Raw genomic sequence first — 102,235 nt, 5'->3', positions numbered from 1 at the left:
ATCATGGCGGCGAGCACCTTGAAGGGCGGCTCCTTGCCCATGCCGACGAAGCTGCAGAATGTCAGCATCTGCACGGCGAAGAACTCGGCTGGCCCGAATCGCAGGGCGAAGCCGGCGATGACGGGAGCGAGGAAGGTGATGAGCAGGACGGCGACGAAGGCGCCGAAGAAGGAGGAGGTGAAGGCTGCGGTGAGCGCCTCGCCGGCCCGGCCGTTCTGGGCCATGGGGTGGCCGTCGAAGGTGGTCGCGACCGACCATGGCTCGCCGGGGATGTTGAAGAGCACCGAGGTGATGGCGCCGCCGAAGAGCGCGCCCCAGTAGATGCAGGACAGCATGATGATGGCCGAGGTCGGCGGCATGCTGAAGGTGAGGGGCAGCAGGATGGCGACGCCGTTGGCGCCGCCCAGTCCGGGCAGGACGCCGATGAGGACGCCCAGCGTGACGCCGATGAACATGTAGACGATGTTCATGGGATCGGCGAGCACACCAAAGCCCATGATGAGAGACGAGAAGGCTTCCAAGACGGTCCTCCCGGGGTCAGTAGCCGAAAAGGGCTTCGAGCGGCCCCTTGGGCAGCGGGACGAGGAACCAGACCTCGAACATGGCGAAGAGGGCCAGCGGAACCAGCACGGCGACGGGTGCTATGACGTGCGGGCGATAGCGGCCGACCCAGCCCATGAAGAAGGCGATGAAGAGAGCCGAGGCGACGTAGATCCCGAGCGGCCAGATCAGCGCGACGAAGACCACCGACGGCACGAAGACCTTCAGGATCAGCCTGAGCTGGCCGTGTTCGACGAAGGCCTCCCGCCCGGTGCCGCGCGCGCGGATGGCGCCGACCAGCGTGCCGGTGCTGGCGATGAACATCACCACGCCGACGTAGAAGGGGAAATAGCCGGCCTCCGGCCCGTCCGCGGCCCAGCCGTTGCCGACCCGCACGCTGTCGATCATCACGACGATGGAGGCGAGGATGAACAGCAGGGCGACGCCGATCTCGGCGGTGCGGACCGAGACGACGGCCCGCTGGTCAGAATGTTCCGTGTGCATGTTCCACCACTCCGGCAGGCAGCCCCGGAAGGGTCCGGCGGACCGTTCCGGGGCCGGGCGTTCAGGCGCGTCCCGGTCCGCCGCTCACTTCGCGACGAAGCCCGCCTTGGTCATGAGATCCTTGTGCAGGACCTCGGCCTCGCCGAGCCAGGCGGCATACTTCTCGCCGGTCAGGAAGGTCTGGTCGAAGGCGCCCTTCGCCATGAAGTCCTTCCAGTCGGACGTGGCTCGCACCTTCTCGAACAGGTCCACGTAGTACTGGATCTGGTCCTTGGTCACGCCCGGACCCATGAAGATCCCGCGCAGCATCTGGTACTCGACCGGCAGGCCGGCCTCGGTGCAGGTCGGGATGTCCTTCCAGGCCTTGCCGTCATGCACCGGCTCGGAACCCTCCATGCGGGTCTTGCCGAAGGTGCAGAGCGGGTTCAAGGCAGCGCCGCGCCACTGCGACACCGCCTCGATCGGGTTGTTCACGCTGGAGTCGATGTGGCCGCCGACCAGCTGCGCCGCCACGTCCCCGCCGCCCTTGTAGGGCACGTAGGTCATCTTGGCCCCCGTCGCCTGCTCGATGGCGGCGGTGATGATCTGGTCCTCCTGCTTGGAGCCGGTGCCGCCCATCTTCAGCGTGCCGGCCTTGGCCGCCTCGGCATACTCCTTGGCCGACTTGATCGGGCTGTTGGCGTTGGTCCACAGCACGAAGTTGTCCAGCGCCAGCATGGCGACCGGCGTCATGTCCTTCCAGGAGAAGGGCACGCCCGTGGCCAGCGGCGTGGTGAAGAGGTTGGAAAGCGTGATGATGATCTTGTGCGGGTTGCGGTTGGAGCCCTTGACGTCGAGGAAGCCCTCGGCGCCGGCACCGCCCGACTTGTTGATCACCACCATGGACTGCTTCATCAGATTGTTCTTCTGGATGATGCCCTGGATCATCCGCGCCATCTGATCGGCGCCGCCGCCCGTGCCCGCCGGCACGATGAATTCGACGTTCTTGGTCGGCTCCCAGGCGGCCTGAGCCGCCGTGGCCGTCACGGCGAGCGTGCCGGCCGCGACGGCCGTCGCGGCCAGGCAGCGGACCAGATGCGACATCGGGTTTTCCATTGGCGTCCTCCCATTTTCGCGCCGCGGATTCTTCGACCCGCGTGCCGGTTCTGCATCCTCCCGACACCAAGGCTGGCCAACCCGCGCTGGCGTGTGGCATGCCTCATGTCAGACGCTCAGAACACTAATTGCTGGGTTAACCAACGAAAAACAAAAAGGCCGTTATGGAACGACAAGCGATTCCTTGTCGGGCGGCAGCCGGCAAAAAACAAAGGCGCCCGAAGCCTTCGGGCGCCTGGAGAAGGGATAGACCTGACTTGGGCTTCCTACGCCGCCGACAGCGGAACCGGGTCGCGCCCTACCGGCCGGCGGAAGGGCAGTTTGCGACCGGCGGCGGAACCCAGGATGCCGGGAAGGCCGCCCCAGCCGTTGGCGGCGCGCAGGGCGCGCAGATAGCCAGCGGCCTCCCGATAGCGGCCCTGGCGCGCCGCCGTCTTGGCGTGCCAGAGCAGGGGCTCCGTCACCGCCCGCAGGATGGCGCGGGCGAGCGGCCCCTCCCCGGCCAGACCATGCAGGGCCGCGGCGATGCCGGGGTCATCCAGGAACTCCGCGCAGCCGTAGCCGCTGACCAGCGCGGCCCGGCAGATCTCCCCCTCCAGCGGCGACAGCCCGCGGCCGGGGTCGATGGTGGCGGCCTCGCGCAGGTCGGGATGGACGAACTCCCACATCTTCTTGCGGGCGAAGACCGTGGCGCGCTGGAGCAGGGCGACGCGGCGGTCCACCGATTCCGACCCGTAGCCCACCCCCTGCGGCAGGTAGGTGGAGAGCGGCAGGGTTTCGTGAAGCTCCCGGAAGAAGACCTGGTTGTACTGCACCCATTTCTGAAGCGCCTTGGCGCTGGAGAAGCTGTCCCGGCTGTTGCCCCGGTGGCCGGCGTGCTGCCGCTGGAGGAAGACGACCTGCGGGACCGCCACGCCCTTGAACCGCCCGGCGAGGCGAAGCGCCATCTCGTAATCCTGGGAGCGGACGAGGTCCTCCCGGAAGGGGCCGACCGCGTCGTAGGCCTGCTTCGCGACCAGCGTGGCGTTCTGGTACATGAAGAAGTCCTCGAGCATCTTCACCCAGACCGTCTTGCGGCTGAGATCCGGCCAGTATTCGGGGCGGTCGGCGAGGACGCGCTCCCCGGTCGCCTCGTCCACATGAAATTTCCGGAACTGCCCGAAGGAAAAGGCGGCGCCGCTCTTCTCGATGGCGCCCGCCAGCGTCTCCACCGCCGTGGGAAGGGCGATGTCGTCGTCGTCGCAGATCCAGACATGGTCCCCCGTGACATGGCCCAGCGCGTTGTTGAGCGCCGCCGACTTGCCGCGGTTTTCCTGCCGGACGTAGCGGACCCCTTCCCCCAGCGCCCCCGCCACGGCGGCCGTGTCGTCGGTGGAGCCGTCGTCGAGGATCAGGATCTCATGCACCGGCCGGGTCTGCCCGCGCACCGCCTCCACCGCCTCACGGAGGAGGGCGGAGCGGTTGTAGGTCGGGATGACGGCGGAGACTTTCATGGCGATGTCCGGTCTGGTGACGGTGAAAGGGAGTCCCTGCCCGCGTTCAGGGCGTGCCCGGGGAAGCGCGGCCGTCTCCCGGAGGGACCGCCCGGCCCAGCAGCCGCCGGGTGCCGGCGCTCGCCAGCCGGGAGACGGCGTAGCGGTAGGAGGGAATGGCCCCCAGCGCCTTCAGTGTGCTGCCCAAGTCCCGGCGTCCCAGCGCCTCCCGGAAGGCCATGAAGGGCAGATGCCCTTCCAGATGGACCTGCCGGTCCGCCAGGGCGCGGACGAGGTCCCGGTCACCCCGGCCGCGCGCCTCTTCCAGCAGGCGCCCGTTCACGCTCAGGAAGTCGCGGAAATTGGCTGCGGAGTCGGCCTTGGACAGGGATTTCGTGCTGCGGGTGTAATGGTAGAGCGGCGCGTTGACGAAGAACAGGCGGGCACCGCGGATGAGGCAGCGCATGTAGAGGTCGAAATCCTCGCCGACCCGGATGTCCTCCGCGTAGCGGACGCCCTTGTCCTGGAGGAAGCCGCGCCGGATCAGCGGCTTCGAATAGCCGAGGCCCATGATGTCTGTGCTCGGCCGGTCGCGGCGCGAGAACTCCGCCGGTCCCATCGGGCCGTAGGGATCGGCCGGCCAGTCCGGGAAGGCGTTCCTGGCGGTGCCGGTCGCGAGGTCGTGGACCAGCAGGTTGTCCACCACGAGGTCGGCCCCGGTCCGCTCGGCCTCGCGCACCAGCCGGGCCAGCCGGTCGGGCGCGAAGCGGTCGTCGGCGTCCAGCGGGGTCACCCACTCCCCTCGCGCGGCCCCGATGGCGCGATTGCGGGCGGCGGACGGGCCGAGGTTCCGGTCAAGGCGCAGCAGGACGAGGCGCCCGTCGCGTTCGGCGGCACGCGCCACCGCCTCCGCCGTGCCGTCGGAGGAGCCATCGTCCACCACCAGGATCTCGATGTCCGGCAGGCTCTGCGCGAGCGCGGATTCGAGCGCCGTGCCGATGCAGCGCGCGGCGTTGTAGGCCCCCATGATGACGGAGACCTTGGGTGCCGGAGCGCCGCCGCGGGTCTGGTCCATCTCTCGTCTCCTCAAATCCTTTTGCCTGCCTGTTCCGGGCCTGTTTCCGGGCATTCCGTCCAGGTCGGATCTCAGCCGGCGCGGGTCGGCCGGTCCATGGGTATGGCCGGGGGCGGCGCCCAGCGGCCCGTCAGCCGCCGGAACAGGCCGCCGGCGAGGTTCCGGGCCAGCCGCAGGTTGCTCCGGCCCTCCGGGAAGGCCGCGTAGAGGGCGCCGTAGGCCAACCCGTAGAAGGCGCCGTCGAGCAGGAGCTGCGCGAAGCCGGTGGCGGGAAGCTCCAGCCACGCCCTCAGGGCGATCAGCGCCGCTCCCGCGCCGAGAGAGGCGGTCGTCGGCAGCCGCAGCGCCGCGAAGAAGTCGCGCACCCTCAGGCAGGTTCCGTGGAAGCAGTAGGCCAGCCCCGGGACGCGCAGGGCGAGGGTCGCCGCGCTGTAGGCGAGCGCCATCCCGACGGCCCCGTAAGGCAGCCCCAGGACGAAGGCGGCGGTGACGGTAGCGCCGGTGACCAGCGACCAGCGGAGCTGGCGCCGCGTGTGGCCGAGGCTGACGAAGGCCCAGTAGGTCGCGATGTGGGTGGTGCCGAGGAAGGCCGCCGGCCCAAGGGCGAGAAAGATCGGCACGGCCGCCGCCCAGCGCTCGCCCAGCATCACGGCGAAGAACAGCTCGGCGTCGGCCAGGGCGAAGGCGATGATCGGCATCGACAGGCTGGCCGACAGGCCCAGCGCCATCGCGAAGTAGCGGCGGTACTGCTCCGGATCGTTCCTCAGCCGGCACAGCACCGGGATGACCACCCCCGACACCGGCTGGCTGATGTGGTTCACGGGCAGCTGCGACAGCGTGTAGGCGCGGTTGTAGAGGCCCAGCGCCGTCTCCCCCCAGAAGCGTCCCATCAGAACGTTGTCGATGTTGCGGACGAAATGGCCGACCAGGTTGGCGCCGGTCAGATGACTGCCGAAGGCCAGCATGTCGCGGATGCCCGCACCCCGCGCCGGGCGGGACGGCCACCAGCCGCTCAAGGTCCAGGCCATCACCAGCCGCGTCACCGCCTCGGCGCCCGAGAGCACCACCAGCGCCCAGTAGTCCAGCCCCCACAATGCTGCCAGCACCGCCGCCGCGATGCCCACCGCCAGCGCGGTCGGCTCGATGGCCGCCAGGCGGGTGAAGCGCATCTGCCGGCGCAGCAGCGCGAAATGCTGGGCGGAGGCGCCGCTGAAGAACAGGAAGAGGCCCAGCGCCAGCGTCACTTCCTCCAGCCGGGGATCGCCGTAGAAGGCGGCCACCAGCGGGCTGAGCAGCGCCACCAGCAGGGCCAGCGCCGCGCTGACGCCGACGTTGATCCAGAACAGGGCGCTGACCTGCGCGCGGGTGATGTGCTCGCGCTGCACGGTCGCCATGGTCAGGCCGAGGTCGTGAAAGATGCCGAAGAAGCCGACGACGGGCGCCACCATGGCGATCAGGCCGAAATCGCCGGGCACCAGAAGCCGTGCCAGGATCACGGTCGAGGCCAACCCGAGGAACAGCTTGGCCGCCTGGGCGGCGAGCGAGATGGCGCCGCCCCGCGCCGACCGCCCGGTGGGGTCGGGAGCCGGCGCGAAGGCGGACTCCGGTCCGGGCATGGCCGAGGTGGCGGGATCGGAAGCGGGGATGGGCCGGGGTGTGCCGGGGCGCATGTCAGTCCCCACCGGCAACTCCGTTGACGGAGGGATGCCCGCCGGGGGCGGCGCGGTGCCGTGCGCGCTCCTTGAGCCGGAGCAGCAGGGCGCGCGCCAGCCGGCGCATGGCATAGGGGTGGAAGGGCAGCCGCACCAGATGACAGGCGCCCTGGCCGTAGCGGCGGCTCTTCACCGCTTCGCGGAAATCGCGGAAGGGCGCGTGGCTGTCCAGCATCCGCTGGCGGGTCGCCAGCTCGCGCGCCAGCACCGGATCCTGCCCGGCGCGCGCCTCCTCCAGCAGGCGGCGGTTGACGCGGATGAGGTTCTCGTAGGCCTGCGTCTCGCTGGTCAGCGAGGCGGTGTTCCAGCGCCGCGTGTAGTGGTAGCCCGGCGCGTTGGTGAAGACGAGGCGGCCGCCCCGCATCAGGCAGCGCATGAAGAAGTCGAAATCCTCGCCGACCCGGACATCCTCGGCATAGCGCAGCCCGTGCCGGTTCAGGAAGGCCGAGCGGATCATCGGCTTGGCGTAGCCGAGCCCCATGTCGCGCAGGCCCGGCCGGTCGAGCCGGCAGAAATCCAGCGCCGATACCGGCGCCGAGGGGTCGGACGGCCAGGGCCGGAAGGCATGCCGCACCTCGCCCGTCCGCTCGTCATGCACGGTGAGATTGTCGGCGACGAGGTCGGCCCCGGCGCCCTCGCCCACCGCGATCATCCCCTCCAGCCGGTCTGCCTCCATCCAGTCGTCGGCGTCGAGCGTCGCGATCCAGGCGCCACGCGCCTCCGCGAGGCCCAGGTTGCGCCCCGCCGAGGGGCCGCCGTTCTCGGTCCTGCGGATCAGCCGGACGCGAGAATCCTGCCCCGCCATCCGCTCGACCAGGGCCGCCGTATCGTCCGTGGAGGCATCGTCCACCACCAGGACCTCAAGCCGGCCCCGGGTGCGGTCAAGCGTCTGCGACAGCGCGGATTCGATGGCGGCGCCTATGTATTTCCTGGCGTTGTAGGCGGGAATAACCACGGAAACGGTCGGGCTGCTCATCAGGTCGTCGTCCCTTACAGGCACGGTGCGGTCGGTAGCCTGCAATCAAGAAGGCGGCGGTTCAACGCCCGCCTTCGGGCATGGTTCCGACGCCAACCGGGGTGGTGCCCGCCCGCAGGGTCTAACCCCATGCCCCCGCCGGGACCGGTCCATGCCCGAGGCGACACGTGGCCGAACGCCGGATACGCGGCTTAATGCAGCGCAGCATAAGGGAATCCGGCGGCTTCATAGCTGCGGAGCACCAGGCTTTGAGCCGCTACGAAGGCGGTAACCCCGGCCCGGAAGGCGTGGCAGGGCGCATCCGAAAGATTCCGGCCGGAAAGCCCGGCCGAAGGGAATGGCTGCCCTGCGCCGTAGGCCATTCCCCGCCGATGGCCTAACCCCTATCGCCGACTGGCGGGGGCGCGCTTCAGCGGACACATCTGGCATCCGCAATGGATCGGGCGAAAGCCCAAATTGATCACAGCCGCCGGCCGAAACTTGAGCGTAACGGAGAGGGCGGTGCAGCCACCCCTTTCGCGCCGACAAAACAAGGGTAGGAAGATGGTCGTCAACCCCGCCGTCCGCAGCCTCAGCCTCGCCATCGTCTCCTTCGGGCTGGCGATCGGCCTCTCCGCCCCGGCCGCCGCCGACAACGACCGGCGGCACAAGCACCCCCATCACAAGCATGGGCACCATAAGCACGGCCACCGGCACGATGGCCCCGTCGTCGTCTACGGCGCTCCGCCCCCGGTTGTGGTCATCGAGCGCCCGCCGGTCCGCGTCTACAGCCCGCCTCCCGCCGTGGTCTACGCCCCGCCGCCCCCGGTCATGTACGCGCCCGAGCCGGGGCTGAGCATCCAGATGAACATTCCGCTGCGCTGACGCGGAGCGCGGCGGGATCAGCCACCCCGCCCCCCGCTCGATGGTGCGTTTGCGCTTTGGGCGCGCACCTTCCTTGCCGCAAACTCCGGCCTCGAGCGGTGGAGCGGGAAGGAATGAGGGGATGAGCGACGGCGTTTTTCCGGCATGGGCGGTGTGGGCGCTGCTGTCGGCCTGCTTCGCGGCGCTGACCGCGATCCTGGCGAAGGTCGGCGTGGAGGGGATCGGCTCCGACGCCGCGACGCTGATCCGCACCGCCGTCGTCTTCCTGCTGCTGATCGGCATCTTCCTGGCGTCGGGACAAGCCCTCGCGCTGTCGGCGGTGTCCCCGAAGAGCTGGCTGTTCCTCGTGCTGTCGGGCCTCGCAACCGGCGCGTCCTGGCTGTGCTATTTCCGCGCGCTCAAGCTCGGCCCGGCGTCGCAGGTGGCGCCGGTGGACAAGTTGAGCGTCGTGCTGGTCGCCCTGTTCGGCGTCCTCTTCCTGGGAGAAAGGCTCTCCGGTACCAACTGGCTGGGGGTCGCGCTGATCGCCGGCGGGGTGGTGCTTCTCGCCCTTAAATAAGCAGCCGGCCAGCGGCCTGTTGCAGCGTCTTGCGTGACAGTGCAAATGCACATCATTATCAAGAATGCGCGGCCATCTTCCAGCCGCGGCGCAGGCGCAGGACCGAGGGCACAGCATGGGCAAAATGAGCGACCTTCCACCCGTGTCGTGCCCGGACGCGCTCGAATCCGGACGGATGGCCGACAAGCTGGCGCGCGGGCGCATGATCGTTGCGCTCGACGCCCTGCTGTCCAAGCGCAACGTCACCTTGGCGGCCAAGCAACTCGGCCTCCAGACGCCGGCGCTCAGCCGCCTGCTGGCCCAGCTCCGGGAAGAGCTGGGCGACCCCCTGTTCGTCCGGTCGGGGCGCGGGCTTGTCCCCACCCCCTTCGCCGAAGCCCTGCGGCCGAAGGTCCAGGCGCTCGCCATGGAGATCGACGCCCTGTTCGCGCCGAAGCTGGCGGGCGTGCCGAAGGAAGAGCCGTTCGATCCCCGCTGGAACGTGCCGCGCGACACCCCCGTCCCGCCGCTGGAGGTCCGACCGGCCGATCTGCTCGAAGGGCAGCCTTCGCCGCGGGAGCTGTCGGCGAAGCTGGAAGAACTTGGCCGCGGCGGCTCGGCCCATGAGCGGCTGGCCCGCCACATCGGCGTGCTCGGCATCGCCGGCGGCGGCCATGGCCGCCCGCTGACCAGCGAGGAGGCCGAGGAGGCGATGGCGATCGTCCTGGCGGGCGAGGCCGACCCGGTGCAGATCGGCGCGCTGCTCGGCATGATGCGCGTGCGCGGGGCGACCGCGCCGGAACTCGCGGGATTCGTGCGCGCGATGCAGGGCCATGTCGCCGGACGGCTCGGCGGGACGGTCCGGGCGGACGTGGACTGGCCCTGCTTCACCTCCCCCAACTACCACAACCCGCCCTGGTTCTTCCACGCGGCGCGGCTGGTCGCACAGGCCGGACACCGTGTCCTGCTGCACGGCAACACCGGCAGCGGCGCCACGGCCGGGCGCTACGACCTCGTCGCCTCCGCCCTTGGCATTCCGGTCCATGCCACGGCATCCGGCATCCGGTCGGCCCTGGCGGAGAGCGGGATCGTCTATGTTCCCCTGGCCGGACTGGCGCCCCAGATCCACCGCCTGCTCGGCCTGCACAGCCTGACGCAGCTCCGCACGGTGGCCTTCGAGGCGGTCCATCTGCTGCGCCCGGCGGACAGCCGGACCAGCCTGCTCGGCGTCGCGAAGCCGTCCTACCGCGAACTGCACCGGGACACCGCCCGGATTCTCGGCTGGAAGCACATGGCGGTGCTGGGCAGCGTCCGCGACGTCGCCCAATACAGCCCTTTCCGCCCGGCCAGCATCCACCGGCTGGCCGGGGGCGAGGCGGAGGATCTGGTGCTCCCCGCGCTCATGGGCGAGCCGCCCGCCACCCCGCGGCCGCGCGGGACCAGCCTGGAATATTGGCAGGGGGTCTGGACCGGGGCAACGCGCGACGCGCGCGCCGAACGGATCATCATCGCCACCGCAGCCTTCGCGCTCTTCTCCCTCCCGGACGCCGCGGGAACGGGCCTGACCGAGGCCCTGGCGCGGGCCGAGGCGCTGTGGAAAGCTCGGCCCGCCCGCTGACCGGCATTTTGCGACTGACTATTATTATCTATGTTGCGTTTCTGCAACAAAGACCCGAACAGCGTCTGAACCGGCCAGCCCGAACGCCGTGGGCGGACGATGCCGCTTACCCTTAGATCATTGATATAAAAAGACTTTATACCAGATCCTCACATCGCTCGTCCGCTCCCGCGTTCCGCCTCCTCCTTCTTTCCGGGGCGCTTTCCGACCATTCGCCCTCCCAAGATCACCCCTGCTTTTTGCAATTTAGAATGATTCTGAATTACAGGCCTTGTGGAGGGATGCTACCCCGTTGCTAGAAACCGGCCAGACAGAACGTCCCCCTGCCCAGACGAATTTCGGGAGAGCTTGATGCGACAGACCACCCAACCCCAGAGCCTCCGGCCCATCATGGCCGGCGCGGTCGCGACGGCGAGCCTGGCCATGACCTTCGCCCTGCCGGCCACCTCCGACGCGCAGACGGCCGGCTCGGGACAGGGTGACGTACCGGGGCGCGCGGCCGGCGACGCCCTCGTCCTCGATTCCATCCAGGTGGAAGGCGCCGCACCGGAGACCGGCAACGTCAACGCGGCTCCGACCGGCGTGTCCCGCCTGCCCGACACGGTCAAGGACATGCCCCGCTCCGTCAACGTGGTGCCGCAGGAGATCATCGAGCAGCAGCGCGCCACCTCGCTCGAGCAGGTGCTGCGCAACGTGCCGGGCATCACCATCTCGACCGGCGAGGGCAACGGCGGCCAGACCGGCGACCAGTTCCGCATCCGCGGCATGACGGCGCGCGGCGACATCTACACCGACGGGCTGAAGGATTTCGGCGTCTACACCCACGACGTCTTCAACACGGAGACGGTCCAGGTCTTCAAGGGTCCGTCGGGCAACGGCTTCGGCGTCGGCAACGCCGCCGGCGTCATCAACCAGGGCACCAAGAAGGCGTCGCTGGACCGCAAGGCCGCCGTCGAGCAGTCGGTCGGCTCCGGCCTCACCTTCCGCACCACCGCGGACGTCAACCAGCCGATCAGCGACACGGCGGCATTGCGGGTGAACGCGCTCTACCACAACCAGGACGTCGCCGGCCGCGACAAGGTCGAGTCCGACCGCTGGGGCCTGGCCGCCGACCTTGGGCTGGGCCTCGGGACCGACACCACCTGGCACCTCAACTACGCCTACCTGAACGGCGACAAGACCCCCGACCTGGGCCAGCCGATGGTGCGCGGCGCCGACGGCATCGTCCGCCCGGCGGCCGAGTTCGGCCTGGACCGTTCCATCTCCTACGTCCGCAACCTCGACCGCGACGACACGGAAAACCACATCGTCACCTCGACGCTCGCCCATGAGGTGAACGGCAGCCTGTCCTTCTACAACGACACCCGCTGGAGCCATTACCAGCGCGATTTCGCCGCCACCAACCCGGCGACCGTGACCGGTCCGGCCGCCACCCAGTTCCTGAGCGGCGGCAACCCGGCATTGAGCTACGGGGCCGGCGGCGGCATGGCCTTCAAACAGCAGGGCTGGGGCGTGCAGAACGTCGCCGGCGCCAAGCTGAACGGCGAGCTGTTCGGCCTGCGCCATCAGGTGAATGGCGGGCTGGACCTGAGCTACCAGAACGACAAGCGCAAGTCGGGAAGCTGGCTGAACCGCACCAACAATCAGACCGTGCGGACCCCCAGCCACAGCTACGGCCCCACCACCGCCATCACCTATCTGCCCACCGGCGCCCGCGAGGCCCAGGTGACCAACGCCGGCGTCTTCGTCACCGACCGCGTCTGGCTGTTCGACCAGCTCTCGGTCCAGGGCGGCCTGCGCTGGGACTACTTCCGCACCAAATTCGAATCGGCCTCTCCGACGGTCCCCGGCGGCACGGCCACCGAGCGCGCCTGGAGCCCGTCGCTCAGCCTGATCTACGAGCCCACCCCGGACTCGTCGGTCTACCTGTCCTACTCCCGCTCCACCAAGCCGATCGGCACGGACATCGCCGCGGCGGTGACCAACGGCACATCGGAGACGCCGAACTCCGCCCTGAGCTTCGATCCGGAGAAGACCGACCTCTATGAGCTGGGCGGCAAGGCCGACTTCCTGAACGGCCGGCTGGGCGTCAGCGGCGCCGTGTTCCAGCTCGAGAAGAGCAACAGCTACGCCGTCGATCCGGCGACCGGCACCGTCACCGACGGCTTCGCCGAAGCCGGGATCGGCGTCCGCGTCCGCGGCTTCGAGGCCAGCGTCAGCGGCAAGCTGACCTCCGCCTGGAACGTCTACACCAACTACGCTTTCCTCAGCGGCGAGGTGACGGAGTCCGAGGGCGACCAGGCCGTCATCGGCAACACGGCCGGCAACGTGCCCAAGCACAACGCCAGCCTCTGGACGACCTACGAGTTCGAGGCCGGCGTGCCTGGCCGGTTCACGGTCGGCGGCGGCGTGCAGTACGCCTCCTCCTACTGGTCGGACACGGCCAACACCGCCCGCGTGCCCGAGACCGTCTCGCTGGACGCCGTCGTGTCCTACGACTTCGGCAACATCTCGGTCGCGCTGAACGGCTACAACCTGACCGACCACCGCAACTACACCTCCTCCTTCAACGCGGTCCGCGCCGTGCCCGCGTCGGGCCGGACGGTCATGCTGACGACGGGGCTGAACTTCTAACCACCCCTGGACCGACATGGCCGGGCCGCCCCATGGGCGGTCCGGCCCGTTCTTTTCACCCCCGTTCTCTTCACCCCCGTTCTCTTCATGAGGGAAACGCCGTGCTGCTGGACATCCCGAACATTCTCAGCCCCGACGAAGTCGCGCATTGCCGGGCGGTGCTGGAAGCCTCGCCCTGGGTGGACGGGCGCGTCACGGCGGGCGAGCAGGCGGCGCAGTCCAAGAACAACCTCCAGATCCCGGAGGACAGCGACACGGCCCGCGAGCTGGGCGTCGTCATCCTGCGGGCGCTGGCCCGCAGCCCGGCCTTCAATTCGGCGGTGCTGCCCCTGCGCGTGCTGCCGCCCATGTTCAACCGGTACGACCGCGACATGACCTATGGCTATCATGTCGACAACAGCATCCGCGTCATTCCGGGCAGCGGAGGCCTGCGCATGCGGTCGGACATGTCCACCACCATCTTTCTCAGCGAGCCCGAGGATTACGACGGCGGCGAGCTGATCGTCGAGGACACCTACGGCACCAAGTCGGTCAAGCTGCCGGCGGGTCATGCGGTGGTCTATCCATCCAGCAGCCTGCACCAGGTCAACCCGGTGACGCGGGGAAGCCGCTGGGCCTCCTTCTTCTTCACCCAATCGCTCGTCAAGGACGACGGGCTGCGGGCCATGCTCTATGATCTGGACATGGCGATCATCGAACTGCGCCAGGAGCTGGGGGACCGGCACCACGCCGTCCTGTCGCTGGTGAACCACTACCACAACCTCCTGCGGCGCTGGGCCGAGGTTTGATGAGAGGGGGTTTGATGAGCGCGGACGCGGCGATGGCCCCCACGTGCCTTCCCTCCCCCGCCCCGCAAGCCGGCGCGGACATGACGATCACCGACGCGCAGCTCGCGCTGGGGCAGCTCTGCCTCGACCGCGGCGGCCCCGAACAGGAGGCGCAGGCGCTCGACTGGTTCCGCAGCGCCGCGCGCGGCGGCGACGCCCGCGCGCTCAACATGCTGGGGCGCTGCCACGAACGGGGCTGGGGCACCGCCGCCGATCCGGCGCGGGCGGCGGCCTACTACCACGCGGCGGCGGACCGGGGCGACGTCTGGGCACTGTTCAACCTGGGCGACCTCCATTGCCGGGGCGAGGGCGTCCCGGCCGACGACGAGGCGGCCTACCGGCTCTACGCGGCGGCGGCCCGCAAGGGCCATGTGAAGGCGCTCAACATGCTGGGCTTGTTCCACGAATGCGGGCGAGCCGTTCCGGCGGACGACGCGGCCGCCCTCGCCTTCTTCCAGGCGGCGGCCGAGGGCGGGGATTGCTGGGGCCGCTTCAACTACGCCCGGATGCTGACCCTCGCGGGCGGGCGGGACGAGGCGCTGCCCTGGTTCCGGCGGGCGCTGGAGACCGGCTTCCCGGACTTCTTCCGCGCCATGGCCACGGCGCTGGCCGAAAGCCCCGACCCGGACCTCCAGGCGCTGGCCCGGCAGGCGGCGGCGCTCGCCGGACCGGATGCCGTGGAGGGTGCCCCAAGGTGACGCCGACCATGGCCGTTCCGCCCGACACCGTGTCGCTGTCCGATTACGAGCGACACTTCGCCGAGCGGGCCGATCCCGCGGTCCGCGCCTATGTGGCGGGGGCCGGGGCGGATGGCATCACCCAGCGGGCCAACCGGGAGGCCTTCGACCGGCTGCGGCTGATGCCGCGCGCCCTGCGGGACCTGTCGGGGGCCACATCCCGCTCGGAGCTGTTCGGGGAGGCGCTGGACTACCCGATCATCCTCGCCCCCACCGCCTACCACAAGCTGCTCCACCCCGAGGGCGAACTGGCGACGGCGACCGCCGCGTCCCTGACCCGCACATGGATGACGGTCAGCACCCAGGCCAGCGTCCGGCTGGAGGAGATTGCGCAACGGGCGCAGTCCCCCCTGTGGTTCCAGCTCTACCTCCAGCCCCGGCCCGAGGACACGCTGTCGCTGGTGCGGCGGGCCGAAGCCGCCGGCTGCAAGGCCCTGGTTCTGACGGTGGACGCGCCGGTGAACGGGGTGCGCAACATCGAACAGCGCGCGGGCTTCCGGCTGCCGCCGGGTGTCGAGGCCGTCAACCTGGCGGGCATGGCGCCCCCGGCGGCGGCACCGGCCCGGCCCGGCAGCCCGGTCTTCCAGGGCATGCTCCGGAACGCCCCGACCTGGGACAGCGTGCGGTGGCTCTGTTCCGGCACGCGCCTTCCCGTCCTGCTCAAGGGCATCCTGAACCCCGGCGACGTCGCCCCGGCCATCGAGGCGGGCGCCCAGGGCATCATCGTGTCCAATCATGGCGGCCGGACCCTCGACACATTGCCGGCGACCATCGACGTCCTGCCGCTGGTGGCGCGCGCGGCCGCTGGGCAAATCCCGGTCCTGCTGGACGGCGGCGTCCGGCGCGGGACGGACATCCTCAAGGCCATCGCGCTGGGGGCGTCCGCCGTGCTGGTCGGCCAGCCGGTCCTGCACGCCCTGGCCGTCGGGGGCCTGGCGGGCGTCGCCCACATGCTGACCATTTTGCAGACCGAACTGGAGGTCGCGATGGCGCTCACCGGACGGGCGAGCCTGGCGGAGATCGACCCTTCGGTGATCTTCTCACCAGCGTCTGGATAGCCCGCGCAGAGCCTTTAGCTGAAGGACGGTGGCCGCCGCCGCGAACAGCAAGCCGAGCCCGGTCACGGCGCCCCAGCCCCCGGCGTTCCAGGCCAGGCTGGCGGTGCCGGAGCCGACCGCCCCGCCGAGGAACATCATGCCCATGAAGAGGGTGTTGAGCCGGGCGCGCGCCTCGGGCCGCAGGGCGTAGACGATGTGCTGGTTGGACACCAGCGCCGCCTGCACCGCGAAGTCGAGCAGGATCACGCCGGCGACCAGCCCGGCGACCGAGGTCCACAGGCCGAAGAGCAGCCATGACGCCAGCGTCAGCACGGTGCCGAGCGCGATCACCAGCCCCGGGCCGTGCCGGTCCGAGATGCGCCCGGCGACCGGGGCGGCGAGGATGCCGACCGCGCCGACGACGCCGAACAGCCCGGCCACGTCGGCACCGAGGCCGAAGCGCGGCTCCGCCAGTCGCAGGGCGAGAATGGTCCAGAAGACGGTGAAGGCGGCGAACAGCAGCGCCTGGGTGACCGACGCCAGCCGCAAGGCCGGAAACTCGCGCCAGAGATGAGCGAGCGAGCGCATCAGGACGGGATAGCGCAGGCCCGTGTTCGGATGGCTGCGCGGCAGGCTCGCGGCCATGAGCGCCCCGGCACCCAGCGCCAAGGGCACGCCGAGCCAGAACATCTCCCGCCATCCGGCATGCGTGCCCACGAAGCCCGCGAGCGTACGGCTCAGCAGGATGCCCGTCAGCAGCCCCGCCATGACCGTGCCGACGGCGGCGCCCCGCCGCTCCGGCGGCGCCAGATGCGCGGCGAAGGGCACGATCTGCTGGGCCACGGTCGCCGACACGCCGAGCAGGAGCGAGGCCGCGAGGACGAGGCCGGGGCCGCTCGCCGAGGCGGTCACCGCCAGCGCCGCCGCGAGCATCAGGAACTGCACGACGATCAGCCGGCGCCGCTCCACAAGATCGCCCAGCGGCACCAGAAGCAGGAGCCCGACCGCATAGCCGAGCTGGGTCGCGGTCGGGATCATCTCGGTCAGGGGGCCGGGCATGTCCCGCCCGATCAGCCCCAGCATCGGCTGGTTGTAATAGATGTTGGCCACGGCCACGCCGGTCGCCGCGGCCATGGCGAAGGTCAGCCCGCGCCCGAGCCGCGCCCTTTCCGGCGTGGCGGCGGGCATTCCGTCGGTGATGCTCATGATGCGGTGTCCTCGGTCTGGAGGGAGAGGGGGTTCCGGCGGGCGGCCGTTCGTTGCGTGGCCGTGCCGTCCGGTGCTGGGACAGGACCCTAATCCCCTTTCATCCTTTGCATCAGTCGGGCAGAGTGATGTGCCGGACCATCAAAACGTGAAGCAATGGACCTCGCCTGCCTTGCCGTCCTGGTCGAAGCCGCGCAGGCCGGAAGCCTTGCCGCCGGCGCCCGCCGCCTGGGCATTTCCCCGCTGACGGCGACGCGGCGGCTCGCCACGCTGGAGGATGATGTCGGCGCGCGGCTCATGCACCGGACGACGCGCTCGCTCGCCCTCACGCCGGAGGGGGAGGCGCTGCTTCCCTTCGCGCAGGCGATGCTGGAGAACGAGGCGGCGGCGCGCGCCAGCGTCCGCCCCTCCTCGGCCGGCGCCTCGGGGCTGCTTCGGCTGACGGCGTCGGCGGCCTTCGGCCGCAAGGTGGTGGCACCGGTGGTCGCGGAGTTCCTGCGGGCGAATCCCCAGGTCTCGGTGGAACTGCAGCTCACCGACGCGCAGCTGGACGTGGCGGGTCAGGGCATCGACCTCGCCATCCGGATCGCGCCGTTGCGGGACAGCGGCCTGATCGCGCGGCGGCTGGCCCCCAACCCGCGCGCGCTCTACGCAGCCCCATCCTATCTGGCCGAACAGGGCACGCCCGCTACGGTCGCGGATCTCACCCGTCACCAGTGCCTCGCGCTGACCGGCGCCACGCACTGGTCCTTCCTGGGCGAGCCCCGCGGCAACCGCGTCCGGGTCCAGGCGCGCTTTTCCGCCAACTCCATAGAGGGGCTGCGCGAGATCTGCCTCGCCGGGCTCGGCATCGCGGTCCTGTCGGACTGGGACGTGCGCGAGGACGTCCGCCAGGGGCGGCTCGTTCCGCTTCCGCTCGCCGGCGGCGAACTGGAGCCGCTCGCCATCTGGGCGCTTTACCCGTCGGCCCGCTTCGTGCCGCCGAAGGTCCGGCTGTTCATCGCGGCACTGGAGAGGGCGTTGCGCCGCGACGACGCGCTCGGCCGGCTTTGAGCCTCTGAGGCTTCGCCAGTTGCGGGAGGTCTCCGGGGCGGTTCCACTGCCCTCTCCCATCATGCACAGATCCTTCAACACCCGTTCCGAAGCGGCAAGCGGCCCTCTCCGCGCGCCGTTAGGGTGACGGCATCAGGACGGCAAGCCCCGGCCCGTTTTCCGAAGCGGGCACCGGCCCCCCGGATGGCGCGCCCGCCGATCCTGAAAACCCAGCGGATAAGGAACGGAAGCCATGCTACAGGGCCGTTATGTGAGCACCCGGGACGGTGTCGAGATCCACGTCAAGCAATGGGGTCCGCAGACCGGGCAGCCGGTGGTCTTCAGCCACGGCTGGCCGCTCAGCGCCGACGCCTTCGAGGACCAGATGCTGTTCCTGGCCCAGCGCGGCTACCGCGTGATCGCTCATGACCGCCGCGGGCATGGGCGCTCCTCGCAGCCGGGCTTCGGCAACGACATGGACCATTACGCCGACGATCTCGCCGCCGTGACCGAGGCGCTCGGGCTGAAGGACGCCGTGCATGTCGGCCATTCGACCGGCGGCGGCGAAGTGGCCCGCTACATCGCCCGCCACGGCGTGTCGCGCGTCGCCAAGGCCGTCCTGATCGGCGCCGTCACCCCGACCATGGCCCAGACCAGCTGGAACCCGGAGGGCGTGCCCCTGTCGGTGTTCGACGGCATCCGGGCCGGCGTGAAGGCCGACCGCTCCCAGTGGTTCAAGGACTTCGCCCCCGCCTTCTACGGCTACGACCGTCCGGGCGCCAAGCCGTCGCAGGGCGCCATGGACAGCTTCTGGATGCAGGCCATGCAGGGAAGCCTGCTGGCCCAGTATGAATGCATCAAGGCCTTTTCCGAGACCGACCAGCGCGACGACCTGCGCAAGATGATCGTCCCGACGCTGGTTCTGCACGGCGACGACGACCAGATCGTGCCGCTGGCGACCACCGGGAAGGCCGCCGCCGCGCTGCTGCCGAAGGGCACGCTGACGATCATCCCCGGCGCTCCCCACGGCCTGTGCACCACGCACAAGGACCAGGTGAACGAGGAACTGCTCGCCTTCCTCAAGGCCTGAGCCGCCGCAAGGGGCGTAAGGGCCGTCCGCCGCCGGTGTTCAGAATGTTCAAGGCATGCGCGTAAGCGACAAGCCCCGGCGGCGTCCTTGTCCCTACCATGCCGGCACGGCGGGGGTTCCTGCCGTTCCAAAGCCCGACGCTTCGGGCGGACAGGCCCGCAGGGCAGGAGGACAGCATGAGTTGGCACCCCGCCGAAGACCCCATGGCCGGCGACCGGCTCGCCTGCGAGGCCATCGAGACGGTGATCGTCCCGCGCGCGCGGGATCTCGGCGAGTTCGAGGTGCGCCGCGCGCTCCCCTGCGTGAAGCGGCAGATGATCGGACCCTTCATCTTCTTCGACCAGATGGGCCCCTCGGAATTCCTCCTGGGCTCCGGCATGGACGTGAGGCCGCATCCACACATCGGCATCTCGACCGTCACCTATCTGTTCGAGGGCGAGGTCATGCATCGCGATTCCCTCGGCACGGAGCTTGCCATCCGGCCGGGGGAACTCAACTGGATGCGGGCCGGACGCGGTATCGTCCATTCCGAACGCACGCCGGCCGGCCTGCGGACCGGCCGCTCGTCGCTGTACGGGATTCAAAGCTGGGTCGCCCTGTCCGCCAGGGACGAGGAATCGGAGCCGGACTTCGTCCATTACGACGCGGGCGACATGCCGGTGCTGGAGGGCGAGGGCAAGACGGTGAAGGTGATCGCCGGCTCCATCCTCGGCGCCACCTCCCCGGTGCGGACGTCCAGCCCGATGTTCTACGCCGATGCCATCCTCCGGGCGGGCTCCTCGCTTCCGCTCGACGCCGACCATGAGGAGCGCGGGATCTACGTGGTGTCCGGCGACATCGACATCGCGGGCGACGTCTTCGGCCCCGGCCGTCTCCTCGCCTTCCGGCCCGGGGACCGCATCACGGTGCGCGCGCGCAGCGATGCCCGGCTGATGCTGCTGGGCGGGGAGCCGATGGACGGGCCGCGCCACATCTGGTGGAACTTCGTCTCCTCCCGGAGCGAGCGCATCGAACAGGCGAAAGCCGACTGGAAGGCGGCCCGCTTCGATACGGTGCCCGGAGACGAGGCCGAGTTCATTCCCCTGCCGGAGCCGCAGCCGTCCGCCTGACGATGGCCCCCGCGCGCGGGTGCGGCGCCGGGAAAACTCCCGGCCGCTGGAAAGTGGCGCTAGGATGCAGCCGGTCAAAATGCCCCTGGAGGGACAGCGCGTTCGCTTCCGCGAATTCGCGGAAGGCGGGTGGCGCACCCGGGAAGAGGCCGTCGGCGCATGGGCGTGAACTCGGAACATCTGGCGGATCCCGGCCCGGGACCCGGCATGGATTCGCTGGGAAGCGACGGCGAAACCCGCCTGATGCGGGTGAGGCGTCCGGGCCAGCCTTTCCCCTTCCTGATCCGGACGCCCGAGCGGAACGGCCGGGCGGCGGCCTTGCTCGCCCGGGAACAGGGGCTCTCCGACCGTCTCGATCCGGCCTGGTCGGTTAAGCCGCTGGACCTGATCCACCAGCATGGGGCGCCCGTCCTCACCCTGGCGGACCCCGGAGGGCAGACGCTCTCCACACTGGTGGTCCCAACCCTGCCCTTCCACCGCCGGCTCCGCCTCGCCGTGGCGCTGACGGAGGCGCTCGGGCAGTTGCACCGGCGCGGGCTGCTGCACCGCGACCTGCGGCCCTTCAACCTGCTGGCCGGCGACGACGGGGTGGTGCGGCTGACCGGTTTCGGCCGCGCCGGCCCGTCCCAGGCCCAACCGGCCGAGACGCCGGCCGACCTGCCCGCCGAAGCCTTCCCCTACATGGCGCCGGAGCGGACCGGGCGGATGAACCGGCCGGTGGAACAGCGCAGCGACCTCTATTCGCTCGGCGTCGTCCTGTACGAGCTGTTCACCGGGCGCCTGCCCTTCACGGCGCGCGAGCCGATGGAATGGGTGCACTGCCATCTGGCGCGCCCGCCCCTGCCGCCGGGCCTCCATGTTCCGGACCTGCCGCAGGCGGTGTCCGGCATGCTGCTCCGGCTTCTCGCCAAGACGGCCGAGGACCGCTACCGGAGCGCGGACGGCCTCCTGCACGACCTGCGCCTCGCGCTGAGGCTCTGGGAGACCCACGGCGGCGTTCCGGACTTTCCGGCCGGCCATCAGGACCTGCCGGAGGAGCTGACGCCCCCGCCGGTGCTCTACGGACGGGAGCAGCCGGCGGCTGCTCTGCGGGACGCGTTTGCCCGCGTCGCCGAGCGCGGGCGGATGGGCGTCGTCCTGATCGCCGGCCCGTCCGGGGTCGGGAAATCCTCGGTGGTCCGGCATCTTCAGGAGCAGATCGTGCCACCGCGCGGCCTGTTCGCCGCCGGCAAGTTCGACCAGGGCCGGCGCAGCCTGCCCTACGGCAGCCTGTCCCAGGCCTTCCGCGGGCTGATCGACTGCGTGCTCAGCCGGCCGGGGCTGGACCGGGACCATTGGCGCCGCGCCCTGCGGGAGGCGGTGGGCGCCAACGGGGCGCTGATGACGGCCCTGGTCCCGAACCTCGCCCTGCTGATCGGCGAGCAGGCGGACGTCGCCGAGCTGGCCCCGCAGGAGGCTCGGCACCGCTTCGACCTGACCTTCCGGCGGTTCCTCCAGGTCTTCGCCCGCCCGGACCATCCGCTCGTCCTGTTCCTCGACGACCTGCAATGGCTCGACCGCGCCACGCTGGACCTGCTGGACCGCCTGATCGCCGAGGGGGGCATCGGCCACCTGCTGATGGTCGGGGCCTATCGCAGCGACGAGGTCGGGGCCGGCCATCCGCTCCTGAAGCTGATCCACCGCGTCCGCGCGGCCGGACGCGACATCGACAGCATGGAGACCGCGCTGTCGCCGCTCTCCCCGCAGGACCTGCGGCGCATGATCGCCGACGGCCTGCACCGCGCGCCGGAGGCGGTGGCCGACCTGGCCGGCCTGCTGCACGAGCGGACCGGCGGCAATGCCTTCTTCGCCGTGCATCTCCTGATCGCGTTGCAGCGCTCGGGGCGCCTGCGCTTCGACCAGGCCGCCGGGGGCTGGTGCTGGAACATGGCGGAGGTCCGGGCGGCCTGGCCAGGCGACAGCATCGCCACGCTGATGACGGACCGGCTCGGGCGTTTTCCGGCGCTGGCGCGGGCCCTCCTTTCCCGCATGGCCTGCCTCGGCGCCGGGGTCCGGCTTCCCACCCTCGCGCTCGCCGTGGGCCTTCCGCCCGCCGAGGTCGAGCGGGGGCTGGCCGGGGTGGTGGCGGAAGGACTGCTGCTGCGGGCCGAGGACAGCTACCGCTTCCTTCATGACCGTGTGCAGGAGGGCGCCTACGCCCTGGTGCCGGAGGAGGAGCGGAGCGCCCTGCATCTGGAGATCGCCCGCGCGTTGCGCGGCGCCTCCGACACCGATGCAGGGGCCGATGCTTCCGGCGAACGGCTGTTCGACATCGTCGGCCAGTATGACCGCGTCCTTCCCCTGGTGCGGGACGAGCGGGAGCGGGAGGAGGTGGCGGCCCTCTATCTGGCGGCCGGCCACCGCGCCAAGGCCGCCAGCGCGCACCGCTCGGCCCTGGCCCATGTCCTGGCCGGCCTTTCGCTGCTCGACGAGAGGCGCTGGGAGCGGCAGCGCGAAGTGAGCTTCGCCCTGGAGTACCTGCGCGCGGAATGCGAGTTCCTGAGCGGCGACCTCGGGCCGGCCGAACAGCGCCTGCTCGACCTCGTCGGGCGGGCGGAGCGCGCGGCCGAACGCGCGGCCATCACGGCGCTCCTGATCACCGTCTACACGGCGGCCGACCGCAGCGACCGGGCGATCGGCGTCTGCCTCGACCATCTGCGCGAGGTCGGCATCCACTGGCCGGCCCACCCGTCGGAGGAAGAGGCCCGGCAGGAGTACCAGCGGCTGCGGGCGGCCATCGGCGGCCGTTCCATCGAGGCGCTGGCGGCCCTGCCCGCGACGGCCGACCCGGAAAGCCGGGCGACGCTGGACGTGCTGGCGGCCGTCCTGCCGCCCGCCTTCTTCAGCGACCGCAACCTGGTCTGCCTGATCCTGTGCCGCATGGCGAACCTGTCCCTGCGGCACGGCAACAGCGACGCGTCGGCCCTTGGCTTCGCCTATCTCGGCATGGTCGCCGGCCCCTGTTTCGGGGATTACGCCGCCGGCTACGATTTCGGGCGGCTCGGCTTCGACCTCGCCGAGCGGCACGGCCGGACCCGCTACCGGGCGCGGGTCCTGATGACCTTCGCCTACCATGTGGTTCCCTGGACGCGCGACGTCCGCAGCGAGCGCGCCCTTCTTCTGCGCGCCTTCGAGGAGGCGCGGGAGGGCGGCGACGTCACCTATGGCGGCTTCACCAGCGTCACGCTGGTCACCAGCATGCTGATGGCCGGCGACCCGCTGGCGACGGTCCAGCGGACGGCGGAGGTGCGGCTGGCCTATGTCCGGCAGGTGAAGTTCGGGCTGTGCGCCGACATCCTGACCACCCAGCTCCAGACGCTGCGAGCACTGCGCGGCCAGACCGGCGCGCTCGGCTCGCTGGACGGGCCGGGCTTCGACAACGCGGCTTTCGAGGCCCGGCTGGGCGCCAACCGCAGCCTGGACATAGCACTTTGCTGGCACGGGATCCGCACCCTCCAACTCCGCTGCATCGACGGCGACATGGCCGGTGCCGCCGCCGCCGCCGAACGGGCCGAGGCGCTTCTGTGGACCACCTCCGGCCATCTGGAGATGGCGGAGTTCCATTTCCATGCCGCCCTCGCGCGGGCGGTCCTGGCGGGAACCGGGCCGGGCGACGCGGTCCATGCGGCGGCCTTCGCCCGGCACCGGGACCAGCTGCGCGACTGGGCGCTGACCGGTCCCGACACGTTCGAGGCCCGCTTCGCCCTGGTGGAGGCGGAGGGCGCCCGCATCGGGAACCGGACCGAGGACGCGATGCGCGGCTACGACCGGGCCGTCCAGGCGGCGCGGCGGGGCGACCTGCCCCATGTCGAGGCGCTTGCCAACGAATGCGCCGCGCGCTTCTACCGCCGGATCGGCCTGGCCATGCTCGAACTCGCCTGCCTGCGCGAGGCCCGCGCCTGCTACGCGCGCTGGGGGGCCACGGCGAAGGTCCGGCAGCTGGACCGGGATCACCCCGCTCTCGCGCCCCTCCCCGCCCTTCATCCGGCCGCCGAAGGCGGCGCGGCGGTGCCGGAGGTTCAGCGGAACATGGACGGAAACCTGGACGGGATCGACCTGCCGAAGCTGCTGGAGATCTCCCGCGCGGTGTCCGATGAGGCGAGCGTCGAGCGGCTGACCGCCACGCTGCTGACCCTGGTTCTGGAGCATGCCGGTGCCAGCCGCGGGCTCCTGATCCTTGCCCGCGGCGAAAGGCTGCGGGTGGAGGCGGAGGCGGTCACGGGGCTCGACGGGATCTCCGTCCGCCTCGTCCAGGAGGATGCCGACGGCTACCCGCTGCCCACGGTGATGATCCACGGCGCCATCCGCGACCGGGAGACGGTGATCGTGGACGACACCCGAGCGGACGGCCCCTTCGCGGCGGATCCCTATTTCCGCGACAGCGAGGCGCGCTCCATCCTGTGCATGCCGCTCCTCCGCCAGGCCAGGGTCGTCGGGCTGCTGCATCTGGAGAACGCCCTGGCGACGCACGCCTTCACCCCCTCGCGCGTGACCGTGCTGACGCTCCTCGGATCGCAGGCGGCGACGTCGCTGGAGACCGCGACGCTGGAGGAACGGGGCGCGCTGCTGAGGGAGGTCCACCACCGCGTGAAGAACAACCTTCAGCTCGTCACCAGCCTGCTGAACCTCCAGGCGAACCGGATCTCCGACAAGGCGGTCGCCGCCCTGTTCGCCGACAGCCGCGACCGGGTCCGCTCGATGGCGCTGGTGCACGAGAACCTGTACCGGCTGGGCAATTACGCGCGGGTGCCGATGCGCGCGCATCTGGAATCCGTCTGCGCCCACCTGATCCGCGCCTACGCCCAACAAGAGGGGCAGCAGGGAGACGAGCAGGGAGGAACGATCCGGCTGGAGACCGACCTGGATGATCTCCAGCTCGATCTCGACCGCGCCGTGCCCTGCGGCCTGATCGTCAACGAGCTGGTCTCCAACGCGCTGAAGCACGCCTTTCCCGTGGGCCGTGAGGGGGTGCTGCGGGTGGCGCTGGCGGCGGAGGAGGGATCCTGCCGGCTGTCCGTGCAGGACGACGGCGTGGGCTTGCCGGGCGGGTACGATCCCGATACCGTGGACTCGGTCGGCCTTCAGCTCGTCGCCGACCTGACCAGCCAACTGCACGGAACCTTGCAGCACAGCACGGACAATGGGACCCGCTTCGTCGTGACCTTCCCTCTGAAAGGCCGAAACCGGGGATTCGAATGATCGCGGCCCGCATCCTGATCGTCGAGGACGACCGCATCGTCGCGCGCGACATCCAGCAGCAGCTCCAGCGCATGGGGCATTCGGTCGCCGGCATGGCCGCGAACGGCGAGGACGCCATCCGGCTCGCCGGTTCCAGCCGGCCCGACCTCGTGCTGATGGACATCCGGCTGGAGGGGGAGATGGACGGGATCGAGGCGGCGCGCCGGATCCGCGCCACCCACCACATTCCCATCATCTTCCTGACCGCCTACGCCAACGACGACATGGTGCGGCGCGCGAGCCAGACGGAGCCCTTCGGCTATCTGCTGAAGCCTTTCGAAGAGCCGCAGATGCGCACCGTCATCCAGATGGCGCTGCACATGCACGCCAGCGACGCCCGGCTGCGCAAGAGCGAGCGCCGCTACGCCGCCACGCTGGCGAGCATCCGCGACGGGGTGATCCTGTGCGACGCCCAGGGCCGGGTCGAATACATGAACCGCACCGCCGAGGCGCTGACGGGCTGGACGGCCGCCGAGGCCGCGGGGCAGCCCTTGGCCGGCGTCTTCCCCGTCGTGGACGAGGAGACGCGGGAGCCGCTGGAGGATTTCGCCTCGCTCGTGCTGCGCAACCGGGACCTCGCCCCGCCGGAGCGCGTCTCCAGGCTCCTGTCGCGCGGCCGGCGGAACCTGGGGGAAGGCGCCAACCCACCTGGAATCGCGGTGGAGGAGCGCTGCTCGGCCATCGTCGGCGAGCGCGGCTGCGTCGAGGGGGCGATCCTGGTGTTCAGCGATCTGACCCAGCGCCGCCAGACCGCCGAAGCCCTGCGCAAGTCCCAGGCCGACCTCGCCCACATCGGCCGGCTGACCATGATGGGGGAGCTCGCGGCGGCCATCGCCCACGAGGTCAACCAGCCGCTGATGGCAGTCGTGACCAACGCCGGCACCTGCCTTCAGCACCTGTCGAAAGACTCCCCCGACCTGCCCAAGACCCGCGTGGTGGCCGAGCGGATCGTGCGCGACGCGCGGCGGGCGGGCGATGTGGTCCGCAGCATCCAGGCGCTGGCACGCCGCACCCCCGCCGAACCCGGCTGGGTGGACATGAGCGCGCTGATCGCCGACACGCTGAGGCTGGTGCGGGCGGAACTGCGCCGGGCACGCGTCGAGGTGGAGACCGACCTGCTGCAAGGCCCGCCCTGGATCCAGGGCGACCGGGTCCAGCTTCAGCAACTCGTCCTCAACCTCGTGATGAACGCGGTCGAGGCGATGGCGGCCCTGGACGCGGACAGCCGCTCCCTGCGGATCACCACACGCGCGGATGCCGGTCAGCTCCGCGTCCGGGTCGAGGACAGCGGCGTCGGGATCGACGAATCCGCGGTGGAGGACATCTTCCGCGCCCTGTACACCACCAAACCCGAAGGGCTGGGCATGGGGCTGGCGATCAGCCGCTCGATCGTCGAGCTGCATGGCGGGCGCCTGACCGCGGCGCCGAGGGTCCCCCGCGGAAGCGTGTTCGAGGCCGTGCTGCCGGTGTCGCCGGCCGCGTCGCCGGTTGCAAGGGCTGGGGAGTAAGGGACGTGATGGGGGCGAAGACGGAGGAAACCGCGACCGTCGTGATCATCGACGACGACGAAGCGGTGCGCGAAGCCCTGGAAGGCCTGCTCGACTCGGTCGGGCTCGACGCGAAATGCTTCGCGTCGGTGCAGCAGTATGTCGATCAGCGGCCGGCCATCGATGTCGGCTGCATGGTGCTGGACGTGCGGCTGCCGGGCCGCAGCGGCCTGGACTTCCAGGCCGAGCTTGCCCGGTCCGGGAACAGCCTGCCGGTGATCTTCATCAGCGGGCACGCGGACGTCGCCATGTCGGTCCGCGCCATGAAGGCCGGCGCCTTCGAATTCCTGACCAAGCCGGTCCATCACCAGGAACTGCTGGACGCGATCCAGCTCGCCCTCTCCCACCACCGCGAGCGCCGCGAGCAGGAACGCCGGCTCGTCGTCCACCGCGCGCGTTTCGAGACGCTGACCGCGCGCGAGCGCGAGGTGGCGCAGATGGTGGTGGCCGGCCAGCGCAACAAGCAGATCGCCGGCGATCTCGGCCTCAGCGAGGCGACGGTGAAGCTGCACCGGGGTCAGGCCATGCGCAAGATGGAGGTGGACTCGGTCGTGGACCTCGTCCGCATCCTGGACAGGCTGATGCCGCAGGACGCCAAGCCGTCCTGAGCGGCCGTTCCTTATCCTCGTTTCCCATCCTCTTTTCCGCCCTCCGCCGCAGCCGGCGGTAGGGGTCAGGCGCGCCTGCACCGCAGGCCCTGCATGGCCGGCCTCCCTCCATTGGCCAACCGTCCACGGATCCTAGACCAAGGTCTAGGATCGCCCAACCAAGACATAATCAAACCCGATCTCCGCTCAATAGCCCTGCGGTTCCCCCGCGCGTAGCCTGTGTCGGAAAGGGGGCATCCGGCAGCCACGCCGCGCCCGAGGCGGTGGGAGCGCCGCCGGAACGGCTCGCCCCAAGCATGCGAACGGGAGACGGACATGGCAAAGGCCGCCGAGAGCAATCTGGACCTGCGCTTCATCCCGCTGCCGGAGAAGCCGGCCGTCATCCGCCGCGACATCGGGCGGGGGACGGTCGGGATCGCCCGCCTGCGCTGCGACACCGGCGGGCTCGGGATGCTGGACACGCCGGCGCTCGAGGATGCGTTCCTGATCAGCCATCACCTGTCGAGCTTCCGTTCGGAGATCTGGGTGGACGGCAAGCCGGTGCCGCGCCCGCCGAACCTGGCCGGGCACACGACCATCCATGACTTCCGGCGCAACATCGCCTGCCGCATGCACACGGCCTTCGACACGCTGGTCATCCACCTGCCGCGCGCCATGCTGGAGGAGATCCTTCCGGACGGCGGCCCGCAGCAGTTCGAGGACATCGCCGTCAAACCGAGCGAGTGCATCGAGGATCCGACCATCGCCGCGATCGTGGCCGCGATGCTGCCGGCGCTGGACGTGCCGGAACGCATCGGCCTGATGTATCTCGACCATGTGAGCTGCGCCCTGGCGACCCATCTCGTCGCCGCCTACGGCCAGGTCACGGCGGCGCGGAGCGGCGGCACCCTGGCACCCTGGCAGGAGCGCCGCGTCAAGGAGATGATCGCCGCCCGGCTGGACGGCGACATCCGGCTGGCCGACCTGGCGGCGGAATGCCGGCTGTCCGTCGGGCATTTCGTCCGCGCCTTCCGGCGGACCACCAACATCACCCCCTACCAGTGGCTTCTGCAACGGCGCGTGGACCACGCCAAGGAGCTGATGCGGGACGGCACGCGGACGCTCGGCGACGTGGCGCTCGATTGCGGCTTCGCCGACCAGAGCCATTTCACGCGCACCTTCAGCCGCTTCGCCGGCGTCTCGCCGGGTGTCTGGCGCCACCGCAACGCGGCGGCGTGAGCGGAGCGCAACCGCCCGCCCTGAACTCCGGCGCGACGCCCGATGCGTTTCAGCCCCGCTGCCAGCGATGGCGCAGGGCGACCCACTTCCGCTCCAGCCAGATCATGAAACGGCCGACCGGCTTCCGCAGGAAAGGCACGTCCTGCGCAATGAGCAGCAAGCCAAGCGGCAGCATCTCGATCCCGACCACCGGCAGGAACCACAGCATGCTGGCGATGATGAACAGCACCCCGAGCGGTATGCGGATCCAGCGCGCCTTCGGGTCGCGGAGCCAGCGGATGGCGCGCGCCACGCGGTCGGGCGCCTCCTTCTCCAGCCCCTCATAGGCTTGATCGAGCGTCTTTTGACCCTTGTCCGTCATGACGATTCAACATTCCCTCTGATGATCCGGCGCGCCGCCGGAGGGCCGCGCCTCAGCGCGGCGAAAGCACGGTCAGGATCGTGACGGGCTCCGCCTCATCAAGCGCCCGGCGCATCGCCGAATCATCGGTAAAGCGGCCACGCAGGCGGCGCCCCTCGCAGACCAGATCGACACGCCCCGCCTCGAATGGCCAGGGCTCCACGCGCAGATCGGCCGGGTTTCCGCGTACCGCGCCGAGACGAAGTTCGGTCCTGACTTCGCCGATGGTCGGCACGCCGGGGATCACCGTCTCCTCCCCGACGCCCCAGCCGATCTCCAGCGACATGCGGTCGACCGCGGCGATGAGCATCCGGTTGCGCTCAAGCGCGTCCGGCGTCAGGTCCGCCGCATAACGGGGATTGGCCGCCAAGGCCGCGACGCAGTCGCGCTGGAACCGGTGCTGCCCCTCCAGGAAGCGCCGGACGAGCGCCGCGTCCTCCTGCGACGCCTTGTCGAAGTCGAAGAAGGTTCCGTAGATCGTGTCGGCGTGCAGGGAAACCATGAGGGCTGGGTAGCGCCCGAAGGCGAGCGCGCAGCGCACGCCCCGCGTCCAGATCCCGGTGTGCGTTCCAGCATCAAGGTCCTGAAAGCCGTGCGGCCGGCCGGTCCGCGGGTTCAGCGTCGGCTCGGCTTCCCAGGACAGCCAGCCGATGTCGTGCTGCTCCGCCCCGAGGCAGACCTCCTCGCGGGGCGACGGCGGGTGGAAGGCGTTGTTTCCCCAAACCCGCATCAGTTGGCCCGACAGCCAGGCATGGCTCGGCTGCGGGATGGCGATCACGCCGTCGCCGTCGTCCCGGAACAGCATGGCTAATCCTTCGACTCGCGCATCGGGAGATCCTTGCGTTTGGTGGCGGCCAGGTCGTGAAGTTCCTTCTCGCTCATCAACTTGGCCATCTCCTTCGATGCACCCCTGAGGCTGGACGCCGGCTTGTCGCCACGCTTTGCGGCGAGCGCGGCACCGGACGCCATCTGCTGCTTCTTCGACTCCGCCTTGGGCATGTCCGTTCTCCGTGAAGGTTCAAGCATCGTCCACAACAGGGCAGCCGTGGCCGCCGGCACTACCGGCCGGGGACCAGTTCCACCTTCACCCATCCCGGCTTGCGCAGGTCGAACTGCTTGTAGGCCTCGATGACGTCGCCCATCGGTTCGACGTGCGACAGGATCCTGGCCGGATCGACGGTGCCGGCCTCGACCATCGAGACGAGACGGGGAATGTATTTGCGGTGGTTGCAGTTTCCCATGTTGACGGTGACGTTCTTGTTCATCGCCATCCCGATGGGGAAGAACTTGTCGGTCTGCGGATAGACGCCGATGATCGAGAGCGTTCCCGCCTTCGCCAGCGAATCCAGGGCCCAGGTCACCGCCTGGGACGGACCGTCGCCGGGCTTCCACTGGTCGCCCCGCGGGTTGGCGTCCGGCGCGATCTGCTGGACCTCCTGTGCGAACTGTCCAGCCTGCTGATTTGCCTGCTCCGCCGCCGGGCCGGTCTTGGGCCGTTCGGAATCCACACCCACCGCGTCGATGGCCCGGTCGGGGCCGGCGCCGCCGGTCAGATCGCGAATCGCCTGGACCGGGTCTTCCTGATTGTAGTCCACCGCCTCCGCGCCGAGGTCGCGGGCGCGGTTCAGCCGGCCTTCAATCCCGTCCACCGCGATGACCCGGCTGGCGCCGAGCTGGAAGGCGCTGAGGATCGCGAACAGTCCGACCGGGCCGCAGCCCCAGACCGCGACGATGTCGCCTGCCTTGATCTCGGCCAGTTCGGCGCCGAAATAGCCGGTCGGATAGATGTCGGAGATCAGGATGGCCTGATCGTCGGTGACCTGGTCCGGCAGCTTCACCAACCCGACGTTGGCGTAGGGAACGCGAGCGTATTCGGCCTGAAGCCCGTCGAAGGGACCGGTCATCTCCGGACCGCCGAAAAAGGCGGTGCCGGCTGCCGGGCCGTTCGGGTTGGCCTCGTCGCACTGCGCGAAATAGCCGGAGCGGCAGTAATTGCACGAGCCGCAACCGATCGTGGACGGAATCACCACGCGGTCGCCCCGCTTCAGGTTGCGCACCATGGGGCCGACCTCCTCGACCACCCCTACCCCCTCATGCCCGAGAATGGTGCCGGGCTTCATGCCGGGCAGCGTGCCGCGGATCATGTGCAGGTCGGTGCCACAGATGGCGCTCGCCGTGATGCGGACGATCGCGTCGTGCGGGTCCTTGATCTTGGGCTGGGGCACCTCGTCGACGCGGATGTCGCCCACGCCATGGAAGACAACGGCTTTAACGAAAACCTCCTGTATGCTGCGGGTGCCGGCCAAGGAAGCCGCGGGAGGCCGGCAAGGATCTGCGCACTCCAACTCCCTTGCATCCCGATCTGTTGCGCGTCCCAGGCCCCCGGAGCGCCGGTCCTCCGCGCGGGAACCCATGCACGGCATGACGGTTACCCATCCCATCGGCAGGCGCCCCGCGTTGGGCAATGCCCCTGCCCGGCAGTGGGCGCGGAGACGGACATGAACCCTGAGGACATCGACAGCTCGCGGCGGCTCGTCGTCGGCGGCATCGCCACCGGCATGGTCGCGGCCTTCGGCACGCCCGTGCTGGCGCAGCAGGGGAACGCTCCGACCGGCGCTGGCGCGGCCAGCGGCGCGCCGGCCATGCGGAACCCGGTCACCGAATACCCCCGCCCGCCCTTTCCCCGGCAGGAGCAGGAATGGCCGGGCCTCGCCAGCCGGATGACGCCCCGCCCCGATCACGGCGAGACCAGCTACAAGGGCTCGGGCCGCCTTGCCGGGCGCAAGGCGCTCGTCACCGGCGGGGATTCGGGCATCGGCCGGGCCGCCGCCATCGCCTTCGCGCGCGAGGGCGCCGACGTCGCCTTCAACTACCTGCCGGCCGAGGAGCCGGACGCGCGGGAGGTGGTCGAGCTGATCCGGGCGGAAGGGCGCAAGGCCATCCCCCTGCCCGGCGACATCCGGGACGAGGCCTTCTGCAACAAGCTCGTCGCCGACGCCGCGCGGGAACTCGGCGGCCTCGACATCCTCGTCAACAACGCCGCGAGGCAGCACTCCGTGCCGTCCATCCTGGAGCTGACCACGGAGCAGCTCGACGAGACCTTCAAAACCAACGTCTATGCGATGTTCTGGATTACCAAGGCTGCCATGCGGCACCTGGGTCCGGGCTCCACCATCATCAACACCAGTTCGGTCACGGCTTACGAACCCTCCGCCAACCTGCTGGACTATTCGGCGACCAAGGCGGCGATCATGAGTTTCACGAAGAGCCTCGCGAAGCAGGTCGCGCAGAAGGGAATCCGCGTCAACGCGGTGGCGCCGGGGCCCGTCTGGACGCCCCTGCAGCCGAGCGGAGGCCAGCCGCCGGACCAGCTCACGAGCTTCGGCGGCGACACGCCGATGGGCCGCCCCGGCCAGCCAGCCGAACTCGCCCCGATCTACGTCCTTCTCGCGTCCCAGGACTCCAGCTACGCGACGGGTCAGGTGTACGGCGCCGTCGGCGGGCGCGGCGGGCCATGACTCCAGGCGGCATAACTCCAGGTGGAGGAGAGCGCGATGACATGCCATGACGTCGCGCTCCAAGTCATCCGGCCTTTCCGGACCTAGCGGTCAGGGGCGGTCAAGGGTTGCCCTTGCCGGTCAGGGCGTCCTTGATGCCGCCGATGGCGTTCTGGATCTTGCCCTCGGCCTTGTCGGCCTTGCCCTCGGACTGAAGCTTGCTGTCCCCGGTCAGGTTGCCGACGCCTTCCTTGAGGTCGCCCTTCATCTTCTTCATCGAACCTTCGGTGCGGTCATCGTTCATCGCTCGATCCTCTCCATGGCATGCCGGCGTCTCCGCCGGCCAGAACATCCAGACCAACAGGTTCCGGCTGAAATCGTCCCCGGCGCTCGCCCTCAGGGATCGAGCAGCCCGTGCCGGCGGTGCCAGTCCTCCAGCGACTCCTCCGGGTAGCGGGCAAAATGGACCTCGCCCGGCCCGTCGGGAACCCGGACCCAGGGCGCCTTGAAGTCCAGCATGATGTGGACGCGCTCCGGCGGCTCCGGCAGGGGCGTGTCGATGGCCGAGGCGAAGGGGTGCACGAGGTCCGGGTAGGCCGGATCCTCGGCCCACAGGGCGGAGCCGCACCGCGTGCAGAAATGGCGGCGGGACGGGCCGGGGCAGGTCCGGCCCGGATGGTCCGGGTCCTCGACCGGCGCGCGCCAGGTCGCGACCGCCTCCCCTCCCCGCACCTCCAGGCTCGCGGCGTCGCCGCCGAGATTGATGGCGTAGCCGCCCGCGCCGGCACTCTTCCGGCAGATGGAGCAGTAGCAGCGCATGAAGGGATAGGGAGTCGGCGAGTTCAGGGAAAAGCGGACGGCGCCGCAGCGGCAGGAACCCTCGAGCTTCATGGCGTGATCCTCCTTTTGACGCGGGGGGCGTTGTCCAGAGACTTGGAGTCTGTTTTCGAAATCCATAAGTGCCGAAATGGGACCGATGTCACGCGTGAATGGACTCCGTCCCCGTGACGGCGACAGGGGTACCGGCGGAGTTGAGGACGACGACACCGGCCACGCTCCACCCCTGCGAACGGACGCATCGCATTCACCCTTCCCCGACTGGCAGGAACACCGGTGTATCTGGGATTGCAACTGCGGCTGTCCTTGCAGGTTGGAGCCTGCTCCGCCGCCGCGTCGGAAACGCACGAAAACTTTGCATTTTATTAATTTTTGCGAGGACATATTTCAGCCCTGTAAAATTATCTGCCGACTCAAGGCTGAAACGGAAAGAAACGCGGCGATGTTACGTCTTGCCAATGTCAGTGTTCGGGCAAAGTCTCTTACAGTGTTCCTGTTGATAATAGCCTTCACCATTGGAATGGGCTTATCATCAATAAACCGCATATCTGCGGTGAATGATGGCGCTGCGTCGATCCGTGACAATTGGTTGCCCAGCGTCGGGTTGATCGGCGCAATCAGCAGTTCGTTGGAGGCCTATCGCAGCCTGGAAGGCGCTCACATCACCTCCCCCACTCCAGCGGACATGGCGGCCGAGGAGCAGTTGATCGCCGCCGCGCTGAAGAACATGGAGGAGCAGAGAAAGCGGTACGAGGCCTTGCTCACGCCCGGAATTGAAACCGAAACATACAGGAAGTTCTCCGGTACTTGGGAGCGTTACCTTTCCATCAGCGAGCAGAAGCTCCTCACGCTGTCCCGCGAAAATGAGAACGAGGTGGCCAGCAGGCTGTACCGCGGCGAGTCCAGGGCGGTGTTCCGGCAGGCCAAGGCATTGCTTCAGGAACTCATCGATTTCAACGCCGCGGGCGGCAAGGCCGCAGCGGACGAAGGGGCGGCGATCTACGCCAGCAGCAAGATGCTCATCAGCGGCATCCTCGCTCTGGTGACGGCCATCTGCGTCGCCGCCGGGTGGATCGTCATCGCCACGGTCGCCAAGCCGATCCAGGCCATGACCGGCCTCATGGAACGCCTCGCCGGCCATGATCTGGCGGTTGCGGTTACCGGCACGGAACGCCGCGACGAGATCGGCGCCATGGCCCGGGCCGTGCAGGTGTTCAAGGACGGTCTGATCGAAGCCGACCGCCTGGCTGCGGTGCAATCCGCGGAGCAGCAGGCCAAGCAGCGCCGGGCCGAAACGGTCGACCGTCTGATCCGTGAGTTTGAGGGCAGCGCCACGACGGCACTGCGCACGGTCTCCGCCGCCGCTTCCGAACTGGACGCCACGGCGCAGAGCATGGCGGCCATGGCGCAGCAGACCAACAATCAGGCGACCGCCGTCGCGGTCGCGGCCGAGCAGACGAGCGCCAATGTGCAGACGGTCGCTACCGCTGCCGAGGAGATGGCGAGTTCGATTCAGGAGATCGGCACGCAGGTCACCCGCTCCACGCGGATCGCCGGAAAAGCCGTCGAGGAAGCAACGCGCACCAACGCGACGGTCCAGGGGCTGGCCGAGGCGGCGCAAAGGATCGGAGATGTGGTCAGCCTGATCACCAACATCGCGTCTCAGACCAACCTGCTTGCCTTGAACGCCACCATCGAGGCCGCGCGCGCCGGCGAGGCCGGCAAGGGGTTCGCCGTGGTCGCCGGAGAGGTGAAAAGCCTGGCCAGTCAAACCGCCAAGGCCACCGAGGATATCGCCGCCCAGATCGTCGCCATCCAGGGCGCCACCAACGGAGCCGTGCAGGCCATCAGCGAAATCGGCGGCACCATCGCCCAGATCAACGACATCTCCACCGGCATCGCCGCGGCGATCGAGGAGCAGGGGGCGGCGACGAACGAGATCTCGCGCAACGTCCAGCAGGCGGCTTCCGGCACTCAGGAAGTGTCGAGCAACATCGGCCAGGTGACGCAGACCGCCGGCGAAACCGGAGCCGCCGCCGGACAGGTGATGAGCGCGTCCGGGGAGCTGGCCCAGCAGGCGGAAACCCTCAAGGCTGATGTCGAGCGGTTCCTCGCGGCGATCAAGGCCGCCTGAAATCGCACTGGTGAAATCGCACGGATCGATGGCCGCCCCGGCCCTGGGGCGGCCATCGAGGTTCCGCGCATGATTTCCGGCGCCCGCGTTCGATGCGGTTCATTGCGGAGCGATGTTTTCGGCCTCGCGCCATGCCTTGAGAAGCGCTTGGCGACGACGTGGATAGCGCGTCTCCGTCGGGGTCAGCGCGAGGATGCGGTCGGTGCGAAAATGCCGAACCGCTTGCCGCAATTCGCACCATGCGACGACCACACGCACCTTGTCGAAAAAGCCGAGCGCGAAGGGCCAAATGACGCGTCGGCTTTCCGCCGCGTCGCTGTCGCGGTAAGTGATGTCGATTTTGCATTCGGTCCGGATCGCCTTCCGGATGAGAGGCTCCTTCGTGTCGGCGGCAGCGATCGCTTCCCCCGGTCCGGCGAGCAGGGCCGAACCTTCGAGATCGTCGCGCAAGTCAGCCGGCAACACCGCCGCAATCTTGGCAAGCGCGTCGCGCGCCGCGGCACCGAGGCGTTCGTCGCCCCGCATGGCGACCCAACGCGACCCGAGCACGAGGGCTTCGATCTCCTCTTCGGAAAACATGAGCGGAGGCAGCACGAAGCCGGGTTGGAGGACATAACCGACACCGGCTTCGCCCTCGATCCGCGCGCCTTGGGTCTGCAGAACAGCGATATCCCGGTAGAGCGTCCGCAAACTGATGCCAAGTTCGTCCGCGAGCACCCGTCCGCTCACGGGCCGACGGTGGCGGCGCAATATCTGAATGAGGTCCAGAAGGCGCTCGGCACGGGACACGGGTGAGGGATCCTTTCTTGGAAAGGCACTCCAGCATCGAACGAGGAAAACCCTGACCCTTCGAGCGATGCTGGAGCCGTTCGATGCGACTTTGCCATCGCCGCCCGCAACTTGCATCGGTCTCAGGCGAACGGGCGCACGTTCATGGCCTCCGCTATGAGGCCCAGGTCATGATCGCTGATCGTGAACAGCCCGAAGCGAAGCTGATGGCCCCAGTTCCGCACCCCACCCGTGAAGTCCAGGACATCGAGCAAGGGCTGTATCGGCGCTTCCTCCGCCCGCCGCCAGCTCACGTCGCGCCGAAACGGCGTGAACCCGTCCCCCATGTCAACCTGGTAGGGCTCCCCGGCTTCGACGGTGCCGATCGCGGTAAAGGTCCGCAGCTTGTCCTTCTTTCGAAAAACCTCCGTCGGCGAGTAATAGACGATCCGGTCACCGGACTTGATGCGGCGCAGAGGGGCGCCTTTTCCGTGGCAGACCTGCATGAATCCGCTCGCGCGGCCAAGCCTGACATGCTCGGCCGAGGCCACGGCGATCCAATTGCGGTTGCTCATGGCGCGGTCCCTCCCGGGGCCGCCGGGGCAAAGACCCGCAGGCGATGACCATCGGGGTCGAGGGCAACAAAGGTGAAGCCGAAATCCATGGCGGCCGGCTCCTGCGCGATGGTCAGCCCGCGGCGGCTCCAGTCGGCGTGGGTGGCGCGCACGGCATCATCATCGGGAAGAGTGAAGGCGATCTCCCCGGCACCGGGCAGCGACACGGCCTTCGGTTCCACCGATTGGCGTGACCAAAGACCCAGCTTGACGCCATGCTCCATCCCGAACATCGCGAAAGTGGGCGAGGCTTCCATTGGCGTCCTTCCCAGCAAGTCGGCATAGAAAGAGGCGCTGTTTATTGGATTCTCGACATAGAGAAGAATGATACCGGCGCTAAGCATCATAGCATGGCCCCTGGCTGTCTGGGTGGTTACTGCCGGAAGCGTTTTTCCACATTTCGCGTCCGACAGGACCGATCCTAGGCTGGCCTGCTGTCAGTTTGTGTCAGCAGCCTGATGGATCGACGTCCAGGCACCGCTCCTTCACCCCGGAACGCCCGCGAGCCGGGGCCTGTTGTTGGCCTATCAAACCATTTGGAGGGCGCGCCATGGCGAACAAGGACGAACCCGGTTCCGGCCGGGGCGACGAGGGCAAGAAGCAGGACATGGCCAAGGGCATGTCCGAAAGCGCCGGCCAGGGGAGCAGCGGCTCCACCGGCGCCGCTGGCGGCGGATCGGACCGGGACCCGTCCGAGATGGCCGAGAGTTCGGACCAGCCGACCGGCTCGGAAACGGGATCAGGTTCGGGATCGGGATCGGGTTCCGATGTGGTCTCGGCGGCGCGCATGACGGGCGACAAGCCGCAGCAGGGGTGACGGCGTCAAACCTGGGGTGAAGGGGAAACTCGGGCCGGGAGACACGCTCTCCCGGCCCCTTTCATGTCCGGGCGCCGGCTGCGGACTGCCCTGCTCCGGGCTTGTCCCTATGGTCACCTGGGGAACGAGCCCGAACCAGACCGTATCCATTCCGCTCCCCCAGCCATCCTGCCCTGCCGTCCTGCCGGTTTGTAGCACGGGCTGGGGCCGGCCGGCTCGGGTCAGCTCTGGTCCGGCGCGGGGCCGCGGGTGGCGTCCCGCGCCGGGGTGGGGGCGAGGGCGACCGGTGCCCCCGTTTCGGCAGACTTGTAGAGCGCCTCCATCAGCAGATGGTCCTGCACGCCCTCCTGCCCCGGCGTGTGCGGCGTCCGGTTCTGCGCGACGCAGCTCGCCATATGGTCGATCTCCAGGGCGAACTGGTTCTCCTGCGACAGGCGGATCGTCTCGACCGCCTCGTTCTTCCCTTCCCGGTGGGCGACGCGCAGCCGCTGCCCCTCGTAGGCGAAGGCGTTCTCCAGGTTGATCCAGCCCTTTTCCAGCCGCACCCGCAAATCCTTGCTCTCATGCGCGCCGTAACTCGTCGCGCAGTTGGCGATGGTGCCGGAGGGGAAGCGCAGCATGAAGGAGACGGTCTCCTCCACCTCGCGGTAGCGTGGGTCGCCGTCGGGGTTGAAGACGCGGGCGAAGACCTCCACCGGCTCCTCGCCCAGGATGGCGCGGGCGGTGTTCAGGCAATAGAGCCCGATGTCGGGGAGCGCCCCGCCGCCGGCCAGCGCCTTCCTGAAGCGCCACTGGTCGCCGGTGCCCATGGTCTGGGTGTTGGTGGCCTCGATGAAGCGCGGGGCGCCCATGGCGCCGGAGCGCACCAGCCGGATCACCTCGCGGTTGTTGGGCTCGTACTGGCAGCGGTAGGCGATCATCAGCTTCACGCCGGCGGCGTCGCAGGCCGCGGTCATCTCGCGCGCCTCGGCGGAGTTGTTCGCCATGGGCTTCTCGCACATCACATGCTTGCCCGCCTTCGCGGCGCGCAGCACGTATTCCCGGTGCAGGCCGTTGGGCAGCACGACATAGACGACCCGCACCTCCGGGTTCTCGGCGATGCGGTCGAAGTCCGCGTAGGAATAGACCGACGACGGCTTGATGCCGTGCTGCGCCGCGACCAGCGCTGCCTTCTCGGGGCTGCCCGACACCAGCGCCACGGGCCGCGCCCGCTTGCATTCGCCGAAGGCGGGGAGGAGTTCCTCAAGGGACAGGCGGCCGAGCCCGACGATGGCGAAGCCGACGCGCTCGGACGGCGGCAGGGGTGCGGGCGGCGGCGCGGAGGGCCGGTCGGCCTCGCCCCGCCAGTTCGGAAAGGTGACGCGCCCGCCCTGGACGGAGCCCGTGTCCACGGGCGACGGCCCCGGCATCGCGAGGGAGGGGCCGGCGGCGGCGGTCAGAAGCCCGGCCGACCCCGTCGCGATCAGGCCGCGGCGGGTCAGGCGGGGAAACTCGAACGGCATGGCGGGTGGCCTTTCGGTGTCGTTCCGGAATCGGAAGGATGCTGATTTCTCCGCTCTCGAACACCGGCGCCCGCCGATCATCGCGCTTTTCCCTCCGCGGAGCGCCGATGGCGGGCATGAGGGGTGCCGCGCGGCGCGGTCCGCAGCCGCCGTTCCGGGCGGGGTCGCCCGCGCAGGCTAAGCCTTTTCCTTCCGGGCCTGCCATGGACCCTGCGGCGTCTCCTCCGCGTTTTGCGCCAATCATCCGGAAGCAGGAGGGGGCGCGTCATGCGGAGGGTGGCATCCGGCTGGTCTTGGCTTCTGGCCGTCGGCGCGTCGCTGGCGGTCTCGGCTCCCGCCGCGGCTTACAGCCTGTCCGACCAGGGCTTCCTCGCCCCAGGGCCGTCCGCCGGCCAGGATGGCGACCAGGAGCTGATCTGCTTCCAGGACGGAAGCATCATCGTCAGCTTCCTGTCCGAGGCGGACCTGCGCATCGAGCGCGCCCCCGACCGGCGGCGCCACGGCGGCCTGTGGAACGGCTCCTCCGGGGTCACCTCCGGCGCCGAAGCCGGCAAGAAGACCGCCTGCTTCACCAGCGGAACGAACCGGGGCGGCTTCTTCTCCGGCTGAGGGCGTGACTGCCGGGGCTCCCCACCGGCGTCACGCGATGTCCCTCGCCATCCCCGACCGGATCAACAGGTCGGTATCGGGCGAAAAACGCGCCTTGAGCGGCAGCATCGCGGCACCCAGCACGCGCGCCATCGGGCCGATCGAGCCGGCGGTGACGGTGGCCGATGTCAGGCCCGAACGGTTGAAGCGCTCCACCGCCGCGGACAGTTGCCGCGTGAAGCGGTCGCGCCATGCCGGCGGCAGGAAGCCGTCCACCACGACCTCCTGGAAGTCGATGACGCTGAGGGCGGAGACGACGGCGCGCGACAGTTCGGCGGTCGCGGTTTCGGCCCAGCCGTCGAAGATGGCGTCGGCGGCGGGACCGCCGCCTTCGGTGAGTGCTGCCGAGGGATCGATCCCGGCCGCCTCAAGCGCGCGTTCCAGCAGGAAGATGGACGCGCTGTGAATCAGCTGTCCCGGCGGCGAGCCCGGCCGGGACGGGCCGGTCGGCATGGAGCCGATGGCTCCCGCATTGCCCTGCTCGCCGCGATACATACGGCCATCGATCACGACGCCGCCGCCGATGAAGGTGCCGAGATAGATGTAGAGCGCGCTGCGGCGTGTGATGGCGTGGCCGGCGATCATCTCGGCGGCGCAGGCGGCGGCCGCGTCGTTGTAGAGCGCCACCGGCAAGCCGGTCCGCTGCCCCAGCGCGCCGGCGACGTCGGCGGCGCGCCAACCGTCCAGCGCGCCGGGCGCCAGTCCCAGTTCCGACGACCAGGCGTGGATCTCATCCGGCATGGCGACGCCGAGACCGACGACGCGCGAACGGGCCGCCGGGGACAGATGGCTCAGCAGGGCCACCGCCTGCGAGATCGCCGTCGCGATCGTCGGTTCCGGCAGCGGCGCGTCATAGCGCACCCGGGTCGCCCCCAGCTCCTCGCCAAGCAGGTTGATCAGGATCGCCTCGACGCTGCGCCGGCCGATCTTCACGCCCAGCGCGTAGGCGCCTTCCGGATTGGGGGCGACGGGGGTGGAGGGTTGCCCGACCTGTCCGCGGACCTTGTCCAGCTTGACCAGAAGCCCGTCCTCGAGCAGCCGGTTGACGATCACCGAAGCCGCCTGGCCGCTGAGCCCGGTTTCCCGCGCGATCTCCGCCTTGGAGAGCATGCCGCTTTGCAGCAGCGCGTTCATGACCAGGCGCTCGTTGTAGACGCGCAGTCCGGTGGTGTCGCCGCCGCGCATGCCTTCCCGCCTCCCCGATGCCCTGTCAGCCGGTATAGCAACCCGTCATAACATAATCAAAATGGTTTATTTAAGGGGCGTTCCGAAGCCGCTTCGTGCGGCTGCGGCAACCTCCCTGCGCTCCGTTGACAACGCGCTACCCTGCCGTCCGCCGTGTGGATTTGGCTTTCAGGCTAATATCAAAATCAATGTGATTTATATATTGCGCGCCGTGAAACGCCGGGCTTATAGTTCGCATGCCCTACAAACCGAATGGCTGGGCGCCCGGAGCGGCAAACCGACAGCGAGGCCGGCGGAGCCGCCCTCCGCCGGGCGGGCACGCAACCGCGGGCGCGACCGGAAAAGACATCTGGGAGGAAAAGCATGAAGTGCGGTCTATCCTTGATCGGAGCGGCGGTGGCCGCCTTCCTCGGCGCCTCCGCGCAGGCGGAGACGCTGTCCATCGCCACGGTGAACAACGGCGACATGATCCGCATGCAGAAGCTGGCGGGCCATTTCACCAAGGCGCATCCGGACATCACGCTGAACTGGGTGACGCTGGAGGAGAATGTCCTGCGCCAGCGGGTCACCACGGACATCGCCACGAAGGGCGGCCAGTACGACATCCTGACCATCGGCACCTATGAGGTTCCGATCTGGAGCAAGCAGAAGTGGCTGATGCCGCTCGACAAGCTCGGCTCCAACTACGATGCCGACGACCTGCTGCCGTCCATCCGCAGCGGCCTGACCATCGACGGCACGCTCTACGCCGCGCCCTTCTACGGCGAAAGCTCGATGATCATGTACCGCAAGGACCTGTTTGAGAAGGCCGGGCTGACCATGCCGGAGGCGCCGACCTGGACCTTCATCGCCGACGCCGCGCGCAAGCTGACCGACAAGAAGGCCGAGGTTTACGGCATCTGCCTGCGCGGCAAGGCCGGCTGGGGCGAGAACATGGCCTTCCTCAGCGCCATGGCCAACAGCTTCGGCGCGCGCTGGTTCGACATGAGCTGGAAGCCGCAGTTCAACACGGACGCCTGGAAGAAGACGCTGACCACCTATCTCGGCCTGATGAAGGACGCCGGCCCGCCGGGCGCCTCCTCCAACGGCTTCAACGAGAATCTCGCGCTATTCCAGACCGGCAAGTGCGGCATGTGGATCGACGCGACCGTGGCCGCCTCCTTCGTCTCCGACCCGGCGCAGAGCAAGGTCGCCGACAAGGTCGGCTATGCCCTGGCGCCCGACAACGGGCTCGGCAAGCGGTCCAACTGGCTGTGGGCCTGGACACTGGCCATCCCCGCCAGCAGCAAGAAGGCCGAGGCGGCGCAGAGCTTCATCGCCTGGGCGACCTCGAAGGACTATCTCGATCTGGTCGCCAGGGAGGAAGGCTGGGCCCACGTCCCGCCGGGCACCCGCAGCTCGCTCTACGCCAACGCCGACTACCGCGCGTCGGCCCCCTTCGCCGACCTCACGCTGAAGTCGATCCAGGCGGCCGATCCCACCCGCCCGACGGTGGAGGAGGTTCCCTACACCGGCGTCCAGTTCGTCGCCATTCCCGAATTCCAGGGCATCGGCACCGCGGTCGGACAGGCCTTCTCGGCGGCCCTGGCCGGCCAGATGACCGCCGACCAGGCGCTGCAGAGCGCGCAGGCGCTCACCACCCGCGAGATGACCAAGGCCGGCTACATCAAGTAGCCGCCCCCGCCCGCCCGATCACGCTACGCCGCAACAAACGCCGCTTCACACGCCGCTGAAGGGTCAAGCCATGGCCACCGCCCATTCGCGTGCGGCCGCGCGCCTGACGATGGCCCCGGCCGTCGTCCTGCTGCTCGGCTGGATGCTGATCCCGCTCGCGATGACGCTCTACTTCTCGTTCCTGCGCTACAACCTGCTGATGCCGGGGAGCGAGGAGTGGATCGGCACCCTGAACTACGAGTACTTCCTCACCGATCCCGCCTTCTTCGCAGCACTCGGCAACACCTTGGCGCTGGTCGGCGGGGTGCTGGCGCTGACGCTGTGCGGCGGCATCCTGCTGGCCCTTCTGCTCGACCAGCCCTTCTGGGGGCGCGGGATCGTCCGGCTCCTAGTCATCGCCCCGTTCTTCGTCATGCCCACCGTCTCGGCGCTGGTCTGGAAGAACATGCTGATGAACCCGGTGAACGGCCTGTTCGCCAGCCTGGCACGGGCGCTGGGCCTCCAGCCCATCGACTTCCTGGGCGAGGTGCCGCTGTCCTCGATCGTCATGATCGTGACCTGGCAGTGGCTGCCCTTCGCGACGCTGATCCTGCTGACCGCCCTTCAGTCGCTGGACCGCGAGCGGCTGGAGGCGGCGGAGATGGACGGCGCGGGCGCGCTGGACCGCTTCATCCACATCATCCTTCCCCATCTCGCCCGCGCGATCACCGTGGTGACGCTGATCCAGACCATCTTCCTGCTGTCGGTCTTCGCCGAGATCCTGGTGACGACCAACGGCGGGCCGGGAACCGCCACCACCAACATCACTTATCTGGTCTACGCCCTGTCGCTGCTGCAATTCGATGTCGGCGGCGGTTCCGCCGGCGGCATCGTCGCGGTCGTCCTCGCCAACATCGTCGCCGTCTTCCTCATGAGGATGATCGGCCGCAACCTGGACCTCTGAGCCATGGCGCGCGCCACGACCGCCTCCCGCAAGCTGGGGCTGACCCTGCTCGCCTGGACCATCGGGATCGTGATCTTCTTTCCGATCCTGTGGACCGCCCTGACCAGCTTCAAGACCGAGGCGGAGGCCATCGCCTCGCCGCCCTCCTTCATTGCCTTCCAGTGGACGCTGGAAAATTACGCCGAGGTGCAGTCGCGGTCCGATTACGCCCTGCACTTCATGAACTCGGTGATCATCTCGCTGGGCTCCACCCTGGTGGGGCTTCTGATCGCGGTGCCCGCCGCCTGGTCGATGGCCTTCGTGCCCAGCCGGCGGACCAAGGACGTGCTGATGTGGATGCTGTCCACGAAGATGCTGCCCCCCGTCGGCGTGCTGATCCCGATCTACCTGCTGTTCCGCGACACGGGGCTGCTCGACAGCCGGACCGGGCTGGTCATCGTCCTGACGCTGATCAACCTGCCGATCATCGTCTGGATGCTGTTCACCTATTTCCGCGAGATCCCGGGCGAGATCCTGGAGGCGGCGCGGATGGACGGGGCCGGGCTGAAGGCGGAGATCCTTTACGTGCTGCTGCCGATGGCGGTGCCCGGCATCGCCTCCACCCTGCTGCTCAACGTCATCCTGGCCTGGAACGAGGCCTTCTGGACGCTCAGCCTGTCCGCCTCGCAGTCGGCCCCGCTGACCGCCTTCATCGCCAGCTATTCGAGCCCCGAGGGGCTGTTCTACGCGAAACTGTCGGCCGCCTCGACCATGGCGGTCGCGCCGATCCTGGTTCTCGGCTGGTTCAGCCAGAAGCAGCTCGTGCGCGGCCTGACCTTCGGCGCCGTGAAGTAGGAGACCTCCCGTGGGAGAGATCGTTCTCAAGCAGATCACCAAGAGCTTCGGTGACGTGTCCGTCATCCCGCCGCTCGACCTCACCATCGCCGACGGGGAGTTCGTGGTGTTCGTCGGCCCGTCCGGCTGCGGCAAGTCCACGCTCCTGCGCCTGATCGCCGGGCTGGAGGATGTGTCGTCCGGCACCATCAGCATCGACGGGAAGGACGCCACCCGCCTGCCGCCGGCCGGGCGCGGGCTGGCCATGGTGTTCCAGTCCTACGCGCTCTACCCGCACATGACCGTGCGCAACAACATCGCCTTCCCGCTGAAGATGGCACGGCTGGACAAGGCGGCCATCGACCGCAAGGTGGAGGCGGCGGCGGCGGTGCTCAACCTCACCGGCTATCTCGACCGCCGTCCCGGACAGCTGTCCGGCGGCCAGCGCCAGCGCGTCGCCATCGGCCGCGCCATCGTGCGGGAGCCGACCGCCTTCCTGTTCGACGAGCCGCTGTCGAACCTGGACGCGGCGTTGCGCGTCAACATGCGGCTGGAGATCTCCGAGCTGCACCGCAGCCTGGCGACCACCATGATCTACGTGACCCACGACCAGGTGGAGGCCATGACCATGGCCGACAAGATCGTGGTGTTGAACGCCGGCCGCATCGAACAGGTCGGATCGCCCATCGAGCTCTACAGCCGGCCCTGCAACCGCTTCGTCGCCGGCTTCATCGGCTCGCCGCGCATGAACTTCATCGAGGGCGGGGAAGCCGCGGCCGAGGGTGCCCACGCCATCGGCATCCGTCCCGAGCATCTGGCCCTGTCGACGGAGAGCGGCCGCTGGTCCGGCACGGTCAGCGTGTCGGAGCATCTGGGTTCCGACACCTTCGTCTATGTGCAGTCGCCCGAGGTCGGGACGCTGGTCGCGCGCGCCGGCGGCGAGGTCCCGGTCCGTCACGGCGACCGCGTGTGGCTGACGCCGCAGGCCGGGAAGCTGCACCGGTTCGATCCGCAGGGGCGGGCAATGTCACGGGAAAAGGTGCTGTCATGAAGCGTCTCGACGGGAAATCCGCCATCATCACCGGGGCGGCGCGCGGCATCGGCCGCGCCTTCGCCGCCGCCTATGTGCGGGAGGGAGCCACGGTCGCCATCGCCGACATCGACCTCGCCGCCGCCGAGCGGGCGGCGGCGGAGATCGGCGGCGGCGCCTACGCGGTGGCGCTGGACGTGACCGACCAGGCCTCCATCGACGCCGCGGTCGGCGCGGTCGTGGAGCGGAGCGGCGGCATCGACATCCTGATCAACAACGCCGCCGTCTTCGACCTGGCGCCGGTCACCGAGATCACGCGCGGCAGCTACGACCGGCTCTTCGCCATCAACGTCGCCGGCACCCTGTTCACCCTTCAGGCGGTGGCGCGGCGCATGATCGAGCAGGGCCGCGGGGGCAAGATCATCAACATGGCCTCCCAGGCCGGCCGCCGGGGCGAGCCGCTCGTCGCCGTCTATTGCGCGACCAAGGCGGCGGTCATCAGCCTGACCCAGTCGGCGGGGCTGAACCTGATCCGGCACGGCATCAACGTCAACGCCATCGCCCCCGGCGTGGTGGACGGGGAGCATTGGGACGGCGTCGACGCCCTGTTCGCCCGGCATGAGGGCCTCCGGCCCGGCGAGAAGAAGCGGATGGCCGGCGAGGCGGTGCCCTACGGCCGCATGGGGCGGGCCGAGGATCTGACCGGAATGGCCGTCTTCCTGGCTTCCGCCGAGGCCGACTACATCGTCGCCCAAACCTACAACGTCGACGGCGGCAACTGGATGAGCTGAAGGCGGCGCCCGGTCCGGGACCCGCCCGGCCCAAAAACCACTTGACCCAAAACCCTCCGCCTTCTCCGCAGGGGATCACAATGACCATGTCTCTTTCGGCCGGGACGCTCCCGGCCGTCGCCGCGACGGCCGGCGTGCCGGCCTACGACCGCGCCCGGCTGTCCGCCGGGATCCTGCATTTCGGCGTCGGCAACTTCCACCGCGCCCATCAGGCCGTCAGCCTGGACAGGCTGTTCGGCCAGGGCCGCGACCTCGACTGGGCCATCCTCGGCGCCGGCGTCATGCCCTCGGACCAGCGGATGCGGGACGCCCTGGAGGGGCAGGACTGGCTGAGCACGGTGGTCGAACAGTCCGGCGAGCGGAGCGTCGCCCGCGTCGTCGGCGCCATGGTCGGGATGCTGCCGGTCGGCGACGCCGACGCCATCATCGCCAAGCTGGCCGACCCGGCCATCCGCATCGTCTCGCTGACGGTGACCGAGGGCGGCTACTACATCGACGCGTCCGGCGCCTTCGACAGCGGTCACCCGGACATCCGGGCCGACATCGCGTCCCCCGGCCGGCCGGCGACCATCTTCGGCATGATCGTCGCCGGGCTGGCGCGCCGCCGCGCCGCCGGCATCGAGCCCTTCACCGTCATGTCCTGCGACAACATCCCGCACAACGGCACCGTCACCCGCAACGCCGTGCTGGGCATCGCCAGGCCGGTCGACGCGGAGCTTGCCGGCTGGATCGCGGACTCCGTCGCCTTTCCCAACGGCATGGTCGACCGCATCACGCCGGCGACCGGCGAGCAGGAGCGCGCGGCCCTGATGCGCGACTTCGGGATCGAGGACGCCTGGCCGGTCTTCTGCGAGGACTTCACGCAATGGGTGCTGGAGGACCGGTTCTCCGCCGGCCGTCCGGCGCTGGAAGCGGTGGGGGTGCAGTTCGTCGCCGACGTCACGCCCTTCGAGACGATGAAGATCCGCATCCTGAACGGCGGCCATGCGGTGATCGCCTATCCGGCGGGCCTGCTCGGCATCACCTACGCCCATGAGGCGATGGAAACGCCGCTGATCCGCCGTTTCCTGCAGAAGATCGAGCGGGAGGAGATCATTCCCACCGTTCCGCCGGTGCCGGACACCGACCTGGACGCCTATTTCGCCATCATCGAGCGCCGCTTCGCCAACCCAAAGATCAAGGACACCATCCGCCGGCTCTGCCTCGACGGCTCCAACCGCCAGCCGAAATTCATCGTTCCCTCCATCGCCGACCGTTTGAAGGCCGGCGCCGGCATCGAGGGGCTGGCCCTGGAATCGGCCCTGTGGTGCCGCTACTGCTATGGGCAGGATGAGAACGGCAAGGCCATCGAACCCAACGATCCCAACTGGGACCGGCTGACCGCCGTCGCGCGCGAGGCCCGCGTCAACCCGACGGTGTGGCTGGACATGGAGGAGGTCTATGGCGAGAGCGGCCGCTCGCCGGTCTTCCGCGACCGCTTCGCCAACGCCCTGCGCGCCTTGTGGGCGGACGGCACCCGGACGGTGCTCGCCCGTTATGCCGGTGAGTCGCCCTGAGGGCGGTCGGCTCGGGCGACGGAACCAACGACAAAGGATAGGCTGCCATGACCGCTTTGCCGCAAGGCGACGGTGTCGCCGACGCCCTGTGCATGGGCGAGGTGCTGATCGACTTCATGCCCGCCGGCCCCGACCCCGATCTTCGTCCGGGGGGCATCGGGTCCTTCACCCCGGCGGCGGGCGGCGCCCCGGCGAACGTCGCGGCCGGGCTCGCCCGGCTGGGGGTGCGTAGCGCCTTCCTCGGCCGGACGGCGGCGGACAGCTTCGGCCGGTTCCTGGCGCGGTCGCTGGCCGATGCCGGCGTCGACGTCAGCCGGCTGCGCCTCGCGGACGGCGCCAGAACCCCGGTCGCCTTCGTGTCCCTCGACGAGGAGGGGGAGCGCGAGTTCCTGTTCTACGGCGAGCCGATGGCCGGCTTCTCATCGGCGGATCTCGACCTCGAGGCGGTCGAGGGGACCCGCCTGCTGCATTCCGGCTCGATCGGCATGATCGATCCGGCGGCGCGGGAGGCGAGCCTGCTGGCGGTGGAGACGGCGCGGCGCCATGGACGGCTGGTCTCCTTCGACGCCAACCTGCGCCCGGCGCTGTGGCCGGACCGCGAGACGGCCGAGCGCATGATCCGCCAGGGCATCGCCGCCGCCGACATCGTCAAGCTCAGCGACGAGGAGCTGAGCTTCCTGACCGGCACGGCCGACCCGGCCGAAGGCGGCCGGTCGCTGTGGCACGACGGCCTGCGGCTGCTCGCGGTGACGCATGGGCGCGACGGCTGCACCTTCGTGACCCGCGACGCCTGCGAGCATGTGCCGGGCATGGCGGTGGCGACCGTGGACACCACCGGCGCCGGCGACGCGTTCGTCGCGGCACTGCTGGCCGGTATCCTGGAGGATGTCGGCACCGCCTTCACCCCGGATCGCCTGCGCGGGATCTGCCGCTTCGCCAATGGTGCCGGCGCCCTGAGCACCACGGCCCATGGTGCCATTCCATCCCTGCCGGACCGCGAGGCGGTCAACCGGCTGCTGGGGTGAAACCGAACCGCCCCTGACCCCGGCACCGGGCTTTCAGCACCGGGCTTTTGGCGGAGCAAAGCGCCTCTGGCCCGTTCTGCGCGCCAAAGCTCCCCGGCGTTCAGACCAGCACCGGGGCGTTCGCGACGCCTTCGGTGCCGAACAGCTCCCGGTAGCGCGCGATCTCGTCCGCCGGCCCCGTCGCCTTGGCGTGGTTGTCGCTGAGCTTCACGGCCCCTTTCCAGGCGCCGCCCAGCTCGACGGCGGTCACCTTGCAGACCAGGCTCAGGGGATCGAAGGCTTTGCCGCCGCGCGGGTGGCAGCCGCGGAAATCGGCCGTGAGCATCGTGCCCCACCCATACCCATCGCGGATGCGGCCGCCGAAGTGCCGGTGCAGGCGCAGGATCTCGTCCACGTCGAGGCCATCGCTGAACAGGATGCGTTTTTCCCTGGGGTCCCGGCCACGGCTTTCCAGCCAGGCGATGTATTCCTCGCCGGCCGCCACGGGGTCCTTGCTGTCCACGCGCAGGCCCGTCCAATCCGCGACCCAATCCGGCGCGCTCTTCAGGAACTGCGTGCTGCCGAAGGTGTCGGGCAGGAACACCAGCATTCCGCCCCCGTAGGTCTCCTGCCAGAGACGCAGCACCTCGTACTGCGCGACCTTCAGCTGTTCCGTTGTCCGGGCCAGGGCCGCCATGGTGACGGGAAGCTCATGGGCGTTCGTGCCGATCGCCTCGAGATCATGCTTCATGGCGAGGTGGGTGTTGCTCGTGCCGATGAAGGCCGGCCCAAGCTCGGCCGCCATCGTCTCCACCACATACTCCTGCCACAGGAAACCGTGGCGGCGCCTCGTGCCGAAGTCGGAGAGGTACAGGTCGGACACGGGGCGCAGGCGTTCGATCTTGTCCCACAGCCGGATTTTGGCGCGGGCATAGAGGATGTCGAGTTCGGTCTCCGCCATTCCCGCCAGCCCGGCGCGGGTCTTCAGCTCATTGATGATGCTGAGGGCGTAGATCTCCCACATCGTCACCTGCGCCCAGGAACCCTCGAAGTCGAGGAGCCATTGGCCGTCCTCCCTCGACAGCCGGTAGTCGGGCAGCGTGAAGCCGTTGGCGAACCATGCAATGAAGTCGGGCCGGAAGATGCCCCGCTCCCCGTAGAAGGTGTTGCCCTGAAGCCAGATCGCCTCGGAACGCTTCAGCCGCAGGGAGCGGACGTTCTCCAGTTGCCGGCGCAGTTCGCCCTCATCGACGATCTCGGCCAGCCGGACCGACCGCGTGCGGTTGATCAGGCTGAAGCGGACATTCACGTCCGGGAAGTGAAGCCAGATGAACTGCAACATGGCGAGCTTGTACCAGTCCGTGTCGAGCAAGGACCGGACGATGAAATCCGTTTCGTAATTGTGGTTGTGCGCGCGCGTCGCGAAGTTCATGAGCATGGCGTTCCGCTGTCCCCTACCGTCCTGATCGGCCCCTTCTCCAAAACAGTGCCTCGTCCGCCATCGCCGCGATCCGCACGCGGCATTCCCAGTCGTTGCTTGAAACCAACAGCGGAATCCAGCAAATGGCTCAACCCCGGCGGACGCCGGATCCGTGATGAGCCTCCCGAGACCGGAGATCAGAATGCCTTCCCGTCCTCCCGCCGACGCCCTTGTCATCCTGCTGCACGGCTTCGGCACCGGCGGCCAGGACATGATGCCGCTGGCCGAAGCCTGGGAGGCGGCGTTGCCGAACGTCCTGTTCACGGCGCCCGACGCCCCCTTCGCCGGCGATTACGGGTCCGGCCGGCAGTGGTTCAGCATCGCCGGCGTGACGGAGCAGAGCCGTCCCCAACGGATCGCCGCGGCGCGCGCGGAGTTCGACCGCGTCATCGCCGCGCAGATCGAACGGCATGGCTTCGAGGGGCGCCTCGACCGCGTCGTTCTCGCCGGCTTCTCCCAGGGTTCGATGATGCTGCTCGACGCCGTGGTCTCGGGCCGCTGGCCGGTCGCCGCCGGCGTGGCCTTCTCCGGCCGCCTCGCCTCCCCGCCTCCCTTCGCCCCGGCCGGGGACACGCGGCTGCTGCTTCTTCACGGCACCGCCGACGGCGTGGTCCCGCCCACGGGAACGACCGAGGCCCTGGTGGCGCTGCGTGCCCACGGCCTTGCCGCCGAGGGGCACCTGTTCCGAGGCCTGGGCCACACGATCTCTTCCGAGGGAGCGGTGATGGCCCAGGCCTTCATCGCCGCCTCGCTCGGCCGGCAGTTTGCCCGGTAGCTCCGCGGCCTGCGGAAAAAATCGGACAGCAACCGCCGCCGCCCTCTTGAAGGCGGATTTTTCCGCCGCCACGTCTTTTGAAGATTCGGGCCCCTCTGGCAGATGCGGCGGCATTTGCGATGTCGGATCAAACCTACATTTGCGCGGACGCGGCGCTTTTGGAGTGATCGAGAGGGGCCTGCTATGGAACTGTTGTTCTATGACTGGCTGACGAAGCCGGTATGGATGTGGCTTGTCTTCCTGAGTGTCGTCGCAACTCTTCTGGCGCTCGATCTCGGTGTCCTGAACCGGAAACAGGGCGAGATCGGCGTCAAGAAGAGCCTCGCCCTTTCCGCCTTCTACATCGCGCTCGGCGTCGCCTTCGGCGGCTGGATCTGGTGGCAGCTCGGCCTGCAATCCGGCAAGGAGTATCTGACCGGCTTCGTGGTCGAGAAGTCGCTCGCGATGGACAATGTCTTCGTCATCGCGATGATCTTCAGCTACTTCGCCGTGCCGCGCGTCTATCAGCACCGGGTGCTTTTCTGGGGCATCCTGGGCGTGATCGTGTTGCGCGGCATCATGATCGGGCTCGGCGCCACCCTCGTGGCCGAGTTCTCCTGGCTGCTCTACATCTTCGCTCTCTTCTTGATCTTCACGGGCGTGAAGATGTGGATCATGGCCGACAAGAAGCCTGACGTCGGCGACAATCCCCTGCTGCGGATCGTCCGAAAGCGCTTCCGGGTTGCGGACGAACTGCACGGCGACCGGTTCTGGGTTAAGAAAGCGGACCCGGTGACGGGGAAGATGGCCTGGTACATGACGCCGCTCTTCCTCGCCTTAATGATGGTCGAGACGGTCGATCTCGTCTTCGCGGTGGACAGCGTGCCGGCGATCTTCGCGATCACGACCGATCCCTTCATCGTCTACACCTCGAACATTTTCGCCATCCTCGGCCTTCGCGCCCTCTACTTCGCGCTTTCGGCGATGGTCCATCGGTTCCATTACCTGAAATACGCCCTCAGCGTGCTTCTGGTGTTCATCGGCTCGAAGATCTTCATCGCCGACATCGCCGGGTTCGATGGCGGCAAGTTTCCGCCGAACTGGAGCCTCGCCATCACGATGCTCATCCTCAGCGCGGGCGTCGCCTGGTCGCTCTGGAAGACGCGCGGCCTGAAGGGAAAAACGGCGTAAGGCCCGGCACCGGGGCCGGCCCTGATCGGGCTGGCCTCGGCATGCAAGTCCGTGCGCAGCGGAGCATGCTGATGCCACCGTCCAGCCCGGGTGCGGGATAACGCGTTGATCCATGTCAACGCAGCCACCGGGCCATGCACTATGCTCTTCGGGTTGAGCGGCGATGGCATCGAGATGCATCGGCTACCCAAGAGGTTGATGAAAAAATCAGGAAATTCAAACCCTCGCGCCAACTCCTCCGTATCAGCTTTGGAGCGCCCTTCAGAGGCTGGCCAGCCCCGAGCGGGATGGAACGCGTCGCGGCGCCGGGGGAAGGGTTCAATCGGAAGTCTTAAGGAATTTGCCAAAAACGCATTTCCTTGCGGGAGAAGGTGATGGGGCTTTTCGGACATATTGGTTCGGACCGGTACCAGCCTTAAGCACAACGCCATAATGTTCGGAGCGATTTTCATGATTTTTCAGAGCGATACAGGATCGTCCGCTTCCATTCTGGACGATGACCCATGGATCAATGTGGCTGGGCGATTGGACGATCAATTCAACGCGCTGCACCATGACGCCCGAGAGCAGCCGGAGCTTGAAGAGCTGCACCGTATTTCAGTCGCACTATACGATTCCAAATCAGATCACCTTCGCACCTTCCTGGAATCGAACATCGGTCCCCGCCCCTTGGAGCGTATAAACGACAAACTGAGCAACCACCCTGCGCTCGTTGCCGTGGCGCAGTCAGGGCGGCCTCGGATTGACAACGCAATCGATCCCATCTCACACCCGCATGGCAGCAGCCAGACCAAGAGGCTGGTTCAGCATGGGTTTCGGTCACGGTACGTCGTCCGCGTGCATCGTGACGGCGTTCTTTACGGATTTATCTTTTTCAATTCCCGTATTTCCAACTTTTTCTCCGAACCAGTATTGTCCGCTCTGACTCCTTTCCGCCGTCTCATTGATGTCCTTGTCGTGAGCAACATCACCAGCCAGCGCGGTATGCTGGCTGCCGTGCGCACGGCGTTGCAGGTGAGCCAGTATCGAGATGAGGAGACAGCCGCCCACCTTGACCGCATGGGGCATTACGCGGAACTCATCGCCCAGCGCATCGCGGCAAAGCGCAATCTGTCAGACGAATATGTTGAGTATGTTTATCAGTATGCTCCCCTGCACGATTTGGGAAAGGTGGCGATTCCCGACAGCGTTCTTCTGAAGCCCGGCAAATTGACGCCGGATGAGTTCGAAATCATGAAGACTCATGTCGCAAAAGGAGTGGAGCTTATCGACTCCATGGTGCGCGATCACGGACTGGAGGCACTGCCCTATCGCGATCTCTTGCGCAACATCGTCGGCTATCACCATGAGCGCTTCGACGGCACCGGATACCCGAATGGGCTTTTGGGAATAACCATTCCTCTGGAGGCACGGATCGTTGCGGTCGCGGATGTCTTCGATGCATTGACATCGAAACGCCCATACAAAGACGCTTGGACCAACGACGCCGCGATGACGTTCCTTCGCGAGCAGGCGGGGCGGTTGTGGGACCCGGATTGCGTCGAGGCGTTGCTGTGCGACCCATCGGCCATAGCAGGCATTCAACAGAGATTCCGCGATCCGGAAATGGCGGTGGCATGATCACCCAAGAGGCTGGCCCGCTGGCGAAAACCGGTTGACCAGCGAGGGCATGTGAGCTGGCCTGATGGGCGGAGAAGCCGCTGAGGCGCCCCCTTGCCGATCTCGGATCGGCTCCGGGCATGAAGGTCCGCGCCCCGGAGGGAAAACCTTCTTCAGGATATGAGAGGAGAGCAGGACGACCCATGTCGCCGATCGATGCAGGGGAAGCCGCCGCACGCGTCCGGCAACTGAGCGACCGCATCGTGGCGGGACGGACCGCGACGGGAGCCCTCTTCATCTGGTGCAATGAGAACGGCATTTCGACCGGCGCCATCAGGGCGGTCACACTGAAAAGACGACCGAGCCACGTGGTCGGCCGGAAGATCGCCAGGGCTTTGAATGTGAGCCTGTACGACGCTGTCGGCTACCGCCGCGTCCAGCTGCTCCGTGGCGAGGTTCTTCTGTCTCAAGCCTCGAACTGGTTCATACCGTCCTCGCTGCCGGACGAGATCAGGAACACATTGGAGCATGAGGACCTGCCGTTCGGGACGGTCGTCGCGCCGCTCAATCCCTTCAGGCGGACCTTCAAGGTCAGAACTCTGCTGCCCATCGAAGACAGGCCGAACTCTCCCACACCGGTTCTGGAGCATGAGGCGGTTGTGTACAGCGAAGCGGGAATGCCGCTGGCCTTCGTACGCGAGCGCTACTTTTCGACGCTTGTCCGGTATTCGGCAGCAAACACACCCAAGGCCCGATAGCGTTCAAGCCCTTGATTTCACTACCCTGTTTGCCCTTTCCCTTCCCGAGAGGAGGCCATGGGCGACACCTTCATGATATCGGGCCGAACCTCCAAGCGCGCCGAGCTGTCTGACGTCATCGCCGACCTGGAGAAGCGGATCGCCCAGCACCGGGCCGACTAGGTCCACATAGACGCCGTGCTTCGTCTCTACGCCCCCAAGGTGGAGTCGGAGGCAATCGCACCCAAGGCCGTCCGCCGACGCAATGGATGGTTCCGTCCGGGCAAGCTGCCCCGGCTCCTGCTGGACGTCCTCCGCACCGCTCCGGCGCCGCTCTCCGTGAAGGCCCTTTCGGTCGAGCCGATGAAGCGCCGGGGTCTTGATCCGGAAGACGCCCGCACCGTCCACCGTGTCGGCAAGATGGTCCACGACTGCCTCGCCCGGCAGTCGGCGGGGTTGGTCGAGCGGGTGTCCGATGGGAAGGCGGCCGCATGGAAGGCGGCGCAGTAGCAAATCAGCTCGCCGCCCGCCCCGCGCATGCCACCCCGTTTCCGTCCCGGTCGTGCCATGCCCAGTAACCCGGCTCCCCACGGAAGGCCGGGGTCAGGCCAACAGCTCGGGCCGCGTCACAGGTGGGCGCGGCAACCAGGTGCAACACCGCGTCGGAGAGCGACCAGGGGTGAACCGCCAACGCGCCGGCACCCAGCCCGATCAGGAACGTCAGCAGGATCAGCGGCACGCGCCGTGCGAACCGGCGCAGACGTTCCTGGCGCCACGCCTTTCGGCGCTCCTCCTCGCTATGGTACGGCCTCCAACCCATGCCTGCGCTCCCTATGGTTCAAAGGAGTATGGAGCATTGGACGCGCCGAGGAACAGCGACTCTCACGCATCATTATGTTGCGCACCTGAGCCTGGGCGCTACTGGAGCGAGCACGCCAAAGCAACTGGAAGAGTCACGAAGCTTTCGTCGGAAGGCGTATGTCGGGCCAGATCAGCCCCTCTCCGCCCTGGGTGTGTTTGCTACCGAATACCGCGCTTGTCGCCCCGGCCGTGCACGGGTAGCGCTTTTCGCAACGATACAGCCGGACGCCGGCCGGGCGAGGGCCACCCCATCCCGGCTCAGCCCCGCCCGGCTCACCCCTCGTGCTGCGCCTTGCCGGCGCGGTCGAGTGCCGCGAACTCCTCGTCCGTCAGCGTGATGTCCGCCGCCGCGACATTCTCTTCCAGGTGCCCCACCTTGGAGGTGCCGGGGATGGGCAGCATGACCGGGCTGCGCTTGAGTATCCAGGCGAGCGCGATCTGGCCCGGCGAGGCGCCATGTTGCCTGGCGATGCTGTCCAGCAGCGAGCCGGGCTTGGCGAGGTCGCCCGCCGCCAGCGGGTACCAGGGGATGAAGCCGATGCCGTTCGCGGCGCAATGGTCCAGCACCGCCTCGCTCGTGCGGTCCACGAGGTTGTAGCGGTTCTGCACGGTCGCGACCGGGAAGACCTTCGAAGCCGCCTCGATGTCCGCAACGGACACCTCGCTGAGGCCGGCGTGGCGGATGATCCCGTCGTCGATGAGCGAGCGGATGGCCCCGAACTGCTCGTCGCGCGGCACGGTCGGGTCGATGCGGTGGAGCTGCCACAGCCCGATCCGCTCCACCGCCAGCTTGCGCAGGCTGCGGTGCGCCTCCTGGATCAGGTATTCCGGCCGGCCCAGCGGAATCCAGCGGTCCGGCCCGGTGCGCACCAGCCCGCCCTTGGTGGCGACCAGCGTCCCGGCATAGGGATGCAGCGCCTCCCGGATCAGCTCCTCCGACACGTCCGGCCCGTAGGAGTCCGCCGTGTCGATGAAGGTCACGCCGAGGTCGGGCAGCCGCTTCAGCGTGCGGAGCGCCTCCGCCCGGTCGGCCGGCTCCCCCCAGATCCCCCGTCCGGTGATCCGCATGGCACCGAAGCCGAGCCGGTTGACGGCAATCTCCCCGCCGATTTTGAAGCTTCCGGATTTCGACGCGTCGGGCGTGGGCATGGTCGGGGATCTCCGTTTCAGTTGGGGGCGTTTCGGTTGGCGGACGTCATCTGCAGACCGGCACCAACAGCGCGCAGGGGCCATCGTTCTGGAAAGGCTGGGTTGCGATGCCCTGGCCCCTTTCCGCAGGAAGTAAAAAAAGGGCCGCCGTTTCCGGCAGCCCTTTCAATTTTGAAACCCGCGAGCCCTTCTCAGGCCGCATGGCGTGCCATGCGGGCGCCGCCGCCCTGCTTGGCCATGCGGGCCAGCAGGGCCGGCTCGATGGCGACTTGCAGGTGGGCATGGCGGTCGTCGTCGCGGCGGTCCAGCACCTCGCCGTGGGCGTAGAGCCAGGCGAGCGTGGCGCCGTCGGCGTGCTCCACGTCCATCTCCACCACCTCGCGGCCCGCCGTCATGCGGCGGTCGAGGATGGCGAAGAGCCGGTCCAGACCCTCGCCCGTGACGGCCGACACCGCGCAGGCGCTGTCGGAACGCTCGGTCCGTGCGATGGCCGCATCGTGCGCCTCCGCGTCCAGCGCGTCGATCTTGTTGGCGACCTCAATCACCCGGGCGTCATGCTCCGGGTCGATGCCGAGATCGCGCAGGATCGCCTCCACGTCGGCCTTCTGGGCCTCGGTGTCGGGATGCGCGATGTCGCGGACGTGCAGGATGATGTCCGCCGACTGAACCTCCTCCAGCGTGGCGCGGAAGGCCGCGATCAGATGGGTCGGCAGGTCGGAGATGAAGCCCACCGTGTCGGACAGGATCACCTTGCGGCCCGTCGGCAGCCCGATCGACCGCATGGTCGGGTCGAGCGTGGCGAACAGCAGGTTCCTGGCGAACACGTCGGCGCCGGCCATCCGGTTGAACAGGGTAGACTTGCCGGCGTTGGTGTAGCCGACCAGAGCCACCACCGGATAGGGCACCTTGGCGCGCGCCTTGCGGTGCAGGCCGCGGGTGCGCCGGACCTCCTCCAGCTCCTTCTTGATTTTGATGATCCGGTCGCCAATCAGGCGCCGGTCCATCTCGAGCTGGGATTCACCGGGGCCGCCCAGGAAGCCGAAGCCGCCGCGCTGCCGCTCCAAGTGGGTCCAGGACCGCACGAGGCGCGACTTCTGGTAGCTCAGCGCCGCCAGCTCGACCTGGAGCTGGCCTTCGTGCGTGCGGGCGCGCTCGCCGAAGATCTCCAGGATCAGGCCGGTGCGGTCGATGACCTTGGCCTGGAACGCCTTTTCCAGGTTGCGCTGCTGCACCGGGGTCAGGGCGTGGTCGAGGATGACGAGATCGATGTCCTCGCCCCGCTCCCGCGCCTCGGCCAGCAGGGCCGCATACTGTTCGATGACGCCGCCGCCCAGAAGGGTGGCCGGGCGCGGCTGGTTGAGCTTGACGACGGCGGCGTGCGCCACCTCCAGCTCGATGGCCGCCGCGAGGCCGACGGCCTCCTCCAGGGAGGCCTCCGGGCTGCGGTCGGTTTCGGCCCCGCGCAGGACCGGGTGGAGAATGAGGGCGCGGCCATTGCCGGCGCGCGCCCGAACGGTACCGAGATCAGTTCCGTGATGGGTGGTCATACGATCCTTTTCAGTCCCGCGCGTCAGGCGCGGATCCATTCGCGGGCCTGGTTGGTCGTCGCGATCTGTTGCTGCTTGGCGCGGGCCATGACGGCCTTCTGCACCTTTTCGAACGCACGAACCTCAAGCTGCCGGACGCGCTCGCGCGACACGTGGAAGCGCTGGCTCAGCTCCTCCAGGGTCAGCGGCTCCTCGGCCAGACGGCGCGCGACCAGGATCTGCCGCTCGCGGTCGTCCAGCGCGTCGAGCCCGAGCTTCAGGAAGTCCAGCCGCTCCTTGCGCTCCTCCGCGTCGGCGACGACGGCTTCCTGGCTGGCCCGGTCATCGGTGAGCTGGTCCTGCCACTCCGCGTCGCCGTCCTCCCCGAAGGGGGCGTTGAGGGAGCTGTCCATGGACAGGCGGCGGTTCATCTCCACCACCTCTTCCCGGGGCACGCTCAGCTCGGTCGCGATGAAGTCGACGGTCTCCGGCGACAGGTCGCCGTTGTCCAGCTCCTGCATGCGGGCCTTGAGCCGCCGCAGGCTGAAGAACAACTTCTTCTGCGCCGCCGTCGTGCCGATCTTCACGAGCGACCAGTTGTGCAGCACATACTCCTGGATCGCCGCACGGATCCACCAGGACGCGTAGGTCGCGAAGCGGAAGCCCTTCTCGGGCTCGAACTTCTGCGCGGCCTGCATCAGGCCGACGTTGCCCTCCGCCACGAGGTCGGCGAGCGGCAGGCCGTAGCCCTGGAAACCGCGCGCCATCTTGAACACCAGCCGCAGGTGGCTACCGATCAGCTTGTCCAGCGCACGGCGGTCCTGCCGGTCGTGCCAGCGCTGGGCATAGTCGCGCTCCTGCTCGGGCGTCAGATAGTCGTACTTGCGGGCGTCCTTGAGATAGAGGTTCAGAGGCTCGTCGGAAACGAACGGTTCAGTCAATGATGTCTCCTGACCCGACACGCTCGATTGTCCTGCCTGTCCGCCCTTCAGGTCGCCATCGTCTCAGCCGCTCGGACGAATGGGGAGGGAAGGGTCGGCTGCTGTGGCCCAGGACCAGCCGTTTCAATGATGATCTGTCGGGAACGAATACATAAATGGGGATGACGCCCCGGCCTTCAAGAGGGGGCGTGTATAATTCGCGACGCTCCGGCCGGGTTTGCCGCGGGGGCCGGGCTGCGATGGACCGTAACATTGGTAAGGCCCTTCCGCCTTGCAAGCCCCGAAATTCGGCTTTCAAGACGGAAGGGCCAAAAAATTTCGAAAGCCCGTGCCTTCGAGGGTTGGGCCGTCAGCTCCAGTCCGTGTGGGTCTTGCCGGGGCGGTCCAGCCGCTCGTAGCCGTGCGCGCCGAAGAAGTCGCGCTGGGCCTGGATCATGTTGGCCCACAGCCGCCCGGTGCGGTAGCCGTCCCAATAGGCGAGCGCGGAACCCATGGCGGGGACCGGCACCCCGGCGGCGACGGCGGCGCCGATGGCGCGGCGCCAGCCCGCCTCGCCCTGGCGGACCAGGCCCGACAGCTCCTCGTCCAGCATCAGGTTGGGCAGGTCCGGCGTGCGGCGCAGCGCGGTCAGGATGCGCTCCAGCACCCGCGCGCGGATGATGCAGCCGCCCCGCCAGATGGAGGAGACGGCGGCCATGTCGATGTTCCAGCCGAACTCGCGGCTGCCCGCGGCGATGACGGCGAAGCCCTGGGCATAGACGGCGATGCGGGCGGCCAGCAGCGCGTCGCCGATGGCGGCGGCCAGCGCCTCGGCCTCGGTGTCCGACAGGGCGGCCGGCGGAGCCACCGGCAGGGCCGCCGCCGCGGCCACCCGCTCCTCCTTCAGGGCCGACAGGCTGCGGGCGAAGACCGCCTCGGCGATGGTCGGGGCGGGCATGCCCAGCTCCATCGCCGTGGTCGAGGCCCAGTGGCCCGTGCCCTTCTGGCCGGCGGCGTCGCGGATGATCTCCAGGATCGGGGCGCCCGTCTCCGGGTCGGCCTTGCCCAGGATCGCGGTCGTGATCTCCATCAGGTAGGAGGCCAGCTCCCCCTCGTTCCAGGCGGAGAAGGTCTCCGCGAGCTTCTCGTAGGAGAAGCCGCAGAGGTTGCGCAGCAGGTGGTAGCCCTCGGAGATCAGTTGCATATCGGCATATTCGATGCCGTTGTGGATCATCTTCACGAAATGGCCGGCACCATCCGGCCCGACCCGCGCGAAGCAGGGCTCCCCGTCCGGTGCCCGCGCCGCGATGGCGCGCAGCAGCGGGGCGACGCGCCCGACCGCCTCCTCCGTTCCTCCGGCCATCAGCGAGGGGCCGCGCCGCGCGCCCTCCTCCCCGCCCGACACGCCGAGGCCGATGAACTCCACCCCCATGTTGGCGGCCCGGCGCACGCGCGCCTGGGTGTCGCGGTAGTGGGAGTTGCCGCCGTCGATCACCACGTCGCCGCGCGACAGCACCGGCAGCAGCGAGGCGAGCAGCGCGTCCACCGGCGCGCCCGCCGGCACCATCATGAGGATCAGCCGCGGGGTCGGCAGCTTCTCCAGCATCTCCGACAGGGTGCCGCAGGTGACGCCGTTCGGCACGGCCGCCGCGAAGGCCGCGCGCTGCTCGGCGCCGAGGTCGTAGCCGGCGACCGTGACGCCGTGATCGGCCAGATTGGCCGCCAGGTTGCGGCCCATGACCCCCAGCCCCACGAGGCCCATCGTCGCGCCGCCAGCTACCGTCATGCCCCTGTCCTCCTCGATCGTGCTGTCCGGCCGCAGGACCCGCGTCAGGTCCGCGACGATGTCCTCCGGGCTCCGGCGGATGTCCACCAGGATGGCGTCGTCCGGCGCCTCCAGCGTGTCGAACTGGCTCTGCAACAGCGCGGGATCGAAGAAATGCCCGCTGCGGGCACCCAGCCGCTCCCGGATCAGCTCCGCCGAGCCGCTGAGATGGGCGAACACCACCTCCCCCGTCGCGGTGCCGTCCGGTGCCAAGATGTGGCGGTATTCCCGCTTCAGGGCGGAGCAGGCGAAGACATGGTCGCGCCCGGCGGCCAGCGACTCCTCCATGGCGGCGCGGATGGCGCGCAGCCAGGGAATGCGGTCCTCGTCGGTCAGCGGCACGCCACGGCTCATCTTCTCGACGTTGGAGGCCGGGTGGAAGCTGTCGGCGTCGCTGAAGGCGCAGCCCCAGCCTTCCGCCAGCATCTGGCCGACGGTCGATTTGCCGGACCCGGACACACCCATGACGACGACGATCATTCACCCTCGCTCCGCCGGACACCCGCCCCGCCGCGACGCAGGCGCGGCAGCCGGGTCCGGCCCGAAAACACCAATCCGGCCGTGGGCATAGCGGCCCCGCCGCGCTTTGTCCAGCGGGCGGGGCGCCATCCTGAATTGCGTTCCGCGTGAGAGTGGACGACAGTGCGCCCGCTTTGACCAGCCCGAGGTTCTTCCTATGACCGAGCCAGCCACGCCCGCCCCGAGCGGCGGCGCCGAAGCCCGTCTGACCGAGCTGGAGATCCGCCTCGCCCATCACGAGCGCATGGCGGAGGAGATGTCGGCCGTGCTGTTCGAGCAGGGCCGGGCCATCGACCTGCTGAACCTGCAGGTCCGCCGCCTGAAGGAACGGCTCGCGGACGTCGAGGCCGGCGGCTTTGAGCGCTCCCCCCAGGACGACCAGCCCCCGCCGCATTATTGAAAAAGGCAAGCCCTGTCGGGCTTGCCTTCTTTTCCGTTCACACGCCACGCGAGCCTTGGGGAGAAGCCCAGGCTTACTTGCCGGTGAGCTGGACGTTCTTGCCGTCGCGCCACTCGTACAGCACGTAGGCCGGCTTCACCACGTCGCCCTTCTTGTCGAACTGGATCTGCCCGACGACCGTGTCGAAGCTGTTGCCGTGCAGAGCGGTGGCGAGCTTCTTGCCGTCGGCGGCACCGGCCTTCTTCAGCCCCTCGGCGATGACCTGCACCGCGGCGTAGCTGTAGAAGGCGAAGTTGCCGGCATCCTGCTTGGCCTGCTCGAAGGCCTTGACGAGCTGGGCCGCCGCCGGGTTGTCGGCCGCGGACGGGCTGTCGGTGTAGAGGGTGCCCGCGCCGGCCGGGCCGGTGATCGACCAGTATTCGGCGTTGTTCAGGCCGTCGCCGGCGATGAACTGTGCCTGCAGCCCCATCTCGCGCGACTGGCGGGCGATCAGGCCGAGTTCCGGATGGTAGCCGCCGTAATAGACCGCCTCGACGTTCTTGTCCTTCAGCGCGGTGACGAGTGCTGCGAAGTCGCGCTCGCCGGCCGTGACGGAGCCGCGGTAGGCGACGCCCACGCCCGCGTCCTTCAGCGTCTTCTCGACGACGTCGGCCAGGCCCTTGCCGTAGGCCTGCTTGTCGTCGACGACGGCGACCGGCTTGCCCTTGAACTTCTCGGCGATGTACTGACCGGACACGACGCCCTGCTGGTCGTCGCGGCCGCAGACGCGGAAGATGTTCTCGCGCGCCTTCTCGGTCAGGGCCGGGCTGGTCGCCGTCGGGCTGACCATCACGATGCCTTCCTCGGTGTAGACGTCCGAGGCGGCGATGCTGGCGCCGGAGCAGAGATGGCCGACCACGGCGACCACCCCGTCGGAGACGAAGCGGTTGGCGACGGCGACGGCCTGCTTGGGATCGCAGGCCTCGTCGCCGACCTTCAGAACGAGCTTCTGGCCGAGCACGCCGCCCTTGGCGTTGATGTCCTTGACCGCCTGCTCGGCGCCCATGACGGACTGCTGGCCAAGCGCCGCGACAGCGCCGGTGGTGGCGGTGCCGATGCCGATGACGATGTCGGCATGGGCGGCGCCGGTCAGGAAGGTGCCGGAAAGAAGCGCCATCGTTGTGGCGAGGGCGATGCGTTTGGTCATGTGTTCCTCCTTAGGATCCGGCCTGATGTCCCGGCCCAGACACAAAGGGCTGCCTTACGCCGCCTTCGCCGTCAAGCCCCTGTGCTTCAGAAGCGCCTCGATCCGCGGCTCGCGGCCGCGGAAGGCGACATACAGCTCCATCGGGTCGCGGGTGTCGCCGGCCTGGTAGATGTCCTTCAGCCGCGCCGAGAGGGCTGGATCGAACATGTTCCCGGCCTCGGCGAAGGCCTCGAACCCGTCGGCGTCCAGCACCTCCGCCCAGAGATAGGCGTAATAGCCGGCGGCGTAGCCGTCGCCCGCGAAGAGGTGCTGGAAATGGGCCGGGCGGTGGCGGACGGCGATCTCCGCCGGCATGCCGATCTTCGCCAGCACCTCCCGCTCGAAGGCCGGCACGTCGAGGGACCCCGGGTCCGGGTGGGTGTGGAACTCCAGGTCCAGCAGGGCGGCGGCCGTGTATTCCACCGTGCCGAAGCCCTGGTTGAAGGTCCGCGCGGCGAGCAGCCGGCCCAAAAGCTCGTCCGGGATCGGCTGCCCCGTCTTGTAGTGCACCGCGTATTTGCGAAGATTCTCGGGCGCCGCCATCCAGTGCTCGTAGACCTGGGACGGGAACTCCACGAAGTCGCGCCGCACCGAGGTGCCGGACTGGGACGGGTAGCGCGCGTTGCTGAGCAGCCCATGCAGACCGTGGCCGAACTCGTGGAAGAGCGTCTCCGCCTCGTCGAAGCTCAGCAGGGTCGGCTCGCCCTTGGCGAAGTTGTTGTTGTTGACGATGATCGGGGTGACGGTCCCGTCGAAGGATTCGTAATCGCGGTAGCTGCTCATCCAGGCGCCGGACCGCTTCTCCGCGCGGGCGAAATTGTCGTGGATGAAGAGCCCGACATGCCGCTCGCCCTCCCGCACCTCGTAGACGCGGACGTCCGGGTGGTAGAGGGGCACGTCGGTGCGCTCGGCGAAGGTGACGCCGAACAGGCGGGTCGCCGTGTCAAAGGCGGCGCGCACCATGTTGTCGAGCACGAAGTAGGGCTTCACCTCCGCCTCGTCCAGCTCGTACTTGGCCTTGCGCACCTTCTCGGCGTAATGGCGCCAGTCCCAGGGCGCGATGCCCTCGTTCACCCCCTCGGCGGCGGCCTGGGCCTGAAGCTCGGCGCGCTCGGCGGCGGCCTTCTCCTTGGCGGGCTCCCACACCTTCGCCAGCAGCTCGGCGGCGGCTGCCGGCGTCTTCGCCATCGTGTCGTCGAACTTGTAGTCGGCATAAGTGGCGTAGCCGAGCAGCCGCGCACGCTCCGCGCGGAGCGCCACGATCTCGCGGATGATCGGCTTGTTGTCATGCGCGCCGTCATGGCCGCCGCGCTCCAGCCAGGCCGTGTAGGCGGTCTTGCGCAGGTCGCGCCGTTCCGAGAAGGTCAGGAAGGGCTCGACCGAGGAGCGCGAGAGGGTGATGACGTATTTCCCCTCCAGCCCGCGCTCCCTCGCGGCCTGGGCGGCGGCGGCCCGCATGAAGTCCGGCAGGCCGTCAAGCTCCGCCTCCTCCAGCACGAGCTGCCACTCTTTCTCGTCATGCAGGACGTTCTGGCCGAAGAGCGTGTGCAGGGTCGCCAGCCGCTCGGAAATGGCGGCCATCCGCTCGCGCTCGGCCGGCGGCAATGCGGCGCCGCTGCGCACGAAGCCGAGCCGGTAGCGTTCCAGCAGACGCATCTGGTCGGGCGCCAGCCCCAGCGACGCGCGGCGCTCGTACAGCTCCGACACCCGCGCGAAGAGCGCCGGGTCGAGCGAGACGCGCATGTTGTGCTGGGCCAGCTTCGGCGAATAGTCCAGTGCTATGGCCTGGATGGCGTCGCTGGTGTGGCTGGAGTTCAGGTTGAAGAACACACGGCAGACCTGCCCCAGCAGCTTGCCCCCGCGTTCCATCGCCTCGATCGTGTTGGCGAAGCCCGGCGCCTCCGGGTTGCCGGTGATGCCTTCGATCTCCGCGATCTGCTCCGCCATGCCTCGGTCGAAGGCCGGCGGGAAATGCTCCGGCCGGATGCGGTCGAAGGGCGGGATGCCGAAGGGGGTGGTCCAGCTCTCGAAGAAGGGATTGTCGCTCATGCCGGGGAACCTGATGGTTTGTGACTGCGGGGTCGCTGGCCTTGCATTTTGGACCTCCGCGCGCCCGGCGCAATACGCGGCGGCGTGGCGGGCGCAGTCCATCGTGCGGCATCGTGCCGAAAATCCTACGCTCAAGGATTATCATCTTAACGCTGGCATCATGGCTTCGCTGAAATTTGTAACGAAGCGTAAAGACTCGCGGAATAATCTGTCCCGATAAGCTCCCGGAAAAGATTAAAGGCGTTTTAATAAAATCCAAGGGAGCGCTCTCGACAATCAGAGGATAGTGCCGTGCTGACGCTGCTCAACAACGTGTCGATCCGGATCAAGATCATCTTCGCCTTCAGCTCCGCCGTGCTTCTCGTGGCGGCGCTCGGGCTGTTCGCCATGCAGCGCCTGTCGGAGGTGAACGGCGCCGCGGCCATGATCCGCGACGAGTCGCTGCCGGCCACGGCCCATCTCGGCCGGCTGGCCGCGCTGACGGAGCGCTACCGGATCGCGGAGGCGCACACGCTGCTGTCGGCGACGGCCGCGGCACAAGGTGCCGCGATGGAGGTCGTCAACGGCACGGCGAAGGCCCGTGACGAGGCGTGGCAGGCCTATGAGCCGCTGATCTCGTCCGGCGAGGAGCGGGACATCGCCGACCGCTTCCTCGGGGAATGGAAGCAGTACCAGGAGGCCGGGCAGAAGATGCGCACCCTGTCCATGGTGGGCAAGCGGGCCGACGCGTCGCAGTTCTTCATGACCGAGATGCAGGAGATCTTCCTGCGCGCCCGCGGCCTGCTGGAGCAGGGGATCGCGCTGAGCACCCGCGAGGGCCGGACCCTGGCGGACCGGGGCGAGAGCATCCACGAGGAAACGCGCCTCTGGATTCTCGGGGCGGTCGTCTTCGCCACGCTGAGCGCCTCGGCCATGTGCGTGCTGATCCTGTTCGGCGTGTCGCGCCCGATCGCCGCCATGACGGCCGCGATGCGGCGCCTGGCCGCGCGGGACATGGGCGCCCCCATCGTCGGGCTCGGCCGCCGGGACGAGATCGGGCAGATGGCCGAGGCCGTCCAGGTCTTCAAGGACAGCATGATCGCCGCCGACCGCCTCGCCGCCGAGCAGGAGGCCGAGCGCGCGGCCAAGGAGCGCCACACGGCGACGCTGGAAGAGCTGATCCGCACCTTCGACCATGCCGTGGGCGGCGTGCTCGGCGGCGTGGCCTCGGCCTCGGCCGAGTTGGGCGGGACCGCCGAGCGGATGGCGGCGCTGGCCGACCAGACCACCCGGCAGGTCACCGCGTCGGCCGTGGCGGCGGACCAGACCTCCGCGAACGTGCAGACCGTCGCCTCGGCCACGGAGGAGATGAGCGCCTCGATCGAGGAGATCGGCCGCCAGGTGCGCCGCTCCAGCGAGATCGCGACACGGGCCGCGGCCGAGGCCCAGGACACCACCGGCTCGGTCCGCAACCTCGCCGAGGAGACGGGCCGCATCGGCGAGGTGGTGAAGCTGATCCAGGACATCGCCAGCCAGACCAACCTTCTGGCGCTGAACGCCACCATCGAGGCGGCACGCGCCGGCGAGGCCGGCAAGGGCTTCGCCGTGGTGGCCAGCGAGGTGAAGCAGCTCGCCAACCAGACGGCCAAGGCGACCGAGGAGATCACCGCCCAGATCGCCAACGTGCAGGCCGCCACCCGCGGCACCGTGTCGGCCATCGAGGGCATCGGCGGCACCATCACGACCATGAACGAGATCGCGTCCGCCATCGCCGCGGCCATCGAACAGCAGACCGCGACAACCGGCGAGATCGCCCGCAACGTCCAGCAGGCCGCCCAGGGCACCGCCGAGGTGAGCGGCACCATCGGCCAGGTCAACGATGCCGCCGAGCAGACCGGAACGGCGGCCACGCAGGTGCTGAACGCCACCGCCGCCCTCTCCCGCCAGGCCGATGCGCTGCGCCGCGAGGTCGAGACCTTCCTCAACGGCATCCGCGCGGCCTGAGCGGGCGGGCTTCCATGAAGACCGGCGGCGGTGGGAGCCGCCGCCGGGTCGTGGGGCGAGGGCTGGGGACTCGCCTTGCTGGATAGGCACTCTCCGGCGCCAACGCGGATACAGCCGGAGAGCGCGACGAACGACCGTTAAGGCGATGCCGGAGGCGCCGAAGCCGCCCTTGCGGCCTCAAGATCACGTTGTGCCTTCAAGAGCGTCAGGGATTGCTCCTGCTCCTTGATCCGCTGTTCGATGATGGCATTGGCTTCGGAGTCGTAGTTCACGCGGAGCCGGACCAGTTCCGTGGGAACGGACACCAGCGCCTTCAGGATATCGACGGGAATGCTCGCCACACCGAGCAGTTCGCTGGGCTGGGTCACGGCGTAGGTGGTCGGCATGCCATCCTTGAAGGAATGGCCGATCGTCGCCGTGGTGAACCCGCCCCCTTCCGCCGGCAGCACGAACGCGCTCGTCGAGTCCGGCACGACGACGGTAACCGATTGCGCGGTCGGCAGCCCCGTAAGCGGGCATTGCGGGTTTCCGTCGCTTGATGGTGCGATGGAAATCCTGACGCTTCGGGGCGCCCTGTAGAACAACCCCTTGGCTTTCGCGTCGGCACTCACATTATTCTCGACCGCCCCGGTCGGTCCGCACACCGATGCATCAGTGCCCCCATTTGCCGAACAGCGAACCCCATCAATTTCGACTTCGAATGAGCTATCGTTTTCACTTAGGCCTTTTAGAACGGCGCTTAGTTCTCTTCGGTCCGTTGGGTCAAAGGAACGGGAATAGCTGAATTCTTTACATTGTTGTGGATTGATTCCTTGATCACTATCCTTGGTTGCGTCGAATTCGAACGCACGAGGGGACGGTATTGGTGCTCCCACGAAAGCCCCGACAAGGCCGGCTAAACTTGTCAGGATGGCCTTTGTTTCATCAGCGGACGTCACGGACGTCGTCGTGAGAAGACCATTCGACACGGTCAGCTTGAAATCGTCGCTGCGTGCAATGGAATGGCTGAAATTGGCGGTGAAGCGATGTTCCGGGTCCGGAATGACCGGGAGCGCCGTGACCGTTATGCTTTCCTCGAATTTGTCAACCACAGTAGCGAGAAAGGCCGCCCGATTAGCCGCAGCGCCAGCCGACGCTCTAAGATTTCCGAAAATAAACTTTAAGTTATCTATTTCCTCCCGGGAGAAGTTTGGATCTTTCTCTGCGGCTTTATGCCGTTCCTCTGCAGTCTTTGCTGCACCCGCTGCCATTGTTGCTGCCAATTGCGCCTTAGCAACATCATCTTTTGTCACCATCTTCCGCTGGGCGGAAAGCTGGACCTGTCCTTTGGGAAGAGCGTAAACCAGTCCAGCCACCTCACCGGTCCTGCCGCCCAGGCGTTCCGACAGGATCAGATCCTGCGAACATCCCCCCAGGAACGCGGCGCCGACACCAAGTGCGGCCCAGGCCGTCAGCCCCTTGCGCCGCCTATGGGGTCCGATATAGGCGGGCTTCGCACCATCATGACGGCGCGCGTTGTTTTTCGTATTGCTCATTGGCTTACCCTCCCCTGTATCCCAATAAAAAACGCTAAGACAAATCGCGCAGCTCATCAAATACTTAAAAACATTCTTCTCTATTTCATACACCCGTACACTCGGCGAGCTTTTACCATATTACAAGATTTCAAAGATCAGATAACAAAGGAACAGCGAAACAGCACCCTGTACCCTGCCGACAGGATCAGCAAAGCGGCAAGACGAGCCTTAAAGGCATGCACGGAATAGGCACTCCGCAGCCGGCAGCGCTCCCCGTGATGGTTGGATCAACAGTCGCAAGAGGGCGCACACCACAACACATGCTTCGCCATTCCACTGCCAACCCGGTTAACGCTCACGCCAGCTTGACAGTCCGCTCGGGGAGGCCGGGCGCTTCCGGGTAGGTCCGCTCGGCAAGGGTACAGGGCCGGGAACATGTCAGCCCTCTTCACCTTTCTAGGGCGCGTGAACCGGCTTACCCCGGCCCGCGGAGTCATGTCCCGGCCGGGACGCCCAACCGGAGCGCCGTCGATCGCATGAGTGATGCCCGTTCGAGCACCAGGCCGTCCTGGACGGACAGCCTTCCGGCCGCCGCCGGCAGGCGCCGGCTTTCCCGGTCCGGCCGGCTGGGTCCGCACAACCCGCACAAGGGCGGCGTGGCGCGCTGTTCAGGAGGAAGGCCGCATCATCCATGACCTCCAATCTCTTCGACGCGCCGGACGGCGCTCTCCGCACGAGGGTCGGCCGCGGCGCGGCGGTGACCGGCTTGGCGCAGGGCGTCAGGATGGGGACGCAGATCCTGTCCGTCATCGTGCTGAGCCGCCTGCTGTCGCCTGAGGATTTCGGTGTGGCGGCCATGTGTGCGCCCGTGCTGGCCTTCCTGTCGATGTTCCAGGATCTGGGCCTGTCCCAGGCGACGATCCAGAGGCGTTCCATAACGCACGAGGAGGTCAATTATCTGTTCTGGATCAATGTCGCCTGTGGCGCGGCATTGGCCTGTTTCCTGTACGCGGTCGCGCCGCTCGTCGCGGCTTTCTATGACGACGGCCGCGTGGGTTCCCTCGTCGCGGCCTCCAGCCTGCAGATCGTGGTTTCCTCGCTCGGGGTTCAGCATTCCGCCCTACTGAACCGCCGGATGGAGTTCGGCCGCCTGGCCGTGGTGGACATCGCCTACGCCGTCGCGAGCCTTGGCGCCTGCATCGCCTGGGCGCTCGTGGACAGTTCCTTCTGGGCGCTTTATGCCGGTGCCCTGACGGGCGCGCTGGTCTCCACGACGCTGCTCTGGACCTTCTCCGGATGGCGTCCCGGTTTCTGGGCCAATGCCGCGGGCGCGCACGGGCTGTTGCGGTTCGGCGCGGGCATCACGGGCTTCAATCTTGCGAACTTCTTTGCCCGCAACGCGGACAACGTGCTGATCGGCAAATACTGGGGCGGCGGGGAACTCGGGCTCTACGACCGCGCCTACAAGCTGCTGCTGTTTCCCCTCAGCCAGATCACCAACCCCCTGGCGAAGGTGATGATCCCGACCCTTTCCCGCATGCAGGACGAGCCGGGCCGCTACCGCCACGCGTTCCTGCGCGTCATGCGGTGGGTGCTGCTCGCCACTCTTCCGGGCGTCGCCTTCGCCGTCGCCTCGGCCGATACGCTCATCCCCGTCCTCATGGGCGAGAAATGGCGCCAAAGCTCAGTCATCTTCCAGGCCCTCGGCTTCGCCGCGCTGGTGCAGCCCTTGAACAACCCGTCGGGCTGGCTGTTCATCAGCCAGGGCCGGACCGGGGATTACATGCGCTGGGGCATCCTGACCGCGGTGACCTCCGTGCTGGCGTTCCTCATCGGCCTGCCTTATGGCGCGCTCGGCGTGGCGGTCTGCTACGCCGCCAGCGAGTATCTGAGAACGCCCTTCCTGTGGCTGTATGTCGGCCGGAAGGGTCCCTTGCGGACGGGCGACGTGCTCGGTTCCCTGGCGCCTTTCGTTCTCGGCGCGCATCTCGCCCTTGCCGCCCTGTGGCTTTGCAGACCCTTGACCGCGGAGGCCGGCTTGCTCGGCTACGCGTCGGCCCTGGTGCTGTCCTACGTCATCACCCTGGCCATCGCCCTCATCTTCCCTTCTAGCCGCCATGTGGTCCGCGATGGGCTGGAGATCCTGAAATCGCGCGCGCTCCCTCTCGCGGAAGCGAAAAGAATGTGAATTCACGGACATGTTCATGACGGCCCGGCGCGGCCCGCCATTTCGGCACCGGCGCAAGAGTTGAGCCGGGCCGGTCCCCAGGCGAACGACAAACGGCGAACTCGGGAGACAATCATGCACATCGGCATCATCGCGAACGAGTTTCCCCCGGACTTCGGCGGCATGCAGGAACATGCGGCCGGCGTTGTCGCCAACCTGGCGCGGTCGCACCGGGTGACCGCCGTCGTGCCGCCCGGCGGAGGCATCGATCTGGCCGGGGTCGCGGTGGTGGATCGCCTCGCCAGCCAGATGGAGCCGAACCGGCGGCTCCTGAGATCCCTGCCCGTGGACGCGTGGCTCGCGCTGAACGCGGGCCTCGCGGTCTACGCCGGCTCCCTCCACGCGCCGCTCTTCGCTTATGTGCACGGCAACGACTTCCTCAGCCCCTGGCTTCCGAAGCCGCCGCACCTGGTGGGGCGGGCGCGCAACGGCCTGTCGCGCCTGCCGGCGGCGCGGCCCTTCGTCACCTCGTTGGGAACGCGCTGGCGGCAGAGGCTGATTGGGCAGGGCCTGCGCGCCGCCCTGCACGTCTTCGCCAACAGCGGCTACACCCGCCGGCGCTGCATCGCCAGCTTCGGCCTGCCCGAGACCTCGGTGGAGGTGGTGCCGCCGGGCATTGATGCCCGCCACCTGCGCCGGATGGAACGGCGGGAGAGCAACCGGCTACGTGTCCTGACGGTGGCCCGCCTGGCGCGGAGCAACAGCCGCAAGAACGTGGAAGGGGTGATCCGTGCTGTGGCGCTCCTGAAGGACGGCCTGCCGGTCGACGCCACCATCGTGGGAAGCGGCGACGACCGGGAGCGGCTGGAGGCGCTGGCGGCGGACCTCGGCCTCGGCGGGCGGGTCCGCTTCGCCGGTCGGGTGGACGCGGACCGGCTGCGGGACCTGTACGGCGAGGCCGATGTCTTCGTCCTGCCGGTGCGGCCCAGCGACACAGACGTCGAGGGGTTCGGCATGGTCTACATCGAGGCCGCCGCCGCCGGCCTTCCCAGCATCGCCACTGCCAGCGGCGGCATCCCGGAGGCGGTGCGGGACGGCGAGACGGGCATCCTGCTGCCCGACCACACGCCGGAGGCCGTCGCTGCGGGATTGCGGCGTTTCGCGGCGGAGCGCGCGGCCTTCCGGCCGGAGGCGCTGCGCGCCTTCGCGGAAAGCTGCCTGTCCGACCGCACCACGGACCGGCTCAAGGCGCGCATCGAGGAACTGACGGCGCGGCACGCGGCGGCCCAAGGGACACGGGCGCGGCTGTCGGCGTGAGGGCGGCGCCCTTCACGCTCTTGTGATCCGAAAGGGGCCGGACAAGAGCGGGCCGAAGGGAATGACGGGGCCGTCCCGGCGTCCATGGGGCATGGAACGCCGAGGAGACCGTCCCTTGAATCACACGCCCACGCCGGACCCGCGCCGGCCCCGTCCGCCCTTCCCGTCCGCCGGCCCGCTGACCGCCTTTCTTCTGCTGGCCGCCGCCGGGCCGCTTCCGGCCTTCGCCCATGATCATTCCACCGCTGCGGCGCAGGGCGCGCCGGCGGTGGTGAGCAGCACGCGCTCCTTCCAGGAGCAGATGGCCGGCATCATGGACCGCATGCACGCGGAGATGGACGCCCTGCCCGCCACGGGCGACGCCGACCGCGACTTCCTGCGCATGATGATCCCGCACCACCGGGCCGCCGTGGACATGGCGCGCGTCATGCTGCTGGACACGCGGGACCCGCGAATCCGCAACCTCGCCCTGTCGATCATCGCCGAACAGCAGAACGAAATCGAACTGATGCGCGCCTGGCTGGATCAGCCCCCGCCGCCCGCGCCGGCAGCCGCGATGCCGTCCGAACAGTCCCACCGCCACCCGAAATCCTGAAGAAGCCGCCCCATGAAACGCTCCCTGCTCCTGCTCGCGGCGCTCGGCCTCGGCGCCGCCACGGCGGCCCAGGCCGCGCCCGCCACCGGCGACCGCGTCTACACGGCCGACCAGAACAGCAACACCGTCTCCGTGATCGATCCCGCCGGAGGCGGCCTGCTCGGGCAGATCCGCCTCGGCAACCCGCGCCCCGATGTGCTGAGCCCCCTCTACAAGGGGGAGATCAACGTGCACGGGCTCGGCTTCTCGCCGGACCACCGCACGCTCGTGGCGGTCTCCACCGGCTCCAACTCCGCGACCTTCATCGACACCGCCACCAACCGGGTCAAGGGCGTGGCCTACATCGGCCGCTCGCCCCATGAGGGCTTCTTCACGCCGGATGGCAGGGAGGTCTGGGTCACCGTGCGCGGCGAGGACTACCTGTCCGTCATCAATCCGGTGACCTTCAAGGAGATCCGCCGCATCCCGACCACCAGCGGCCCAGGCATGGTGATCTTCGGCCGGGACGGCCGGCACGCCTTCGTCGCCAACAGCTTCAACCCCGTGGTCGAGGTGGTGGAGGTCGCGACGCACCGCGTCGTCAAACGCATCCCCGTCGTCTCCCCCTTCTCGCCCTTCATCCAGCTGACGCCGGACGGGCGGGAGGTCTGGCTGACCCACAAGGATGTCGGCAAGGTCACCCGCATCGACACGGCGACGCTGGAGGTCAGCGGCGTCTTCGACACGGGCTTCATCACCAACCACCTCGCCTTCGGGCGGAGCGGCGGGCGGACGCTGGCCTACGTCACGGTCGGCGGCGAGAACCTCGTCAAGGTCTTCACCATGGAGGACCAGCCCAAGCTGGTGGCCTCCATTCCCGTCGGCGCGCTGCCGCACGGCGTCTGGGCCTCGGACGACCGCAGCCGGCTCTATGTCGGGCTGGAGAACGGCGATGCGGTGGAGGTGATCGACGCCGAACGGAACGCGGCCACCGGACGGATTCCCGTGGGGCAGGCGCCGCAGGCGCTGGTCTACCTGTCCGGCGCGGTCCCGGAGGGCGACGACCGGGCCAACCTGGCCCCGCGCCCGGAGGGTGCTCCCAACCTCACCCTCGCCCTGGCCCCGCCGGACGGGAACGCGGCCGGCTTCCTCGTCTCGCGCGGGCTGGGGCTGGTGGACGCGGTGGAGGTCAACCTGTTCCGGCTGAAGCCCGAGACCGTCTACCGCGTCTATCTGGAAGGCCAGGGCGCGCCGCTTCTGGCGCTGCGGACGAACGACAAGGGCATGGCGTCGGCCACCGCCATCGGCCCGGTCCGCGCCGCGTCGGGCGGCAACGCGGAGCCCGCCCCGTCGCAGGTCGTCGTCCTGGAAGGCGAAACAGCACCATCCGACGGCACCCCGGTCCTGGCGTCGCGCTGAGCCGGGAAAGCTGCGCCAGAAAAAGAAAAAGGCCGGGGAATGATCCGGCCTCCACGGCGTCCATCGGGCATTGCACCCGCACACGACACCCGCGCATAGGAAAGATCATAGCATGAAGACCCTTTTGAAGACCGCCCTGCCCGCCCTGCTGCTCGGCGCCCTGGCCGGCCCCGCCCTCGCCGGACCGGCGGCCGACCTCGCCGCCCGGCGCATCGAGGCCATCGCCAGGGGCGACGTCGCGGCCATCACCGGAGCCTACGCCGAGGGCGCCACCCTGCAATGGGTCGGCGGGCCGCTTGACGGTGCCTACAGCGGCCCCGCCCTGGCGGAGGTCTGGGGCAAGTTCGCCAAGGCGCAAGGCCCCCTGAAGGCCGCCGTGACCAGCGTGGCGGAGAGCGCCAACCCGAAGGGGGCCACGGTCAGCTCCGACGTGGTCTTCACGGGCAAGAGCCAGATCAAGGTCCGCTACATCCAGCTCTACCGCGAGGGCAAGCTGACGGGCGAGATCTGGCAGGTCGATCCGAACCTGCCGGGCTGAGCCCCGTATCGCCGGGGCGGCCCTTCGCGGTCGCCCCGGCCGGGCAAGCCCGCTACTGTACGGTCATCATGGTGGAGAGGGGGCGATGAGCGAGAAGGCCGCGCTGATCGAGCCGCACATACCGGCGCTGAGGCGCTACGCCTTCGCCCTGATCCGCGAGGATTCGGCGGCGGACGACCTCGTGCAGGACTGCCTGGAGCGGGCGGTCGCGCGCTGGCACCTGCGCCGCGGCGACGGCGACGTGCGCGCCTGGCTGTTCTCGATCCTGCACAACCGCTTCGTCAGCCAGCGCCGCGAGACGCTCCGCCGCGGCCGGCATGGCCCGCTGGAGGAGGCGGAGGAGACGGCCGGCGTTCCGGGCGCGCAGGAGCCGGCGATGGTCCACCGCGACCTGCTGCGCGCCATGGCCGCCCTGCCGGAGGAGCAGCAGGCCGTGCTTCTGCTGGTCGGGGTCGAGGACCTGTCCTACGCGGAGGCGGCCAAAGCCATCGGCGTGCCGGTCGGCACGGTCATGTCGCGGCTGAGCCGCGCCCGCGACCGGCTGCGCCGGCTGATGAACGGAGAGCGCCCCGCTCTGCTGAGGAGGGTCAAGTGAACGGACAGGCGCCCATCGGCGAGGATGATCTGCAGGGCTACGTGGACGGCCGCCTGACGCCGGAGCGCGAGGCCGCCGTCGAGGCCTATCTGGAGGCGCACCCGGAGGAGGCCGGCCGGGTCCGCGATCACGCCGCCCAGCGCGACGGGCTGCGCGCGCGGCTCCGGGCCCGGCACGACGAACCGATCCCGGCCCGGCTGCGCGTCGCCAACATCGAGGCCGGCCTGGAGGCGCGCCGGCGGCGGCGCTGGACCGGCGCGCTCGGCCGCGTCGCCGCGGTGGGGCTGTGGCTGTTCGTCGGGGCGGCGGGGGGCTGGATGGCGAACGAACGCCTGTCGGAGCCGGCGCCCCAGGCTCCGGCCGGGACCATGGCCGACCGGCTGGCCGGCCCGGCGATGAGCGCGCACCGCGTCTTCGTCGCCGAGATGCGCCACCCGGTCGAGGTGGACGGCAGCCAGGAGGCGCATCTGGTGCAGTGGCTGTCCAAGCGGCTGGGCCGCCCGCTGCAAGTGCCGAACCTGTCGCGGGAGGGCTACCGGCTGATGGGCGGGCGGCTGCTGCCGGCGTCGCAGGGGGCGGCGGCGCTGCTGATGTACAGCGACGAAACGGGCCGGCGGCTCACCGTCTACCTCACGGTGATGGAGGGGGACGAGACCTCCTTCCGCTACGTCCAGGAGGGCGAGGTCGGCGGCTTCTACTGGCGCGGCGGCGACTTCGGCTACGCGGTCTTCGCCCAGGCCGACCGGCAGTCGCTGCTGACGGTGGCCGAGGTGATCCACGAACAGACCTCCGGCGAGGGGCCGCGCTGAACCATCCCGGGGCCGGTCGTTGCGGAGCCGGTATGACGAAGGCGGCGGGCCGGAACCGTGGGCGCCGCCCGCCCGTTTCCGGTTGGCACACCGAGCCCCACCGGAAAGGCCGCCCCATGCGCACGCTTCCCGCCGCCCTCCTCCTCGCCGCCACGGCAGCCCTCCTGTCCGGCTGCGGGGAGGAGGCCACGCTCCCCGTCGCCGAGGGGACGGGGCCGAACCCCAAGCTGCCGCCGCCCAACGCGTCACTCATTCCCACGGTCAACATCGCCCCCGCCAAGGGCTGGCCGGCCGGCGCCGGACCGGAGGCCGCACCCGGCCTGGCCGTGGCGGCCTTCGCCGAAGGGTTGGACCATCCGCGCTGGCTGCACGTGCTGCCCAACGGCGACGTGCTGGTGGCCGAAAGCAACGCCCCGCCCAAGGAGGAAAAGCAGGGCATCCGGGCCTGGGTCATGAAGATCGTGATGGGCCAGGCCGGGGCCGGCGTGCCGAGCGCCAACCGCATCACCCTGCTGCGCGATTCCGACGGCGACGGGGTGGCGGAGACGCGTTCGCCCTTCCTGGAGGGGCTTTTCTCCCCCTTCGGCATGGCGCTGGTCGGCAACGACCTCTATGTCGCCAACGCCGACGCGGTGATGCGCTTCCCCTACCAGCCGGGTGTGACGAAGATCGCCGAGCCCGGCGTCAAGGTGACCGACCTGCCCGGCGGGCCGCTGAACCACCATTGGACCAAGAACATCATCGCCAGCCCGGACGGCAAGAAGCTCTACGCCACCGTCGGCTCCAACAGCAACGTGGGCGAGAATGGGATGGAGATGGAAGAGGGCCGCGCCGCCATCTGGGAGATCGACCTCGCCAGCGGGAACAAGCGCCTCTTCGCCACGGGCCTGCGCAACCCGAACGGGCTGGCCTGGGAGCCGGTCAGCGGAGCGCTGTGGACCACCGTCAACGAGCGCGACGAAATCGGCAGCGACCTCGTCCCCGACTACATGACCTCGGTCAAGGACGGGGGCTTCTACGGCTGGCCCTACAGCTATTACGGCCAGCATGTGGACGAGCGGGTTGAGCCGCAGCGCCCCGACCTCGTCGCCAAGGCCATCGTGCCGGACTACGCGCTGGGGCCGCACACCGCCTCGCTCGGCCTCGCCTTCACCAAGGACGGCAAGCTGCCGGGCGCCTTCGCCAACGGCGCCTTCATCGGCCAGCACGGTTCCTGGAACCGCAACCCGCCGAGCGGCTACAAGGTCGTTTTCGTGCCCTTCGCCGAGGGGCGCCCGACCGGCCCCATGGTTGACGTGCTGACCGGCTTCCTCGACGGGGAGGGCAACGCGCTCGGCCGTCCGGTCGGGGTGGAATTCGACCGCCGGGGCGCACTGCTGGTCGCCGATGACGTCGGCAACCGCATCTGGCGCGTGACGGCCAGGCCCGAGGGCGTGGCCGCACGGCCGGAGTAAGCGGCGCCCGTCAGCGCTCCTTTTCGGTCAGCGCTCGTTCTCGGGGAAGTCGGCGCCGAGGCTGGTCTCCTTCCAGGCGTCGATCTCCTCGACCACGCTCATGAGCTTGCCGCGCACGGCCTCCACCCCGAAGGCGCCCAGCACGAGGTGGCGCGGCGGGTTCGGCGACTCTACGGCCTTTATGATGGCGGCGCAGGCACGCACCGGGTCGCCGGGCTGCTTGCCGCTGATGCCGGAGGTCGCCTGCATGCGGGCGGCGGCGGTCTCCGCATAATCGGCGATCCGGCTCGGCGTCTGCTTCAGGGAGCGGCCGGCCCAGTCCGTGCGGAAGGGGCCGGGCTCCACGCAGAGCACCCGGATGCCGAGCGGCTCGACCTCCCGTCCCAGCGAGTCCGACAGCCCCTCCACCGCATGCTTGGTCGCCGCGTAATAGCCGGAACCGGGGAAGCCGACGAAGCCGGCGACCGAGGAGATGTTGACGATGTGGCCGCGCCGGCGCGCGCGCATGCCCGGCAGCACGGCGCGCGTCATGGCGGCCAGCCCGAAGACGTTGGCCTCGAACATGGCGCGGATCTCCGCGTCGTCGCCCTCCTCCACCGGCGCCTGGTAGCCGTAGCCGGCGTTGTTCACCAGCACGTCGATGGCGCCGAAACGCTCCTCGGCGGCCTTCACCGAGGCCGTCACCTGCGCCGCATCGGTGACGTCGAGCGCCAGCGCCAGGACGCGGTCCTCGTGCCCATCGGCGAGGTCGCGCACGCGCGCCGCGTCGCGCGCCGTCACCACCGCGCGCCAGCCGCGGTCGAGCACGAGCCGGGCGAGTTCCCGGCCGAAGCCGGTGGAGCAGCCGGTGATGAACCAGACGGGGGAACTGTCGGAGGTCATGCCTGTCTTCCATTTTTCGTGACGGAGTCGCGCATCCAACAGACGGCGCGGCCGCTTCGTCAACCGGCCGAACGGCCAAGCGCGCAAGGAAGACAGGCAGGAAACACATGCGGCCGTCAGGCCGCCACGGCCTCCGCGATCACGGCGGCGACCGTTTCGGGGTGCGACAGGTGCGGCACGTGGCTCGCCTCGATCTCCACCGTGCGGGCGCCGATGCGTTCGGCCGTGGCGCGCAGGAAGGCGGGCGGGAGCATGCGGTCCTGCCCGGCGACGACGTACCAGGAGGGCTTGTGCTCCCAGGCGGCGGCGGTGACCTTCGTGCGGAAGCAGCCGACATGGACCGGCCCTTGCGTCGCCGCCATGACGTCCGTGCGCGCGGCGGGCAGGTCCTGGGCGAAGTTCTTCGCCATGCCGTCGGGCGGCAGGGTGATGAATCCCTCCCCGTCCACGGCCACGTGCGACAGGCCGGGCGAGGCCGGATAGGGCTTCAGCGTGTCGTTCGGCGATTGCCCCACGGCGGGCGCGAAAGCCGCCACATAGACCAGCGCCTTCACATTCTCCTGGTGGCCGATCTCCGTGATGACGGCGCCGCCCCACGAATGGCCGACCAGCACCACCGGCCCCTTGGCCCGCGCGATGGCGCGCCGCGCGTGGGCCGCGTCGTCCGCCAGCGAGGTCAGCGGGTTCTGGACCGAGATCGAGTTGATCCCCCGGGCCTGGAGCGCGGCGATCACCCCGTCCCAGGCCGAACCGTCGGCGAAGGCGCCGTGGACGAAGACGACGGTGGTGGCGGCTGACATGAACGACTCCCTGCAAGTCCGGACGGGCGCGTCCGCATGGCTTCGATGGACCGCGTCTTGAATCACGGGAGAACCGCGCCGTCCAGCCCGAATCCGGGCTTTTCTGCCATTCGGAACGCGCCCGGCGGCCCCCTCAGGCCGGGCGCTGGGCGCGGTTCAGCAGCCGGGCGCCGAGCAGGGCGAGGAGGATGGCCGCATAGACGAAGGGAGTCGGCTGCCACCCCTTCACCAGCATGACGTAATGCAGGCAGGCCCCCGCCCCGGCGAGGAAGACCCCCTTGTGCAGCCCCCGCCAGGCCCGCCCGCCCATCCGGCGGACCATCGACTTCGGCGAGGTCGCCGCCAACGCGGTCAGGATCAGGAAGGCGCCCATGCCGACGGTGATGTAGGGGCGCTTGACGATGTCCCGCCATACCGCCTGCCAGTCGAAGAACTGGTCGATCCCGACATAGGCCAGCACATGCAGCAGGGCGTAGAAGAAGGCGAAGAGCCCGATCATCCGCCGGAAGCGCGCCAGCCCCGACAGCCCCGACAGCAGGCGCAGGGGCGTGATCGCCAGCGCCAGCAGCAGGAAGCGCAAGGCCCAGATGCCGCTCTGCCGGACGCCCTCGGCGACCGGCTCGGCGCCCAGCCCGCCGGTGAGCGCCAGCCAGACGGTCCAGGCCATCGGCGCCAGCGCCGCGGCGAAGACCAGCGGCTTGGTCCAGCGCGAGGACAGCCGCTGCGAGACGAAGGCCTTGACCGTGACGGGCCGGGAGGGGGATGGCATGATCGGGGCTCCGCCGTGGTCAGTGGAACTTCTGGAGGTCCATGCCCTTGTAGAGCCCGGCGACCTCCTCGGCGTAGCCGTTGAAGGGCAGCGTCTTGCGGCGGAAGAACTCGCCGACGCGGCGCTCGTTGGCCTGGCTCCAGCGCGGGTGGTCCACGTCCGGATTGACGTTCGAATAGAAGCCGTACTCGCTGGGCTGCGAGAGGTTCCAGGCGGTCGGCGGCTGCTCCCGCGTCAGGGTGATGCGGACCACCGACTTGATCGACTTGTAGCCGTATTTCCAGGGCACGACGAGCCGGACCGGCGCGCCGTTCTGGTTGGGCAGCACCTCCCCGTACATGCCGACGGACAGGATGGCCAGCGGGTGCATCGCCTCGTCCAGCCGCAGCCCCTCCGTGTAGGGCCATTTCAGCACGGGCGAGCGCAGCCCCGGCATCTGCGCCGGGTCGGCCAAGGTCTGGAACGCGACGTAGCGGGCGGTCCAGCTCGGCTCCACGCGCTTCAGCAGCTCGGCCAGCGGGAAGCCGATCCAGGGGATCACCATGGACCAGGCCTCCACGCAGCGCAGCCGGTAGACGCGCTCCTCCAGCGGGAACTTCAGAAGGTCCTCGATGCCGAAGGTCATGGGCTTGGCGACCTCGCCGTCCACCACGACCTGCCAGGGGCTCGTGCGCAGGCTGCCCGCCCGTTCGGACGGGTCGGTCTTGCCGGTGCCGAACTCGTAGAAATTGTTGTAGGTCGTCGCGGACTCCTTCGGGGTCGGCGCGTCCAGCTTCGGGTCCTGGGGGCTGACGGTGGTCGGGACCTGAAAGGTCGCGGCCTTCGCCAGGCCGGGGAAGGCCGGGAGGCCGCCGGCCGCCATCAGCGCCGCTCCGCCGGCGATGGCCGAGCGCCGGGTGAGGAAGAGTTCGCGGGGCGTGACCTCGTCCTCGCGGGCCTGCGACGGCACCTTGAATCGGAACAGCATCTTCAAAAACCTCCACGCTCCTGTTGGCGGCCAGCCTAATCCCGAAACGGAACCCGCGCGAATCAAGGCCCCGTGAGGCCGTCCGCGCCGCCCGCCGGATCCATGGGAGGCCCCGTCGATGCCCCATGGACGCCACCCGCGGCGGATTATTCCCGCCGGACAGGAATTTGCGCGCGAGGGCCGCCGATCAAGGGAGACGGCCAGGGAAGCAGCCATTCCAGCACCGCCAAGGTGGGGCCGCTTCGCGGTCAGAGATCCTTGGCCTGGGCGCGCAGGACGAATTTCTGGATCTTGCCGGTGGAAGTCTTGGGCAGGGGGCCGAACACCACCGTGCGCGGGACCTTGTAGCGGGCCATGTGCTCGCGGCAGAAGGCGACGATGTCCTCCTCCGTCACCGTCCCCTCGCTGCCCGGCTTCAGCGTCACGAAGGCGCAGGGCGTCTCCCCCCACTTTCCGTCGGGGCGGGCGACGACGGCGGCCTCCATCACCTGGGGGTGGCGGTACAGCACGTCCTCCACCTCCAGGCTGGCGATGTTCTCGCCGCCGGAGATGATGATGTCCTTGGCCCGGTCCTTGATCTCCACATAGCCGTCGGGGTGCATGACGGCGAGGTCGCCGGTGTGCAGCCAGCCGCCGCGCATGGCCTCCTCCGTCGCCTCCGGGTTGCCGAGATAGCCCTTCATCACCGTGTTGCCGCGCAGCGCCAGCTCCCCCAGCGTCCGGCCGTCGGCCGGCACCGGCGCGCCGGTCTCGAGGTCGAGCACCGTCTGTTCCGACAGCGTAACGAGGTTGACGCCCTGGCGCGCCATCAGGGTGGCGCGGTCGGACAGCGGCAGCCCGGCCCATTCCTCTTGCCAGGCGCAGGCGGTGGAGGGTCCATAGCATTCGGTCATGCCGTAGAGGTGGGTGACGGCGAAGCCCATGCGCTCCATCCGGTCGATCACCGCGCTGGGCGGGGCCGCCCCGCCGGTCGCGACCGAGACGGGACCGTGCGCGAAGGAGCGCTTCGCCTCCTCGGGCGCGTGGATCAGCATGGTGAGCACGACAGGCGCGGCGCAGAGGTGCGTCACCCTCTCCTCCCCGATCAGGCGGAAGATCTCCGCCGGATCGACCTGCCGCAGGCAGACATGGGTGCCGCCCACCGCGGTCACCGCCCAGGGGTAGCTCCAGCCGTTGCAGTGGAACATCGGCAGCGTCCAGAGATAGACGCTGCGCGGGCCGACGCCAAAAGTCAGCGCGTTGCCGAGCGCGTTCAGGTGGGCGCCGCGGTGGTGATAGACGACGCCCTTCGGCCTGCCGGTCGTTCCGGATGTGTAATTGAGGGCGATGGAGTCCCATTCGTCCTCCGGCATGGTGAAGGGCCGGTCGGCGTCGCCCGTCGCCAGGAAGGCCTCATACTCCAGATTGCCCAAAGGTTCGGAGCCTTGCGCGGCGGGATCGTCCACCCAGACGATGCGCGGCCGCGCCCCGGTCAGGCCGAGCGCGGCGCGCGCCACCTCGGCGAAGCCGCGGTCGAGCAGCAGCACGCGGCTTTCCGCATGCTCCAGGATGTAGGCGACCGAGGCCGGGTCGAGGCGCGTGTTGATGCTGTTCAGCACGGCGCCGCTGCCCGGCACGCCGAAATGCGCCTCCAGCATGGCCGGCGTGTTGGCGAGCATCGCCGACACGCGGTCGCCCCGCCGTACGCCCGCCCGCTCCAGCGCCGAGGCGAGTGCCCGGGCACGCGCGTACAGCTCGGCGTAGCTCCGGCGTAACTGCCCGTACACCACCGCCGTCTTGGTGGGGTAGACCAGGGCGGACCGCCGCAGGAAGTCGAGCGGCGTCAGGGGAACGTGGTTGGCTGTCCGTTTCGGCAGGTCGTCCATGGTGGGGCTCCGCTCCGGTCCGTTCCTGGGGTGATCTGGTCGTCAGGCCGCCGCCGCGTCGGCGCGGCGGGCGCCGATGGCGGTTTCCACAAAGGCGACGACGTGGCGCGCGTAATCCTCCGGCCCGACCTCGCGGCGGCGGTACTTGCCGCGCTTGACGTACCAGTCCTGCAACAGCGGCTTGATCAGCGCCGCCGTCATGGACAGGTCGGGGATGGTGAAGCGCCCGCGTGCCACGCCCTCGGCCAGCGCGTCGGCGATCAGCGCCTCGGTCGCGAGTTCACTGCGCAGCGCAAGGTCGCGCCCCTCCTTCGGAAAGGCCTTGGCCTCCATGTAGGCGAAGACGAACCAGGGGTGCATCGTCTCGCTGAGATAGACGTGCGTCTCCAGAAGCCAGCGCAGGCGCAGGCACGGGTCGGCGGCGACGTCGGGCGGCGGCGTGCGCAGGGCCTTCTCCACCGCGTCGGCGACCTGGCCCAGCACCATCATCAGCAGGGTCTCCTTGCCGTCGAAATAGGCGTAGAGCGCGCCCATGCTGAGGCCCGACCCTTCGGCCAGGTCGCGCAGGCTCATGGAATGGAAGCCCTTGCGGTTGGAGATCGCCAGCGTGGCCTCCACGATGCGCACGAGGTTGGGCACGGCGACCTGCGGCTTCTTGATCCGCACCGTGCCGGCGTGGCGGTCGAGGATGCGGGCGCAGAGCGTCTCCATCGAAAAGTCGTGCCGCCGCTGAAACTCCGCCAGATCACCCATGATTTCTCTTGCGCACTGTTTGCTTGCCGAACAATATATCGAGCGCTCGCTCGAAAATCCACAGCCGAAACGCGGCCGGCGGACTGCGGCGGCCAGCAAAGCCCGGAAAGAGCGGCAGCCAGGGAGGAGACACGCATGGAGTCAGGGATTGCTCCGCAGGCGTTCGGCGGGATCGCCGGCCGGTCGGTGCTGGTGACCGGCGCGTCGAGCGGGCTGGGACGGCATTTCGCGGGCCTGCTGGCGCGTTCCGGGGCGCGGGTGGCGCTCGCCGCGCGCCGCCTCGACAGCCTGGAAGCCCTGCGCGGGGAGATCGCGGAGGCCGGCGGCGAGGCCATCGCCGTGCCGCTGGACGTCACCGACGCCGCGTCCGTCACGGCGGCGGTCGCCCTGACGGTGGAACGGCTGGGCGGGCTGGACATCCTCGTCAACAACGCGGGCGTGACGGTCACGAAGCCCTGCCTCGACACCAGCGAGCAGGAGTGGAACCACGTGCTGGACACGAACCTGAAGGGCGCCTTCCTGGTCGCCCAGACGGCGGCGCGCGCGATGCGGGACGGCGGCAAGGGGGGCGCCGTCGTCAACGTCGCCTCCATCCTGGGGCTGCGCGTCGCGGGGCAAGTCGCCGCCTACGCCGCGGCGAAGGCCGGGCTGGTGCAGCTCACCCAGGCGATGGGGCTGGAGTTGGCCCGCCACCGCATCCGCGTCAACGCGCTGTGCCCCGGCTACATCGAGACCGACCTCAACCGCGACTTCTGGGGCAGCGACGCCGGACAGGCGCTGATCAAGCGCATCCCGCAGCGCCGGCTGGGCCAGTTGCAGGATCTGGACGGGCCGCTGCTGCTGCTCTGCTCCGACGCGTCGGCCTACATGACCGGATCGGTGCTTGCCGTGGACGGCGGGCATCTCGTCAGTTCGCTCTGAAGGCCCGGATAGAGAGGACAAGGACCATCATGGATTTCACCCTGCCGCCCGAGATCGAGGATTACCGGCGCCGCGTGCGCGCCTTCGTCGAGGAGCGCATCCTGCCCGTCGAGGCCGACCGCGCGAACTGGGACGAGCATGAGAACATCGCCCAGGAGCCGCTGCGGCGCCTGCGGGCCGAGGCGAAGTCCGCCGGGCTGTGGTCGCTCCAGATGCCCAAGGAGCGCGGCGGGCAGGGGCTGGGCATCGCCGGCATGGCCCCCTGCTACGAGGAGATGAACCGCTCCATCTTCGGCCCGGTCGTCTTCAATTCGGCCGCTCCCGACGACGGCAACATGATGGTGCTGAACAAGGTCGGGACCGAGGCGCAGAAGGAACGCTGGCTCCAGCCGATCATCGACGGCAAGGTCCGTTCCGCCTTCGCAATGACCGAGCCGAGCCCAGGCGGCGGCTCCGACCCCTCGATGATCGCCACCAAGGCGGAGAGGCGTGGCGACCGCTGGGTCATTTCGGGCCGTAAATGGTTCATCACCGGGGCGGGCGAGGCGCAGCACTTCATCCTGATGGCCCGCACCTCCGACGACAAGCGCAAGGGGCTGACCGCCTTCCTCTTCGACCGGGACCAGCCGGGATGGGAGATCGTGCGCCGCATCCCGATCATGGGGCCGGAGGAGCATGGCGGCCATTGCGAGCTGCTGTTCCACGAGCTGGAGGTGCCCGACGAGAACGTGCTGATGAACGTCGGGGACGGGCTGAAGCTGACGCAGATCCGGCTGGGGCCGGCGCGGCTGACGCACTGCATGCGCTGGACCGGCCTCGCCAAGCGTTCCATGGAGATCGCCGCCGACTATGTGCGGGAGCGCGAGGGCTTCGGCATCCGGCTGGCCGACCGGGAGAGCGTCCAGTGGATGCTCGGCGACATCGCCATGCAGATCGAGATCGCGCGGCTGCTGGTCATGAAGGCCGCCTGGAAGCTCAACACGGGCGACTTCGCCCGCAAGGAGGTGTCGATGGCGAAGGTCCATGTCGCCGACACGCTCCACAAGGCGGTGGACACCGCCATCCAGCTCTGCGGCGCACGCGGCTACTCCAAGGACACGGTGCTGGAATGGATCTACCGCTACGCCCGCCAGGCCAAGCTGGTGGACGGCGCGTCGGAGGTCCACAAGATGGTGCTGAGCGGCATTTACCTGAAGGAAGGCGACGGCTTCTGGGGCTGGCCATGAGCGCCGGCGGACCAATCAATGGCACACCGAGTGATGGCGGGCTGATCAATGAAGACACGCGCCCGCGCCTGGAATCCTGGCTGGCGGACCGGCTGGGGGCAATCCGCGCCGCGGTGTCTGAGGTCAGCCGCCTCGGCGGCGGGGCCATCTCGGAGAACCTGGCCCTGACGCTGGCGGTGGAGGGCGGGCCGCTCGACGGCCGGCACGCGGTCGTGCTGCGCGCCGCCCCGCCGATGGAGGTGTCGGCGAGCCTCGGCAAGCCGCAGGAGTTCGCGGTGCTGCGCGCCGCCTTCGCGGCGGGGGTGGCGGCGCCGGAACCGCTGGCCGCCTGCGCGGATGCGGGGCTGCTCGGCCGGCCCTTCTACCTCATGCGCCGGGCCGAGGGGGTGGCCGCCGGCTTCCGCGTGGTGAAGAGCGACGCGCCCCAGCCGGAGCTGGCCCGCGAGCTGGGCCGGCAGCTCGGGCGGCTGCACACCGTCCGGCCCGGAGGACCGGGCGCGGAAGGTCTGGACTTCCTGCCCCTGCCCCGCAACGGCCCGGCGCTGGACGCCGCCCGCCAGTACCGGGACTGGGCGGGCGCGCTGGCCGACGAGGATCCCGTGCTGGCCTATGGCCTGCGCTGGCTGGAGGTGAAGGCGCCGCCGCCGGGCGAGACCGTGCTGTGCCACCGCGACTACCGCACCGGCAACTACATGGTCCGGGACGGCCGGCTCACCGCCATCCTCGACTGGGAATTCGCGGGCTGGTCCGACCCGATGGAGGATCTCGGCTGGTTCTGCGCGCGCTCCTGGCGCTTCGGCCGGTTCGAGCGTGAGGCCGGCGGCATCGCCGGCCGCGCCGACTTTTACGCCGGCTATGAGGAGACCTCCGGCCGCCGGGTGGACGAACCTCGGGTCGCCTATTGGGAGGCCTCGGCCTATCTGCGCTGGGCGACCATCGCCATCCAGCAGGGGCGCCGCCACACGTCGGGCCGCGAGCCGTCGCTGGAGCTGGCCCTGACCGGCCGGATGCTGCCAGAGATCGAACACGACCTGCTTCTGCATCTGGACGCGATCGACGGGGGAGCCGCATGACGGGCGAGGACTTAGCAACGCCGCTCGATACCCCGGACGCCGCCGGGCTGATCGCCATCGCGCTGAAGACCTTCCGGGAAACGGTGCTGCCCGCCGTTCCGGCCGAACAGCGCTTCGCCGCGCTGATGATCGCCAACGCGCTGTCCATCGCGGAGCGGGAACTGACCGTCCGGGAGGATCCGGCGCTCGCGGACGCGCTCCGCCGCCTCACCGGCGCGGAGGGCGACGTGCCGAACCTGTCGCGCCGGCTCTGCACCGCCATCACGGAGGGCGCCTTCGACGGCCGGCTGGGGAGCGCCGACGAGCTGCGCGACACCCTGTGGGCGCTGACGTGGGCGCGGCTCGCCGTCTCCAACCCCAAGCATCTGAATTCCGTGCCGCCGCGCGGCTGAGCGGCTTTTCCCTCCTGCCATCAGGTAGGGGAACGGCCCGCGGCAAACAGGGACCCACAGCAGGAGGAAACCGGAACCGTCCCCATCCAGGCCTCAAGGAAACGTCCGCACCCGAACGCCGAACCATAAAGAACAGGGATGAAACGCATGAAGCAGACGACCACGACGCGCAAGCCGCCCATGAAGCGGCCCCTGAAACGGCCCATCAAACGGCCGGCCCTTGCCGCCGGCCTGCTGGCCGGACTCTCGCTCGCCGCCGCGACCGGCACCGCGCAGGCGCAGCTCAGCAACGACAGCGTGAAGATCGGCGTGCTGACCGACATGTCCGGCACCTATTCCGCCATCGGCGGCCAGGGCGCCATCGAGGCGGCGCGGCTGGCGATCGAGGATTTCGGCGGCAAGGTCAATGGCAAGCCCATCGAGCTGGTCTTCGCCGACCACCAGAACAAGCCGGACATCGGCTCGGCCGTCGCCCGCCGCTGGATCGACAACGAGGGGGTGGACGTCATCATCGACATGGTCACCTCCTCGGTCGGACTCGCCGTCCAGCAACTCGCCGGCGAACGCGGTGTCGTCACCATCAACAACGGCTCCGGCACCACCGCGCTGACCGGGCCGAACTGCACCCCCACCGGCATCCACTGGGCCTACGACAATTACGCCATGGCGCGGGGCACCGGGACCGAGGCGGTGAAGGCCGGCGGCAACACTTGGTACTTCCTGTCGGCCGACTACGCCTTCGGCCGCGACCTGGAGGCGACCACCTCGCAATTCGTGAAGGCCGGCGGCGGCCAGGTGGTCGGGTCGGCCCGCCACCCCTTCCCGAACAGCGACTTCTCCTCCTTCCTGCTGCAGGCGCAGGCGTCCGGCGCCAAGGTGATCGCGCTCGCCAACGCCGGCAACGACACCACCAACGCCATCAAGCAGGCGGCCGAGTTCGGCATCACCCGCGGCGGCCAGTCCATGGCGGCGCTGCTGGCCTTCATCTCCGACATCCACGCGCTCGGGCTGGAGACGGCGCAGGGGCTGATCCTGACGACCGGCTATTACTGGGACATGGACGAGCAGACCCGCGCCTTCGCCAAGCGCTACGCCCAGCGCATGAACGGCGCGATGCCGACCATGACGCAGGCCGGCGACTATTCGGGCGTGCTGCATTACCTGCGCGCGGTCGAGGCCGCCGGGACCGACAACGGCAAGGCCGTGGTCGCCAAGATGCGCGAGCTGCCGATCAAGGACTTCTTCGCCCGCAACGGCCGGCTGCGCGAGGACGGCCGCATGGTCCACGACATGTATCTGGTCCAGGTGAAGACCCCGGCGGAGAGCAAGGGCCCCTGGGACTACTACACCATCAAGGCGGTGATCCCGGCGGAGCAGGCCTACCGGCCGCTGTCGGAATCCGATTGCCCGCTGATGAAGAAGGGCTGACGAAAAAAGGCGGCCGGGAGCTTCCCCCGGCCGCCTTTCCTGCCACGCGCGGCGGAGCGGCCGCCGCCGCCCCGATCACGCCGCCAGCTCACATGACCGCGCTGGAGCAGTGTTCCCAGGCCTCGCCGTGCAGGCCGAAGAACTGCGCGACGCGCTTCTCGCCCTGCCGCTCGATCACCACGCGGAAGCGCTCGCCCGTGCAGGCGCCGGCGGTCTGCGTCTTGTAAGGCAGCGCCACGTTCTTGGCCTTCAGGCAGCCGTCGGACACCTTCGGGCCGCCGGTGCCGGCCTCGACCTTGTTGCCCTTCAGCGTCATGAAGTAGTTCGTCGCGTTGCCGCCCTGCACGTCGGCCTTGATCTCGACCCGGCCGGACTTGGTCGGCTTCAGCCCGGCATCCTGCACGCCGTCGGGCGCGCCCGGCAGAAGCGGACGGAAGGAAATCGCCTGACAGGCCGCCGGCTCCTTCGCCTGGGCGGGCGACACCGCCAGCGCCGCACCGGCCATCACCACAAACGCACACACACCCGCAACGCTCGCACGCATCGTAGAGTCCCCATCCATTGACGGCCCCAACCGGCCCGCCTCCCTTTTCCGCCCCCCTTCCCGCCGCCACAACGGACAAAGATGCGCGGCCCCAACTTGTCTCCGGCGGGGGTCGGGCAAGGGGGTCGGAGCCGTGTTTGGTCAACGGGCGGAGAGACACCTGGAGGAGATTGATACGCTTCAATCGGCCGCCCTCCCCTTCCGCCTGCCGCGTTGCCGTTTGGGCCGGGAGATCAGCTCGTCGGGGCTGCGGAATTCGGGTTCGGGAAATAGACCGCCGAACTCTTCGACGGCGTCGAGTACGAAGGCGATCCGGATGAGGGCGTCGAAGGCAATCTTGCCGGTCGCCTCGAAACGCCTCAACGACCAGATGTTGACGCTTGCCCGTTCCGAAAGCTCCGCTTGGGTCAGGCCTAAGCCCAACCTCCTGCTGCGCGCGCGTTCGGCCACGCCATGGGCGATATCACCGGGAGCCATCAGGCCAAATTGCAACATGTTCCGAATTACCCACCGGAAATGCACTTAACTTGGAATGTATTGCAATTAACATCGCCGTTGGAGGGGTCCCTATGGAGGTGGGTGAAACAAAGGGCGGTCAGGCGGCGAACAATGCATTCCCTGCCCTGGCACATTGGCACGGAGGCATCGGAACAGTCCCGCCTCGCAACAAGCCAGCCCCTAAACCGCTCTTCCAAGAAACAATCCGAATGGCCGCGTGATATTTTCGAGTCACGGAATTGTTTGATCATGTCCAGCAAAGCGTTACGATAGCCAACTATGCAGTTTTCGCGCTGCGCCCGGAATGATCAGTGGAACTGATCTTCTCTTCCGTATCGTTCTGCTTCCCCCGGCCCGGAGCCCTGCCCCGTCCGACCAGGATGCCGGCGGCGATCCCGGCCGGCGGGGCTGACAGGAGCTAGGACCAACTTGACCGTTCAGCCTGAACACACTGCGGCGGAGGTCCGCCGCAGCATTCTCGCCATCGTCGGTGCCTCGTCCGGCAACCTGGTGGAGTGGTATGACTTCTATGTCTACTCGTTTTGCGCGATCTACTTCGCGCCGTCCTTCTTCCCCTCCGGCGATCCGACGACCCAGCTGCTGAACACGGCGGGCGTCTTCGCGGCGGGCTTCCTGATGCGCCCGATCGGCGGCTGGCTGTTCGGCCGCATCGCCGACAAGTACGGCCGCCGCGCCTCCATGATGATCTCCGTTTTGATGATGTGCGGCGGGTCGCTGGTGATCGCCTGCCTGCCGACCTACGAGAGCATCGGAGCGCTGGCCCCGCTTCTGCTTCTGCTCGCCCGGCTCGCCCAGGGCCTGTCGGTCGGCGGCGAGTACGGCACCAGCGCCACCTACATGAGCGAGGTGGCCCTGCGCGGCCGGCGCGGCTTCTTCGCCTCCTTCCAGTACGTCACGCTGATCGGCGGGCAGCTCGTGGCGCTGTTCGTACTGGTGATCCTCCAGCAGACCTTGTCGAACGAACAGCTGCACGACTGGGGCTGGCGCGTTCCCTTCTTCATCGGCGCGCTGGCGGCGGTGATCGCGCTGTTCCTGCGCAGCTCGCTGGAGGAGACCTCGACCGCCGAGACCCGCAAGAGCAAGGACGCCGGCACGCTGAGCGGCCTGCTGAAGCACAAATGGGCCTTCCTGACCGTGGTCGGCTTCACGGCGGGCGGCTCGCTGACCTTCTACACCTTCACCACCTACATGCAGAAATACCTGGTCAACAGCGCGGGCATGGACGCCAGGACGGCCAGTTCGGTGATGACAGGGGCGCTGTTCGTCTACATGGTGCTGCAGCCGCTGTTCGGCGCCCTGTCGGACCGGATCGGGCGGCGCACCTCGATGATCCTGTTCGGCGCGCTCGCCACGCTCTGCACGGTGCCGATCCTGCACGGGCTGCGCGACGTGACGAGCCCCTACGCGGCCTTCGGGCTGATCATCCTGGCGCTCGCCATCGTCAGCTTCTACACCTCCATCAGCGGCCTCATCAAAGCCGAGATGTTCCCGCCGGAGGTGCGCGCGCTGGGCGTCGGCCTGTCCTACGCCGTGGCGAACGCCCTGTTCGGCGGCACCGCCGAATATGTGGCGCTCTGGCTGAAGTCGGTCGGCCTGGAGGAGAGCTTCTTCTGGTACGTCACGGTGCTGGCCGCCATCAGCCTGCTGGTGTCGATCCGCATGCCGGACCCCCGGCGGTCGGGCTACCTGCGCGATCACGGCTGAGGGATTCCTCGACACCGTGGCCGAAGGGGCGGAGGAGATTCCGCCCCTTCTCCTTTGCCGTCACGCCTCCTGCCCGGCCAGCGCCTCGGCGGCGAGGCGCGCCACCGCCGGATAGTCGGTCTTGCCCGTCCCAAGCAGCGGAATGGCGGGAACGCGCAGGATATCGCGGGGGATGGCGATCTCCGGGGCACCCTTGGCGCGGGCGGCGGCCACCAGCGCGTCGCGCGTCAGTGCCGCGCCGGTGGTGACCAGGACGATGCGCTCGCCGCGCCTGGGGTCGGGCAGCGCCACCGCCGCGTGCGGGGCATCCGGGTCGGCGAGGACCGCCATCTCCTCCACGAGACCCAGCGGGATCATTTCCCCCGCCACCTTGGCGAAGCGCTTGACCCGGCCGACGATGCGCAGGAAGCCGTCGGCGTCGATGTCCACGATGTCGCCGGTGTCGTGCCAGCCGCCGTCGGGCGGGTGGATCTCGCCCGGCCGGTCGGCGTGCAGGTAGCCCTTCATGACGTTGGGCCCGCGCACCCGCAGCCGCCCGCCCACCGGCACGCCCGGCACCGGCGTCAGCTCCGCTTCCATCCCCGGCAGGAGCTGGCCGACGCTGCCCGGCCGGAAGCGGGCCGGCGTGTTCACGGCGATGACGGGCGAGGTCTCGGTCGTGCCGTAGCCCTCCAGCACATGCACGCGCAGCCGGTCGGCGTAGAGGCGGCGCGTCTCCTCCTGGAGCCGCTCGGCCCCGGCGAAGGCCATGCGCACGGAGCGGAAATCATAGGGGTCCGCCGAGCGTGCCCAGGCGTTCAGGAAGAAGTCCGTGCCGAACAGGATCGTCGCGTTGGTCTGGTAGATCAGCTCAGGGATCAGCCGGACATGGCGCGGGTTCGGGTAGAGCACCGTCTTCACCCCGTTCAGCACCGGAAGCAGCAGCCCGCCGGTCAGCCCGAAGGAATGGAAGACCGGCAGGCAGTTGAACACCGTGTCCTGCCGGGTGAAATCCACGACGGACGCGATCTGCGCCATGTTGGCGAGCAGGTTGTCGTGGGTCAGCGCCACACCCTTGGGCGGCCCCTCCGAGCCGGAGGTGAAGAGGATGGCCGCCACGTCCTCGCGCTTTCCCTGCGGCGGCAGGAACCACTCCGGCGACAGCATCGCGGCGAGGCCGCGCAGCTTGTCGGAGAGGCCGAGCCCTTGCCGGACATCCTCCAGATAGACGATGGAGTGGTCGGCGGACAGGGTGTCGACCAGCGGGCCGAGCCGGCCCTTCTCCACGAACTGGGCGGAGGTGACGATCCTGCGCACGCCCGCCGCGCGGCAGGCCGCCATGAGGGAGTCCGGCCCGGCGGTGAAGTTCAGCATGGCCGCCGGCCGGCCGTGCGCGGCAAGCCCGAAGAAGACGGCCGCCGTCGGCGACGCTGTCGGCAGCAGCACGCCCACCGCCTCGCCTGGGGCCGTGCCCTGCGTCAGGATGCGGCCGAGCACGAGCGACCGCGCGGTCAGCGCCCGGTAGGACAGCGTCGTGAAGTCGCCGTCCTGCACCGCGGCGGCACCCTTGCCCGTGCTGCGCCCGGCTTCCAGCAGGGCGAGCGCCAGGGTTTCCGGCCGCTGCCGGGCGGCGAAGACCGTCTCCGTCATGACGCGCGACAGCCAGCTCTTCAGCGCGGCGCGCCGCTTCTTGCCGATCAGCCCGCCCAGTTCGGGTGTGGCGACCGGAGGCATGACGGTGATGACGATGCGCGGGAACAGGCCGAGCCGCAGCCGGCCGTGCATGCGCGACAGCAGCGAGCGCTGCGCCCCCTCGATGCAGACGGGCACCACCGGGCAGCGCGCCTTGTCGGCCAGCATGCCGGGGCCGCCGTTGATCTTCATGAGGGAGCCGGTGACCGTGATCCGCCCCTCGGGGAAGATGCAGATCTTCTCGCCCTCGGCCAGCGTGCGGGCCAGGACGCGGGTGCCCAGCGGGTTGGTCGGGTCGATGGTCACATGGTCGGCCAGCGCCAGGAAGGGCTTTACCAATGGGTTGCGGGCGATGAAGCTGTCCACCGCGAAACGCATCCCCGGTAGGAAGGCGGCGAGCAGCGCGCCGTCCAGGAAGGACTGGTGGTTCGGCGTGACGACGGCCGCCCCCTCCAGCCCTTGCAGATGCTCGGCTCCGCGCAGCTCGACCCGGAAGGCGAGCCGGAAGACGCCGCGGAACAGCGCCTGCCCCATCGCCTTGGCCTCGATCGACAGCGCAAGGAGCACGGCGACCAGCATGCTGGCACCACCCCAGGCGGCGACGGCAAGCGGCGACAGGCCGAGCATCAGCATCAGGGTCGCGAGCGCCGAACCCACCACCATGAAGAGCGCGTTGATCATGTTCGCCGCCGCGATGACGCGGGCGCGCGCCGAGACCTCCGCCCGGTGCTGGATGAGGGCGTAGAGCGGGACCGCGAAGGCGCCGCCCGCCGCGGCGATCACGAACAAATCGAGCAGCAGCGGCAGCGCCCAGGGCTCGGCCAGCAGCATCATGGGCGACAGGGGTTCGAGGCTGGGGGACGAGGGCGTCAGGAACGGCAGGGCGGCACCCGCGAGCGCGGCGACCAGCCCGGCGACCGCCGCCCGGCGCGCGTCGGCGACCGACGGCGTGCGGTGCCCCATGCCGGCGGCGATGGAGCCGACGGCCACGCCGACCGCGAAGACCGCGAGCAGCATCGTGGCGCCGTTGCTGTCCGTGCCCAGGCTGCCCCGCGCGATGGCCGGGAACTGCGCCATCACCACCGCGCCGACGCCCCAGAAGACGGAGATGCCGTATATCGCCCGCATCGAGGCGCGGTCATGGGCGACCGAGCGCAGCACCCTCAAGGTCGCCGACACCGGGTTGAGCCCGACCCGGACGGACGGGTCGGCGTTGCCCGCGCGCGGAATCAGCAGCGAGGCGAGCAGCCCGAACACCGCCGAGGCGCCGAGCAGGGCCGGCACCGCCCAAGGATCGGCCAGCGCCAGCGACCCGCCAGCGATGGTGCCCAGCAGGATGGCGACGAAGGTGCCGGCCTCCACCAGCCCGTTAGCGGCGGGAAGCCGGTCCGCCGCCAGCAGGTCGGGCAGCAGCCCGTACTTGACCGGCCCGAACACCGTCGAATGGGCGCCCATGCCGACGAGCACGGCGATCAGCAGGGTCAGGTTGGCGCCGAGGATGGCGTAGGAAGCCACGGCCATCAGCCCGATCTCCGCCACCTTCACGGCGCGGGCCACCAGCGTGCGGTCGAAACGGTCGGCCATCTGCCCGGCCGTGGCCGAGAGGATCAGGAAGGGGAGCGTGAAGGCGCCCGCCGCCAGGGTGGAGATCAGCGCTCCATCCGAGCCGTCGCCCTCGGACAGGCCGCCACCGGAAACGCCATAGACCGCCAGCACCGCGATGGCGCCGCGCAGCACGTTGTCGCCGAAGGCGCCGAGGAACTGGGTCAGGAACAGCGGCAGGAAACGCCGCGAGGCGAGAAGGGCCAGCTGGCTCATCGGATCAGGCTCCCTTTCTGGCGATGCCGCCGAGGACCGCGTCGGCGACGGTGCCCGCCAGCTCGGCGAGCGGGATGGTCTGGCGCCCGTAGACGTGCGACTGCACCGTCATCACGATGGCGCCGATCACCACATGGGCGAGCGCCGTCGCGTCGGCGCCGACGATGCTTCCCTCCCGGATGCCCTCGGCGGCGATGGCGCAGATCACGTCCACCGGTGTCTCCTGTCCCTCGGGAACGAGCGGCAGCGCGTCGTGTTGGACCAGGAGAAGGAAGCGCGCGCGGTCGGGTGCGGCCTCGACCATGCGGAAGGACTCCTCGACGATCCGCCGCAGCCGGTCCGGCGCTGGCCCATTGCCGGCCGCCTCCCGCAGGGCCTCCGACAGGGCGGTGTATTCGCGGGCGAAGAGGTGTGCTGCGAGATCCTCCTTGCCGGGCCAGTGCCGGTAGAGGGCTCCCTCCGACACGCCGGCGGTCCGGGCGATGTCCTTGATCGTCGTGGCCCGCACGCCCTTCTGGGCGAACAGGGCGAGCGCTGCGTCCCGCACCCTGTGAAAAACATCCGTCGACATTGCGCACCAGACGTAAGTGAGTATTCACTCACAACATGGAGCAGGCAGGCCTGCCCCGCAATAGGCCTTTGGGCAGGGGCGGCATTCAGCGCTCGTGAGACCAGATGTTGCAGCCGCATCCGGCATGACGCGCAGCCGGTTGCGCCAGCCCTCCCGAGAACCACACGCCGACGCGGTCCGGGGTCACTTCCCCTCTCACCGGGCGTTGCAATTTCCGGTAACCCATGCGCGCCTCTTTCGAGCCATTGGCTCCAGGCTCGCACAATCAGCGATACCCCCGAGGGGGCTTTGGCCGATGTCACGCATTTAATGCAACTTCTCCGGGCTTTAAGATCAAACCGGGGAATGGGGCGGAAATGGCGAATTTTGTCGGGAGCAGCGGAGCCGATACGTTAACGGGCACAGCGGATCGGGATTACATTGCCGGTGAGGGTGGAAACGACACCATCGACGCGCGCGGCGGCGACGATTACCTCGTCGGCGGCGCCGGTTCCGACACCTTCGTGTTCCGGGCCAACGAGGGTTGGGACTACATCGACGGCTTCACCGCCGGTTCCGGTGGCGACGTGCTGGACTTGCGGGCAATCACCGCCTTCACCAGCTTCCAGGCCTTCCTGGCGGCGACCACACAGGAGGGCGCCGACACCGTCGTCACCTTCGGTCCGACCGGTTCGGTGAAGCTCGCAGGCGTGCAGCGCACCGCGCTGACCGAGGCCAACGTCCTCCTTTCCGGTTCTGGTTCGGGCACGGATGGCGGTACCGGCGGCGATACGGGGGGCAGCACGGGCGGGACGCTGAGCATCAGCGCGGCCGCGGCGAGCCTTGCCGAGGGCAACGGCGGTGGCGGCACCCTCTACCAGTTCACGGTGACGCGCACCGGCGACCTCTCGGCCACCTCCTCGGTCGCCTGGACGGTGGCCGGCAGTGGTGGTGCCGCCGCGACCGCGGCGGACTTCACCGGCAACACGCTGCCGCAGGGTACGCTGACCTTTGCCGCCGGCCAGGCCACCGCGACGATCTCCGTCCCCGTTCTCGCCGACACGGTTCAGGAGACGGACGAGGGCTTCTCGGTGACGCTGGCGAACCCGAGCGCCGGCTGGACGATCGCCACCGCCGCTGCGGCCGGCACGATCGCCAACGACGACACCGTCAGTGGCGGGACCGGCGGTGACGGTACCGGTGGAACGCCGGGGCAGCTCTTCACCGGGACCAGCGCGCGCGACGCGATCTACGGCACCGCCAACAACGACACCATCGACGCGCGCGGCGGCGACGATTACCTCGTCGGCGGTGCCGGTTCCGACACCTTCGTGTTCCGGGCGAACGAAGGCTGGGACTACATCGACGGCTTCACCGCCGGTTCCGGTGGCGACGTGCTGGATCTGCGGGCGATCACCGCCTTCACCAGCTTCCAGGCCTTCCTGGCGGCCACCACCCAGGAGGGCGCCGACGCGGTCGTCACCTTCAGCCCGACGAGTGCGGTGAAACTCGCAGGCGTGCAGCGCACCGCCCTGACCGAAGCCAACGTTCTCCTCTCCAGCACCGGCACGGGTGGCGGCACCGGCGGGACGGGCGGGACGGGCGGCACGCTGAGTATCGGCCCGGCCACGGTGAGCCTCGCCGAGGGCAACGGTGGCGGTGGCACCCTCTACCAGTTCACGGTCACGCGCACCGGCGACCTCTCGGCCGCCTCCTCGGTCACCTGGACGGTGGCGGGCAGCGGCGCTGCGGCCGCGACCGGCGCCGACTTCACCGGCAACACGCTGCCACAGAGCACGCTGACCTTTGCCGCCGGGCAGGCCACCGCGACGATCTCCGTCCCCATTCTGGCCGACACGGTCCAGGAGACGGACGAGGGCTTCTCGGTGACGCTGACGAACCCGAGCGCTGGCTGGACCATCGCCACCGCCGCTGCGGCCGGCACGATCGCCAACGACGACACTGTCAGCGGCGGGACCGGGGGCGGGACCGGCGGCGGCACCGGGGGCACGCCGGGGCAGTTGTTCACCGGGACCAGCGCGCGCGACGCGATCTTTGGAACCGCCAACAACGACACCATCGACGCGCGCGGCGGCGACGATTACCTCGTCGGCGCCGGTTCCGACACCTTCGTGTTCCGGGCGAACGAAGGCTGGGACTACATCGACGGCTTCACCGCCGGTTCCGGTGGCGACGTGCTGGACCTGCGGGCGGTCATCGCCTTCACCAGCTTCCAGGCTTTCCTGGCGGCCACCACGCAGGAGGGCGCCGACGCGGTCGTCACCTTCGGCCCGACGAGTGCGGTGAAACTCGCAGGCGTGCAGCGCACCGCCCTGACCGAGGCCAACGTCCTCCTCCCCGGTTCCGGCACGGGCGCTGGCACCGGCGGTGGAACGGACGGCGGCGCCGGTGGCTCCACCCCCCGGACCTACACTGGAACGCCCGGTGACGACACGATTTGGGCCGCGTCCGGCGGCAACGTCATTTCCGGTCTTGGCGGCAACGACATCCTCGGCGGCAACACCGCGTCGGACACGATCTCCGGCGGGGCCGGCAACGACACGCTTTACGCCGGCGACGACACGGCACCGGACACGCTGTCCGGCGGCATCGGCAACGACGTCTACTGGGTGAACGGCCCCGAGGACGTCATCACCGAAGCCGCCGGCGAGGGCGTGGACCTGGTGATCGCCAGGACGTCCTGGACGCTCGGGGCGAACCTGGAGAACCTCACCTTGCAGGAGGTCGGGGCCGCCTCGAACGGCTTCGCGACCGGCAACGGGCTGGCGAACATCATCGAAGGAAATTCCGGCGGCAATGAGATCCGCGGCGGCGGCGGAAACGACCTGCTCGACGGCCGGGCCGGCGCCGACCAAATCCATGGCGAGGCTGGGGACGACACGCTCGTCGCCGGCGCCGACACCCTTGCCGACAGCCTTCATGGTGGAACGGGGAACGACACCTATTACGTGAACAGTCCGGACGACACCGTTGTGGAGAACGCCAACGAGGGCGTGGACACCGTCATCGTTTCCGGTTCGTGGGACGCCGGCATGGCCACGAACATCGAGCGGATCGTCCTGGATGAGGCCGCTGCGGCACGGAACGGCTCGCTGACCGGCGGCATGGTTTCCATGGAGCTGGTCGGCAACTCAGGCAACAACGTCATCGGTGGAGGCCTGGGCAACGAAACCATCCGTGGAGGCGGTGGCGACGACACGCTCAGCGGCGGCCGAGGGGCCGACACGATCTATGGCGACGCCGGTGACGACCAGATCACCTTTTCGAACGACGGTGCCTCCTTTGCCTACGGCGGCACCGGAAACGATCTGTTCCGCGCGGCCTGGAGCGGCAATCACCTCGGCGGTTCGTTCAGCGCGACGGTCGGCGACTTCGTCCTCGGGCAGGACAGGCTTTCCATTCCCTGGAGCTTCACGGGCATCGAAGACGTCAACGGCAACGCGGTCCTGAGTTTCGTGGAGACCCCGGGCGCCCCGATGACGGGTGTCGGGCGGCTGACGCTGACCGGCCTGACGGCCGAGGCCGTGACGGCGTGGGTTCGCCAGAACGGCAATGACTGGGCCGCCTTTACCGGCGACGCGTCCGGTGGCCGCGTGATCCACGGCACGGACGCCGGCGATACGCTCACCGGAGGCACCGGCAACGACGTCCTCGACGGCCGGGGCGGAGCCGACGCCCTCAACGGGATGGCCGGCGACGACACGTTGCGCGCGGGAACCGACAGCGCGGCGGACACCCTCATCGGGGGAACCGGCAACGACACCTACTACGTCACGTCCGGCGACAGCATCATCGAGAACGCCGGCGAGGGCACCGACACGGCCTATGTATCCGGGCCCTGGGACAACGCCGCCGCCTACGGCGTCGAACGCGTGATCCTCACCGACACTGTTTCTTCCCTGAACAACGGCTCCCTCACGGGCAACTATTCCGACGAGGAGCTGGTCGGCAATGGGGGCGACAACCTCATCGACGGCAACTTCGGCAACGACGCGCTCCGCGGCGGTTCCGGCGACGACACGCTGACCGGTGGCCGGGGAACGGACACGCTGTACGGCGACGCGGGCAACGATGACCTGACGCTCTCCAGCGACGGTGTCGGGGTGGCTTACGGGGGGACCGGAGCGGACGTCTTCCGCACGCTCTGGAGCGGCATGCATTTCGGTGCCTCCTACCGCTCCGTCATCAATGATTTTCAACTGGGCACCGACCGGCTCGACGCGCAATGGACCTTCACCGGCATCCGGGACGAGGACGGGAGCGCCGTGCTGAGCTTCGCGTCCTCGCCTGGAGCCCCGGTCAGCGACACCGGCCAGATCACCCTGACCGGACTGTCGGCCGCGGCCGTGACGGCCTGGGTGGCGCAGAGCGGCGGGGGCTGGGCCGCCTTCACCGGGGCCACCGCGGCCGTCGACCAGCCGATCACCGGCACCGAGGGCAGCGACCGCCTGACCGGCACGGCCGGCAACGACCGGATCGAGGGCCAGGGCGGCGCCGACATCATCGACGGCTTGGCCGGCGACGACACGCTGATCGGCGGGACCGGCGCCGACACGCTGGCCGGCGGATTCGGAAACGACCTGATGTTGGCGGGAGCCATTGGCTCCGGTGAAACCGCGGAGGCCCAAAGCGACGTCCTGAGAGGCGGCGACGGGAACGACCGTTACCTCATCGCCACGCAGCGGAGCGCATCCGCTGTCGTCTTCGACGGTGGGGCCGGCCTGGACGCGCTCGAACTGTCGTCGGACGCCATTTCGCTCCCGGGCGGTGGTTCGGTGGCCGCGGAGGGGAGCATCGACATCAGCGCGATGACGCTGACCGGAGTCGAGGAATTGCGCCTCACCGGCGCGCAGCCGCACACCGTCACCCTGACCGCCGAGCAAGCGGCATCCTTCTCAGCGATTTCGGGGAAAGCCGGCGATCTTCTCCGGATCGTCGGGGACTATGACCCAAATCAACTGAATCTCCAGGGTGGCGTCACCGTTCAACAGGCCAGTGGGCTTCCTGCCTTCGGAAACAGGCATGTCGAATATGTCATGAACGCCGACCATGGTTACGGCATGATCGTGAGTTTCGACCTGGATTTCGACGGCACGGAGTTCACTGTTCAGTCACGCATACATTTCACCGGCAATGAACCCGCCAGCAATCTGCTGACTTGGGAGCATGGCATTGAACGTGTCTGGAATGACAAGTACAGCCTGTCCGATGGAACGAACGCCTACGACATCAAGGTTGACGTCATGTTCGTGGGTGTCGGGGAAGCTTCGGCCGCGGACTATAACGTCGCCGTGCACAACAGCAATGGGAGGACAAATGTCCACAACTGGTACACCAGGGATTATGGCGGGTGGGGATCGAACTACCTGGATGAGATCGCCGCTCATGAATATGGGCACATGATTGGAGCCTTCGACGAGTACCCTGGCGGCGGCACTCGTGATGAACACACCACAACCGGCACCATCATGTCCGACAACACGGAAGTCGTCCTTCCCTATTATTTCGAAGCGGTGGAACGCTATGCGGAGCTGTTCAGCGGGCGAAACCTCGACGTCGTGGCCGACACGTCGAGTTCGCGTGGGCGGATGAACGGCACATTCGCCAGCGACGTCATCCAGGGCAGCGGCAATCTTGATCACATTGACGGAGGAGACGGGCAGGACACCGTGTTCGGCGGCGCCGGAAATGATGTGATCTATTCCGGGTACAATGGCTTTTACATAAACCCGCCCGGGGCAGTGGGTTATGATATCCACGCCGATTATCTTTATGGCGGGAATGGCGATGATGTTTACTTCGTGAATGGAAATGAGGACAGGGTAATCGAGGAGGCCACTGGCGGAATCGATACAGTCGTCTCCAACCTGTCTTGGGACAACACCCAATCCGAAAATGTAGAGGTCGTCTATCTCGATGAACGGGGCCAGTTCCACAACGGCTCGATCCAAGGCGCTTCTTGGGATGAACGGCTTATCGGGAACTCCGGCAACAACCAGATCCAAGGGAATGCGGGCAACGACACGCTGTCCGGCGGAGAAAATGCGGACTTCCTGAGTGGAGGCATGGGCAACGACAGCCTGATTGCGGGTCCGGATCACGGCGACACGCTGACCGGCGGCGATGGGCAGGACGTCTTCCTCATCAATGGACGCCAAACGAACAGCACGACCGAGATATACCGCGATACGATCACCGACTTCCAATTTGGCGACGATTTGAAAATTGGCGGAGATTGGGTGTATTACCAGTACCGGCAGGTGGCGAGCGATTACAGTCCGGGCGGAGCTGAAACGGAAATCCATTTCTATGCGAACGGCGATCCGTGGTCCGATTCCCTGATCCTCACGCTGGATGGCGTTTCCGGAGACAGCTTGGCGAGAAGGGTTGGTTCTTCTGGCGGCTGGAGCGCTTTCCTGGCCTGATCGGGGGCGCAAGAACCGTGTGGTCGAACCATGGCCGGGCCGGGTTGTTGGGCAGAGGCCGGTTTGAAGCATCAAGGGGTTCTGTTGCAAAGCTTCGCTCTGCCACGAAAGTCAGCCCCGGCGAGGTTGGCAACCACCTGTTCTATATGGGCGTCAATGAAAGCGTGAGGAACAGCCTGCCTGGCTCGCCGGCCAGGCAGGCTGTTCCGTATCAAGCGCCCTGGGACTATCCGGAATTTCGTGCTCGGCAGGGGTATGCTGAGAACGGAAGGAGCCCCCTTTGGCACGACGCAAAGAACCGATCATCCCCGATGCGATCCTCGACCAGCTGCTGGCCGGGGCGGACGCCAAGACGGCGTTTGATCAGAAC

General features: G+C 68.8%; 85 protein-coding genes. 47 read left to right on the top strand and 38 right to left on the bottom strand.

Going from position 1 to position 102,235, the window contains the following annotated elements:
- From JUB11_RS20965 to JUB11_RS20935, 7 genes are all read right to left on the bottom strand, one after another.
- The coding region (locus tag JUB11_RS20965; protein ID WP_207460525.1) for a tripartite tricarboxylate transporter permease at positions 1-521 on the bottom strand (521 nt) is incomplete at its 3' end.
- A gap of 16 nt (positions 522-537) precedes the next feature.
- Entirely contained in the window at positions 538-1,044 is a 507-nt protein-coding gene (locus JUB11_RS20960) for a tripartite tricarboxylate transporter TctB family protein (protein WP_207460524.1), read from the bottom strand.
- A gap of 84 nt (positions 1,045-1,128) precedes the next feature.
- A complete protein-coding gene (locus JUB11_RS20955; protein WP_207460523.1) occupies positions 1,129-2,127 on the bottom strand; it encodes a tripartite tricarboxylate transporter substrate-binding protein in 999 nt (332 codons plus the stop codon).
- 278 nt (positions 2,128-2,405) lie between these two features.
- Complete coding sequence (locus tag JUB11_RS20950) at positions 2,406-3,632, bottom strand: glycosyltransferase family 2 protein (RefSeq protein ID WP_207460522.1); 1,227 nt, start codon at positions 3,630-3,632, stop codon at positions 2,406-2,408.
- A 46-nt stretch (positions 3,633-3,678) separates the two neighbouring features.
- Positions 3,679-4,686 carry a glycosyltransferase family 2 protein gene (locus JUB11_RS20945; RefSeq protein ID WP_207460521.1) on the bottom strand — a complete coding sequence of 336 codons (1,008 nt, stop codon included), beginning with the start codon at positions 4,684-4,686 and terminating at the stop codon, positions 3,679-3,681.
- A 71-nt stretch (positions 4,687-4,757) separates the two neighbouring features.
- Positions 4,758-6,356: a lipopolysaccharide biosynthesis protein gene (locus JUB11_RS20940; protein WP_207460520.1), complete on the bottom strand. Its 1,599-nt coding sequence runs from the start codon at positions 6,354-6,356 to the stop codon at positions 4,758-4,760.
- 1 nt (position 6,357) lies between these two features.
- A complete protein-coding gene (locus JUB11_RS20935; RefSeq protein ID WP_207460519.1) occupies positions 6,358-7,374 on the bottom strand; it encodes a glycosyltransferase family 2 protein in 1,017 nt (338 codons plus the stop codon).
- A gap of 543 nt (positions 7,375-7,917) precedes the next feature.
- Between JUB11_RS20935 and JUB11_RS20930 the strand changes: the two genes are divergently transcribed.
- The 7 genes from JUB11_RS20930 (at position 7,918) to JUB11_RS20900 (ending at position 15,650) form a co-directional block, all read left to right on the top strand.
- A complete protein-coding gene (locus JUB11_RS20930) occupies positions 7,918-8,238 on the top strand; it encodes a hypothetical protein (RefSeq protein WP_207460518.1) in 321 nt (106 codons plus the stop codon).
- Between the two features lie 121 nt (positions 8,239-8,359).
- Positions 8,360-8,797, top strand: coding sequence for an EamA family transporter (locus JUB11_RS20925; protein ID WP_207460517.1), 438 nt, complete (start codon positions 8,360-8,362; stop codon positions 8,795-8,797).
- A 124-nt stretch (positions 8,798-8,921) separates the two neighbouring features.
- On the top strand, positions 8,922-10,394 hold the full coding sequence (locus tag JUB11_RS20920; RefSeq protein WP_247887215.1) for a glycosyl transferase family protein: 1,473 nt from the start codon (positions 8,922-8,924) through the stop codon (positions 10,392-10,394).
- Positions 10,395-10,745: 351 nt separating this feature from the next.
- Positions 10,746-13,028, top strand: coding sequence for a TonB-dependent siderophore receptor (locus tag JUB11_RS20915; RefSeq protein ID WP_207460515.1), 2,283 nt, complete (start codon positions 10,746-10,748; stop codon positions 13,026-13,028).
- Positions 13,029-13,129: 101 nt separating this feature from the next.
- Entirely contained in the window at positions 13,130-13,816 is a 687-nt protein-coding gene (locus JUB11_RS20910; RefSeq protein WP_207460514.1) for a Fe2+-dependent dioxygenase, read from the top strand.
- Between the two features lie 80 nt (positions 13,817-13,896).
- Positions 13,897-14,553 (top strand): sel1 repeat family protein, encoded by a 657-nt coding sequence (locus tag JUB11_RS20905; RefSeq protein ID WP_247887214.1) that lies wholly within the window; start codon positions 13,897-13,899, stop codon positions 14,551-14,553.
- Positions 14,554-14,561: 8 nt separating this feature from the next.
- On the top strand, positions 14,562-15,650 hold the full coding sequence (locus tag JUB11_RS20900) for an alpha-hydroxy acid oxidase (protein ID WP_207460513.1): 1,089 nt from the start codon (positions 14,562-14,564) through the stop codon (positions 15,648-15,650).
- On the opposite strand, the gene JUB11_RS20895 is transcribed toward JUB11_RS20900, so the two are convergent.
- Positions 15,633-16,835 carry an MFS transporter gene (locus tag JUB11_RS20895; protein ID WP_207460512.1) on the bottom strand — a complete coding sequence of 401 codons (1,203 nt, stop codon included), beginning with the start codon at positions 16,833-16,835 and terminating at the stop codon, positions 15,633-15,635. The two genes, JUB11_RS20900 and JUB11_RS20895, sit on opposite strands and share 18 nt — an antisense overlap.
- A gap of 156 nt (positions 16,836-16,991) precedes the next feature.
- Here JUB11_RS20895 and JUB11_RS20890 point away from each other — a divergent pair, with 156 nt between their 5' ends.
- The 7 genes from JUB11_RS20890 (at position 16,992) to JUB11_RS20860 (ending at position 28,716) form a co-directional block, all read left to right on the top strand.
- Complete coding sequence (locus JUB11_RS20890) at positions 16,992-17,888, top strand: LysR family transcriptional regulator (RefSeq protein ID WP_207460511.1); 897 nt, start codon at positions 16,992-16,994, stop codon at positions 17,886-17,888.
- A gap of 232 nt (positions 17,889-18,120) precedes the next feature.
- Positions 18,121-18,957, top strand: coding sequence for an alpha/beta hydrolase (locus JUB11_RS20885; protein WP_207460510.1), 837 nt, complete (start codon positions 18,121-18,123; stop codon positions 18,955-18,957).
- A gap of 176 nt (positions 18,958-19,133) precedes the next feature.
- Positions 19,134-20,066 carry a pirin family protein gene (locus tag JUB11_RS20880; protein WP_207460509.1) on the top strand — a complete coding sequence of 311 codons (933 nt, stop codon included), beginning with the start codon at positions 19,134-19,136 and terminating at the stop codon, positions 20,064-20,066.
- A gap of 207 nt (positions 20,067-20,273) precedes the next feature.
- Complete coding sequence (locus tag JUB11_RS20875) at positions 20,274-25,304, top strand: AAA family ATPase (RefSeq protein ID WP_247887213.1); 5,031 nt, start codon at positions 20,274-20,276, stop codon at positions 25,302-25,304.
- A complete protein-coding gene (locus JUB11_RS20870) occupies positions 25,301-26,851 on the top strand; it encodes a response regulator (RefSeq protein ID WP_207460507.1) in 1,551 nt (516 codons plus the stop codon). Before JUB11_RS20875 ends, JUB11_RS20870 begins: the two co-directional genes overlap by 4 nt.
- An 8-nt stretch (positions 26,852-26,859) precedes the next feature.
- Positions 26,860-27,498, top strand: a complete 639-nt coding sequence (locus JUB11_RS20865) for a response regulator (RefSeq protein WP_207460506.1) — start codon at positions 26,860-26,862, stop codon at positions 27,496-27,498.
- A 315-nt stretch (positions 27,499-27,813) separates the two neighbouring features.
- Entirely contained in the window at positions 27,814-28,716 is a 903-nt protein-coding gene (locus tag JUB11_RS20860; protein WP_207460505.1) for an AraC family transcriptional regulator, read from the top strand.
- 49 nt (positions 28,717-28,765) lie between these two features.
- Here JUB11_RS20860 and JUB11_RS20855 read toward each other — a convergent pair whose 3' ends face one another.
- From JUB11_RS20855 to JUB11_RS20840, 4 genes are read right to left on the bottom strand one after another with little or no spacing between them, the layout of a single operon-like run.
- A complete protein-coding gene (locus JUB11_RS20855; protein ID WP_207460504.1) occupies positions 28,766-29,077 on the bottom strand; it encodes a hypothetical protein in 312 nt (103 codons plus the stop codon).
- Positions 29,078-29,129: 52 nt separating this feature from the next.
- The gene (locus JUB11_RS20850) at positions 29,130-29,921 is read right to left on the bottom strand and encodes a DUF3891 family protein (RefSeq protein WP_207460503.1); all 792 of its coding nucleotides are present in this window, start codon (positions 29,919-29,921) and stop codon (positions 29,130-29,132) included.
- 2 nt (positions 29,922-29,923) lie between these two features.
- A complete protein-coding gene (locus JUB11_RS20845) occupies positions 29,924-30,115 on the bottom strand; it encodes a DUF3008 family protein (RefSeq protein ID WP_207460502.1) in 192 nt (63 codons plus the stop codon).
- 59 nt (positions 30,116-30,174) lie between these two features.
- Positions 30,175-31,365, bottom strand: coding sequence for a zinc-dependent alcohol dehydrogenase (locus JUB11_RS20840; protein ID WP_348771479.1), 1,191 nt, complete (start codon positions 31,363-31,365; stop codon positions 30,175-30,177).
- 249 nt (positions 31,366-31,614) lie between these two features.
- Here JUB11_RS20840 and JUB11_RS20835 point away from each other — a divergent pair, with 249 nt between their 5' ends.
- A complete protein-coding gene (locus tag JUB11_RS20835; protein ID WP_207460501.1) occupies positions 31,615-32,634 on the top strand; it encodes an SDR family oxidoreductase in 1,020 nt (339 codons plus the stop codon).
- 100 nt (positions 32,635-32,734) lie between these two features.
- Here the strand turns inward: JUB11_RS20835 and JUB11_RS20830 are convergent, their stop codons facing one another.
- Positions 32,735-32,917 (bottom strand): CsbD family protein, encoded by a 183-nt coding sequence (locus JUB11_RS20830; protein WP_207460500.1) that lies wholly within the window; start codon positions 32,915-32,917, stop codon positions 32,735-32,737.
- Between the two features lie 92 nt (positions 32,918-33,009).
- Complete coding sequence (locus JUB11_RS20825) at positions 33,010-33,504, bottom strand: GFA family protein (protein ID WP_207460499.1); 495 nt, start codon at positions 33,502-33,504, stop codon at positions 33,010-33,012.
- A 388-nt stretch (positions 33,505-33,892) separates the two neighbouring features.
- Between JUB11_RS20825 and JUB11_RS20820 the strand changes: the two genes are divergently transcribed.
- Positions 33,893-35,584, top strand: a complete 1,692-nt coding sequence (locus JUB11_RS20820) for a methyl-accepting chemotaxis protein (RefSeq protein ID WP_207460498.1) — start codon at positions 33,893-33,895, stop codon at positions 35,582-35,584.
- A gap of 99 nt (positions 35,585-35,683) precedes the next feature.
- Here JUB11_RS20820 and JUB11_RS20815 read toward each other — a convergent pair whose 3' ends face one another.
- The 3 genes from JUB11_RS20815 to JUB11_RS20805 all read right to left on the bottom strand — a co-directional run bounded on the left by JUB11_RS20815 (position 35,684) and on the right by JUB11_RS20805 (position 37,313).
- Positions 35,684-36,373, bottom strand: coding sequence for an HTH domain-containing protein (locus tag JUB11_RS20815; RefSeq protein ID WP_207460497.1), 690 nt, complete (start codon positions 36,371-36,373; stop codon positions 35,684-35,686).
- 122 nt (positions 36,374-36,495) lie between these two features.
- A complete protein-coding gene (locus JUB11_RS20810; protein ID WP_207460496.1) occupies positions 36,496-36,927 on the bottom strand; it encodes an EVE domain-containing protein in 432 nt (143 codons plus the stop codon).
- Positions 36,924-37,313, bottom strand: coding sequence for a VOC family protein (locus JUB11_RS20805; RefSeq protein WP_247887211.1), 390 nt, complete (start codon positions 37,311-37,313; stop codon positions 36,924-36,926). The genes JUB11_RS20810 and JUB11_RS20805 overlap by 4 nt, the downstream gene beginning before the upstream one ends.
- A 203-nt stretch (positions 37,314-37,516) precedes the next feature.
- On the opposite strand from JUB11_RS20805, the gene JUB11_RS20800 reads away from it, so the two are divergent.
- Positions 37,517-37,783, top strand: a complete 267-nt coding sequence (locus tag JUB11_RS20800; RefSeq protein ID WP_207460495.1) for a hypothetical protein — start codon at positions 37,517-37,519, stop codon at positions 37,781-37,783.
- Positions 37,784-38,004: 221 nt separating this feature from the next.
- Here JUB11_RS20800 and JUB11_RS20795 read toward each other — a convergent pair whose 3' ends face one another.
- Complete coding sequence (locus tag JUB11_RS20795; RefSeq protein WP_247887210.1) at positions 38,005-39,285, bottom strand: Gfo/Idh/MocA family oxidoreductase; 1,281 nt, start codon at positions 39,283-39,285, stop codon at positions 38,005-38,007.
- 267 nt (positions 39,286-39,552) lie between these two features.
- Between JUB11_RS20795 and JUB11_RS20790 the strand changes: the two genes are divergently transcribed.
- A complete protein-coding gene (locus JUB11_RS20790; RefSeq protein ID WP_207460494.1) occupies positions 39,553-39,894 on the top strand; it encodes a hypothetical protein in 342 nt (113 codons plus the stop codon).
- A gap of 30 nt (positions 39,895-39,924) precedes the next feature.
- On the opposite strand, the gene JUB11_RS20785 is transcribed toward JUB11_RS20790, so the two are convergent.
- Positions 39,925-41,118 carry an ROK family transcriptional regulator gene (locus JUB11_RS20785; protein WP_207460493.1) on the bottom strand — a complete coding sequence of 398 codons (1,194 nt, stop codon included), beginning with the start codon at positions 41,116-41,118 and terminating at the stop codon, positions 39,925-39,927.
- A 363-nt stretch (positions 41,119-41,481) separates the two neighbouring features.
- Here JUB11_RS20785 and JUB11_RS20780 point away from each other — a divergent pair, with 363 nt between their 5' ends.
- The 7 genes from JUB11_RS20780 to JUB11_RS20750 all read left to right on the top strand — a co-directional run bounded on the left by JUB11_RS20780 (position 41,482) and on the right by JUB11_RS20750 (position 48,950).
- Positions 41,482-42,792: a sugar ABC transporter substrate-binding protein gene (locus tag JUB11_RS20780; RefSeq protein ID WP_207460492.1), complete on the top strand. Its 1,311-nt coding sequence runs from the start codon at positions 41,482-41,484 to the stop codon at positions 42,790-42,792.
- A 70-nt stretch (positions 42,793-42,862) separates the two neighbouring features.
- Positions 42,863-43,735: a sugar ABC transporter permease gene (locus tag JUB11_RS20775; protein ID WP_207460491.1), complete on the top strand. Its 873-nt coding sequence runs from the start codon at positions 42,863-42,865 to the stop codon at positions 43,733-43,735.
- A 3-nt stretch (positions 43,736-43,738) separates the two neighbouring features.
- Positions 43,739-44,569, top strand: coding sequence for a carbohydrate ABC transporter permease (locus tag JUB11_RS20770; RefSeq protein ID WP_207460490.1), 831 nt, complete (start codon positions 43,739-43,741; stop codon positions 44,567-44,569).
- Between the two features lie 10 nt (positions 44,570-44,579).
- Positions 44,580-45,599, top strand: a complete 1,020-nt coding sequence (locus tag JUB11_RS20765) for an ATP-binding cassette domain-containing protein (protein WP_207460489.1) — start codon at positions 44,580-44,582, stop codon at positions 45,597-45,599.
- Positions 45,596-46,369, top strand: coding sequence for an L-iditol 2-dehydrogenase (locus JUB11_RS20760; RefSeq protein WP_207460488.1), 774 nt, complete (start codon positions 45,596-45,598; stop codon positions 46,367-46,369). The genes JUB11_RS20765 and JUB11_RS20760 overlap by 4 nt, the downstream gene beginning before the upstream one ends.
- A gap of 80 nt (positions 46,370-46,449) precedes the next feature.
- Positions 46,450-47,925, top strand: a complete 1,476-nt coding sequence (locus JUB11_RS20755) for a mannitol dehydrogenase family protein (RefSeq protein ID WP_207460487.1) — start codon at positions 46,450-46,452, stop codon at positions 47,923-47,925.
- 47 nt (positions 47,926-47,972) lie between these two features.
- Positions 47,973-48,950 carry a carbohydrate kinase gene (locus JUB11_RS20750; protein ID WP_207460486.1) on the top strand — a complete coding sequence of 326 codons (978 nt, stop codon included), beginning with the start codon at positions 47,973-47,975 and terminating at the stop codon, positions 48,948-48,950.
- Positions 48,951-49,050: 100 nt separating this feature from the next.
- Here JUB11_RS20750 and JUB11_RS20745 read toward each other — a convergent pair whose 3' ends face one another.
- Positions 49,051-50,361, bottom strand: coding sequence for a nicotinate phosphoribosyltransferase (locus JUB11_RS20745; protein WP_247887209.1), 1,311 nt, complete (start codon positions 50,359-50,361; stop codon positions 49,051-49,053).
- A gap of 190 nt (positions 50,362-50,551) precedes the next feature.
- Between JUB11_RS20745 and JUB11_RS20740 the strand changes: the two genes are divergently transcribed.
- The 5 genes from JUB11_RS20740 to JUB11_RS20720 all read left to right on the top strand — a co-directional run bounded on the left by JUB11_RS20740 (position 50,552) and on the right by JUB11_RS20720 (position 55,200).
- Entirely contained in the window at positions 50,552-51,184 is a 633-nt protein-coding gene (locus JUB11_RS20740; protein WP_207460484.1) for a phospholipase, read from the top strand.
- Positions 51,185-51,367: 183 nt separating this feature from the next.
- The gene (locus JUB11_RS20735) at positions 51,368-52,354 is read left to right on the top strand and encodes a TerC family protein (RefSeq protein ID WP_207460483.1); all 987 of its coding nucleotides are present in this window, start codon (positions 51,368-51,370) and stop codon (positions 52,352-52,354) included.
- A 450-nt stretch (positions 52,355-52,804) separates the two neighbouring features.
- On the top strand, positions 52,805-53,974 hold the full coding sequence (locus JUB11_RS20730; RefSeq protein ID WP_207460482.1) for an HD domain-containing phosphohydrolase: 1,170 nt from the start codon (positions 52,805-52,807) through the stop codon (positions 53,972-53,974).
- Between the two features lie 182 nt (positions 53,975-54,156).
- Entirely contained in the window at positions 54,157-54,711 is a 555-nt protein-coding gene (locus tag JUB11_RS20725; protein WP_207460481.1) for a hypothetical protein, read from the top strand.
- Positions 54,712-54,888: 177 nt separating this feature from the next.
- Complete coding sequence (locus JUB11_RS20720; protein WP_207460480.1) at positions 54,889-55,200, top strand: hypothetical protein; 312 nt, start codon at positions 54,889-54,891, stop codon at positions 55,198-55,200.
- A 4-nt stretch (positions 55,201-55,204) separates the two neighbouring features.
- Here JUB11_RS20720 and JUB11_RS20715 read toward each other — a convergent pair whose 3' ends face one another.
- The 5 genes from JUB11_RS20715 to gndA all read right to left on the bottom strand — a co-directional run bounded on the left by JUB11_RS20715 (position 55,205) and on the right by gndA (position 61,451).
- On the bottom strand, positions 55,205-55,510 hold the full coding sequence (locus tag JUB11_RS20715) for an excalibur calcium-binding domain-containing protein (RefSeq protein ID WP_207460479.1): 306 nt from the start codon (positions 55,508-55,510) through the stop codon (positions 55,205-55,207).
- 314 nt (positions 55,511-55,824) lie between these two features.
- Positions 55,825-56,700 (bottom strand): aldo/keto reductase, encoded by an 876-nt coding sequence (locus JUB11_RS20710; RefSeq protein ID WP_207460478.1) that lies wholly within the window; start codon positions 56,698-56,700, stop codon positions 55,825-55,827.
- A 191-nt stretch (positions 56,701-56,891) separates the two neighbouring features.
- Positions 56,892-58,247, bottom strand: coding sequence for a GTPase HflX (hflX, locus tag JUB11_RS20705; protein WP_207460477.1), 1,356 nt, complete (start codon positions 58,245-58,247; stop codon positions 56,892-56,894).
- 23 nt (positions 58,248-58,270) lie between these two features.
- Positions 58,271-59,167: an RNA polymerase sigma factor RpoH gene (gene rpoH, locus JUB11_RS20700; protein WP_207460476.1), complete on the bottom strand. Its 897-nt coding sequence runs from the start codon at positions 59,165-59,167 to the stop codon at positions 58,271-58,273.
- Positions 59,168-59,516: 349 nt separating this feature from the next.
- Entirely contained in the window at positions 59,517-61,451 is a 1,935-nt protein-coding gene (gene gndA / locus JUB11_RS20695) for an NADP-dependent phosphogluconate dehydrogenase (RefSeq protein WP_247887208.1), read from the bottom strand.
- 196 nt (positions 61,452-61,647) lie between these two features.
- Between gndA and JUB11_RS20685 the strand changes: the two genes are divergently transcribed.
- Complete coding sequence (locus JUB11_RS20685; protein WP_207460475.1) at positions 61,648-61,890, top strand: SlyX family protein; 243 nt, start codon at positions 61,648-61,650, stop codon at positions 61,888-61,890.
- A gap of 73 nt (positions 61,891-61,963) precedes the next feature.
- Here JUB11_RS20685 and JUB11_RS20680 read toward each other — a convergent pair whose 3' ends face one another.
- Together JUB11_RS20680 and JUB11_RS20675 are read right to left on the bottom strand one after the other, a co-directional pair.
- Complete coding sequence (locus JUB11_RS20680; protein WP_247887207.1) at positions 61,964-63,076, bottom strand: ABC transporter substrate-binding protein; 1,113 nt, start codon at positions 63,074-63,076, stop codon at positions 61,964-61,966.
- Positions 63,077-63,130: 54 nt separating this feature from the next.
- Positions 63,131-65,164 (bottom strand): M3 family metallopeptidase, encoded by a 2,034-nt coding sequence (locus JUB11_RS20675; protein ID WP_207460474.1) that lies wholly within the window; start codon positions 65,162-65,164, stop codon positions 63,131-63,133.
- 291 nt (positions 65,165-65,455) lie between these two features.
- On the opposite strand from JUB11_RS20675, the gene JUB11_RS20670 reads away from it, so the two are divergent.
- On the top strand, positions 65,456-67,147 hold the full coding sequence (locus JUB11_RS20670; RefSeq protein WP_348771478.1) for a methyl-accepting chemotaxis protein: 1,692 nt from the start codon (positions 65,456-65,458) through the stop codon (positions 67,145-67,147).
- Positions 67,148-67,284: 137 nt separating this feature from the next.
- Here JUB11_RS20670 and JUB11_RS20665 read toward each other — a convergent pair whose 3' ends face one another.
- The gene (locus JUB11_RS20665; RefSeq protein WP_207460473.1) at positions 67,285-68,682 is read right to left on the bottom strand and encodes a hypothetical protein; all 1,398 of its coding nucleotides are present in this window, start codon (positions 68,680-68,682) and stop codon (positions 67,285-67,287) included.
- A 673-nt stretch (positions 68,683-69,355) separates the two neighbouring features.
- On the opposite strand from JUB11_RS20665, the gene JUB11_RS20660 reads away from it, so the two are divergent.
- The 8 genes from JUB11_RS20660 (at position 69,356) to JUB11_RS20625 (ending at position 77,537) form a co-directional block, all read left to right on the top strand.
- On the top strand, positions 69,356-70,852 hold the full coding sequence (locus JUB11_RS20660) for a lipopolysaccharide biosynthesis protein (protein ID WP_207460472.1): 1,497 nt from the start codon (positions 69,356-69,358) through the stop codon (positions 70,850-70,852).
- Between the two features lie 114 nt (positions 70,853-70,966).
- Positions 70,967-72,148 carry a glycosyltransferase family 4 protein gene (locus JUB11_RS20655; protein WP_207460471.1) on the top strand — a complete coding sequence of 394 codons (1,182 nt, stop codon included), beginning with the start codon at positions 70,967-70,969 and terminating at the stop codon, positions 72,146-72,148.
- A 115-nt stretch (positions 72,149-72,263) separates the two neighbouring features.
- Positions 72,264-72,743, top strand: a complete 480-nt coding sequence (locus JUB11_RS20650) for a DUF305 domain-containing protein (protein ID WP_207460470.1) — start codon at positions 72,264-72,266, stop codon at positions 72,741-72,743.
- 12 nt (positions 72,744-72,755) lie between these two features.
- Positions 72,756-74,141 carry a YncE family protein gene (locus tag JUB11_RS20645; RefSeq protein WP_207460469.1) on the top strand — a complete coding sequence of 462 codons (1,386 nt, stop codon included), beginning with the start codon at positions 72,756-72,758 and terminating at the stop codon, positions 74,139-74,141.
- A gap of 112 nt (positions 74,142-74,253) precedes the next feature.
- Positions 74,254-74,679: a nuclear transport factor 2 family protein gene (locus tag JUB11_RS20640; protein ID WP_207460468.1), complete on the top strand. Its 426-nt coding sequence runs from the start codon at positions 74,254-74,256 to the stop codon at positions 74,677-74,679.
- Between the two features lie 85 nt (positions 74,680-74,764).
- Positions 74,765-75,274: a sigma-70 family RNA polymerase sigma factor gene (locus JUB11_RS20635; RefSeq protein WP_207460467.1), complete on the top strand. Its 510-nt coding sequence runs from the start codon at positions 74,765-74,767 to the stop codon at positions 75,272-75,274.
- Entirely contained in the window at positions 75,271-76,083 is an 813-nt protein-coding gene (locus tag JUB11_RS20630) for an anti-sigma factor (protein ID WP_207460466.1), read from the top strand. The genes JUB11_RS20635 and JUB11_RS20630 overlap by 4 nt, the downstream gene beginning before the upstream one ends.
- Before the next feature lie 116 nt (positions 76,084-76,199).
- A complete protein-coding gene (locus JUB11_RS20625; protein WP_207460465.1) occupies positions 76,200-77,537 on the top strand; it encodes a sorbosone dehydrogenase family protein in 1,338 nt (445 codons plus the stop codon).
- A gap of 27 nt (positions 77,538-77,564) precedes the next feature.
- Here JUB11_RS20625 and JUB11_RS20620 read toward each other — a convergent pair whose 3' ends face one another.
- The 6 genes from JUB11_RS20620 to JUB11_RS20595 form a co-directional block, all read right to left on the bottom strand.
- Positions 77,565-78,419: an oxidoreductase gene (locus JUB11_RS20620; protein ID WP_207460464.1), complete on the bottom strand. Its 855-nt coding sequence runs from the start codon at positions 78,417-78,419 to the stop codon at positions 77,565-77,567.
- Positions 78,420-78,535: 116 nt separating this feature from the next.
- Positions 78,536-79,219, bottom strand: coding sequence for an alpha/beta hydrolase (locus JUB11_RS20615; protein WP_207460463.1), 684 nt, complete (start codon positions 79,217-79,219; stop codon positions 78,536-78,538).
- Between the two features lie 133 nt (positions 79,220-79,352).
- Entirely contained in the window at positions 79,353-79,988 is a 636-nt protein-coding gene (locus JUB11_RS20610; RefSeq protein ID WP_207460462.1) for a protein-methionine-sulfoxide reductase heme-binding subunit MsrQ, read from the bottom strand.
- A gap of 19 nt (positions 79,989-80,007) precedes the next feature.
- Positions 80,008-80,955, bottom strand: a complete 948-nt coding sequence (gene msrP, locus JUB11_RS20605; RefSeq protein WP_207460461.1) for a protein-methionine-sulfoxide reductase catalytic subunit MsrP — start codon at positions 80,953-80,955, stop codon at positions 80,008-80,010.
- 248 nt (positions 80,956-81,203) lie between these two features.
- Positions 81,204-82,820 carry an acyl-CoA synthetase gene (locus JUB11_RS20600; RefSeq protein ID WP_207460460.1) on the bottom strand — a complete coding sequence of 539 codons (1,617 nt, stop codon included), beginning with the start codon at positions 82,818-82,820 and terminating at the stop codon, positions 81,204-81,206.
- Positions 82,821-82,862: 42 nt separating this feature from the next.
- Positions 82,863-83,573, bottom strand: a complete 711-nt coding sequence (locus JUB11_RS20595; protein WP_207460459.1) for a TetR/AcrR family transcriptional regulator — start codon at positions 83,571-83,573, stop codon at positions 82,863-82,865.
- Positions 83,574-83,708: 135 nt separating this feature from the next.
- Between JUB11_RS20595 and JUB11_RS20590 the strand changes: the two genes are divergently transcribed.
- The 5 genes from JUB11_RS20590 (at position 83,709) to JUB11_RS20570 (ending at position 88,613) form a co-directional block, all read left to right on the top strand.
- Positions 83,709-84,494, top strand: a complete 786-nt coding sequence (locus JUB11_RS20590) for a glucose 1-dehydrogenase (protein ID WP_207460458.1) — start codon at positions 83,709-83,711, stop codon at positions 84,492-84,494.
- A 29-nt stretch (positions 84,495-84,523) separates the two neighbouring features.
- Positions 84,524-85,720 carry an acyl-CoA dehydrogenase family protein gene (locus JUB11_RS20585; protein ID WP_207460457.1) on the top strand — a complete coding sequence of 399 codons (1,197 nt, stop codon included), beginning with the start codon at positions 84,524-84,526 and terminating at the stop codon, positions 85,718-85,720.
- A complete protein-coding gene (locus JUB11_RS20580; RefSeq protein WP_207460456.1) occupies positions 85,717-86,793 on the top strand; it encodes a phosphotransferase family protein in 1,077 nt (358 codons plus the stop codon). Before JUB11_RS20585 ends, JUB11_RS20580 begins: the two co-directional genes overlap by 4 nt.
- Positions 86,790-87,185: a DUF6285 domain-containing protein gene (locus tag JUB11_RS20575; protein WP_207460455.1), complete on the top strand. Its 396-nt coding sequence runs from the start codon at positions 86,790-86,792 to the stop codon at positions 87,183-87,185. The genes JUB11_RS20580 and JUB11_RS20575 overlap by 4 nt, the downstream gene beginning before the upstream one ends.
- Positions 87,186-87,332: 147 nt before the next feature.
- Positions 87,333-88,613: an ABC transporter substrate-binding protein gene (locus JUB11_RS20570; RefSeq protein ID WP_247887206.1), complete on the top strand. Its 1,281-nt coding sequence runs from the start codon at positions 87,333-87,335 to the stop codon at positions 88,611-88,613.
- A gap of 88 nt (positions 88,614-88,701) precedes the next feature.
- On the opposite strand, the gene JUB11_RS20565 is transcribed toward JUB11_RS20570, so the two are convergent.
- Together JUB11_RS20565 and JUB11_RS20560 are read right to left on the bottom strand one after the other, a co-directional pair.
- Positions 88,702-89,157 carry a hypothetical protein gene (locus tag JUB11_RS20565; RefSeq protein WP_247887205.1) on the bottom strand — a complete coding sequence of 152 codons (456 nt, stop codon included), beginning with the start codon at positions 89,155-89,157 and terminating at the stop codon, positions 88,702-88,704.
- A gap of 180 nt (positions 89,158-89,337) precedes the next feature.
- Entirely contained in the window at positions 89,338-89,652 is a 315-nt protein-coding gene (locus tag JUB11_RS20560; RefSeq protein WP_207460453.1) for a helix-turn-helix transcriptional regulator, read from the bottom strand.
- 432 nt (positions 89,653-90,084) lie between these two features.
- Here JUB11_RS20560 and JUB11_RS20555 point away from each other — a divergent pair, with 432 nt between their 5' ends.
- A complete protein-coding gene (locus tag JUB11_RS20555) occupies positions 90,085-91,380 on the top strand; it encodes an MFS family transporter (protein ID WP_207460452.1) in 1,296 nt (431 codons plus the stop codon).
- 60 nt (positions 91,381-91,440) lie between these two features.
- On the opposite strand, the gene JUB11_RS20550 is transcribed toward JUB11_RS20555, so the two are convergent.
- Together JUB11_RS20550 and JUB11_RS20545 are read right to left on the bottom strand one after the other, a co-directional pair.
- Complete coding sequence (locus JUB11_RS20550; protein ID WP_207460451.1) at positions 91,441-94,869, bottom strand: acyl-[ACP]--phospholipid O-acyltransferase; 3,429 nt, start codon at positions 94,867-94,869, stop codon at positions 91,441-91,443.
- Positions 94,870-94,873: 4 nt separating this feature from the next.
- Positions 94,874-95,416, bottom strand: a complete 543-nt coding sequence (locus tag JUB11_RS20545; RefSeq protein ID WP_348771476.1) for a TetR/AcrR family transcriptional regulator — start codon at positions 95,414-95,416, stop codon at positions 94,874-94,876.
- Between the two features lie 380 nt (positions 95,417-95,796).
- On the opposite strand from JUB11_RS20545, the gene JUB11_RS33235 reads away from it, so the two are divergent.
- Entirely contained in the window at positions 95,797-101,865 is a 6,069-nt protein-coding gene (locus tag JUB11_RS33235) for a Calx-beta domain-containing protein (RefSeq protein ID WP_207460449.1), read from the top strand.
- Positions 101,866-102,235: the final 370 nt, after the last annotated feature.

This window comes from Azospirillum sp. SYSU D00513, from assembly GCF_017356015.1.
Classification (GTDB): Bacteria; Pseudomonadota; Alphaproteobacteria; order Azospirillales; family Azospirillaceae; genus Azospirillum.
The sequence above is the reverse complement of the archived record's forward strand: the minus strand, read 5'-3'. Positions and strand labels throughout refer to the sequence as shown.

Excerpts from the sequence above, each read along its gene's own strand:
- JUB11_RS20960 (WP_207460524.1), bottom strand. The coding sequence starts at position 1,044 with ATGCACACGGAACATTCTGACCAGCGGGCCGTCGTCTCGGTCCGCACC.
- JUB11_RS20955 (WP_207460523.1), bottom strand. The coding sequence starts at position 2,127 with ATGTCGCATCTGGTCCGCTGCCTGGCCGCGACGGCCGTCGCGGCCGGC.
- JUB11_RS20950 (WP_207460522.1), bottom strand. The coding sequence starts at position 3,632 with ATGAAAGTCTCCGCCGTCATCCCGACCTACAACCGCTCCGCCCTCCTC.
- JUB11_RS20945 (WP_207460521.1), bottom strand. The coding sequence starts at position 4,686 with ATGGACCAGACCCGCGGCGGCGCTCCGGCACCCAAGGTCTCCGTCATC.
- JUB11_RS20940 (WP_207460520.1), bottom strand. The coding sequence starts at position 6,356 with ATGCGCCCCGGCACACCCCGGCCCATCCCCGCTTCCGATCCCGCCACC.
- JUB11_RS20935 (WP_207460519.1), bottom strand. The coding sequence starts at position 7,374 with ATGAGCAGCCCGACCGTTTCCGTGGTTATTCCCGCCTACAACGCCAGG.
- JUB11_RS20930 (WP_207460518.1), top strand. The coding sequence starts at position 7,918 with ATGGTCGTCAACCCCGCCGTCCGCAGCCTCAGCCTCGCCATCGTCTCC.
- JUB11_RS20925 (WP_207460517.1), top strand. The coding sequence starts at position 8,360 with ATGAGCGACGGCGTTTTTCCGGCATGGGCGGTGTGGGCGCTGCTGTCG.
- JUB11_RS20920 (WP_247887215.1), top strand. The coding sequence starts at position 8,922 with ATGAGCGACCTTCCACCCGTGTCGTGCCCGGACGCGCTCGAATCCGGA.
- JUB11_RS20915 (WP_207460515.1), top strand. The coding sequence starts at position 10,746 with ATGCGACAGACCACCCAACCCCAGAGCCTCCGGCCCATCATGGCCGGC.
- JUB11_RS20905 (WP_247887214.1), top strand. The coding sequence starts at position 13,897 with ATGACGATCACCGACGCGCAGCTCGCGCTGGGGCAGCTCTGCCTCGAC.
- JUB11_RS20900 (WP_207460513.1), top strand. The coding sequence starts at position 14,562 with ATGGCCGTTCCGCCCGACACCGTGTCGCTGTCCGATTACGAGCGACAC.
- JUB11_RS20895 (WP_207460512.1), bottom strand. The coding sequence starts at position 16,835 with ATGAGCATCACCGACGGAATGCCCGCCGCCACGCCGGAAAGGGCGCGG.
- JUB11_RS20890 (WP_207460511.1), top strand. The coding sequence starts at position 16,992 with ATGGACCTCGCCTGCCTTGCCGTCCTGGTCGAAGCCGCGCAGGCCGGA.
- JUB11_RS20885 (WP_207460510.1), top strand. The coding sequence starts at position 18,121 with ATGCTACAGGGCCGTTATGTGAGCACCCGGGACGGTGTCGAGATCCAC.
- JUB11_RS20880 (WP_207460509.1), top strand. The coding sequence starts at position 19,134 with ATGAGTTGGCACCCCGCCGAAGACCCCATGGCCGGCGACCGGCTCGCC.
- JUB11_RS20875 (WP_247887213.1), top strand. The coding sequence starts at position 20,274 with ATGGATTCGCTGGGAAGCGACGGCGAAACCCGCCTGATGCGGGTGAGG.
- JUB11_RS20870 (WP_207460507.1), top strand. The coding sequence starts at position 25,301 with ATGATCGCGGCCCGCATCCTGATCGTCGAGGACGACCGCATCGTCGCG.
- JUB11_RS20865 (WP_207460506.1), top strand. The coding sequence starts at position 26,860 with ATGGGGGCGAAGACGGAGGAAACCGCGACCGTCGTGATCATCGACGAC.
- JUB11_RS20860 (WP_207460505.1), top strand. The coding sequence starts at position 27,814 with ATGGCAAAGGCCGCCGAGAGCAATCTGGACCTGCGCTTCATCCCGCTG.
- JUB11_RS20855 (WP_207460504.1), bottom strand. The coding sequence starts at position 29,077 with ATGACGGACAAGGGTCAAAAGACGCTCGATCAAGCCTATGAGGGGCTG.
- JUB11_RS20850 (WP_207460503.1), bottom strand. The coding sequence starts at position 29,921 with ATGCTGTTCCGGGACGACGGCGACGGCGTGATCGCCATCCCGCAGCCG.
- JUB11_RS20845 (WP_207460502.1), bottom strand. The coding sequence starts at position 30,115 with ATGCCCAAGGCGGAGTCGAAGAAGCAGCAGATGGCGTCCGGTGCCGCG.
- JUB11_RS20835 (WP_207460501.1), top strand. The coding sequence starts at position 31,615 with ATGAACCCTGAGGACATCGACAGCTCGCGGCGGCTCGTCGTCGGCGGC.
- JUB11_RS20830 (WP_207460500.1), bottom strand. The coding sequence starts at position 32,917 with ATGAACGATGACCGCACCGAAGGTTCGATGAAGAAGATGAAGGGCGAC.
- JUB11_RS20825 (WP_207460499.1), bottom strand. The coding sequence starts at position 33,504 with ATGAAGCTCGAGGGTTCCTGCCGCTGCGGCGCCGTCCGCTTTTCCCTG.
- JUB11_RS20820 (WP_207460498.1), top strand. The coding sequence starts at position 33,893 with ATGTTACGTCTTGCCAATGTCAGTGTTCGGGCAAAGTCTCTTACAGTG.
- JUB11_RS20810 (WP_207460496.1), bottom strand. The coding sequence starts at position 36,927 with ATGAGCAACCGCAATTGGATCGCCGTGGCCTCGGCCGAGCATGTCAGG.
- JUB11_RS20805 (WP_247887211.1), bottom strand. The coding sequence starts at position 37,313 with ATGATGCTTAGCGCCGGTATCATTCTTCTCTATGTCGAGAATCCAATA.
- JUB11_RS20800 (WP_207460495.1), top strand. The coding sequence starts at position 37,517 with ATGGCGAACAAGGACGAACCCGGTTCCGGCCGGGGCGACGAGGGCAAG.
- JUB11_RS20795 (WP_247887210.1), bottom strand. The coding sequence starts at position 39,285 with ATGCCGTTCGAGTTTCCCCGCCTGACCCGCCGCGGCCTGATCGCGACG.
- JUB11_RS20790 (WP_207460494.1), top strand. The coding sequence starts at position 39,553 with ATGCGGAGGGTGGCATCCGGCTGGTCTTGGCTTCTGGCCGTCGGCGCG.
- JUB11_RS20785 (WP_207460493.1), bottom strand. The coding sequence starts at position 41,118 with ATGCGCGGCGGCGACACCACCGGACTGCGCGTCTACAACGAGCGCCTG.
- JUB11_RS20780 (WP_207460492.1), top strand. The coding sequence starts at position 41,482 with ATGAAGTGCGGTCTATCCTTGATCGGAGCGGCGGTGGCCGCCTTCCTC.
- JUB11_RS20775 (WP_207460491.1), top strand. The coding sequence starts at position 42,863 with ATGGCCACCGCCCATTCGCGTGCGGCCGCGCGCCTGACGATGGCCCCG.
- JUB11_RS20770 (WP_207460490.1), top strand. The coding sequence starts at position 43,739 with ATGGCGCGCGCCACGACCGCCTCCCGCAAGCTGGGGCTGACCCTGCTC.
- JUB11_RS20760 (WP_207460488.1), top strand. The coding sequence starts at position 45,596 with ATGAAGCGTCTCGACGGGAAATCCGCCATCATCACCGGGGCGGCGCGC.
- JUB11_RS20755 (WP_207460487.1), top strand. The coding sequence starts at position 46,450 with ATGACCATGTCTCTTTCGGCCGGGACGCTCCCGGCCGTCGCCGCGACG.
- JUB11_RS20750 (WP_207460486.1), top strand. The coding sequence starts at position 47,973 with ATGACCGCTTTGCCGCAAGGCGACGGTGTCGCCGACGCCCTGTGCATG.
- JUB11_RS20745 (WP_247887209.1), bottom strand. The coding sequence starts at position 50,361 with ATGAACTTCGCGACGCGCGCGCACAACCACAATTACGAAACGGATTTC.
- JUB11_RS20740 (WP_207460484.1), top strand. The coding sequence starts at position 50,552 with ATGCCTTCCCGTCCTCCCGCCGACGCCCTTGTCATCCTGCTGCACGGC.
- JUB11_RS20735 (WP_207460483.1), top strand. The coding sequence starts at position 51,368 with ATGGAACTGTTGTTCTATGACTGGCTGACGAAGCCGGTATGGATGTGG.
- JUB11_RS20730 (WP_207460482.1), top strand. The coding sequence starts at position 52,805 with ATGATTTTTCAGAGCGATACAGGATCGTCCGCTTCCATTCTGGACGAT.
- JUB11_RS20725 (WP_207460481.1), top strand. The coding sequence starts at position 54,157 with ATGTCGCCGATCGATGCAGGGGAAGCCGCCGCACGCGTCCGGCAACTG.
- JUB11_RS20715 (WP_207460479.1), bottom strand. The coding sequence starts at position 55,510 with ATGGGTTGGAGGCCGTACCATAGCGAGGAGGAGCGCCGAAAGGCGTGG.
- JUB11_RS20710 (WP_207460478.1), bottom strand. The coding sequence starts at position 56,700 with ATGCCCACGCCCGACGCGTCGAAATCCGGAAGCTTCAAAATCGGCGGG.
- hflX (WP_207460477.1), bottom strand. The coding sequence starts at position 58,247 with ATGACCACCCATCACGGAACTGATCTCGGTACCGTTCGGGCGCGCGCC.
- gndA (WP_247887208.1), bottom strand. The coding sequence starts at position 61,451 with ATGATCGTCGTCGTCATGGGTGTGTCCGGGTCCGGCAAATCGACCGTC.
- JUB11_RS20685 (WP_207460475.1), top strand. The coding sequence starts at position 61,648 with ATGACCGAGCCAGCCACGCCCGCCCCGAGCGGCGGCGCCGAAGCCCGT.
- JUB11_RS20680 (WP_247887207.1), bottom strand. The coding sequence starts at position 63,076 with ATGACCAAACGCATCGCCCTCGCCACAACGATGGCGCTTCTTTCCGGC.
- JUB11_RS20675 (WP_207460474.1), bottom strand. The coding sequence starts at position 65,164 with ATGAGCGACAATCCCTTCTTCGAGAGCTGGACCACCCCCTTCGGCATC.
- JUB11_RS20665 (WP_207460473.1), bottom strand. The coding sequence starts at position 68,682 with ATGAGCAATACGAAAAACAACGCGCGCCGTCATGATGGTGCGAAGCCC.
- JUB11_RS20660 (WP_207460472.1), top strand. The coding sequence starts at position 69,356 with ATGACCTCCAATCTCTTCGACGCGCCGGACGGCGCTCTCCGCACGAGG.
- JUB11_RS20655 (WP_207460471.1), top strand. The coding sequence starts at position 70,967 with ATGCACATCGGCATCATCGCGAACGAGTTTCCCCCGGACTTCGGCGGC.
- JUB11_RS20645 (WP_207460469.1), top strand. The coding sequence starts at position 72,756 with ATGAAACGCTCCCTGCTCCTGCTCGCGGCGCTCGGCCTCGGCGCCGCC.
- JUB11_RS20640 (WP_207460468.1), top strand. The coding sequence starts at position 74,254 with ATGAAGACCCTTTTGAAGACCGCCCTGCCCGCCCTGCTGCTCGGCGCC.
- JUB11_RS20635 (WP_207460467.1), top strand. The coding sequence starts at position 74,765 with ATGAGCGAGAAGGCCGCGCTGATCGAGCCGCACATACCGGCGCTGAGG.
- JUB11_RS20625 (WP_207460465.1), top strand. The coding sequence starts at position 76,200 with ATGCGCACGCTTCCCGCCGCCCTCCTCCTCGCCGCCACGGCAGCCCTC.
- JUB11_RS20620 (WP_207460464.1), bottom strand. The coding sequence starts at position 78,419 with ATGACCTCCGACAGTTCCCCCGTCTGGTTCATCACCGGCTGCTCCACC.
- JUB11_RS20615 (WP_207460463.1), bottom strand. The coding sequence starts at position 79,219 with ATGTCAGCCGCCACCACCGTCGTCTTCGTCCACGGCGCCTTCGCCGAC.
- JUB11_RS20610 (WP_207460462.1), bottom strand. The coding sequence starts at position 79,988 with ATGCCATCCCCCTCCCGGCCCGTCACGGTCAAGGCCTTCGTCTCGCAG.
- msrP (WP_207460461.1), bottom strand. The coding sequence starts at position 80,955 with ATGCTGTTCCGATTCAAGGTGCCGTCGCAGGCCCGCGAGGACGAGGTC.
- JUB11_RS20600 (WP_207460460.1), bottom strand. The coding sequence starts at position 82,820 with ATGGACGACCTGCCGAAACGGACAGCCAACCACGTTCCCCTGACGCCG.
- JUB11_RS20595 (WP_207460459.1), bottom strand. The coding sequence starts at position 83,573 with ATGGGTGATCTGGCGGAGTTTCAGCGGCGGCACGACTTTTCGATGGAG.
- JUB11_RS20590 (WP_207460458.1), top strand. The coding sequence starts at position 83,709 with ATGGAGTCAGGGATTGCTCCGCAGGCGTTCGGCGGGATCGCCGGCCGG.
- JUB11_RS20585 (WP_207460457.1), top strand. The coding sequence starts at position 84,524 with ATGGATTTCACCCTGCCGCCCGAGATCGAGGATTACCGGCGCCGCGTG.
- JUB11_RS20580 (WP_207460456.1), top strand. The coding sequence starts at position 85,717 with ATGAGCGCCGGCGGACCAATCAATGGCACACCGAGTGATGGCGGGCTG.
- JUB11_RS20575 (WP_207460455.1), top strand. The coding sequence starts at position 86,790 with ATGACGGGCGAGGACTTAGCAACGCCGCTCGATACCCCGGACGCCGCC.
- JUB11_RS20570 (WP_247887206.1), top strand. The coding sequence starts at position 87,333 with ATGAAGCAGACGACCACGACGCGCAAGCCGCCCATGAAGCGGCCCCTG.
- JUB11_RS20565 (WP_247887205.1), bottom strand. The coding sequence starts at position 89,157 with ATGCGTGCGAGCGTTGCGGGTGTGTGTGCGTTTGTGGTGATGGCCGGT.
- JUB11_RS20560 (WP_207460453.1), bottom strand. The coding sequence starts at position 89,652 with ATGTTGCAATTTGGCCTGATGGCTCCCGGTGATATCGCCCATGGCGTG.
- JUB11_RS20550 (WP_207460451.1), bottom strand. The coding sequence starts at position 94,869 with ATGAGCCAGCTGGCCCTTCTCGCCTCGCGGCGTTTCCTGCCGCTGTTC.
- JUB11_RS33235 (WP_207460449.1), top strand. The coding sequence starts at position 95,797 with ATGGCGAATTTTGTCGGGAGCAGCGGAGCCGATACGTTAACGGGCACA.